Consider the following 115,343-nt stretch of genomic DNA (forward strand, 5'->3'; position numbering starts at 1 on the left):
ACAATATGGAAATAAAGATTCAAAACATAGACACAATCCGCGAGTCAGCTCGTGAGTTTATACAGAACATCGGTGAACATAAAGTGTTTGCCTTCTACGGCAAGATGGGTGCAGGAAAGACCACCTTCGTCAAGGCTATCTGCGAGGAACTGGGTGTTGAGGATGTCATCACCAGTCCCACCTTCGCCATCGTTAACGAGTACGAGGCTCATGATCAAAGCATCTTCCACTTCGACTTCTACCGCATCAAGCGCCTGGAGGAAGTCTATGACATGGGCTATGAGGATTATTTCTACAGTGGTGCCCTCTGTTTCATTGAGTGGCCCGAGCTCATCGAAGACCTTCTTCCCGAAGATGCCGTCAAGGTGACCATCACGGAAAATACCGACGGCACCCGCACCGTTACATTCTAACAGGCCCTCATCACACCTCCCCAGAATATGCAAAGACTACTTGCCCTGCTTTTCGCGGTTTTGCTTTCAGCGGCTCCCATGGCGGCTCGTAGTCCCGTGCTCGGCGATTTGGTCGCTGAGGCATCCATGCAGTCCGACCTCCTTCAGATGCTGGCCGACTTTGCCACCTATATGAAGCACGATTTCCAGGACTGTGCAGCCCCCAACAGCATTGGTGAGGCCTGCGGCTGTTTCAAGGGCGAGCATACCATGGCTAACGACGAGCGCGGCGTGCGTCCTAATGCCGACCTGTCGATGATTTGTGCCTTCCTGAGCAAATACGGCAAGGGGAAGGTGAGTCTCCCCGCCGACGTCACCTGGACAGACATCGAGTCCATGGCCATGAAGAGCCTTGTCTTTGCCTATTCCACCCACAAAGCCAACAAACTGAAGGTCTGCTCCGGTAATAACTACTGGGGCTCCACATCGTCAAGCGATGCCGTATGGGAGAGTTCTCTCTGGGCTATGTCGGTGGCCTATAGCGCCTTCTTTCAGTGGGACAAACTGAGCGACACGCAGAAAGACTATATATACCAGCTGCTGAAGGCTGAGTGCAACTACGAGTTGCACCGCACCATCCCCACAGGCTATGCCGGTGATACCAAGGCCGAGGAAAACGGATGGGAAGCCGATGTGCTGGCAGTCACCCTGGGACTTTTCCCCAACGACCCGCTGGCTCCACAGTGGTTCGAACGCCTGCGCGAGTTCGCTGTCAACAGCTACTCACATCAGGATGATGCCACCGACGCCACCATCATCGACCCTACATACGACACCAAGACCGTGAAGGACCTCTATAAAGGGCAGAACCTCTATGACGACTTCACGCTCCAGAACCATAATTATTTCCACACCTCCTATCAGAATGTGGTCATTCAGGAACTGGGCGAGGCTGCCCTGGCCCTGAAACTCTTCCAACAGGAACTTTACGGTACAGAAAAATGGCATACCAACGCCCTGATGCATCATAATGACAAGGTGATGCAAGAGGTGCTCTATTGGCTGGCACTCAGCGATGGCGAACTGGCCATGCCCAACGGTAACGACTGGAGCCTGTTCCTTTACGACCAGATTACCTCCTACTCTACCAATGCCTGTTTCTTGCGCGATCCGCATGCGCTGATGCTCGAGAACCTGGCGTATAAAATGATCAAGCACCGCCAGCAGACCACTACAGACGGCTCCTGGCTCCTGCGCGCTGACGTCGGTGCCCGTCGCATGGGCGTAGAGGCCCACCGTGTCATGATGACATGGCTGATGCACGAGGTACTCTCCACCGCCAGTCTCACACCCACCCGCTGGGAAGATTTCACCCGCGAATATAGCGCTGCGAAGATTCTGTCTTCGCAGGACATCGTCCGAGCCGCCACCCCCGACCGTTTCACCTGTTTCTCATGGAGCCAGGGTCTGCGCAGCTACACCGGCTATATCAGCCCTCAGACCTCAGACCTCCGCCCTCAGACATCCAACCTCATCGTCCCCTTCCGTGCCAACAACACCGGCAATTTCCTTGGCTGGTACGAGGTTCAGGGCAAGAAGACCAATGCCACGCCCATCGTTCCTGGCATCTATGACCTCCACGGTAACAGTTATGTGATGAATGGGGAAATTGACACTAACGACGGTACCCTCAACAACCGCTTCGCCATCTACTCCACCCCAGGTAATGCGGTCATCTATATAGATAATGTACGCGCAAAGCAGCCCTGCACCATCACAGCCGAGAAAGGCGGGCTCATGGCCATCAGCGTGGACGAGATGACAAAGACCACCCGCACCCTCTATACGACCAAGGGCACACAACGGTTGGATGGTACCCAACTGACACGCATGAGCGGTCCGTGGGTGAATATCGACAATACGTTTGGCATCGTTACCACCGGCAACAAACAGATAGCCTTCGGCGAACGCGCCAACAACAACTCTATCATGACGGCACGTCTCTACACCTCCTACTCCGATGAGCCCCGCACCGTTGGGCAAGACCAGTTGGTTGACCGTCGCGCCATTATCTACTATTCCAATATCGACAGCGCATCAACGGCACAATTATCCGACGCCTGTCAGCAACTCTCCACGCCTGAAGGATGGAGTGGCATCATGGCTGCCGATCCAGATAGTACGCGCTATCTGCTGCTCAGCAATTTCTCCGGACAACGTGCGTGCAGACTGAAAAATGTCAACACCCGCTATGGCGCTCCTGTCTTCACCGCCAAGACAATGATTTCCAAGAGTGGTTCAGCCGTCACATTTACTGCCGACCAGAATCACTCCATTGCCAATACCATGAAGTTCTTTATCAGTGGCGCGGATGTCACCGCCATACAGGATGCCAATGATCCAAGCATCATCTATTTGCATAATAATACCAACGAAAAACAAAAAATCCTGATTACCGCAACAGAAAAAGGTCGCTGTTTTACAAAAGAGGTAAAACTAAACACAAAATCACTCAAAGTTTCCCTAAAAGACGGTAAAATAAGGGTTTTTAAGGGCACATTTTAGTGTGTGAGACATAAAAAAAAACAAATGTAACATAACAAAAAGCGGCGTAAACAAATATCCCGTATATTTGCACCCGAAAGCCAAAGGACCTAAAAACCTACTAGTAAACCAAAGGACCAAAAACCTTACTTGTAAGTCAAAGGACCAAAACCTTACATGTAAACCAATGTAATTATTAACCATATTTTTTAACTTATTATTAACTTACAAACATGAGAACTATTACTAAATCTTTAGTAACGTTCCTGCTGCTATTTGTAGCGGGTTCGATGAGTGCTCAGTCTCTCAAGGTCATCTTGGAACGAGACTACAGTACAACAGATTCTTATCCGTACTATTGGATGGGTGACAAAGATGGCGATGCCGCAAAACAACCATTCTTCTGTAATGGTACAGCTGTCGTTGAAATCACCGATGGTGCTCTTAGGATCGCAAACAATGAAGTTCAGGCCAACAACTATGACCTGCAGCCATTCGTACTTGACTGGTTCAACACCACCGAAGGCGAGGACTATGTGATTCGCGTATGGTTGAAAGCCGAGATGGATGGTTCTGCCAACCTGTCTATCGGCACATGGGGCACAAGTGGCAACGCTACCCTCGAGTTTAAGCAGTCCGACGATTATGTGATGTATTCAGTCAACCACACTGCAGCCGTAACATCTACAGGAAACGACGAACACATCCTTTGGCAGATGGGTAGCACAGTAGGTACCGTTTACATCCAGAAGATTCAGATTCTGCAGATGGGTGAGGACAAACCTGTTCTGTCATCTTGGGGTACTTGGAAGCCATTGATCAACAACAGCGACATGGAAGGTGACGACGTAAGCAGCTTCTTCGCTAAGATTGACCGTGACGGTACAGATCCTGTTCCCAACGCAGTGATTTCAGACGGTGTTGGTGTTGATGGTAGCCGTGGTATTATGGTTGCTGCAACAGCAAAAGTTGAACAAGCTTGGGACAACCAGTTCTGGTTCCGTTTCAATGAGCCTTTGGAGGCAAACACCCAGTATCGTGTTAAGTTCGACTATAAAGCAGACCTCTCTGGCGATGTAGCAACACAGGCTCACGCTGCTCCTGGTGACTATATCCACTATGAATTGCTTGGTAACATCAGCTTTACCGGCGACTGGCAGACCTACGAGAAAAATGATCTCAAGGTGACAAGTAGTCAGGCAAAGAATGGCAATGGTAACAAGTTCCAGTCTGTAGCATTCAACCTGAACGATATCGCAGATGCTAACAATTACTATTTCGACAACATTTACGTTGATGCTTACGAGCCTCAGATTGATGTTCAGTATGGTGAAAATGGTAGTATCAAGATTCTCTTCCCCTATTATGTGAACACATGCCGTCTGATGGTTCAGCACGCTGGTGGTAAGCGCCGTCTGATTCTCCCCAACGAGATGTTCAAGGTGACTGTTAATGGTAAGGAGGCTGAGTTCGAGTCTATTGAAATTGATGTCACTGGTGCTATCCTTGTCTTCATCAGCGAAGACTGGGCTGCAGACAACGGCTGCGAATATCTGAGTGAGGACGATGAGATTGTCGTAACCTTCAACAACCTTGAGGGCGACTATAACATCTTCAATATTGACACCAACGAGAAAGTTGAAGCCTTCACACAGAACGGCCGCTTCAACGAAGAACTGGACGAACTGCCCTTCACCTATGGTGCACCTGAGATGATGACCAGCGATCCTGAGGAAGGTTCATTCAACCTGCCCAGCACTATCAGCGAGTTCAAGCTCACATTCGATAAGAAGGTTATCGTCAACAAGATTGAGGCTAAACTGGACAATGAGACCCTGAAAGCCGAGGCTGAAGAGGAATTCTCAACAGCCATCACGCTGAAGCGTACCTCAGACAAAGCTCTGGCCGATGGCGAGCACAAGATTACGGTTACCCAAATCTTCGCAGAACAGAACTTGGGCAGTAACGACTACTCTTCTTGCGAAGTAAACTTCTCTACTGGCATAAAGGTATCACAAGATCTGTTGGATGCTATCGCAGCTGCTAAGACCGTATTAGATAATACTAACGATGCTCGTTACGCTGGCACAGCTTACACCAATTTGGATGCAGCTATCACTAAGTACACCACCGAGGCACCTTCTTACACAGCTCCAAGCGTTATCGATGCTGCTATGCTTGACCTGAGCAACCTGTCAAAGGCTCTGAACGCTCACAAGACACTCGTTGACGAATACGATGCTGCTAACCAGAAAGTTCAAGACCTTGCATTGGAACTGGCCGAGAGCAAGTTCAACGGCACCGATCTGTATAAGCAGTTGAAAGAACTTGCAGCAAAATTTGCTGGTAAGGAACTGACCGACGATGAAGAACTGACCGCAGCAAATGGCGAACTGAAGCCAATGGCTGACCTTTGCGCTAACATGTTCACTGAAGGTGAATCTAAGAACGGTGATGCCGGATTCAAGGTACTGACAGACCGTATCCGTCGTGGTGTTGAAGCGCTGAAGAACTTCGGATATGATGACGAAGATCCTCTGATTGTAGCAGCTAACAACCTGATCTCTGACGACGACAATATTGCAGACCAGATTAAGGTTGCTTTGACAAAGAAGATTTACGAAGGCATGAAGGATCCTGAGGCCTTCTTCCCCACTATTGACATTGACGAAGAAACAGGAAAAGAGATTAAGCAGTCTTACGACCTGAGTGTATTCGTTAAGAATCCTAACATGTACGCAATGCTTCCAAGCAAGGGCTTCTCTGAAGAGAACATGCCTGGTTGGTCAGTAGTTAAGGGCAATCCTGGATTCTGGGGTACTGGTGGCGACGGTTGGGGTAACCCACGTAACATCGAAGGTCTGCCTGAGGATATCGCAGTAACCGTTTACCACTCTGAGGCACAGGTTGAACAGACCATTACAGACCTTCCCGTAGGTATCTACAACGTAACTCTGTATGGTACTGACTGGGGTAACCAGAAGGGTGACTATGACGACGAGACTGGCGAATGGTCTGGTAAGGACGCATTAGGTTTCGTATATGCTAAGACATCTGAGACACTGGAGCCCGCAGAAGGTGAGACTGCTGATCGCGAACTCAACTTTGCCGCTACCGCTACCATCGAGGCTGCCAAGCATCATGGTCTGAGCGAGTACAGCATGGATCTGGCTCATACACTGGAAGAGATCACCGTAACAGACGGTAAGCTGACTCTCGGATTCTACTATGGCAACGACTCACAGTACTTCTTCGGTGATGTGAAGCTGGATTTGGTAGGTGCAGTATCAGGATTTGACTACAGAAGAGCCGTTGATACAATCGAGACCAATATCAACGAACCCGCAACTGCAAAGGTTCGCGCTCTGCAGCTCTACGATCTGAACGGACGTCGTATCGTGACAGCCCAGAAGGGTATCCAGATTGTGAAGAAGATGATGAGCGACGGTACTGTCAAGACTCAGAAGGTTATCAAATAACCTACCCTACTCATAAACATTCGCCCCCAGGAGCATCCGCTCTTGGGGGCGTTTTTAATTTCAGTGGAATTTCAGGGGCTAGGAGCGCGTTTCTCTGTATAGAGGCATAAGATATCACAAAGAGCAGAGGAAAGCCTTATAGGGGCTTAAAAATACCACAAAAGATCACGCAAGCCTAAAACAGGATAAACTAGGAAAGACAAGTTAGAACTAGAAAGACTAGTTAGAACTAGTTAGAACTAGTTAGAACTAGTAAAACTAGTAATAACTAGAATCTACTAGTTACCCCTCAGTTTCTACCAGGCATAAAAAAAGATCCGCATCGTGTGATGCGGACCTTCATATCAGAGATATTGTTTCTATTGATCGAAACCTTATTCAGCCTTCGGAGCCTCTTCGGCTGCGGGTGCCTCGGCAGCAGCTTCTTCAGCCTTAGGAGCCTCCTGAGCAGGAGCCTCGGCCTTAGTAGCCTTACGAGAACGACGAGTAGCCTTCTTCTTGGTCTCAGTCTTTGCCATTTCGGGATCGAAGTCTACGAGCTCGATAAAGCAGATCTGAGCAGCGTCACCCTGACGGGTACCCAGCTTGATGATACGGGTATATCCACCGGGACGGTCGCCAACCTTCTCACTTACAGTAGAGAAGAGTTCCTTGATAGCTTCCTTGTTCTGAAGGTAGCTGAATACTACACGACGTGAGTTAGTTGAGTCCTCCTTAGCCTTAGTGATCAGGGGCTCAACATACTTCTTGAGGGCCTTTGCCTTGGCCACGGTCGTAGTGATTCTTTTGTGCATGATCAGCGAGATGGCCATGTTGGCAAGCATGGAAGCGCGATGCGATGCAGTACGACCGAGATGGTTGAATTTCTTATTATGTCTCATTTTTCTTTTTACTTTTTTTTATTGGGCAATCTTCATATCATCAAAACGATATTACTCTTTGTCCAGTTTATACTTTGAAATATCGGTTCCAAACGACAGATTCAGACTCTCGAGCAAATCATCAAGCTCAGTGAGCGATTTCTTACCAAAGTTACGGAACTTCAGGAGGTCAGTCTTATTGTACTGTACGAGATCACCAAGTGTCTCTACATCGGCAGCCTTCAGACAGTTCAGGGCACGAACAGAGAGGTTCATGTCAACGAGCTTGGTCTTGAGCAACTGACGCATGTGCAGTACCTCCTCATCAAACTCCTGGTTGCCCTCGACATCGTTGGTCTCGAGGGTAATCTTCTCATCAGAGAAGAGCATGAAGTGATAGATAAGGATCTTAGCAGCCTCTTTCAGGGCGTCCTTTGGGTGAATGGAACCATCCGTTGTGACTTCCAGCACGAGCTTATCGTAGTCGGTCTTCTGCTCAACGCGGAAAGGCTCTACTGCGAATTTCACGTTACGGATAGGAGTGTAGATAGAATCGATGGGAATGACATTCACGTCAGTGCAGAACTCACGGTTCTCATCTGAAGGAACGTATCCACGACCTTTGTTAATGGTCAGATCTATCTGCATTGAAGCCTTAGAGTCGAGATGACAAATCACCAAATCGGGATTTAACACTTCAAATCCAGTCAGATACTTGCCGATATCACCGGCCTTGAACTCGGTTGAATTCTCGACGGTGATGCTGACTTTCTCGTTCTCGAATTCTTCAACTATTTGCTTGAATCGAACTTGCTTCAGATTCAAGATAATGTTGGTAACATCTTCCTTTACACCAGGAACGGATGAGAACTCATGCTCTACACCAGCAATACGGATGGTGTTGATGGCATAGCCCTCAAGCGATGAAAGGAGTATGCGGCGCAGGGCGTTACCGATGGTTACACCGAAGCCCGGCTCCAACGGACGGAATTCGAACTTGCCGAATCGCTCGTTGGCTTCCAACATTACCACTTTATCGGGTTTTTGAAATGCTAATATCGCCATTAATTCAATGATTTTGATTAGTTCTTAGAGTACAACTCAACGATTAACTGCTCCTTAATGCTCTCGGGGATGTCGGCACGGTCAGGACGGTGCAAGAACTTACCGGCCTTCTGATTCTCGTCCCACTCGATCCAGGGATATTTGCTGTGATTGAAACCAGCCAGAGCGTCACCGATAACTTCGAGAGACTTAGACTTCTCACGAACACCGATCACCTGACCAGCCTTCACAGAGTACGAAGGAATGTTAACTACCTTACCATCAACAACGATGTGACGGTGACCTACCAGCTGACGGGCAGCGGCACGGGTAGGAGCAAGTCCCAGACGGAACACAACATTGTCGAGACGGCACTCCAGCAACTGCAGCAGCACCTCACCGGTGATACCGTCAGCCTTTGCAGCTTTCTCAAACAAGATGCGGAACTGGCGCTCAAGCACTCCATAAGTGTACTTGGCTTTCTGCTTCTCTGCCAGCATGACAGCATACTCCGACTGCTTGCGGCGGCGGTTATTGCCATGCTGTCCAGGAGGGAAGTTTCTCCTAGACAAAACTTTGTCAGCGCCGAAGATGGGTTCACCAAAACGGCGTGCAATTTTAGATTTCGGTCCAATATACTTTGCCATATACTATAAAAATGTTTCGTTATTACGTTATATCGTTATTACGTTATATCGTCCTATTATTATACGCGACGACGCTTTGGAGGACGACAGCCGTTGTGTGGCAGTGGAGTTACGTCAACAATCTCGATAACCTCGATGCCAGCACCGTGTACGGCACGGATAGCTGACTCACGGCCATTACCGGGACCTTTAACATAAGCCTTTACCTTGCGCAGACCCAGGTCGAAAGCAACCTTAGCGCAATCCTCTGCAGCCATCTGAGCAGCATAAGGAGTGTTCTTCTTAGAACCACGGAAGCCCATCTTACCAGCTGATGACCAAGAGATGATCTGACCCTCGTCATTAGCCAACGAAACGATAATATTATTGAAAGAGCTGTGAACGTGCAACTGACCGATGGCCGTTACCTTCACGTTTCTTTTCTTTGAAGTGACTGTTTTCTTTGCCATAATTCTTTTAATCTCTAATTTTTAATGTTTAACAGAATTACTTCGTAGCCTTCTTCTTGTTAGCAACAGTCTTCTTCTTACCCTTACGAGTACGAGCATTGTTCTTGGTGCTCTGACCGCGAACAGGAAGACCATTACGATGACGGACTCCACGATAGCAACCAATATCCATCAGTCGCTTGATATTCAACTGGATCTCACTGCGGAGATCACCTTCTACTTTGAATTCAGCGCCGATAATTTCACGGATTTTAGCTGCCTGGTCGTCGTTCCACTCGCTAACCTTCAGGTCGCGGCTGACGCCTGCCTTATCCAATATCTTTGCTGAACTACTTCGACCGATACCATAGATATAGGTCAATGCGATTTCGCCACGCTTGTTCTGGGGCAAATCTACTCCAACAATTCTTATTGCCATTTGTTAATATAAAAGATAATTAATAATGTGTAAAATTCGAATTTCTACTAAAAAGCGCACAAAGGTACGAAGATTTTCGCAAACCTCCGCACTTTGCTATGCTATTTTAGTTTTTTTTAACCCTGACGCATCTTGTACTTAGGGTTCTTCTTGTTGATAACGAACAGGCGACCCTTACGACGTACGATTTTGCAATCGGGGGTGCGCTTCTTCAACGATGCTCTTGTTTTCATATCTCTTAATAAATTTATTTGTATCGAAAAACAATTCTTCCTTTTGTCAAATCGTAGGGACTCATCTCTACCTTGACCTTGTCGCCAGGGAGGATACGGATGTAGTGCATACGCATCTTACCTGAAATATGTGCAATGATCTGCACACCATTCTCTAGTTCTACGCGGAACATTGCATTCGAGAGCGACTCGATAATTGTTCCATCCTGCTCAATAGCGGATTGTTTTGCCATGCTTTGCTATTAGTAAATTATACCTTCTAATGATTCAACTTCTTCAAATGATGATAAAATCTCGGCCTTGCCTTTGCGGACGCAAATCGTATGTTCGAAATGAGCAGCCGGTTTGCCGTCACGTGTACAAATGCTCCAGCGATCTTGTTTCAGATAGATGTCGCGCTTGCCCATCGTAATCATCGGTTCGATAGCGATACACATGTTAGCCTTCAACATCACACCATTACCACGTCTTCCATAGTTAGGCACTTGCGGGTCTTCATGCATCTCCCTGCCGATACCGTGTCCTGTCAGTTCACGCACCACTCCGTAGCCTTCGGCCTCACAGTAGTCCTGAACGGCGCTGCCGATATCACCTATATGCTTTCCTGCCACTGCATTCTCAATGCCCTTGTAGAGCGACTCCTTGGTCACCCGGAGCAGTTTCTTGACCTCGTCTGACACCTCGCCCACGCAGAACGTATAGCAAGAGTCGCCATTGAAGCCATTCAGGAGTGTGCCACAGTCGATTGAGATAATATCTCCGTCCTTCAGCACTGTCTCCTCATCGGGGACGCCATGAACCACGACATCATTCACCGATGTGCAGATACTGGCAGGAAACGGCCCTCCATATGGATTGGGGAAACCCTTGAAAGTCGGGATAGCACCATGGTCGCGAATAAACTCATCGGCCACACGATCCAACTGGAGGGTCGTTACACCAGGTTTTATATGTTTTGCCAATTCGCCAAGGGTTTTTCCAACCAGCTGGTTGGCCTGGCGCATCAGCTCAATTTCATCTTCAGTCTTCAGAAATATCTTCATTCGCTTAGTAAGCTGCTACACCACCGCGGCCGTGGATACGACCAGAATTAAGCAGACCATCATAATGGCGCATCAGGAGGTGACTCTCAATCTGCTGGAGGGTATCGAGTACCACACCAACGAGAATCAACAAAGATGTACCACCGAAGAACTGAGCAAACTCCTGTTTAACATCCAACAGTCCGGCAAAAGCAGGCATGATAGCGATGAATGCGATGAACAGTGAGCCAGGCAGTGTAATGCGCGACATCACCGTGTCAATGTAGTCAGCGGTATCCTTACCGGGCTTCACGCCAGGAATGAAACCATTGTTACGCTTCATATCCTCTGCCATCTGAGTAGGATTCAGAGTGATGGCAGTATAGAAGTAAGTGAATGCGATGATCAGGACAGCGAAGATCACATTATAGAGCCAGCTCTGGTGATCCATGAGCGAGCGAGTGAACCAGCTTGCCTCCTGAGGATTAGCATACTGTACAATGGCTAAGGGGATGAACATGAGTGCCTGTGCGAAGATGATAGGCATCACGTTAGCAGCAAAGAGCTTGAGGGGGATGTACTGACGTGCACCACCATACTGCTTATTGCCAACGACACGCTTTGCATACTGCACGGGGATCTTGCGAACACCCTGCACCAAAACAATAGCGGCGCAAACAACGGCGTAGAGGATGATAATCTCAATGAGGAACATCACCAGACCACCACCTGTAGCGGCAGCGAAACGTGAGCCAGCCTCCTGGAAGAAAGCGTTCGGCAGACGGGCGATGATACCGATCATAATGATCAGAGATACACCATTACCAATACCCTTATCTGTTATGCGCTCACCCAGCCACAGGATAAACATACTACCTGCAGCAAGGATGATGGTAGCGGGAACCATGAAAACAGGCCAGTCGATGCCCGAAGCAAGGGCAGGACCAACCTGGAACTTCAGGTTAAAGAGGTAGCTCGGTGCCTGGAACAGCAGGATTGCTACTGTCAGGTACCGAGTATAAGCTGAAATCTTTTTACGGCCGCTCTCACCCTCGCGCTGCATCTTCTGGAAATAAGGTACAGCGACAGCGAGAAGCTGCATAACGATAGAAGCCGAGATGTAAGGCATAATACCCAACGCGAAGATTGACGCGTGAGAAAATGCGCCACCCGAGAACATATCCAGCAGTGACATCAGACCTGTTGCAGTCTGGTTCTGTAATTCATCCAGTCCATTGTAATCAATACCTGGAAGCACAATCTTTGTACCGAAACGGTAGATTGCGACAAACAATACTGTGATAAGGATGCGCTGACGCAGATCCTCGATCTTCCAGATGTTCTTTAGGGTGTCTATTAACTTCTTCATTTTCGTTTTTAGATTATTGTTGCGTTTCCACCTACTGCTTTGATTGCTTCCTCAGCGGTCTTTGAGAAGGCATTAGCCTCCACGTCAACCTTAGCCTTGAGCTCGCCGTTACCAAGAACCTTAACCAGTTCCTTGCCGTTGGTCAGGCCAGCAGCCACCAACTCAGCAACACCGATCTTAGTGAGGTTCTTCTCCTCTGCCAGTTTCTGGAGAGTAGAGAGGTTAACAGCAAAGTACTCCTTGTGGTTGATGTTCTTGAAACCAGACTTCGGAACACGACGCTGCAAAGGCATCTGACCACCTTCAAAACCAATCTTTCTCTTATAACCAGAGCGAGCCTTGGCACCCTTGTGACCACGGGTAGAAGTACCGCCCAGACCTGAACCAGGTCCGCGACCGATTCTGCGACGTGCGTGGGTAGAGCCCTCTGCAGGTTTCAAATTATTCAGTTTCATAATCGAATTCTGTTTTAATGTGTTATTACTGTTTAGTCAATAACGGTCACCAGATGATGAACCTTGCGAATCATACCACGGAGAGCGGGAGAATCTTCCTTCTCAACGACCTGGCCGATCTTACGAAGGCCAAGTGCCTCGAGGGTACGCTTCTGGTCAACGGGATAACCGATCTTACTCTTAATCTGCTGAATCTTAATTGTTGCCATAGTCTATACCTCCTTATCCGTTGAATACTTTGTTCATGCTGATACCACGATTGCCTGCAACGGTGTAAGCGTCACGCATCTGGCTCAGGGCCTCGATGGTAGCCTTCACCAAGTTGTGGGGGTTAGAAGAACCCTTAGACTTAGCAAGCACATCCTTAATACCAACGCTCTCCAGAACGGCACGCATAGCACCACCGGCTACAAGACCGGTACCGGCAGCAGCGGGCTTCAGGAATACCTGAGCACCACCGAAGCGTGCTTCCATCTCGTGAGGGATAGTACCCTTGAGCACGGGAACCTTAACAAGATTCTTCTTGGCAGACTCTACACCCTTGGCGATAGCAGCTGTTACTTCACCAGCCTTACCCAGGCCCCAGCCGATTACGCCATTGCCGTCGCCGACAACAACGATAGCTGCGAATGTGAAGGTGCGACCACCCTTGGTTACCTTAGTTACACGGTTGATGGCAACCAGTCTGTCTTTCAGTTCAACGTCACTATTTACTCTAACTTTGTTCATTGCCATAATCGTTTAAAAATTAAGTCCACCTTTACGAGCTGCATCAGCGAGAGACTTCACGCGGCCGTGATACAGATAACCGTTACGGTCGAAGACAACTGACTCTACGCCAGCCTCCTTAGCCTTAGCGGCGATCATCTCACCAACCTTGGCAGCCTGCTCAATCTTAGGCATAGCCTCGAGGCCAGCAGAAGATGCAGATGCAAGTGTTTTACCTTCCAAATCGTTAATCACCTGAACGTAGATCTGCTTGTTGCTGCGGAACACGCTCATACGAGGACGCTCGGCTGTACCGAACACGCTCTTACGAATTCTATATTTGATCTTAATTCGTCTTTCTACTTTCTTAGTCGTCATAATCTTGAATTCTTAATCTTAGTTCTTAATTCTTAATTACTTAGCTGATGCTGACTTACCCGACTTACGACGGATAACCTCACCCTGGAACAAGATACCCTTTCCTTTATAAGGCTCAGGCTTGCGGAAAGAACGAATTTTAGCACAAATAAGTCCGAGGAGCTGCTTGTCGCAAGACTCGAGGATAATCTGAGGATTCTGGTTACGCTCAGACTTTGTCTCAACCTTAACCTCCTTAGGAAGCTGGATGAAGATGGGGTGAGTATAACCCAGAGCGAACTCGATGATGTTACCCTGATTAGAAACACGGTAACCTACACCTACGAGCTCCATCTCCTTCTTGTAACCCTCGCTTACGCCAACAACCATGTTGTTAACGAGTGCGCGGTAGAGGCCATGGAAAGCCTGCTTCTGCTTGTAGTTAACAGGGCTGTTCTCGTCAACTTCGAAAGTTACGTGACCGTCCTCAATCTTAACGATGATTGACTTGTCGACTTTCTGAGAGAGTTCACCCTTGGGACCCTTAACGGTAACGACTCCGTCCTTATCCTGAGCGACTGTTACGCCAGCAGGAATACTAATTGGCAATTTTCCTATTCTTGACATATTCTATCCTCCAATTAATAAACGTAGCAAAGTACCTCACCACCGATCTTCAGGGCTGCGGCCTCTTTGTCTGTCATTACACCTTTAGACGTGGATAAGATAGCGATACCCAGTCCGTTAATAACTCTCGGCATATCTTTGTAACCAGTGTACTTACGGAGACCTGGTGTAGATACGCGCTTCAAGAACTTGATGGCGTTCTCTTTTGTTACAGGATCATACTTCAAGGCAACCTTGATAGTACCCTGAGGGCCATCCTCAACGAACTTGTAGTTCAGAATGTAACCCTTCTCGAAGAGGATCTTAGTAATTTCCTTCTTCAAGTTTGAAGCTGGTACTTCCACAACACGGTGATTAGCCATGATTGCGTTTCTCAACCTCGTCAGAAAATCTGCTATTGGATCTGTCATAAAAATAATTGTTTAATTAATCGGGACTCCCCCGACAATATTAAATAAAAATGAAAATCTCTTTTTTTGATTACCAGCTAGCCTTCTTCACTCCGGGAATCAGACCGTTTGATGCCATCTCACGGAACTGAATACGAGAGAGACCGAACTGACGCATGTAACCCTTTGGACGACCTGTCACCTTGCAACGGTTGTGCAGACGGATGGGGTTAGCGTTGCGGGGAATCTCCTGCAGCTTGCGGGCAGCCTCGTAGGCAGCCATAGCACCTTCCTCGGTGTTAACGTCGGCAGTAGCGATTACCTTCTTCAGTGCAGCACGCTTCTCAGCATAGCGGGCAACGAGCTTGGCGCGCTTTACCTCGCGGGCCTTCATTGATTCTTTTGCCATATCTCTTAGTCGTTTTTAGCGTTCTTGAATGGGAGACCGAAAGCCTTCAGCAGAGCATAACCCTCCTCGTCGGTCTGAGCCGATGTAACGAAGGTGATGTTCATACCCTGGATGCGATCTACTGAATCGATATTGATCTCGGGGAAGATAATCTGCTCCTGGATACCCAGTGTGTAGTTACCACGACCGTCGAACTTGCTCTCGATACCCTTGAAGTCACGGATACGGGGCAGAGCGATGCGAACGAGTCTCTCGAGGAACTCGTACATGCGCTCACGACGCAGTGTTACCATAACGCCGATAGGCATCTTCTTACGGAGTTTGAAGTTTGCGATATCCTTCTTAGAATATGTAGCAACGGCCTTCTGACCAGTGATGGCAGAAATCTCGTTGATAGCTACCTCGATAATCTTCTTATCCTGAGTAGCGTCGCCCAGACCCTGGTTTACGACAATCTTCTTCAGGGCAGGAATCTGCATAGCAGAACTATAGTTGAACTGCTTCATCAGAGCCGGAGCGATCTGCTCGGCATAAGTTTTCTTCAGTTGTGCTGTATTCATTACTTAATCTCCTCTCCTGATTTTTTTGCCACGCGGATGACGTTCTTACCCTCGTGCTTGATAGCAACACGGGTAGCCTTGCCACTCTTGGGGTCAATCAAACTTAAGTTAGAAATATGAATAGGAGCCTCGACTTTCTCGAAACCTCCCTGAGGATTCTTGGCGCTGGGCTTTGTGCTCTTGTTGACGATATTGATACCCTCAACAATAGCACGCTGCTTCTCTACCAAGACCTTCAGCACCTTACCAGTCTTGCCCTTGTCCTCACCGGCCAGGACCATGACTGTATCGTTTTTCTTGATATGTAACTTGCTCATTACTTTTTAATCTTTTTAATGTTAAAGAACCTCAGGTGCCAAAGAAACGACCTTCATGTTAACTGCGCGCAGCTCACGAGCCACGGGACCGAAGATACGGCTACCACGGAGCTCACCAGCATTGTTCAGCAGTACGCATGCATTGTCATCAAAACGGATGTAAGAACCGTCAGCACGACGGATTTCCTTCTTAGTGCGAACAATCAGAGCCTTCGACACTGCACCCTTTTTCACATCACTAGTAGGGATTGCGTTCTTGATAGCAACGACAATCACGTCGCCTACACTGGCATAACGGCGGCGGGTACCACCCAGCACACGGATGCAGAGAGCCTCGCGTGCACCGCTGTTATCACATACTGTAAGTCTTGATTCTGTCTGTATCATAATTACTTAGCCTTTTCAACGATTTGAACTAATCTCCAGCGCTTTGTCTTAGACAGAGGGCGGGTTTCCATAATGAGCACTGTATCACCTACATTGCACTCATTCTTCTCATCATGTACATGGTATTTCTTCGTTTTCTGAACGAACTTACCATAAATAGGGTGCTTCTCCTTGAACTTAGCGGCAATAACAATGGTTTTATCCATTTTGTTGCTGATAACGACACCCTGTCTTGTCTTTCTTAAATTTCTTGTTTCCATCTGGACCATTGTTATTTGTTAAGTTCTCTCTGACGGAGTTCCGTCTTCATGCGTGCGATATCACGACGTGCAGCCTTAATCAGTGATGGGTTCTCCAGCGGAGTTACGTTGTGATTGAACTTCATCTGGTTGTACTTAGCAACCTCAGTCTCCAAACGCTCGGCCAATTCTTTGGTCTCAAGCTCCTTAATTTCCTTCGTCTTCATACTAATTAAGCGTTTTTATCGTAGTCACGTCTTACAACAAACTTGGTCTTAACAGGCAGCTTCTGAGCACCGAGGCGAAGAGCCTCCTTGGCGATCTCAAAAGGTACGCCTTCCACTTCGAAGAGGATACGACCAGGAGTTACAGGTGCAACCCATCCTGCGGGATCACCCTTACCCTTACCCATACGTACGTCAGCAGGCTTACGAGTGATGGGTTTGTCGGGGAAGATGCGGATCCAAACCTGACCTTCACGGTTCATGTAACGATTGATGGCCACACGGGCAGCCTCAATCTGGCGGCTGTCGATCCATTTAGCGTCAAGTGTCTTGATACCGAAAGATCCGAAAGCCAGTGTTGTACCTCTGTGGGCGTTGCCTTTGTTGCCACGTCCATCCTGAGGCCTTCTATATCTTACTCTTTTTGGTTGTAACATGATAGCTTCTTTCTTTAATAATTAATTACTTCTTCTTATTGCGGAACTTACGGCCACCATTGTTACCTCCGTTGCCACGGCCACTCTGCTTCTCCTGAGAGAAGTTAGGAGCGAGGTCAACCTTGCCGTAAACTTCACCACGGCAAATCCAGACCTTGATGCCCAGCAGACCAACCTTAGTCAGAGCCTCTGCCTGGCAGAAGTCGATGTCAGCACGGAATGTGTGCAGGGGAGTACGGCCCTCCTTGATCATCTCGCTGCGTGCGATTTCAGCACCGTTAAGACGACCTGAGATCTGAACCTTGATACCCTCGGCACCAGCGCGCATGGTGTTGGCCACAGCCTGCTTGATAGCACGACGATAAGCAATCTTGCCCTCGATCTGGCGAGCGATGTTCGTGGCAACGATTGTTGCGTCAAGTTCTGGACGCTTTACTTCAAAGATATTAATCTGTACTTCCTTGTCGAAGAGCTTCTTCAGCTCATCCTTCAAGTTGTCTACATCCTGTCCACCCTTACCAATGACGATACCCGGACGAGCCGTGCAAATAGTAATGGTAATCAGTTTCAAAGTGCGCTCGATGACAATCTTAGAAACGCTAGCCTTAGCCAGACGCTCGTTGAGGTACTTACGGATTTTCTGATCCTCTACCAGGTTATCTCCGAAGTCCTTGCCTCCGAACCAATTTGAATCCCAACCTCTAACGATACCCAGACGGTTGCTAATTGGATTTACTTTCTGTCCCATTCTATTATTCTTTTACGTCGTTAGTTTTAGCGTCAACAAACAGAGTGACGTGGTTACTGCGCTTGCGGATACGATAGCCACGGCCCTGTGGGGCGGGACGCATGCGCTTCAGGGTTACGCCCTCGTCAACGAATACGCGGGTGATGAACAACTCGCCGGCCTCGGCCTTGCGATCATTCTTCTGCTCCCAGTTATTAATAGCTGAGCGGAGAAGCTTCTCCACATCAGCGGCAGCAGCCTTCTTTGAGAAGCGAAGCACGCCCAAAGCGCGGTTCACCTCCATGCCACGGATCATATCCACGACATAGCGCATCTTGCGCGGAGAAGAAGGACAGCCTTTCAACTTTGCAAAATACTGTGTCTTAAGAGCTGCTTTTCTCTCTTCAGCCTTAATATGTTTTCTTGCTCCCATTGTAATTTCTTAATTCTTAATTCTTAATTCTTAATTCACCCTGGAGCATTACTTCTTGTTACCGGCGTGACCACCGAAGCGACGTGTGGGTGCGAACTCACCGAGCTTGTGACCAACCATGTTCTCAGTAATGTAAACAGGGATAAATTTGTTACCGTTATGAACTGCAACAGTGTGTCCCACGAAATCGGGTGAGATCATTGATGCTCTGGCCCATGTCTTTACGACGTTCTTCTTGCCGCTCTCATTCATAGCGAGAACTTTCTTCTCGAGAGCAACGTTGATATAAGGACCTTTCTTTAATGAACGACTCATAATTTAACTCTTGTTACTTTGATTACTTCTTGTTAGCTCTTTCAATAATGTACTTGTTTGAAAGCTTCTTAGGTGCACGTGTCTTCAGACCCTTAGCGTACAGACCCTTACGTGAACGTGGGTGTCCACCAGACTGACGGCCTTCACCACCACCCATTGGGTGATCGTGGGGGTTCATAACAACACCACGGTTGTGAGGACGACGTCCCAACCAGCGAGAGCGACCAGCCTTACCTGATGCCTCCAGCGCGTGGTCAGAGTTGCCTACAGCACCTACAGTAGCCTTACAAGCAGAGAGGACCTTACGTGTCTCACCTGAAGGGAGCTTAATCACGCAATAGTCTCCTTCACGAGAAGTCAACTGAGCAAAATTACCAGCCGAACGAACGAGCAGTGCACCCTGACCAGGACGGAGCTCAATGTTGTGAATCACCGTACCTACGGGAATGTTGGCAAGGGGAAGAGCATTACCCACCTCGGGCGCTGCCTCCGCACCAGACATCAGTGTTGCGCCAACCTGCAGTCCATTAGGAGCAATTATGTAACGTTTTTCACCATCTGCGTAGAAAAGAAGTGCAATGCGAGCTGAACGGTTAGGATCGTACTCGATTGTCTTTACTACAGCAGGTACACCATCTTTCTCTCGCTTGAAGTCGATCAGACGATACTTCTTCTTGTGACCGCCACCCATGTAGCGAACAGTCATCTTACCGGTGTTGTTTCGACCGCCGGTAGAACGCTTACCGTAAACGAGAGACTTCTCTGGCACGGATGCAGTAATATCCTCGAACGTGCCAATAATTTTGTGTCTTTGACCCGGAGTTACGGGCTTTAATTTACGTACTGCCATTTTTTATTAATCAATATTGCTGTAAAAATCAATTTCCTCACCCTCTTTCAGAGTGACAATAGCCTTCTTGAAGGCGTTCTTCTGTCCCTTCACGAGACCGGCCTTTGTATAACGCTGACTGCGCTTACCAGCGTAGCGAACCGTGTTGACATCCTCAACGGTTACGTTATAAAGAGCCTCGACTTCCTTCTTAATCTCAATCTTATTAGCCTCAGGACGTACGATGAAGCCATAGCGGTTAGGCTGCTTCTCCGTAATCTTGGTCATCTTCTCAGTGACCAGGGGTTTTATAATAAATGCCATAGTCTAATGTCTCCTTTTTACTTGTTTAAGATTCCGTCGATTGTCTCCAGTGACTTCTCGGTGATAACCAGAACGTCAGCGTCGAGTACCTTGTAGGTATTCACGTTGGCAGCCTCGATCACCTCAGCCTTCTGCAGGTTGCGAGCCGACAAATATACGTTTTTATTTGCTTCTGGCAAAACGAAGAGCAACTTCTTACCATCGACTTTCAGATTTTTAGCAATATTTACAAAATCTTTAGTCTTTGGAGCCTCAAAGTTGAAGTCCTCGAGTACGAGAACAGCATTCTCCTGAGCCTTATAAGTCAGAGCTGACTTACGAGCGAGCTGCTTAACCTTCTTGTTCAGCTTGAAGCCATAGTCACGAGGTGTAGGACCGAACACGCGACCACCACCACGCAGCAGAGGAGAGTTGATATCACCATGACGAGCACCGCCGCCGCCCTTCTGACGACCCAGTTTGCGTGTAGATCCAGAGATCTCGCTACGCTCCTTTGACTTAGCGTTGCCCTGACGCTGGTTGGCCATATACTGCTTAACGTCCAGATAAATGACGTGGTCATTAGGCTCAACACCAAAGATAGCCTCATTCAGAGTTACCTTTCTTCCGGTCTCCTGACCGTTGATATTCAATACACTAACTTCCATCTCTTTACATCTCGATTAAAACAGTTGAACCATTGCATCCAGCGCAGCTACCCTTCACAAGCAGAAGGTTGTGCTCAGGAATCACCTTTAATACTTTCAGGTTCTGTGTGGTTACGCGGTCACCACCCATGTGGCCACCCATGCGCATACCCTTGAACACCTTAGCGGGGTAAGAACAAGCACCGATAGAACCGGGCTTACGCAGACGGTCGTCCTGACCGTGAGTGCTCTGACCTACACCACCGAAACCGTGGCGCTTAACTACACCCTGAAAACCTTTACCTTTTGAAGTACCTACAACGTCTACGAACTCTGCATCAGCGAAAAGCTCTACGGTGATGGTGTCACCCAGGTTGTAGTCCTCTTCAAACTTGAACTCGGCCAAGTGGGCCTTAGGTGTTGTGCCGGCCTTCTTGAACACACCCATCATGGGCTTTGTTGTGTTCTTCTCCTTTGCCTCGCCAAAACCGAGCTGAACAGCCTTGTAGCCATCCTTCTCAACTGTCTTGACCTGGGTCACAACGCAAGGACCAACTTCGATAACAGTGCACGGTACATTCTTACCGTCGGCACTGAAAACGGATGTCATTCCGATTTTTCTTCCTAATAATCCTGGCATTTCAGTTTAAAATTTTAATAATAAAATGTTATAAATAAATATTGTATTCTCTTTTGCTTTTAAGTGTCATTTTGCCTTTTATCCACCTATACGCACACAAAATTGAGAAACAGCCGATTCCTTTTCTTTCGGAACATAAACTGCTCTTTTTCAGTGTGTTGTTAGCGAATTGCCAGCGCAACGGCCACTTTTGCGGGTGCAAAGGTACAACTTTTATATGGAATACACAATACTACCCACCTCTAAATTAGTATTATTTAGTATTTTTTATGATTAGGAGATAAGAGATCGAGGGTACGGAGGTGCGAAGATACGGGGTGCAAGGATTGTCTTATTTAATATTGTACCCGCGCCCGCGAGGCCCTTTTCCATTCTTACGTAAAATTCTCCTATTTGCGAAGAATGCAAAAAATAGTTGTATATTTTACGTTCGTTTTTGGAAAATATTACGTAATTTTGCATTCATGAACAACACGAAAATAACATCCTATACGCCCAAGGCGGGTAATGGCAGGACGACGAAACGCCGATCTGCCATACGAGTTGTTATTGCTATTCCACATAGTCCTATTTTGTTAACCATCCCCTCAACACATTTTTCAGGTAACGATCCACAAACCGCCAATCGTAATGATACCGCAGCAAGACATACCCGATCACTCTCAAGACCTCCACAATTTCCAAAAGGATGTGGAAGAGGCGATAGAGTATCATCTTGCAAACGGTGGTGCTAATGCCGCAAGAGAAGCTGTCAAAGATCTAGCAAAGGTTTATTTCTACAAACAAGAATGGCCCAATGTGTCGCGCGAAGCTATGAAAAAAATAAAACAGTACGAAGACAAACAGCTTATCATGGAAGAACAGCGTAAGCAGCAACACATAGAAAACGCGATGAGGACGATGATGGGATCCATTACACCGCAGCAGCAGATACAGAATTCCATACCCGTTGTTTTACCCCAGGAACTAAGCACCGAAAGGGCAATGCTTATATGGAAATTACTACAGGATAGCCATTTGGTCAACGAGAACTACCAGCCGAAGGTGTCGCGTACCAAGGCGGCAATCATGGCAGGATGGTTCTTCACGCAACTAAACATGGATGTACAATGGCCTTTATTTGAAACGCTATGGCATCGCGAGAATATGAGAAGCGACCATAGCAAAGGTATGGATCAAAAACAGATGAAGACCTTTCAAAACAAACTTAAAGACATAGAAGCATCTATTCCAAAGCCTAGGACAAACGCGCAACTGGCTGCGCAACTACCACGCTCATAGTTTTTCCTTTGATTCCTACTAACTTTGCATCGTAATTTAATCTATTGATAATTATGATGCAAAAAGAAAAAAGCAAGAGAAGTAGACAGACTGAAGACCTGAAGAAGGAGCATAAGCCCAACTGGAAGGAGTACACGGCCATGCCAGAAGACATTAAAGCCTTTCTGGCGGACAGGATTTTTCTGAGACATAACGTCATCACCAAACGTGTGGAGTGCAGGATACCTTCGAGTTATGAGAACGACGGAACTGACTGGCAGCCTATCACCGACCGCATCGTGAACTCGCTATGGACGGAGATGTCGAAAGAGAAGAAGGTGCGCATCCAGGATGTATACCATGTGATTGAGTCGGACTTTGTGCCCGACTATCACCCATTCCTCTACTTTCTGGAACACCTGCCTAAATGGGACGGACAGGATTATATCCTGGCGATGTCGGTATCTGTCACGGTGAAGGGCGAGATAGAGGAGCAGATGCTCTTTGCCAATTACCTGAAGAAATGGCTGGTGGGCATGGTGGCAGGATGGATAGACCCAAAGGTGGTCAACAATGTGATCCTGGTACTCATCGGTGAACAGGGCTCTTATAAGACCACCTGGTTCAATTACCTGCTACCGCCAGAGCTTTCGAAATACTTCTATACGAAAACAAACGCCAACCGCATGGGGCGTGATGACCTCCTGACACTGGCACAATACGGACTGGTGTGCTGCGAAGAGCTGGACACTATGAAACCCTCGGAACTCAACCAACTGAAGGCTGCTGTCACCATGCCCTCTATCGACGAGCGTGCTGCCTATGCCCACTTCCATGAACACCGCAAACATATCGCCTCGTTCTGTGGCACGGGTAACAACGCTCAGTTTCTTAGCGACCCCACGGGCAACCGCCGTTGGCTGCCCTTTGAAGTTGAAAGCATCGAGTCGCCACGAGATCATCCCTTCGATTATATGGGTATCTACTCACAGGCCTATACCCTCTACCAGCAGGGCTACCGCTACTGGTTCTCACGCGAGGAAATCCTGAAGCTGCAGGAGCACAACAAGCAGTTTGAGGCACCGCGACTGGAACAGGAACTTGTACAACAGTACTTCCGCAAACCCGTTGGAAAAGAGCCTGGCGAGTTTATCAGCATCGCATTGGCCTTGCAAATTGTGGGCTTAGGCATCACTCAGAAAATCAGTAGTGTTCTTTTGGGACGTGCCTTTGCCGAATTAGGCTTCGAGCGAAAGACAAGCAGAAACGTACGAGGCTATATTGCGATACGTAGAAGTGCAGAGGAAATGCGTGCCTTACGCAGTGCTATGGCCCAGGAAACAGGACATACAGATACAGATGATACGGAGGTATTCTGAAAACGCTTTGCGTACACCTGCACATATACGTACGCGAGAAAGTCTATAAAATGTACTGTATCATCTGTATCTGTATTTCTCAGAAAGCCTTCTTCACAAACAATAGGTTAAGGCCTGCCAAAGCACTGAATAAGGACTCGTAAATCATTGAGTAACAAGGCGTAAGTCACTAATTTACGACCTCAAAGTCACTAAACTGCGATGTCAAAACAAGTGGTTTATAAATCTACAGTCAAATACAGGCACAAATCCATCAAAACAAACAAGGAAAAATGATTATCAAAAGTTACCCCAAAAGCGAATTGGCTCTCATGTATTTCCCCGACAGCGAACCTCATGTAGCCACCAATCACCTCACAAAGTGGATAAAAGGCAACCCCTCACTCGTTGAAGCACTGAGAAGTTGCCACCAGAGCAGGCACGCCAAATTCTACTCGGCCCAGGCCGTCAGGTTCATCATAGAACATCTGGGTGAACCATAAAGATTATCGCACTTTATCGCATCCGCAGGCATCGATGCGCACGTTGTGCACGAATCACGGCTTCCAAATGTAGTACCTTTGCATTATCAGAGAAACGCTCTGACGAGTGTAGAAAGCTTTTCGCGCGGAAGCCGCTCGAGCTCTGCTCGCTTTTACAAAGCGGAGCGACTAAAAGATTTTTTCACTCTTCACTATTCACTTTAACTTTACCATTATGATTTCCTACGTATTGAAACAAAACAAGAACCCGCATTCTGTATCAAAAGGTAACTGGTTTGCCTATCCCGACATTAAGCAGACCGTCAACCTCTCCAAGCTGGCAGAACTGATGTGCCTCCATAACACCGGTTTCTCTAAGGGTGCTGTCAATGGTTTGCTCACCGATATGGTCAGCATCATCAAGGAACAGCTTCTGGAGGGAAAGAACGTGAAGATTGCCGACCTTGCCATCTTCTCTCTGGGTATCAAGAACACCAAGGGCGGTGCCAAGAGCGAGGCCGATTTCTCGGTCGTCAAGAATATCCAGGGCGTGAAACTCCGTGCACGTGCCACCGGTGAACTGATCACCAAGAGCCTGAACCTGGAGGCTTCACTGATGAAGGCCACGGCTAATACGAACATCGCTAACGGCGGTACCACGGATGACGGGAACGGAGGAGGCGGAAACAACGAAGGACCTGTAAACCCCTAAACATTAAACATTAAACATTAATCATTAATCATTAAACATTAATCATTAAATTTCAGGAAAAATGAAGAATAAGACATTATGGAAATTCGTGATTCAAACAAGTATTAGCATGCTGTCGGCCATCGCCACAGCACTCGGTGTAGCTAGTTGTATGTAGCCCATGCGTAGTATAGATTTAATCGTAGTGCACTGCTCCGCCACCCGTTGCAATCGGCGCTATAGCGTGATGCAACTGATCCGCGACCATCGCGATCGCTTCGGGTTCACGGGCTACCACTACTACATCACACGCGACGGCACCGTCACCCAGACACGTCATGAGCAACTCATCGGTGCCCATGCCAAGGGCTATAACAGTCGTTCCCTGGGTGTATGCTACGAAGGAGGGTTGGATAAGGAGGGCAAAACGGCCGATACCAGGACCATCAAACAGAAGCGAGCGCTCCTTGCACTGCTCAAGAGGCTCAAACGGGAACATCCCCAAGCGCAGATCCTGGGTCATCGCGACCTTCCCAATGTCCACAAAGCCTGTCCTTGCTTTGATGCCAAGACAGAATATCAAGACTTGTAAACACGAAAAAGACCCTGACTCATTGCTGAATCAGGGTCTTCACTTTGTAAAAATGGCAGCCTCCTACTCTCCCGCATTGCATTGCAGTACCATCGGCGCAAGCGGGCTTAACTTCTCTGTTCGGAATGGGAAGAGGTGGGACCCCGCCGCAATAGCCACCTGAATATCTTTGCTAAATTGATAATTGACAATTGATAATTGACAATTATACAACCGCGTATAAGGTTGACATATCACACTAAGACTGAAGACAAAACTTCAGCGTCAATACTGTCACAGTTGAAAGCATGCGCTTTAGCAGCGAAAGCCTTCGGGCAATTAGTAGTGCTCGGCTTTGACATCACTGTCTTTACACCTGCACCCTATCAACGTCGTAGTCTACGACGACCCTCAATGGAGCCCTCATCTTGTGGCCGGCTTCGCACTTAGATGCTTTCAGCGCTTATCCGATCCCGACGCGGATACCCGGCGGTGCACCTGGCGGTACAACCGGTAAACCGGAGGTCAGTCAAACACGGTCCTCTCGTACTAGTGTCCGATCCACTCAAGACTCCCACGCCCACGATAGATAGAGACCGAACTGTCTCACGACGTTCTGAACCCAGCTCGCGTGCCACTTTAATGGGCGAACAGCCCAACCCTTGGGACCTTCTCCAGCCCCAGGATGTGACGAGCCGACATCGAGGTGCCAAACCACCCCGTCGATATGAGCTCTTGGGGGGGATCAGCCTGTTATCCCCGGAGTACCTTTTATCCTTTGAGCGATGCAGTTTCCATACACTTGCACCGGATCACTAAGCCCCAGTTTCCTGCCTGCTCGGCATGTCTGCCTCCCAGTCAAGCGCCCTTTTGCCTTTACACTCTATAAGGCCGGTTACCAATCGGCCCGAGGGCACCTTTGGAAGCCTCCGTTACGCTTTTGGAGGCGACCACCCCAGTCAAACTACCCACCAAACAGTGTCCACGCATCTGCGTGTTAGACCTCAGGCAGCAGAAGGGCCGTATTTCAACGGCGGCTCCATGAACGCTGGCGCGCCCACTTCATAGCCTCCGGCCTATCCTACACATCCGATGACCAAGGTCAGTGCTAAGCTGTAGTAAAGGTTCACGGGGTCTTTTCGTCCCATCGCGGGTAATCGGCATCTTCACCGATACTACAATTTCACTGAGATCGTGGCCGAGACAGCGTCCGGATCATTACACCATTCGTGCAGGTCGGAACTTACCCGACAAGGAATTTCGCTACCTTAGGACCGTTATAGTTACGGCCGCCGTTTACTGGGGCTTCAATTCAATGCTTCATCCGAAGACTGACATCTCCTCTTAACCTTCCAGCACCGGGCAGGTGTCAGGCTGTATACCTCATCTTTCGAGTTTGCACAGCCCTGTGTTTTTGTTAAACAGTTGCCTGGACCTATTCTCTGCGCCTCACTTAAAGTGAGGACCCTTTATCCCGAAGTTACAGGGTCAGTTTGCCTAGTTCCTTAGCCACGAATCTCTCAACGCCTTAGTATGTTCTACCCGACTACGTGTGTCCGTTTGCGGTACGGGTACCACACGGGTTAAGCTTAGCGGTTTTTCTCGGGAGTATGTTTACCTGCGCTATCAAGCTCTTCCGAAGAAGACCCTGTACTGTCACGTTCGGCTCGGAGTGTGGATTTGCCTGCACTCCTCTACACCTACACGCTTCAACGTGCTATTCCGTCAGCACGCGGCAGTGTCACTGCTCCGTCACCACGTCGCCCCGTATGGTAGTCACGGAATATTAACCGTGTCAGCCATCGCTCTCGCCGTTCGGCTTAAACTTAGGACCCGACTCACCCCGGGGTGATTGACATCGCCCGGGAAACCTTAGTCTTATGGCGGACGGGAATCTCACCCGTCTTATCGTTACTTATACCTACATTTGCTTTTCCAGAAACTCCAGTGAAGGTCATCCTTCACCTTCGACGTCGCTGGAATGCTCCCCTACCGATACTTCTTAATGCTATCCCGCGCCTTCGGTACCTGTCTTATACCCGATTATTATCCATGCACGGCCTCTCGACTAGTGAGCTGTTACGCACTCTTTGAATGAATGGCTGCTTCCAAGCCAACATCCTAGCTGTCATCGAGGCCACACTTCGTTAGACTAACTCAGACAGGATTCCGGGACCTTAGACGGCGGTCTGGATTCTTCTCCTCTCGGGGACGGACCTTAGCACCCGCCCCCTTACTGCCGGACTGCAGACCGTGAGCATTCGGAGTTCGTCAGGTCTCGATAGGCGGTGAAGCCCTCTTGACCTATCGGTCGCTCTACCTCTCACGGTGACCATCCGACGCGGCACCTAAATGCCTTTCGGGGAGTACGAGCTATCTCCGAGTTTGATTGGCCTTTCACTCCTACACACACCTCATCCGGAAGCTTTTCAACGCTTATCGGTGCGGACCTCCATCCCGTGTTACCGGGACTTCATCCTGGACATGTGTAGATCACTCGGTTTCGCGTCTACCCCATCCGACTTGGGCGGCCTCTTCAGCCTCGCTTTCACTGCGGTTGCGCCCCAGAAGGGCTTAACCTCGCCGGACATGGTAACTCGTAGGTTCATTATGCAAAAGGCACGCCGTCACTAGTATAACTAGCTCCGACCGCTTGTAGGCGACTGGTTTCAGGTACTATTTCACTCCCCTAATAGGGGTGCTTTTCACCTTTCCCTCACGGTACTGGTTCGCTATCGGTCTCTCGGGAGTATTTAGCCTTACCGGATGGTCCCGGCAGATTCGCGCAGAATTCCTCGTGCTCCGCGTTACTCAGGATACCACTAGGCCTCATTTCACTTCGCGTACAGAACTTTCATCTTCTATGGTTGAACTTTCCAGAACATTCTGCTCATGATCAGAGTACCACGGCGTGGTCCTACAACCCCCATTATGCATTGCTACATAACAGGTTTGGGCTCTTCCCCGTTCGCTCGCCACTACTAGGGGAATCATTGTTTATTTTCTCTTCCTAGGGGTACTAAGATGTTTCAGTTCCCCCCGTTTGCCTTCCTACCTTTGTAGGAATAACAGTCCTTCAGACTGCTGGGTTGTCCCATTCGGAAATCCCTGGATCAAAGATTATTTGCATCTACCCAGAGCTTATCGCAGCTTATCACGTCCTTCATCGCCTCCGAGAGCCAAGGCATCCACCAGACGCCCTAACTTGCTTTCGCCTATATACATTAAACATTAATGATTAAACATTAAACATTCAATGCATAGCTCATACTTTCAGCTGTAATTTTGAGATTTTTTAATCTACTCAGTTTGACTTCTTAAAGTCTTTACTTACAGTCTTGTGTGTCAATATGTCAAAGATCTCTTCCTCTATAAGAGGATTGTGGAGAATAACGGATTCGAACCGTTGACCCCCTGCTTGCAAAGCAGGTGCTCTAGCCAACTGAGCTAATCCCCCAACTTTTATTCGAGTCGGATGTAGTCCCAGGCAGACTTGAACTGCCGACCTCCACATTATCAGTGTGGCGCTCTAACCAACTGAGCTATAGGACTGGCTTCAAGCTTCGCCGTTACTACGCTCAGCTTCATCTTTCTCTATTCTTATATATAAACATCAGCAGTAAAGAAGCACTGGGTTAAAAACTAACCTTCTTAACTAAAAGCGGTAGCAAATTCTTCACTTTTCACTATTCACTTTTACCTTTTATAGTCATTCTCTCCAGAAAGGAGGTGTTCCAGCCGCACCTTCCGGTACGGCTACCTTGTTACGACTTAGCCCCAATTACCAGTTTCGCTCTAGGCCGATCCTTGCGGTCACGGACTTCAAGCGCCCCCGGCTTTCATGGCTTGACGGGCGGTGTGTACAAGGCCCGGGAACGTATTCACCGCGCCATGGCTGATGCGCGATTACTAGCGAATCCAGCTTCATGGGGTCGGGTTGCAGACCCCAATCCGAACTGAGGATGGCTTTTAGGATTAGATGCGCCTTACGGAACACCATCTCTCTGTACCACCCATTGTAACACGTGTGTAGCCCCGGACGTAAGGGCCGTGCTGATTTGACGTCATCCCCACCTTCCTCACACCTTACGGTGGCAGTCCAACCAGAGTGCCCAGCATAACCTGATGGCAACTAGTCGCAGGGGTTGCGCTCGTTATGGCACTTAAGCCGACACCTCACGGCACGAGCTGACGACAACCATGCAGCACCTCCACAGGAGCCCCGAAGGGCCTCATCATCTCTGAATCGTTCTCCTGCAGTTCAAGCCCGGGTAAGGTTCCTCGCGTATCATCGAATTAAACCACATGTTCCTCCGCTTGTGCGGGCCCCCGTCAATTCCTTTGAGTTTCACCGTTGCCGGCGTACTCCCCAGGTGGGATGCTTAACGCTTTCGCTTGGCCGCATACACTATATCGCATACAGCGGGCATCCATCGTTTACCGTGCGGACTACCAGGGTATCTAATCCTGTTCGATACCCGCACCTTCGAGCTTTAGCGTCAGTTATAGCCTCGCCAGCTGCCTTCGCAATCGGAGTTCTTCGTGATATCTAAGCATTTCACCGCTACACCACGAATTCCGCTGACGTCGAATACACTCAAGGAAACCAGTTCGCGACGCACTTCCACGGTTGAGCCGCGGCATTTCACGTCACGCTTAATCTCCAGCCTGCGCTCCCTTTAAACCCAATAAATCCGGATAACGCCCGGACCTTCCGTATTACCGCGGCTGCTGGCACGGAATTAGCCGGTCCTTATTCTTACGGTACATACAAAACGGGACACGTCCCGCACTTTATTCCCGTACAAAAGCAGTTTACAACCCATAGGGCCGTCATCCTGCACGCTACTTGGCTGGTTCAGACTTCCGTCCATTGACCAATATTCCTCACTGCTGCCTCCCGTAGGAGTTTGGACCGTGTCTCAGTTCCAATGTGGGGGACCTTCCTCTCAGAACCCCTACTGATCGTGGGCTTGGTGGGCCGTTACCCCGCCAACAACCTAATCAGACGCATCCCCATCCCTTAGCGGTAAACCTTTGATTCATTTCAGATGTCTTCTACGAATAACATAGAGTATTAATCCGACTTTCGCCGGGCTATCCTCTACTAAGGGGAAGGTTGGATACGCGTTACTCACCCGTGCGCCGGTCGCCATCAATCAAAGCAAGCTTCGATTATGCTGCCCCTCGACTTGCATGTGTTAAGCCTGTAGCTAGCGTTCATCCTGAGCCAGGATCAAACTCTTCATTGTAAAATGTTTTATCTCTAAAGTTTTGCTAAAGCAGGAAATGCTGCTTTCACAATCTTTTATATCTGTCTCAGAACGACTATCCAGTATCAAGTTAAGAATTAAACGGTTTGTTTCTTCTACCCAAGAGTAACCGAAATTACTCTCGCTTCTTGTACTACTTCTGTCTATGTAAATCTTTCAAAGAACTCTTTCCTATTTTGCTTGTCAGGAGGTGTTCCTGATTTGCGGGTGCAAAGGTACGACTTTTTTCTGAACCACCAAAACTTTTCCTATAAAAAATCACTTTTTTCATGCATTTTTTATGCGCTCTTGATTTATATCAATATACAAAACAGCCTTCACCTTATTATATATTATATAGGGAGAACTGTTTTTGCAAAGAGCCAGAAACAACGGATTGAACGGATGAAACGGATTTTCTACCACAGATTGCACAGATGATACAGGTTACAATCGCATTAATATGCAAGAAATATCAAATAATAAAAATAAATTCTAAGTTTTTTGCATTTTTATTTGTCGGTTTATCAGAAAAACCGTACCTTTGCACGCCGATTTGAAAGAAAAAGCATAAATTTCGTAATAATATGAAAAAACTACAATTAATTTTAACCATGACCTTAGCACTGGCATCTACAATGCCGGCTATTGGCCAAACGATTTTAGAAGAAGATTTTGAAACAGGATTAACGCAGCCAGCCAAAACCCCATTAACACGTACCGAAGGTTGGACGACCATTGATTCGTACAAAGGCACCAACACGACGTACAACTGGTACAACTACTACGCCGATCCCACTTCACAAGCCGGTCCTACCCTTTCTGGTGCCAACTGCGCAGCCTGCGACGGTCCTATCTCAAGTGGCAACACAGTAGACGGTCAGGGACCACGTGAAGAAATCCTGCTCTCACCCGAGCTCGACCTGAACGACACCTACCAGCTGCAGTTCTCATGGAAGGTTAGTCCCATGAACAACCGCGACAACTCCCGCTACGATCTTCAGGTACGTGTAGTTACCAACAACGACATCAACAGCGCCGAGACCGTGTTCTCTATCCAGAACGAGGCTATGCTCCGCGAGAGTGGTGTCACCGTATTCCCAATCGACGCATGGGATCCCCACACCTCAAAGATTGATCTGAGCGACTGGAAAGGTGAGAAGGTGAAGCTGGCTTTCGTTTACAAGATGATGGCCCCCATCGCCAATATCGCATGGATTGACGACATCACCGTCAAGAAGTTCACCCCCGTCAATGGTCCTCTTGCCAGCATCTCACTGGATCGCTACGATTTCAAGGATATGTATATCGGCGAGAAGATGTATAGTGAGGTGATTACCCTGACCAATATTGGTAAGAACGGTCTGAAGATCACTGGTATGGACCTGCCCAGCGGCGTCGGTACCACGCTGGATCCCGAAACAGTAGACCTGCGCGCTTACGACAAGGTGAACTTCCAGTTGACCTATACCGCCACAATGTTTGCTCCTGCCAAAGGCGAAGCTGTGATTCACACCACTGGTGGCGACGTGAAGATTGCCTACTCAGCCAACAAGAACGCCGTTCCCGAAGGCTATACCCTCGAAGGTTTCAACCAGTATTTCCCCCCTGCAGGATGGAAGAGCAACGGATGGCGCGGCTCTAACGCAGCCATCGAGGGCGACCAGAGCGCCTATGCCGGTGGCGACTTCAGTGCTACTACACTCCGTTCACCCCGTCTGGATCTGACCGATGGCGGTAAGGTATATTTCACCTATTATAATCAGTATGATGGTGAAAGTGTCCCCGAATATGACATTGAACTCCAGCTGTCGACCGATGGTGGCGACAACTGGAAGACCGTATGGACCAGCGACTATCAGAACGGACTGAACAAACTGCTCACCGCCGAGGTTGACCTGGGTGAGGATGGTACAGACAACAGTTATGTGCGCTGGTACTACCCCGCTATCGAGAGCGACGACGAGGGTGCTTACGACCACTCAAACTTCACACTGGACCGCGTGCTGCTGCCCCATGTATATGGTGCTAACGGCGTACCCGGCAGTGCTACCCTGATTGCCCCAGCATCAAATGCCAAGGACGTATATCCCAAGAACGTGAAACTGGAATGGGGCCCTGCTCAGTTTGCCAAGGGCTACAAGCTCTATGTGGGCACCAATGCTGAGGTTAACGACCTAATTGACGGTGGCGACCTGGGTAACGTGCTGACCTACACCATTCCTCAGTGCGACTATGCGACGACCTACAAATGGAAGGTTGTGGCCTATAACGACAAGGGCGACGCTACGACAGCCAGCACATGGAAGTTCACTACACAGCCCGACGCCTCTGTGATGGAATTCCCCTATACCGAGAACTTCGACGAGTGCACCAATACAGCTCCCGTGCCCACAGGCTGGTTGAGCACTACTACAGGCAGCTATAAGTTCCAGGCCTGGACTCCCAACAATATCTATCCTTATGGTGGCAAGGGTGTTTCACTCGCTACCGGTTGGAAGGACGCCGGCCAGCAGTCTATTCTGACCTCTCCCGAATTCAACCTCCCCGCAGGTGGTCAGGGCATGAGCATCTCATTCGTTTGGGGTAACGATCATCCCAGCGACCTGATTGTTGACGAGACCGGTCTGCTGAAGAAGCAGAACGTAGAAGGCGGCAATGGTGTCAGCGACATCGCATTCGAGATCTTTGCCGACGGCGAATGGAAGCAGGCTTCATACCTGTCTGAGAACAGCATCGAAGGTATGGACGGTAAGAAGTACTGGCGCAACGAGACCATCGACCTGACAGAATATGCAGGTAAGAAGGTACAGTTCCGTTGGGTTAACACCAGCTTCGCCAACCAGACCGGTGAGGCAGCTCTTGACAACATCGTGATCAACGGTAACGTAGACGATATGGCCGTATTCAACCAGGAGGGTTGGAATGCCGGCAAGATCAACTTCGGCAAGGCCGTTAACTCTGGCGACCAGTTCACCATGCTGAACAAGGGTAAGAGAGCCCTGAAGGTGAAGAGCGTCAGCTTCGGCACCAACAATTTCGAAAGCTCTATCGCCGCAGGCACCGAGATTGCCGTTGGCGAGGGTATCACCTTCAACCTGCAGTTCAATGCCGGCGAGTCTGCCAAGGCCATCGAGGACGTGATGACCGTTGAGTTTGAGAGCGGCAGCAAGGTAACCTTCCCCGTGAGCGGTGAAGGTCTGGCAAGCGACGTACTCTTCTACGGTTTCGAGATGAATCCTCTGGACTACAACTGGAAGGATGACTTCACCACCATCGACGTGGACCGCAAGGTGACACACCAGTTGGGCTACTACCAGACCATTATTGAGGACGACGGCGGACGCATCGCCTTCACACAGGCTCAGCACTACAATGCCAACCTGAAGGCTCACAACGGTATCGGCACACTGGCAGCAGCATCGCCCGACGATCAGACAGCCGCCAACGACTGGCTTATCAGCAAGCAGATAACGCCTGCCGAGGGTGCTACCCTTGATTTCTATGCACGCAACCTCTCTACTACCGGTTCGGTATTTGTTGGCGACAACGACCTGCACAGCGTAGAGGTGCTGGTCAGCGAGACTGGTAATACCAAGACCACCGACTTCAAGGCCGTGATGAACCCCACCGAGATGGCTTATCTGGGTGAGAACCAGTGGCACCACTTCAACGTGGATCTCTCTGCATATGCAGGCAAGAACATCTACGTAGCCGTGCGCCACACCACCAACAGCGCCAGCTTCCTGGCCTTCTTCGATGACTTCACCTTCAACCACGTAGGTAATGCAGACCTGACCGGTATTGAGTGCGTGAAGAATATCACCAGCGAGGATGCTCCCGTGGCTGTTTACAACCTCAACGGTGTACAGGTGGCCAACGGCAACCAGAAAGGCATGTATATCATCAAGACCGCCAACGGAAAGACCGTGAAAGTGATCCGCAAGTAATTTATACTGAATATCAGGGGTAATGGGTTACATCGCATGCCGGTGCACTCATTACCCTTTTCGCTTAACATCAACCAATGAAAAAATATCTACCCTTTTCTCTCTTATTTCTATTACTGACGCTCACGGCCTATGCGCAGGAGCGAAACACCCAACTGACCATCCAGGTGACGTCTGTTGAAGGCGACAACCTGAAGGGACAGAGCCTGAAGATTACCCAGACCGACTACGAACTGGGATACGGTTCTCTGTCACTTGATGCCAACGGGAAATGCACCCTGATGGTCTATGCCGGCAACCACCACGTCAGCCTGAACCGCGGCGGCTTTATCCCCGTGGAGCAGGACTTCGTCGTTGCTGAAGGCGAGACCACGAAGCAGATCAATATCCAGCTGACCGAGAAAACGCGTCAGCCCTTTGCCCTGAAGGCAGAGACCGTGCACGACATCTTCACCGGCAAGAACACCATCAACCTGTCATGGAACACGGAAGAACCGGCTTTCTTCGATGACTTCGAGAGTTATGAGCCCTTCGCCATCAACTTTGGCGGATGGACCGGCATCGACGTAGACATGGAAGCCGCCGCTCCCCTGGTAGGCACCTACCCCAACCGCGGCGTACTGCAGTATGCCCAGGTGATCAACCCGCTCGCCGTAGACCCTGTGTGGTGGTACGACTACCCCATCCTGCGTCCTTACGACGGCAAGCAGTATATCGGTTTCACCCGTACCAACAGCGGTAATGCCAATGACGACTGGCTCATCTCGCCCGTCGTCACCGTAGGCACCGAGAATGTGCTCTCGTTCTACGCCAAGGCTGCCGACCGCTATCCCGAGCGCTTCATGGTCTATGTCACCACGAAGACAGACAACCCTGCACAGTCAGACTTCGTACGCCTGGACCAGGACAACTACGAGAAGGCCGACTATACCGGCTGGAAGGAATACACCTACGACCTGAAGGCCTACGAAGGCAAACAGGTGAAGTTTGCCATCCGCTATATCAGCCACTACAACAGTTACGGCTCGTTCATGCTGATGGTTGACAATGTGTTCGTAGGTATGAATGCCAAGGCCTCAGCCATTCCCAACGAACAGTTCCAGATTTATCTGGACGGTGAACTGGTAACCACCACTACCGACTGCAGTTATGTGTTGGAAGGCATTGCCAACGGCAACCATACCATCGGCATCAAGGCTACCTATCTGAAGGCACAAAGTGAGACGACAACCATCGAGGCCAACATTCCCTCGGATGCCTATTCACACGTAATTCTGAACGTCACCGCCAACAGTAAGCTGACAGCCAACGGTCAGCACCTGACACTCACCAACACAGCTACCATGGAGTCGTACAGCCTGACCGTCGCCGACGGAAAGGTTGAGCTGGCATCACTGCCCAACGGACAGTATGCGATCAGCACGGAGGAAGGTGCATTCCAGGCACTGCAGAAACCCGTGACCATCAATGCAGATGCCACCATCGACATCACGCTGAACGACTATCTGCTGAAGCCCTACAACATCACGGCAAAGCTCAACGACGATGCAACCTACACCCTGCGCTGGAACCAGGAACTGATTTTCAGCGACAGCTTTGAGGACTACGACGACTTCGCCACCGGTACCTTCGGCGGATGGAAGAGCATCGACCGCGACGGATACCCCGTGTACCCCATCGCCCTGGGCTCACAGACCAACATCGTATCGTTCCCCGGCTCTGGTTCAGCCACCAAACCAACGGCTATCGCCCCGATAGTGTTCAACCCCTGGAAGACAACGCCTGCCATGATGCCTACCGACCCCGCCATTGCTGCGCCTACGGGTGAGAAATGTATCACGTTCTTCTCGCCTCAGCAGGCCAAAGCCGACGACTGGCTCATCTCGCCCGTCATTGACATCCACGAGAACTACAGCCTCACCCTGAAGGCTAAGTCATACTCTTCCATGTATCCCGAGACACTGGAGTTCTACGTATCCGACGGCAGTGACAATCCTGATGACTTCGTGAAGATCAGTATTGCCGAGAATATTCCCGCTGAGCGCTGGACCATCTATCAGGTAGACCTGAGCCAGTTTAACGGCATGGCTATCCGCATCGGTATCCACTATGTATCCTACGACACCTTCCTCTGTCAGATTGACGACTTCACCGTAGGTCCTGAGAATGGCGAAGGCGAGGTGGTGGACTATGGCAACGTGGTACGCTATGATATTCTGGTTGACGGCGAGAAGATTGGTGAGAGCCAGACGGCCTCATACACCATCCCCGTACTGTCGGCCGGCACTCACACCGTGGGCATCAAGGCCATCTATCAGTCGGGTGAATCAGAAATCGCGACTTACACCATTGAGGGTACAGCCGGTATCGCTCAGACCGCCATCAATGCCGCCATGCCTACAGCCGTATACAGCCTGTCGGGCGTTTACATGGGCAACAAACTGGAGGCTGTGCCTGCAGGTATCTACCTCGTGAAGCACAACGGTAAAACCATTAAAATACGCAAGTAAAACAACACATGAAACTACGTCATATCTTTCTCACGGCCTTCGCAGCCGTCATGTCCCTCACCTCACTGGCACAGGGACTCTCAGAGAACCAGCGTCTGCTGGGCTATATCATGACAGACAGTATCACCGTGAGCGGTGGTGCCTTCGGTACGGCTGGTACTTACCCTGTGGGTGCCGTGATGACACCACAGACCCTGTCCAGCTATGCCGGCTGTAAGATTGTAGGTATACGCATGGCTGCCGCACTGGATCTTGGACGTACCAGCACATTTGTCTATCAGGTGAAAAGCAACAAGATGGACACGCTGTGCATCCAGAAGCAACGCCTCTATGCCGGGTGGAACAATATCTTCTTCAACAACGGCGGCTACGAGATCAAGGGCGACGAAACGCTGTTCTTCGGTTTCGACTACGTTGAGACGCCTGAGATGATTACTGCCGACCAGGGGGGGCTCTGCGGATTTGGCGACGACATGGAGGGTGCCCTCTATGCCTATGGCAACTTCGGTCAGGGACTGAACCTCTACTCGCTGAGCGGCCTGGGTCGTCTCTGCGTGCAGCTCATCGTGGATGTCAGTTCGCTGCCCCTCTACGACCTCGACATCACCTGGTTTGATATCGGTTTCAAATACAAGGCGCCCGGCGAGAATATTGATGCGATGATCAATTTCTCTAACGTGGGCCGTAAGGCTGTTGGCCGCTATCAGCTGTGCTATCAGCTGGACGACAACGATCCTGTGGTGAGCAACTTGACCGACAGCCTGCGCACTGGCGTTCAGGCCGACTGGAAGTTCTCCTTGAAACTACCCAACGATATTGCCACGGGTCTTCACACGCTGAAGGTCTTCGTAGGTCAGGTAGAGGGCGAGGCACTTCCTGAGAGGTCAAAGTACGACATGAAGAGTGTTTCCTTTGGTGTGTATCGCAACAAACTGGCGCGCCAGAAGGCTTATATGGAGGTTTATACCGACCAGACATCGCCCATCACACCGTATCTGAACGATATGGTGAAACTGGTGGCCGACAATTCAAGTGCGCTGGTCACGGTCAATGTACACAAGCCCAACACGCCACTGGCACTGGCCTCAGCGGCCTATCTGCACGACCTGTATGCCTACACGCACCCCGCGTTTAGCATCAACCGCTCGTTCTTCCCTGGCGAAGAGCATATTGCCTATGACATGAACGACTACCTGCCCTCTGTAGGTGCTGAGTTCTGTGCAGGCATCCTGAGCGATATGCTGATGCAGGACTTCGAGTCACCTTCGTTTGCCTCTGTTGACCTGAAGCTGAGTTACGACCCTGCCACACGCAAGGTTGGCATCAAGGCCACAGGCGACATGTTGCCCGAGGCAAAGGCCATCTATGGCGACGTGGCCCTGACACTGATGATTACGGAGGATCAGGTGAAGAGCCGTCAGACCACCGTGAATGCCCTCACCGGACGCACGACCAACAACCAGAACTATCTGCATAATGATGTGCTCCGTGCTTACGTCACCTCACCCATCGGTGATGCTGTCACCAACAACGACAACAAGTACGAGGCCAACTATGAGTTCACACTCGAAGAAGAATGGAATCCCGACAACATCAAGGTCGTTGGCCTGCTGACGAAGAAGGTGGATGCCGTGACGGAGGACAACCTGTATGACATGGATGTCATCAATGCCAACTCGGCAGCACTGGGTACCATCACCGGTATTGAGACCATTCAGCCCTCTGTTGCCGTCAAGCACACAGGCTGCTATACGCTCGATGGTCGCCGCGTTGAGACAAAGAACCTGAAGCCAGGTCTCTACGTCATCAACGGCAAAAAGACTGTCATCAAATAAAAGGAAGGCCTTCGGGCCTTTCTTTTTTTTCCCTTAATCCAATTATTTGGATAATTTCTTGGAGGATTCAGACAAAATGTGTAAATTTGCAGTTTGTAATCAAAAACGACATTTTAATCAACTATTATTATCAATATCAACTAAAAATAAAAAAGATTGTAACCATTTTATAGAAAAAAGCAACAATAAACCATAACGTGTACCACATCTGGTCTCACCACTAAGACTGGGAGATAATAAAAGGTTCGCAGATGGGCACAAACGACAACCATTTTATAGTATTTCCATGCGCTCACGAACCGGAAGGCGCAAAACCTAAAAACAAAACCAAATGAATAAAACAATACGTTTTTCATTGCTCATGCTGCTGGTGATGTTGAGCGGTATGGTGTATGCTGATGCCTATACAGTGGACTTCAACACTTCTATTGCGACCAGCAACCATGGATTCATCCTTGGCAGCAACTGGGGACACGTTGTAGGTTCTGGCAACTATGATGGTTACGGACCTTACTACATGTCATACAGCTATACCGCTGATGGTGGCTTTAACGGTACAGGTTCACTCCAGGCTTATCGTCAGTATGCAGGCGACAGCCAGGGTGGAACCGTATGCTATGACCTGCTGGTAACCCCACTTGTATCTGGCAAAATCACCATGAAGGTGAAGGCCAGCAGCAGTGCAAGCAGCAGCAATCCTTCATTCGTTGAGGTTTACAAGATTGATGCTGCCGGCACCACACGTGGCGACCTGATTCAGCGTTTCACAGAGTCTGAAGGCTATACAGCCATCGAAGGTCAGGACGATTGGAAAGAAATCACACTGACACTTACGGAAGAGCAGCGTATCGCTATCCGTGCACAATATGTTTACCTAGACGACTTCACTGCAGCAGTTGTCAATATCATTCCACAGAAGGCACTTTCTGTTATCTCTGTGATGAACATGGAAGGAAAGACCGGCACTGAGGGTTCTACAACCTACTTTGAGCAGCAGGCCGATGGAACTTTGAGCGTACCCTTGAAGGTATTGCTGAGCAACACCGGTGATGTTGACCTCGTCGCAGGCACTACCGAGAACTATACTCTGACCCTGGCATATGCAAGCTATCCAAGCGGCACCAAGACCTATTTCGACGAAGCAAGCGTTAATATTCCCAAAAATCTTGCAGCAGGTGCATCGGATACTATAGAGGTAACCTTCAATATTCCCTACTCTTCTGGTTGGAAGTATTTCTTTGTCAAGGAGAATATCACTGGTACCACATCTTCGACTAGTCGCTATGCAGGTACTACCGCATACGAGCCCATATTCGTGTTCCGCGCAGCCGAGAGCACCGCTACCAGCAGCATCACAGGTGCACAGGCCTACGGCTTGGTGAGCGAGAACACGACTAAGAACTTTGAGATTGCCAACACGGGTACCGCTCCTCTGACTATTAAGAGCATCAACCTGCCCGAAGGCTTTACATCTGCCAACATGCCCGAGATTCCCACTGAGGGTCTTGTGATTGCCAAGGGTGCATCTCAGGCACTGGATATCACATTGCCTGCTACCACACTGGGAGACTTCTCTGGCAATTTGACAATTGTTTATCTTGATAAGGACGGCGCAGAGAAGACCTTCACACTGGCATTCTCTGGCAATGTACTGCCTGCCGGTACATGGGCAACCAACTTTGACAACACCAGCAGTACACCTGCCTATCCCGCAGGTTCCATTGCAGAAAGTGGTATCAATAGCGACTACAGCTACAATTCTGGCACCTACGAGATTTTCCTGAAGGGACGCACACAGAGTAGCTTTGCTTCAGGAAACAACAAGTTCATCACTCCGAAATTGCACGCTACGGCTGGTCAGCAGCTGACCTTCGATATCAAGGGTGCATACGGTAACTCTTACTATGCAAAAGTATATGTCTCTACCGATCGCAAGACCTGGGGCGAACCTGTTGCCACCTTCACCTATGCTGAGACCGAAGGCGCAGAGGCCATTGGTTCTTCTGATTGGGTGAACAAGGCTGTCACCTTCGAGACCGAGGGCGACTATTATGTAGCTTTCGCACTCTATGGTGAGTTCAAGATTGACAACATCATTGGTCTGACAAAGGTTGACGTGGCCCACGACCTCTATATCAAGAACGTCAACTGGCCCGATGCTTCTGTAAAGAGCGGTACTTCTCTTTCTAAGCCATCAATCGATATTATTCCTCTGAGCGATGAAACTGCCGAGGCCTACACCGTGAAATATGTATGCGACGAGACCGTTTTGGCTGAAGCTACTGCAGCTGAGCTGACTGCAAGTGCAAGCAGTTCTAAGACCTTCACCTTCAACTGGACACCTCAGGTAGAAAGTACGACTAAATATGAGGGTTCAAAGATTGTATTTGAGTTCACCGACGGTACGAAGTACGAGACAGAAGGTTTCGATCTCACTGTGACCAACGAGCCCATCTTCCACTTCGTCAACAGCATTCCTTCAAGCAAGTGGTATGAGCCTACTGACTACACCACTCCTGTGGCATTTGGCAAGACAAACACTGCCGACAAGAAGACCTTCTACGTGTACAACTGGGGTTCTGCTCCTCTGACCGTGAAGAGCATCGTTGCTCCTGATGGCTTCACTGCTACTCCCGCTGGCGAATTCACAGTTGCTGCCTTCGATGAGACCAATATCAGCGCTGCTGCACAGGCTGTAGAGATTACTTTCTCTACTACCCACGCTGCCACCTATAATGGCGACATGGTTATCACCTATCTGGATGGTACAGGTACTGAAAAGACCTTCACTTTGGCTCTGAGCGGAACCAAGCTCGATCCTACGAAGTTCTATGCAAACTTTGGCACGGAGAGCGACCAGTGGCCTGCAGGTTCTGTATATCAGAAGAATATCAGCAAGACCAACGGTGGCACCTATAATGCTCCCAACTATTACATCACTTCAAGCAACACTACCGACAACATCTTCATTACGCCGAAATTGACGGCTGCTATTGATGACACGTTGAAATTTGATGCGAAGCTTTACAGTACTTCTTGGTCAGAAGGCAAGGTTACAGTCTTTGCTGCTGCTACCCGTGAAGAGGTACTGAACGCAGAGGAGGGAACAACCCGTGTCATGCTGTTCAGCGTTAGCGGAGAAGATACAGAGAGGCCGATGACAACCGACTTCCAGACCTTCCAGGCACCCATTCACGTGGCTGGCGACTACTTCATAGGTATCGAGATTAGTGGACGTGCTTACGTAGACGAAATCTACGGTCTGACTCCCGCTGCCGTTGCTCACGACCTGAAGATTGCTTCTAGCTACATTCCTACTGAGGCTATGCAGAATATTCCTTCGGCAGCTACCGTAAACATTCTGAACCTCGGTCTGGCAGCAGAAGAAGCTGACAGCTACACCGTAACAGCATTCATCGATGGAAAGGCAACTTCTACTGGTACTGCTGTTGCACTGCCTACCACAAATAAGCTCAGTGACGCTGGCACACAACTGACAGTAGGTATCCAGTCTCCAAAGGTTGGTACGTTCCCCGTATACATTGAGGTAAAAGCTGGCGACTATAGCATTGCCACAGAACCCGTCAATGTAGTGTTTACCGCAGAAGTTGCAAAGAGCGAGCTGACCGCTACTGCAGATGGTACAAGCTCTAACTCACCACTCAACCTGAGTTACTATAACAGTGAGTCAGTTTCTCTCTACACAGCTGATGTACTTGCAAATTCTTACGGTCTGACAAGCGGTGCCAAGATTAAGTCTATCACCTTCAAAGGCTATAAGACTACTGCACAAACCAAGTCAACATTTAACTTATGGTATGAGTGGAGTGATGATGCCGAACAGGCTAAACCAGCCGACGGTCTCTATCCTACGGAAGGTCTTACACAACTCATCGCTGACCAGGAAAAGACCTGGCCTGAAGCAGGAAGTGCTACAGAATTGGCAGACTTCATCACACTGACATTTGCAGAGCCTATTGTTTACGAAGCAGGTAAAGCACTGCGTATCGTGATGCGCTCTAATTCTGACGACTGGAAAGCTGCAAACTTTGAGAAGAGTACTTCTGCAACAAGTGGCCTGACCTATTATCACTACAATGACAACAAGAGCACATTCGAGTCTAACAGTTGGACAAACACTGTTCTCCCAGTACTGCATATTGGTCTGGCTGTAGAGCCTGCCACCATCTCTGGTACTGTTAAGAACAGCGAGGGTGCTGCTATTGAGAACGCTACCGTGACACTGGTTAGCACCGATGGCGAGGGTGTACAGTATGAAGGCAAGACCGACGCTGAGGGTGCTTACAGTTTCAACGTGATTCAGACTAGTCGCACCTACAATGCTACTGTTGTGGCTTCTGAGGACTACAAGACCGCTACTGCAGAAATCTCATTTGCAGAGGGCAGCGTCATAAAGGACTTCGTCCTGGCTGACACTAATCCTCTTGGTGATGCGAACCTCGACGGTGAGGTAACTACCTCTGACGCCGTGGCAGCCGTGACCTTCGCTCTTGAGAAGGAAGTTCCCTCTGAGAAGGCTCTGAAGGTGGCCGACGTAAACAAGTCTGGCAATATCACCGTGAGCGACGCCGTTGGTATCGTGAACATTGCACTGAATGCTGAGACTCCTGCTCCTGCACGTGGCGAGATGGAGGCCGTGAACTTCCTGACGAAGAACGGCACCAGCCTCAACCTGATCAACAGCACTGAATTCGTTGGCTTCCAGATGGATGTCACACTGGTCGAGGGTGCTATGCTGAACAGCGTATCACTGAACAACCGTGCTGCCAGCCTGCAGGTTGTCTACAACCGCATCGCGAAGAACACCTACCGCATCATCGCCTTCTCTACCGGCAATGCCGCTATCGAGGGTAATGAGGGTGAGCTCATCTCACTCAACATCACTGGCAACGACAACATCGCCATCAGTAACATTGAGTTTGCCGATGCTGTCGCTAACGCCTATGCACTGAGTCTGACAGAGACCACTGGCATCAACGGCATCTATGCCGGTGCTGCTAACGTGGAGAGCTATACCGTAGGTGGTGTGAAGAACGACAAGGTGCGCAATGGCATGAACATCGTTCGTACTGCCGATGGTAAGGTGAAGAAAGTATTAGTAAAGTAAACAAACAATAAAAACAAAAACCAAGATGAACAAAAACACGATTTCCAAATGGTTCTCGATGTTCGTGCTCATGATGGCCGGTATTACGGGAGCGACTGCACAGTCGCTCACCGTTGCCGACGCCACATTGGTACCGGGCAAGACAAAGGTTGTTTCTATTAGCCTGGATGCAGCCGAAGGACAAACCATCTATGGTATTCAAACGGATATTACTCTGAGTAAGGGTCTTAAGATTAACGCTGCCACTGCAGCCAACACAGCCATTCACTTCAACCAGAACAAGTTGGAAAGCGGTGCTACCCGCGTAGCCCTGCTGTCACTGGGTGGTGAGGCCATCCCTGCTGGTGAGGCTATCAAACTGACCATCGAGGCCGATGCCTCATTCAAGAATGGTAGCATAGACCTGGCCAACACCAAGTTGACCACCACCGCTACTGGTACAGAAATCAACGTTGACGCCACCAGCGCCATCATCGACACCTACGACTGTCTCCCCTATCAGAAATATATCATCGGCAACTATACCTCAGAGAAATTCCTCGGTGCCGGCAACGGCTGGGGCACACAAGCCTCACTCGTGGCCCATCCTGAGTACGTAAAACTGGACTACAACGAAGCCGACGGCACCTATAAGTTGGAGTCACAGGTAAGCAATGGTGGCAATAAGTATTATTTCAATGGTGACTACATGGACAGCAATGCCCCTGTATCGCTGACACTCAAGAAGATTGAGGAGCCCCTTGGCTATCAGGACGAGGAAGAGACAAAGCCCATCTTTGGCTATACCATCTCTGATGGCGACAACTATTATGGTTGGGACGGCACCTCTACCGTACTGGGCAAGAACCTGTCGGCTACCGACGAGAATGCCATCTGGCTTATCATGCCACTGGACGAGGCAAAAGCCGGTCTGGTAAACGCCACGCTCGAAGAGCCGCTCGACGCCACCATGCTGATTGAAGACCATGACTTTGGTCGTAACAACCGCTATCAGGACAAATGGACAATGGTTGCAAGCAACCAGAATCTCTCTGGCGGTGAGGACAAGAATGGCACTATTGGTAACAACTGTGCTGAGTCATGGCACTCAACATTCACCCTGAGTCAGACACTGGCCGACGCTCCCGCTGGTATCTATGCACTGACAGCACAGGGATTCTACGGTCAGGACGGCAGTGACAATGAGCACCTACCCGTATTCTATGCCAACGACGCTACTCAGACATTCCCATTGAAGACTGGCTCTGAAGCCTCTATGACAGCTGCAAGTCAGTCTTTCTCTGCAGGCAAATACACTATCGAGCCCCTGGTCTTCGAGTTGAAAGAAGGCGAGACACTGACTATCGGTGCCAAGCTCGAGGGCAACACCAGCCTGTGGTGTATCTGGGATAACTTCACCCTGACCTACTATGGTAAGAATACCACCATCGAGGATGTGAAGGCGGAGTCTCTTCGCAAGCAAGTAGACGAATTGCGCGAGAAGGCAACCGCATTATATGATGAGGTAGAAGTAGAAAGCATCAAGGCTGTACTAGATAATGCTATCAACTCAACAGAATCTGTATCGGGTGCCGAGGCTATCAACAATGCCATCGCTACCCTGAAGACTGCCATCGAGAAGGGTGAGGCCTCTCTCGAAGCCAAGGCTAAGCTGGCCAAGATGAAGGAACTCATCGACGCTACCAATGTTTATACTGCCGAGGCCAAGAATGAATACTACGACCAGTGGGAAGTGAAGTATCTCGACGGAACGATTACTAAGGCAGAAGCCAATGCGCTGCAGGATCCATTCCTCGTAACAGGATGGCGCGCCAATGTTAACGTTGACGACCTGCTGATGAGCGTATGGGATGAAGAGCCCATGAACTGGGACAGTTATCACGTGAACACATGGAGTACTGAAGGTGAGAATGACGGCTCTGAATTCAAGGTTCCTTTCATTGAATATTGGACAGGCGATGGTGACTCTCTGGCTGTCAAGACTCTTACCGCAACTATAAATGGCGTTGAGCCTGGTATATATGACGTCACAGCTTGGGTACGTATTCGCAGAAAGAATACTGATTCTGCCATCAAGACTCCTTACGGTATCACCATGCAGGCAAACGATGATATGGCTACTACTGTTTGCGATGGAACACAGGTTGGCACCTCACAGTTCTACTTGAAGGAAGTGACAACAACTGGTACTGTTGCTGAGGACGGTGTACTGAAAATCAAGTTCAACGTAGCTGCCGATAACAACATCTCTTGGCTGAGCTTCAAGAACGTGAACTATGCTTTACACATCAATCCTGATAAGGAAGAGCTCGCAGCTCCTCAAGGATGGTATAGTCTGATTTCGAATGGTAACCTTGCCTCTGAGGATGTAACGAGCTTCCTAACGAGAACTGTCCAAGCTACAGAATTCGTTGGAGCCAATATCGTTCCCGGTGCAGGTGAAGACCAAAGCCGAGGTATCGTTGTAAAGACAAACGAGTCAAATCTTTCATTTGATACTCAGTTCTACATTAACTTTAGCGAAGCACTGCCAAAGGGAACAAAGTTGCATGTTGAGTTCGACTATAAAGCCAAAGTCGAAGGCTCTGTAGTGATGTTCTCTTTCTGTGGCGACCCACTTGAACCTGCAGACCTCCATAAAGGCTATCTTATTGAAGTCAGCAAGGGATGGAACAAATTCTCACAGGACATTACCGTTGAATATAAGAATCTCAAGAGTCTGGGTATCTTCCTCAATTGTATTAATGAGGCAAACACCTATTACTTCGATAACTTCGGTGTATGGGCCAAGAAGCCTGTCAAGCCCGCTAATCCAATATTTACCCCTGCTGGTGGAGAATACTCTAAAGCAAAGAAGGTAACTATTGCCTGCGAGACTGAGGGCGCTTCTATCTACTACACACTCGATGGTACGATTCCAACGGCAAAAAGCACGCTCTACACTGAGCCTATTGCTATTAGCGAAACAACAACTGTGAAAGCTATCGCAGTTCTGGAGGACCAAGAGAGCAGAGTTGTTGAAGCAACCTACACCATCACACCTCTTGACGACAGCTTTGTAGAAATTGCTCAGAGTCAGAGCTCTGATATCCAGGACGGTGCTAGTCGTGCAACAGTTGTAGAAGGCGAAGGGTTTACCCAGTACACCACAGACGGTAATGTTTGCGTTATCTTCAAGATGTATGATGTAAATGTGAAGAATTGCGACTACGTGGTTGTGAAGTTCGCTGAGCCTGTACCTGCAGGTATCAAAATTGCATTCTGGGCTCAGAACGGAACAGACAATGTTGAAGTTCCCGCAGGTGCAACAGAATACAAGTATGTATTTGCGGAGGACGCCAAGTGCGCTATCGCTAACGACATTCTGCCACAGATTACCTTGCTGACACTCTGGAATCCACAGACTGTCAAGGTTGAGGGCGTTTACAAGCATCAGCTTCCCGTTGCTGACGCTATCAGCAACATCACTACCGATGCTCAGAAGACTGCCATATTCAACCTGAATGGTCAGAAGGTGAACAAGGCTCAGAAGGGTCTCTTCATCATCAATGGCAAGAAAGTGCTTGTAAAATAAGGCCTTCCCCCTCCCCTGAGGGGAACAAAAAACAGCCCTCACCGCAATGACGCGGTGGGGGCTGTTTCTTTTTCTTCTTGTCGCGCGGACACCACAGATGGCACTGATTTTTTCTTCTTTTTCTTGGATTATTCATTTTTTCTATTTATTTTTGCAGCCGATTATGTGAACTAATTTACTTACTAACAATAACAACAACTAAAAACAATTAAACATTCCAAGAAGAAAACTTCCGGAAATAAGGTGCCCCCACTGGCCCTACCACTAAGAATGGAGGGTAATAATAGGTCCGCAGAAGGGCACAGAAGACCTACAAAACTAAAACTATAAGCGCTGACGGACCAGCAGGCGCATATTTCATTACTAACAAAAAACAATAATGAAACGAAATTTACTAAGAACGCTATTCCTAAGTATCATGATGATTTTGGGAGCAACAGGTGTTTGGGCTGATGAGATTACTGCCACGCTTGACCACACGGCTGGTGCTCAATGGGGCAGCAACACAGGTGCTTCAACTGTTGATGCAGAGAAAGAGCATTACAATAATGATGCTGCCACTGCATGGGCTGGTTGTGCCTACGCCAAGTTCTCGTACACCATTCCAGAAGGTCACTCTATCACAAAAGCCCAACTAACGTATAGTGTTAATCAGGGGGGCAGGTCTGGTCGTGATGACATTATCTATTACATGAAGAAAGATTTTGACCTTGATTGGGCTACATTCGCAGGTCAAACGGGTCTTGATCTCCGTAATGCAAGCAACCGCGCAGACAAAGCTGTTGCTGCTGCTTCAACAGGAGGTACTGGCGACAGAATAAATCTGTCACAGGATGTAACAGATGCCGTAAAAGCCATCTTCAATGAAGGACAGAACTACATCATTTTCCAATGGACAGGAAACGCTGGCGGTGCAGACCTTTATGGTAAAGCTTCAGCAAACGCGCCAACACTGGTTATCACTACTGCCGATGTCAGCAGTGTAACATCCTATACAGTAAAGTTTACTGACGGAACCAACGAACTCAAGGATGCTGCCGTTTATACTAATGTGGCTATTGGCTCTGAACAGACTGCAAGTTCTGCCGACATAGCTTCTTTCGTCGTGGGTGATAAAAAATACATCTATGTATCTGGCAATTCAACAATTACAACCGTAGCAGATGCTGCTACAAATGTGATTACATTAGTATTCCGCGAGGCCGCAACTTATAACTATACGGTTAAGAGTAGTCTTGGTACAACTATTTTTGAAGGAACAGGATTCGAAAGTGACGCAATCACTTATTATTTCCCTCAATACTTATTATCAGAGGGAGTATTATACAATACCCCAGCAAACAACAAGGAGTACCGAAACACTACAACTCTTGATGCAGACAACAAGGTCATTACAGTTAATTATTCTGCTACCGAGACAAATGACATCGTATTCCTGAAAGAAGCAGAAGATATCGAGGGAGCAACAGCCTCTGCCGCAAGTAATGCCGATATCCGCTGTTCAATGGGTAAAGGTGCTTTCTTTGCTAACGATGCTGTTGTTACGACCCTCCAACCTGGCAAGTACAAGTTGACCGCTCAGGTTTGGGGTAACGCTACTACTACCTTTGTTATCAAGGCTGGTGAAGCAACTGTATTGTCTATTGATACCAAAGGATACGTCTATTCTGAGACTTCAGAAGAATTTGAATTAACAAAAGCCACCGATATTACTATTCCTGCTGTTGGTAACGAGAACCGTGTTCTTGACCTTGTCTACATTCAGAAGACTGGCGACGTAGAGGTTGCTGATCCTAACGACTATACCAGCTATATCGTAAATGCTGACCTTACTGGTGAGGGGGGCTTCGATGCTACAGGCACGAAGGGTATTAGTGGCGGTATTGTGAAGGTCGGAAATGCTTCAGCATTCGACTTCAAGCAGACTATCGCGAACCTGCCCGCAGGTAAATATAAGGTAACTGCACAGGCTGCTTATCGCTTTGGTGCTGACGAGGCTGCAGAGGCTGCTGCTATTACTGCCGGTACTGACACTAAACTGGTTCAGCTTTATGCTACCGTAGGTGAGAAAACCGTAGCTACCAAAGTTCAAAACCGCTATGACGGTGCTTCTGAGACTGACTACGCCAACGGCAGCGGTTCTGTAACCGTGAACGAGAAGTTCGTTCCCAACTCATCTGATGCTGTGAAGGCTTGGTTTGCTGCTGGCAAGTATGTAAACGAGGTTACCTTCAACCTGCCTGCTGATGGTGCTGTTACAATTGGAATCAACAGAACCGGCACACCAGAGTCTGACTACACCGTTATTGGTCCTTGGACACTGACACGTCTCGGTGATGCAGAGGTTGAGCCAGAGCCTGCTATCGAGCCTGGAACCGATATGACAAGCAAGATTGTGAACCCAAGCTTTGAGACAGGTGACTTGACTGGCTGGACAGTAACTAATAGTTCTGATACTGGCGTTAAGCCTAACAGCAATGCTACCTACACCGCCGAGGGATGCGATGGTGACTATCTGTTCAACACATGGTGGAAAGGTAATCCCATCACTCAGACAATCGCAGGTCTGCCCAATGGTCTGTACGAGTTGAAGGTGCTTGTAACCAACGACGCTGGCGAAGGCAACAACGATAAGCCATGCATCTTCCTGATTGCCAATGGCGCCCACAGTGATGCCATTCCTACAACGACAAAGTCTAAGTTCGAAGAAGGAAGTCTGCAGTTCTATGTAATTGATGGTACAGCAACTATCGGCGTTGTCGGTGGCAATGGCGATGGTACATTCAACGCTGGTGGCTACTATTGGTACAAGGCTGACAATTTCCGTCTGAAATACGTAGCAGCACTGCCTTCTGTTGACGATATCGAGATTCCTGAAGGCAAGATGAGTGTAGCAGCTGCCAATGCAATTACGACAGCTAAGGAAGCTGGTGATGTTATTGCACTGATGACTGCCGTAAAGAATGCCAAAGCATCTATTGAGGCTTACGCCCACATGAAGAAGGTGCTTGATGACATGACTGCTATAGCAGAGGCAACAAACGTCTATACTGCTGAGGCTAAGACTACATTCGATGCTGCCGTTGCCGCTGCACAGAAGGGATACGAAGAAGGTACGGTGAGCGATGCTGATGCTTCTGCATTCAACTATGGCTCTCGTCTTGAGGGAACCCTTCCCACCCTGCTGCTCTCTGCCTTTACTTCTACTGTTGAGGGCACTCCGTATATCAACACATGGAGTGTTGAGGGAAACAACGACGGTTCAAACTTCTACACCCCATTCTTCGAGTATTGGGTAAGCGATGGTAATTCGCTCGGTGCTAACGACATCACTGCTACACTGAACGGTGTTGAACCTGGTAAGTATGATGTTACCGCATGGGTACGCGTACGCGCTAAAAATGGTTATGAGGCTCCTGCTACTGGAATTACCATGCAGGCTAACGACGGCGAAGCTGTCAACGTAGCTGCAGGCGATCAGGTTGGTACCTCACAGTTCTTCCTGAAGGAGTTCACTGCTACAGGTACTGTTGCAGAGAACGGCGTACTGAAGATCAAGTTCAACGTGGCTGCCGACAACAACATCTCTTGGCTGAGCTTCAAGAACGTAATGGTTACTAAGAATCTTGGCGAGCCAATCTTTACATTGAATGCCAAGGTTGGTGAAGAAGTATCTATCAAGCCTGGTGTATATGATGAGTTCGACGTCTTCTCAGTTGACTTTGGTGATGGTGTACTTGTAACAGACTCTGTAGGTCACCAGAATAAGGGTGTATGCGTCAATGATGGTACTGAGACCTGGCCTCAGAAGGAAGGTACTACCCACACTAGTATTACTGAGTTCAAGGGTACTGTAGCTGGCGATGGTATTATTAAGGTATATGGTAACAGCGACATCTGGTATCTGGCTGTTTCTGGTGCTACCCTTGCTGTAGACCAGCCCAAGCTGAAGAAGGTTGTTCAGTTCACGATGAGCAAGGTAGCTGTTGAGTCTCTCGACCTGACAGGTCTTGATAACATGGAGATCTTCAGCTTCTCACAGGGTTCTTTGAAGAACATTAATGTGAAGAACAATGCTGCTCTGACCAACCTCACTATCAACAACAACACTGCATCTGCCTTCGAGAGCGTCCTTGAGAGTCTCGACCTGAGCGGCAATGCCAATCTTGAACAGTTGAACGTGATGGCTGCCAGCGCAACCAAGCCTGGTGTTCTGAAAACTCTTGACCTGAGTGCTAACACGAAGCTCACCAACTTGTACGCTCAGTATAATGCTCTTGAGAGTGTGATTCTGCCAGAGAATGCAGAACTTAGCTTCGCAAACCTGCAGAACAACAAGATTGCAGCTATCGACCTGTCAAAGGTTGCCAGCCTGAAGGACACCTATCTGAACAATAACCTGCTGACAGAAGTTGACCTGTCAAAGGTTGTTGCAGGAGCAAACTTGTATTTGGACGGCAACCAGCTGACCACAGTTAATGTTCCCGTTATTGTTAAGAACCTTCAGCTGAACGACAACAAACTGACAAGTGCCACTATTGCAGGCGCTACAGCTTCTTGCAAGTTGGAGAACAATGCATTCACACTGGCTACGCTCCCTGCTCAGCCCGCAGGTCTGAACACTGCTAGCAAGACAAAGAAGTTTACCTACGCTCCTCAGGCTGCAATGCAGGTTGCTGAGACCGTTAGCGAGCTTGATCTCACTTCACAACTGACTGTGGCTAAGGGTGAATTGAATCCTGAGACTGTAGGAGAGGCTGCTGCCTATACTACATGGCTCGAGAACCAGACTACATCCTTCAGCTTCGTTACCGCTGGTGGTAATGCACTTGTTGAGGGTACCGACTATGAAGTAGTTGAGCCTGGTAAGTTCAAGTTCCTGAAGGCTCAGGAAGAGAAGGTACACGCTGTGATGCTGAATGCCGCATTCCCCAAGTTCACTGAGGCTGCACCATTCACAACTACTGAGTTCACCGTTGAGGCTGCTACTGGAGAAGAATTTGAGGAAGTAAAGGTTACTTATGCATTAAAGGAAGGCGAGACTCACGTTTCTGCCGACGTTGTAGAGGTTAAGAACGAGGATAAGGTTGTAGCTACAATCACCTATGGTGAGGCTGGTGGTGAGGCCTTCCATGCAGCAGCTGCAAACGCTGCAGTTGAAGGATTTGAAGCCTTTACAGATGGTAACGGTCAAAACGGCAACAAGGAAGGTGGCACATTCTACACCATCGTTCCAAAGTTTGACGGTAAGATTGACGTTGCAGTCGTTCTGAACAAAGACAAGTCTTTCTACATCTTAGAGGATGGTACTGCACTGACCGACTTCGATGGAATCACAGTTTCTGATAAGATGTATGGCACCTTCACATTCGACGTGAAGGCAGAAAAGGCATACAAGATCTATGCTGCTGGCACTAAGTTGGGCTTCTACGGTTTCAACTACACCTATAAGCAGGCTAAGCAGCCCGAAGTAACAGAACTTGAGCTGACGCTTAACGTAGAGCGTTACACAGGCATGGGTTACGGTGCTACTGAGGCTACAGTAGACTTCACTGAGGCTAAGGCATTCTTGGGTGTTGAAGCTATCACAGAGGATATGCTGAGCGTTCTGAATCCCGATGGTAACGCCATCAGTGACTTTAAGGCTTACGACGGTTGGTTCAACGGTGAAGGAGTTGCCGAAACTTGGGGTGATAACACTAAGATCAACGTGAAGTTCTTCGAAGCAATCGCTGGTGAAGGCAAGTACAGCATCTGCGACATGAACGGTGCCGACGAGGTAGGCAAGACCTACAGCGTGAAGTGGCAGCTCGCAGCCAACGGTAAGAAGGTGATCTACACCATCAACGTAACATTCGTAGCTGCTCCTGAATTCAAGCCTGAGATTGTTAAGACAATCGACGTACCTGTATATATGACAGCTGAGGCTGCTTACGAAGGACTGACAGCTCAGTTTGATGCTGCCGAGGTTGCTACAGCACTCAACATTGCTTCTATCGCTGATGCTAAGGCTTACATCGTTAACGTGACAACAGGTAGCTTCGTTGAGAATACCACCGACGGATGGCGCGATGCTAATGGTGATGCTACTCAATGGCCAAATGCAACCAATGGTCTCTGTGCAAAGATTCAAGATCCAGCATCTGGTACAATTGATTACCTGGGTACCCACGACGCTAACTTCATGGAGAACGATACCTACACTGCAAAGTGGGGCTTCGTTGCAAACGAGAAGGCTGTGGTACTCAACATCAATATTACCTTCAAGTCTGCTGCCTTCATGACAAGAATTAATTCTATGAAGTCTGACAGCCAGCAGGGTACTATCTACAACCTGAATGGTCAGAAGGTGAACAAGGCTCAGAAGGGTCTGAACATCATCAACGGCAAAAAGATCGTGATTAAGTGAGTATAAAGCTCGAGATTATGATTTAGTAAGCATAAAGCAGAGCAAAACCAACAAGCCCTCACCGCAATAAAGCGTTGGGGGCTTGTTTTTTGTGTTAAAACAGGCTCAATAAGGCCCTTTTATCGATTTGTCTCACAATTAGGTATGAAACAAAAGATACAACAAAATGAGACAAAAGGCAAAATGTCTTGTTATTATATATTGTATCTTTGCACCCGAAAATAAATCAATGTTATTTACCTATTAACACTTTTACATTAACTAAAAACAATTAAATCATGAGATTAATTACAAAATTGTGGGCAACACTGTTGCTACTATGTGTAGCTGGTGTTGCAAGTGCCGCGACGGAGTATGAGGTCGATCAAAGGTTCACGAGTATCAGTGACCTGGATGGCAAGTCGTTTGCTATCGTTGACGAGACGCCCACTACTCCTACCGCAATGGGAATCGGTATCACAGGACATGGACAAGGTTGGGACATGTACTTTGGAACCATTACCGAAGCTTACAACTCTAATGCTTGCTTCTATAAATTAGAAGCTGTAACAACCGAAGGTCTAGAGGGTTATTACTATCTTCGCACCTACAAAGCCGATGGCAACATGTATACGGCATGGGGTAATACCACCACCATGGGCTATTTCAATTCACAGCTTGCAGACAAAAGTTGCTGCTTTGCTCTTGGTCTGGAGGGCAGAAACGGTCAGGATGGTACAAACTTAGCCATCTGGGCAATTGAAGAGAGTGAAGGAAAATTCGCACTGAAAAATATCGGCACGGGACTTTATCTTCACGCCGACAACCTGCCTGCTAAATACGAGGACGCCTTCTATTTTACATTCTGCTCACTGAAGGAAAAGGCTCAGACCGATCCATTGGCTTCAGAGAAGGACGATCTTTCTACTGCCATTGCCAAAGGTAAAATGATTAAAGCCTTAGCTTACACAGATGCTACATTCGGTGCCCTTACCACAGCTATTACTGACGGTGAGACCGCATTGGCTTCTACTGAGGCTACCGCAACAAGCCTGACTAATGCTACTAACGCTATTACCAATGCTATTGAGGCATTGGCACTGAAGGCAGGCTTTACAAGTCTGCAGGATGTAGATTTTGGTGTATTTAATGGTTGGGGTGCTGAAGCCACGCTGACACAAAAAGTAGCTCCCACATGGGATCTTTTCAAAGCTACCGGACAGTCATACGGTGACCCCAGCGTGAATAATCGCGCAGATGTATCTGCTTTTGATAAGTTGTATGTTGTAGCCGTTAGCGGCTCACCACGTATTCTGATGAACCGTGACGCTGACAATGGACAGTGGAACGAGACCGAGGCTGAGTCACACCTGATTGACAACACGAAGGGTGGCTGGTCTGCAAAGTATTTCTCTACGGAAGATGGTATCACCACCGTAGATCTGAAGCAACTGGTAGCTGATAAGGGTTTTGCTCACCTCACCGCTATCAAGAGCTATGACAACAACGTTATCTCAGGTCTGTACCTCTATAAGGAGGCTACCGTAGCTAACGAGGATGTACTTCCTATTGACATTCAGTTTGGTGAAAGTTATAATGATAAGAAAGTACAGAATTACACTTCCACCTGGACCGCTACCAAGGATGGAAAGACTTGGACTATCGTAAACTTCAACAACAATAACAGCGGATGGGATTTGATTAAATGCGGCAGCAAGAACGACGCTAGCGTAGCCACTATTACATCTCCTGCTATCAATGCTGTTGTAAAGAGTTATGTCATTTCTTTGACTAAGGCCTCAAATATCAACTCTGCCAAACTGACCATCATGAATGGTGAGGAGAAAGTTGGCGAAGACATTGATATCACAGAGAAGTTTGTTGTTGGTGACGTAGTTGTTCCTGTAGAAAGTCAGAAGGGCTACAGCTACGTTCTGACCATTGACAACAAGCAAGCCAGCGGAAACGGTTCTGTTGAAATTTCAAAGATTACACTGTCTGGCGAAGCTATTCAGCCTGTTGAGCCTGTTCACATTGAAAACACTGCAGAGACAGCTTACACCGTAGCCAAGGCTATCGAACTTATTGACGCTGGTGAAGCACTGAGTGAGACTGTATTCGTAAAGGGTATTGTGTCTAAGGTCGATGAGTACAACGAACAGTATAAGAATATCAGCTACTGGATTTCTGATGATGGTACCACCGAGAGTGCACAGTTCGAGTGCTTCCGCGGTAAGGGTATTGACGGTGCAGACTTCACCTCTATTGATGATATTAAGGTAGGTGCTAACGTTATTATAAAGGGCACCATGAAGAAGTATGTCAAAGAAGGACAAGCCGACATCTACGAGTTCAATCAGAACAACGAGTTGGTAAGCTATGAAGCTCCTGTTGCTCCCGCTGAGTTGTTCGCTGGTGAGACAGGAAAATACTATATCTTCAATACTGCTGCAGAGAAATATCTTGGTGCAGGCAACAGTTGGGGAACTCAGGCTTCACTTCTGAAGAATCCTGATTTCGTAACGCTGATTAAACAACCCGATGGAACCTATCAGCTGGAGTCACAGGTAAGCAATGGTGACAACAAGTATTTCTTCAACGGCAGCTTCATGGACAGCAATGCTCCTGTGAACCTGACCATTACAAAGATTCCTGAAGCTTTTGGCTATAAGGATGAACAAGAAACCGAACCTGTATATGCTTACACTATTGCTACTGGTGAGAAGTTCTATGGATGGGATGGTACTACCACTGTTCTGGCTTCTAACCTTACTGCAGACAACGAGAATGCAGCTTGGTTGATTTTCACAGAGTCTGAAATCCTGGATGGCTTAAAGGAAGCAACTGCAGAAAATCCCGTAGATGCCACATTCTTGATTACAGACCACACCTTTGGTCGTAACCACCGCAATGTAAGCGCTTGGACTAACGAAGGCGGTGCAGCTCTTACTGGCGGTAACAGCGATAAGCACGACGCAGAGAAATTTCATGGTGCATTCAATGTTTACCAGAAGTTGACCAAGGCTCCCGCAGGTATCTATAAGTTCACCGCCCAAGGCTTCTATCGTCAGGACGGTACTGATGAAGAGAATCTGCCTGTATTCTATGCAAACGATGTTACATCACTGTTCCCTGTGAAGACTGGTGCCGAGAATAGCATGGCTGACGCCTGCACATCATTCGAAGCAGGTCTCTATGCAGCAGAGCCCATCTACGTGCAAGTGACAGAAGATGGTGAGTTGACAGTTGGCGCAAAACTCGAGACAAATGCATCCCTGTGGTGTATCTGGGATAACTTCGAATTGTTCTATTACGGCAATGAGGCAACACTCGAACAGGTGAAAAATGCTGCCATCATCGCTGAGTTGGATGAACTCCGCACTAATGCTTCTGAAAAGATTGAAGACGCTGAAGTAGAGGCTGTCAAGACAGCTCTTCAGGATGCTTTGACCGCTACCGCTGAAGTAGATAAGTCTGATGCAGAGGCTATCAAGACAGCTATCGCCACTCTGAAGGCTGCCGTCGAGAAGGCAGAAGCTTCTCTCGAAGCCAAGGCTAAGCTGGCCAAGATGAAGGAACTCATCGACGCCACAAATGTTTATACTGCCGAGGCTAAGAATGCATACTACGACCAGTGGGTTGTGAAGTACAACGACGGAACGATTACAAAGACAGAGGCCAATGCGCTGCAGGATCCATTCCTCGTAACAGGATGGCACGCCAATGTCACCGTGGACAACTTCCTGCTCTCTGCATGGGATACCAACCCTGACTTCCAGGATGCTGCATACTACATCAACACATGGAGCAATGAGGGCGAGACTGACGGTTCTAACTTCAAGGTGCCCTTCTTCGAATATTGGACGAATGATGACAAATCTCTGGCCGAAAAGGCCCTGACAGCTACCATGAACGGTCTGGAGGCTGGTAACTATGACGTCACCGCTTGGGTACGCGTACGCGCTAAGAATGGTTATGAAGCACCTGTTACTGGTATCACCATGCAGGCTAACGACGGCGAGGCTGTTGACGTAGCTGCAGGTGATCAGGTTGGCGAAAGTCAGTTCTACATGAAGGAGTTCACCGCAACAGGAACAGTTGCTGAGGACGGCATACTGAAAATCAAGTTCAACGTGGCTGCCGACAACAACATCTCTTGGCTGAGCTTCAAGAACGTGAAATTTGGTGAGCATCAGATTACTCCGGAAGAAATTGCGGCTCTCGAATTAGAGGCAGCCAAAGCAGATCTCCAAACCGCCATCACTGCAGCCAAGGCTATCGAAACCGAAGGCAAGAATGGTGCAGATGCACTGGCTACTGCTATCACAGATGCCGAGACAGCTTTGAATGCTGCTGACGCTACTGTTGAAACTATCGCTACCGCAAAGGCCAATCTGGCTGACGCTATCATCCTGTTTGACAAGGCAAACCTTGATGCTAACCTCATAGAGATTGCACAGGAACAGCAGGATCAAGAGGGTGGTGTTGTAACTCTGGCCACATCCGAAAAGAATGAAAAGACTGGTGTAATAACCTATACTTCTAAAGACCAGGTTAGCGTTATCTTCAAGATGAAGAATGTTGATGTATCAAATTGCGACTACATTCTCTTCAAGTTTACAGAACCCACACCTGCAGGTCTCAGTTATGCATTCTGGACAAACAACAAGAACAAGGAACTGCCTGCTGGCATTACCGAGTTCAAGTATGTCTTCGCAGAGGATAATGAAAGTGAAATCAAGGATGGTATTATCCCTGAAATCAGTCTTCTGACTATCTTTACTGGTGCAGGAAAGGTTGTTAAGGTTGCCGGTGTCTATAAGCATCAGGTTCCTGTAGAGGTTACTCATACTTGGGACTTCACAAAGTGGAGCGAGGCTACCGTTGCAAACCTGAAGGCCGAGGCCGCAAAGGTTACTGTATCTGCTGATCCAGACAAGGAAGGTAACACGAAGTGTGAGGACAACGGAGCACTGTGGTCTGACCACGAAAAGAAGCCCGGCACGACCTGTGATACTTATGCCGCTTCAAAGGACAACTGCTTCTGGTATGTTGGAGGCGAGGCTACGCCTACTGCCAACGGTACCGCTATTGCAGAGTTTGCAGGTCTGCAGTTCAACACTGCTTACGGTGCTTCTCGTGCACTGGCTATTGCAGTGAACTATCCTTCAACTTCTATTGGTACTTATAACGGTCCTTCATACCTCTGGTTCGGCGGTAAGGGTCAGACCATTATGACTATCCCCGCAGTGAAGGGTGGATCTACCATCAAGATTGGTGTTGAGTCACACAAGAGCAGTGAGGCTCGTGGCATACAGTTGTTCGCAGGTGAGACAGAGTTGAAGGACGCTGAAGGCAACGCCGTTGCAGCTCCTAAGACTTACACCGAGCAGACGTGGGTTGTTCCCGCAGGTGTTGCTTACGACATCGTTGTGAAGAACACCAACGGCTGCCACATCTACTTCATCGATGCTGAGCAGGATGAGAATACTCTGACAAGCATCAACACCGTGAAGAGCAACGTGATGAACAATGCTATCTACAACCTGAACGGTCAGAAGGTGAACAAGGCTCAGAAGGGTCTCTTCATCATCAATGGCAAGAAGGTCGTTAAGTAATAGACATTCCCTACCCCTCCCCACATAAGGAGGGTACAAAACGGCCCTCACCGCAAGATGCGGTGGGGGCTATTTTTTATAGATAATTGCAAGAATATCAAGATTTATTATTACCTTTGCCAACAAAATGACCAAAACCATCATGATATGAGAAAACTATTACCTATTCTATTCCTGTTTGTCACCGTAACATCATGGGCAGGCAATGTAACGGAAAGTGAAGCTCTGCAGAAGGCAAAGGCCTTTATAGACAGTCAGCGAGCCACGCAATCACAACGCCAGATGAGACTGGCAGCCAAGAGCACGCAGGTAAACAAAGAGTTGACTACCGCCACGAAGGAGAGCTTCTACGTGTTTAACGTGGGACAGAACGATGGTTACGTCGTAGTCAGTGCCGACGACAGAACCCCAGCCATCCTGGGCTATGCCGACGAGGGGACATTCAATAGGAACGACATACCAGACAATATGAAAGCGTGGCTGCAAGGATACACATACCAACTGGAATACCTGGCCACCCATGCCAACACCAGAAGAGCCGAGACGGCAGAGCACGCCACCATCAGACCACTGATACAGAGCACATGGGATCAAGGCAGTCCTTATAACAACAAATGCCCCATGGATGGTGACAAGAGAAGTCTGACTGGATGTCTGGCAACCGTCATGGCACAAATCTTGAATTATTATCAATATCCCGAAAAGACCACGAGCACTATTCCAAGCTATACAACAGGAACAAAAGGTATCACAGTCAATGAAATTCCTGTAACAACCATTGATTGGAGTAATATCAGAAACAACTATAACGGAAACGAGACTGCGGCTCAGAAAAATGCCATCGCCACACTGATGCAATTATGCGGCGCCAGCATGGAGATGGACTACACCTCCTACAGTAGTTATGCCTACATGATACCCGCACTCAATGCATTTAAGAATTACTTCGACTATGACACGAGCTTGAGGCATGTAAACCGAATTGAATTCAAAGCCAGCGAATGGGACGAATTAATCTACAACGAACTGGCCCAAAAGCGTCCCGTATACTATTGCGGACAATCAATTGGCGGTGGACATGCCTTTGTGATTGACGGCTATAGCAAGGATGGTCTCTTCCACGTGAACTGGGGATGGGGCGGTAGCTGCAACGGCTATTTCCTGCTGAGTATCCTCGACCCACATAGTAATACAGGTAGCGGCGCCAGCAGTAGCAGCGATGGCTACAGCTTTGATCAGGATGCTATCATTGGCATACAGCCCAACACCGACAACAAACCAGAATGGGGAGTAAGAATGACATCAGAAGGGCTATATACAAATTTAAGCATAGTGAACAAACAGGGAAGCTATTTTCCCATCTCTCTGACAGCCACTTTCTATAACCGTACTGGTGCCACACAAGACTTTGACCTTGGCATAGGTGTGTACGACAAGGACAACAAGGAGGTATCCGCCCAGAAAATGAACGATGGCAGATTTGCTGAAAGTTGGGGTTATAATGGAATCACCTACAACTGCAACATTCCTGCCCTACCCGATGGCACCTATGCCATTACTGCTATCAGCCGGGAAAAGGGTACAGACACATGGTATCAGAATTCAAGAAGCTTCCAGTATTACATCACCGCTACCATCAATGGCAACCAGATGACGCTGCAGAACCCAACTGTTGATGCGAGTGGCTCAGTAGCAGTAAACGGTAACATGGAGGTATACAGCACGCAAACTGCCAAGGCAACTATCAAAAACAACGGTACATTCTTTAACAACGTGGTATTCCTGCTGGTTAACGGTGAGCCTAAGGGTGGAAGACATCTTGAGATAGCTCCAGGAGAGACAGCCGACTTAGATATGAATTTCACTCCTGAAGATACAGGAGAGCATACCATTGTATTTGCCCTGAAAACATGGGTCTTCGACGATGAGCAAAACCAATGGATGGAGCAATACAACGAGCTTGCCAATACCACAGTGACCATCAAGGCTGCCAAGACCAACGAACTGAAACTGACCAATGGCATGTTGCTCAATGCTGATGCCAATGGTTATATCAAAAGCAATGTTGCCAAGCTCAGGTTCAAGGCCCAGAACGCGAAGACAACCAGTGATTACTACGACAATATCCGCGTGAGAGTGCTGCAAAACAGCGATGGAGGTAATTATTACTGGGATATCACGTCAGTTGAGATTCCTGTACGTCTGGGCAAACTCAAGAGTGAGACCTTCGAGGTAGAGGTACCACTGGAAGTAGATGGATATTACTGGTTTAACATCTCGTATAAGACCGATGGTTACTATCTTGGCAATGACCTATGGGATGATCGTAATATCAACCTGATACCATTCAAGGTTGAGATACCTGCACCTACAGCCGAGGAGCTTGGTGTAGAGCCTATCACAAAGACCAAGACCCCAAGTATTGTCTACGACTTGCAAGGTCGCAACATAGACAATAATATGATGAAGAAAGGTCTTTATATCAAGGACGGCAAGAAAATCATCAAGAGGTAAGAAAACCATCTTACCTCTTCCATCATCCATTTTACATCTTACTTTTTATCTCCAGATACTTGTTAATCACGTCGACGGACAGATTCCGAGGCGTGGTTAACAAGCTTTGTATACCATACTGTCGGAGTGTCTGCACAATCAGGCGCTGCTCATAGGCAAACTTCTCTGCGATGACATGCTGATAAACTGACTCAGTAGAAGGAGAATTGAAAGATGAAAGATGAGAGATATGATTAGAGTCTGTTGTGAACTGCGAATGATGAGCTATGAACTGAGATAGCTCTTCGTCCTCGAAGAATACCACCAACAGGCGATGACGCATGTTTAGCTGGCGCAAATACTGCAACTGGCGACGCATAGATGCCATTGAGGTAAACGAGGTATAAAGAATCAGCAAGGAACGGCGTGTTACGTGGCGGGAAAGGCCTGCCAGCAAAGCTGAATAGTCGGTCTCACCAAACTGTGTCTGTTCGGCATACAGAGCCTCTTGAATCGTCTGCATCTGTCCCTCCTGTTTAGAAGGCGCCACAAAGGTCCCGAACTGGTCGGCAAAGGTCACCAAACCAGCTTTATCCTGCTTATTGATTGTGACGTAAGAGAGCACTAGAGCCGCATTGATGGCATAATCCAGGAGTGTCATCTCCTGAAAAGCCTGCTGCATCATACGTCCCTTGTCAATCACAGAGAATACCTGCTGCGACCGCTCATCCTGATAGACATTAACCATGAGCTGATGGCGACGGGCCGTAGCACGCCAGTTGATAGTACGGTAGTCATCACCCACGACATAGTCCTTAATCTGTTCAAAGTCGGTATTGTTGCCTATACGACGGATGCGCTTAATACCCATCTCAGTAAGGTTATTGCTCATAGCCAGCAGTTCATACTGGCGAAGCATCATATAAGAAGGATAGACCTTAACGTCCTGCGGTTCACAACAGGTATAGCGGCGCTGTACAAGTCCCAACAGCGTACTCACAAAGACACGCACACGTCCAAAGTCATAAACGCCACGTTCTGTGGGGCGCAACTGATAGGTGATTGTAGCCTCACCCATTTTCCTGACGTCAGCCTTAAACAGAATATCACGGCGCTGGAAGACGGGCGGCACCTCGTCGATAACCTCCGTATGAACCCCGAAGGGATAACTGCTCTCCAGACGGATGTTCACAGGATTATCGTCGCCATTAGAGAAACGCAGCGAGAGGGTACGAAAAGCCCGGATGCCCCTCCTGCTCCACAACAACACGATATCCACCACGACACCAGTCACCAACAGCCAAAAGAAGAGACGACCGATGGTGAACAGCGACGGCACTGCGTATCCCATTGCAATAATCAGGATAACAGCAGATAGCAGATAATAAAAGCGATACCTTAAATACACTTTTTTCTTTAGAACAACGAATTACACGAATTATATTCGTTCCTATATCTTAAACATGTTATTATGTTATTGTGTCTTTAAAACATGTTACTATGTCTTTACTTTGGTACTTCTACCTTTTCGATGAGTCGTCGTACGGCCTTGAGAGGTGTGATACCCTCCATCTCAGCCTCAGCCGTAAGGATAAGGCGATGCTGCAAGATGCTGGGACACACAAAGCGTACATCATCAGGCGTTACGAAGTCACGCCCCTGCAACAACGCATAAGCCTTAGACGCCTGCAACAAGGCCACAGAGGCGCGAGGCGATGCACCTAAGAACACCGCTTTGCTCTGGCGTGTCTGCATCACGATAGCAGCGATATAACGCAACAAGACAGGATCCACAAAGACAGCGTCAAGCATCTGACGCAGTTGTACGAGCTCCTCCTTAGTGACAACAGGTTGGATATTCTCCAACGAAGTGAGACGCTGGTTGGCATGATGACGCTCAAGGATAGCCACCTCCTCCTCAAGCGAAGGATAGCCCATCGTTATCTTCATCATAAAACGGTCGGTTTGTGCCTCAGGCAACTTATAGGTGCCCTCCTGCTCTACCGGGTTCTGCGTAGCGAGGATGGTATAAAACTGCCCCATAGGATGGGTAGTGCCGTCGATGGTGACCTGACGCTCCTCCATCACCTCAAAGAGAGCCGCCTGCGTCTTTGCAGGCGCACGATTTATCTCGTCCACCAATACGATATCAGCAAATACCGGACCGGCATGGAAGTCAAAATCAGACGTCTTCATGTTAAACACGTTGGTGCCAAGCACATCAGACGGCATCAAGTCGGGCGTAAACTGCACACGACTGAACTTCGCATCGATCAACTTAGACAGCAGTCGAGCCAGTAAGGTCTTTGCCACCCCAGGCACACCCTCGAGCAGTACGTGACCGTTAGCCAGTACGGCGGTGAGCAGCAAGTCAATGTTTTCCGACTGTCCCACGATGACTTGAGAAATTTGCTGGCGCAACTCCTCGATGCGCGCTGCAAACTGCGTGAGGTCAATTCTTTCTTGTTCCATATAGATTACTTTTTTTACCTTTTCTACCTTTTTACTTTTTTACCTTTTTACTTTTCTATAACGACTGAAGAATACGGTTCAGCTCGTTGATATAGTATTTCAGCGTCTTATCAGGAATGACATAATTCCCATAGGCATACTCACGAATCTCGCTGAGCAGTTGCTCATCTTCAGCAGAGATACGCACATTCTGTCGACGAATCTCCTCCGTGGCATACGCCAGTTTCTTAGCCAGCAGTCCCGCATTATCGTGCTGTTGCCAATAGAGAGAACCGATGAGACGAACAAACTCCAGGTTGCGGTTCTCGGGCTTCCTCACAACAGGAATCACACGTTGACGACGACGAGCCGTGAAGACACAAAACAGCAAGAGAGCCAAGATTGAGAGATAGAGTGACCAGCGTAATGGCGGATGCTTCAGCATCACATAAAACAGACTCGACTCTGTCATCGCCGTACCCCTGACATAACTCTCCATACGGATGACGGGATGAGCCTTCAACCTGTCCATCAGGCGCGCCTGCAACAGACTACCCTGCCCGCTGATAGTCATATAATTCGTGAAAAGCAGCGGTGCCGAAACAATAATCAGTTCGCCCCTACCACGCTTGAAAGAAAGGGCAACAGGACGTTCCCCCTCACCATCAATCGCTTGACTAATAGCTTCATACCCAGAGAACGCCAACAACGTGTCACAAACCACACTATCATTACCTTCGAAGGTGTTAGGTATCAGTTGTGCATAAGCAGAAACAGCGAGTGGATGGTGTCTGTAGTTTCCCCTTTTCCCTTTCCACCGCAGCGCCCCCTTCTCTATATTTTTTCCAGCAAATTTAGAGATATTAAATGCACTGCTATTGAATACGGAACTGATATGCAGAGTATCACACAGAACAGCGAGACTCTTTGCAGCCAGGAGAACCGTATGCCCCCGCTGCACCAAAGCCAACAACTCACCCACATCTTCCTTACCTATCGGGTCCTCCGTAGCCACCAGTATAGACTTCGGCTCCTTGAATGTGCTGTCGCGCTGCAACTGCCACACCGTCTTCTTCGTGACGCTGTAGCCCCGAGGCATAGACGAATGCATCACACTATCAAAGAGCATACATCCGAAGGGCTGCCCGTCTGTATGACTAAAAGTAGGTATCCACACGAACTTAGGTGAGGTGCGAAACTCGATGGCAAAGACGATGCCGAGGAGTACCAGGATACCGATGATGAACTTCGTGCGATTAGTCATGAGTGGCAGGTGTTAGCTGTTGGGTAACAGACAATTGTAAAGAAAGCATCTCTTCGAAAAGCGCCTGAGTAGCCTCAAAGTTACCATAGCGCACACGGATAAAGTGTTGCGACATGGCAGTAAAGTCAGACTTGTTGACCTGACGCATATATTCCACCGGCGTCTTTGACGGTTGCCAGTTAATCAATTCAGCATTTTGCAGATGCCATAACGTCTGCAGATAGACAAGGCGCACAGCCATGCGATAATCCTGAGCCTGCACAGCCTTAGCGATATCACCCTTAAAATCGACGCCATAGATGGTATCCTCCTGCACCTCATACGTCAGATCGTCCCCCTTCTCATTACGTATAAAGAGTTTGGGACGTAGTTGCCAGTAAAGGAAAACCAGGAACAGCACCACCAGCACACCTATACCTATTAATATATAATTGGTAACATCGTCGCTCAGCACGATATCCAGGTGGTCGAACACCCATTTGTTGATGACACGCTGAAGCCACTCCAGCAGACTCTCGCCACCACTGTTTATCTCGCGGTCGTAGTCGTACTGCGAATCAGACTGCAACGCAGTCATGAGTTCCTGGTCCAGTTGGAGTGTATCTGCCGTCATCGTTAGAATACCAAGTAGTGCCAGTGGATATTAGAAATTATCAAACTCGTCAAACTTCTCGATGCGCTGAGCCACGCCCTTACCGTCAATCTTCTCGCTGGCATGTCCATACTGGATAGTGACAGCCACAAGCGTGAATATCTCTGAGAGCATATAGCCCAGATACATCAGGATACAAGTGAGATACTGGATGAAAGCAAAGACAAACGAATGCAGGAAAGGCTTATCCATATCATTGCTCAGCGTAAAGAACATCTTCACCATCGACAGGATATACCAAGGCATCATGGTGACAGTCTGGACAACACTCGACAGGATACCTACCACAAACAACAGGGCAAAGAGGCCGCCCCAGGTAGCAAAGCCCAGACGGAATCCCTTTTTATAGGCTGCAAAGACTCCTATCTCGTCTTCCAACAGATAGATGGGCGAAACCATCATCATTGGGAGGAGCACAATAACCAGCACGACATATAAGAAGATGACGCCTAATATGCTAATCACCGCGCCAAACTTCGCCCCTACGGAGAAGGCGATTGCTATCACAGCAACAAAGAGCAAAGCGACAATAACGGCCAATGCCACACCCACCAGCGACTCTATACAACCCCGCTTGAAGCAGAAAAACAAATCGTCACGGAAATCGGCATAGATGATATCCTTCAACCGCTGTGGATTGCGCATATAGACACGAATCATAGCAAAGATGAACGCCTGCAACAGGATGACAGAAAAGAGACCAAGCACAACACTGGCTACAGTCGATAAGCCATATAGCCACACATCCGAGGAACTAAACGCATTCGGATTCTCTGCGAGGGTAATCAATTTAAAATAGCCCTCAAAGAAATGATTGAACGGCAATGCCACCACGATACTCGTAGGCAGCATCAGGTACAGGAAATATTTCAGCAGAGAGCGCCAGTTGTCACGCAAGAAATTAAACGTATCTGTGAGTTTCTCTGTAAATGTACGCACACGGTACAACTCAATTTGGGGAGTTTCTATTTGCATGATTATTATGATTTGAGGTTTGAGATTTATTCCTGAAATAAGGCAGTACTATATAATAATAGATGATAAACGCGGCAGAAAGCAAAATGATGGTCAGTCGGCCCAGATCAGGCCACTCCGTATGACGGGTGAGGAATCCCTCAATGAAACCAGCCACACAGAATAGCGGCACCGTGCCAATCACGATCTTCAATCCACGCTTGGCCCCACGTCTGAACGAGTATAGACGGGAATACGTGCCGGGAAATAGCCACCCGTTGCCCATGGCGAGCCCTGCGGCACCAGCCACGATGATAGCCGATATCTCGATAGTGCCGTGCAGCCATATAGCCAAAGCCGACTCCCATAGCAGTCCATGCTGGGCAAAAAAAGTCTGAAAGGCTCCCAACATGACCCCATTCTGCAGCAATATCAATCCCGTTCCGAAACTGGTAAGCAGTCCCGATACAAAAGCCATGAACGACACACCTATATTATTCTTGGTAATCATGAAGAACATGAGTCCCTCAGAACCACCGTCATAGACAGCCATCGGCGTACCATTCTCAATATTATTGAGCGTCATCTCCACATAACGGTTGCCCATCACCAGACGCGAGAAATCGGGGTCGAGCCATTGCGACAGCACACCGATGAGCGCACTTATCAGGAATATGACAAACGACAGACGCAGCTCCTTGCGGGCATCCCACATGATGAGCGGCACCTCCTGTGTCCAGAAAGTGACGATTCGCGACCAGCGCTCCCGCTTGTTGCGGTAGATATTCTGATGGATGGCAGAAGCCAAGTTGTTCAGATAAAGCGTGATACGTGACTGGGGGTAGTGCGTCTGCGAAAAAGCCAGGTCGGAAGTGACGTCTATATAAGCGTCAGCCATTTCGTCGGGAGTAGAGAGTGCCGGACTCTCAGCCACCGTCTCGTAACTGCGCCATTTGTCAAGGTTCTGCCGAATAAACGTTACTTCTTTCATCAATTTCCAGTTATCGAGCGACAAAGTTACAAAATAATTTGATAATTATGTGCAATATGTCAACTTTTTTATCTACTTTTGTCGCAAAATTACATATATAGCAAAGAAAATGGCAGAATCAGCTATCATCACAGGCCAATACGTGCGCCTTCAACCAACCGTTGCCAGCGTGGGCGACCGCATCCTTGCACAGATACTCGACTGGATTATATTGTTTGCCTACGTCATGCTTGCCATCATTATAGCAGCAGATATCATCAAAACCGAGTGGTATTACATCATCACCATAGGCGTGATACCCCTGTTCTACACCCTCCTCATGGAAATATTCAACCAGGGACAGTCCATCGGCAAGATGATTATGAATATGCAGGTGGTGAAACTTGACGGCTCACGCCCCACGCTGGGTTCCTATCTGATGCGCTGGCTGCTGTTTATGATTGACGGACCAATGACCAGTTACATGGGACTCATCGTGATGGTACTCACCCGCAACAACCAGCGACTTGGCGACCTTGCCGCAGGGACGGTGGTTATAAAAAAACAGAAATACAAGAAGATACAAATCAGTCTTGACGAGTACGACTATCTCTCCAAGGGCTATGTGCCCCGCTATCCGCAGGCTGCCGACCTGTCCCTGGAACAGATAGACATCATTACGCACACCCTCTCTATGCAGCAAAGCGATTTTGCCGAGCGCACGGCCCAACTAGCCCGTAAGGTGTGCGAAAAACTGACTATCGAAAGAAAAGAAACGGACGATACAGCTTTTCTTCGCCGCATCGTCCGTGATTATCAATATTATGCTTTAGAGGAGATTTAACGATCCTCTCTTCGAGCACACCTTTCACAGCGTCACCTCGACACCCAAACCAAGTACGCTGTTGGTACGGGTAAAGCTATCCTTAATCAGCGGATTCTGCTGACTTACGCGGTCATAATTGGTATAGTTTGTCTGGAAGTAACCAGCCTTCAGCGTCACGTTGTCCGTAGCCCTGTAGCTCGTTCCAAAACCAATGCTGTAGCTGTTGACCACAAACGACATATCATTCATATAAGCATCAGTAAGTCCGTAGCGGGTCAGCTGTCCTCCCAAAGAAATCATGACGCGGTCGTTGACATCCCACTCAGCACCCAACAGATACTCGTTTGTATCGTGATCCAGCAAGTCCTGCGAGTTGTTATACCATGTGGTGCTCTTATCGAAATAGTGGTGCCAACCAGCATTCAAACGAACCTCATCCATGGGGCTCCACATGACACCCAGCGCCAACTGCGCAGGCTGATCCTCGCGAATTTCCTCACCATCGCGGAACTTATTCACGGCAGCAATCTCGCTTGCCTGGTTCACCGTTGACTCGTTCTTCATGTGAATCTCGGTTTTGAACTCATACTTAGCGGCAAAGTTGAACTTACCCATCTTGTAGTCGACACCAACGATAGGTGCAACACCCACACTCCACTGATTACACAACAGGTTCACACCCTGAGAATACTTCTGCAAAGCACCAAGACTGGCCTTTGTACCTTCAAGTTGAGCCTTCTGGGCAACGAGTGCAGCATACTGAGGTGCAGCAGTAGCCTGAGCTGCCTCGTACTGAGCCATGCCAGCAACTACCTGCGTCAGGCTAGCATCTACCTTTGTCTCTGCGCCTTGCAGGAAACTACCGAAGTCAACATAGCCTCCAGCCGTATTCACCATGATATTGCTGATTTTAGCCTTGTAGGTAGCTGTGCCGTAGAGAACACGCAGACCACCATATACAGCTAGATTCTCGTTCACCTTATAGGCAGAACCCAACTGAAAACCAAAATAATACTGGCGTCCCTGCATATAGCCATCCATATCGTAGCCAGAAGCACCAAGCGGTTTCAGCTGATTAGCAATGGCACCTACCGTGCTCTCGAAAGAACCCAGACCGTCAGCATATTCACAAGCACCACCGCCGCCAGGTAGTGAGAAATTGAACTGCAAACTCCAGTTATTCTTATTCCATGCAGCTTGCAAAGAAGGCAGAAATGGTGCATCGGCCACGCCTTCAAAAATCTTAGAATCAGAACCGCCATTCTTCTTGCCCAAAGCCAGCACAGGATTGGTAGAAGTGATGGTACGCGTCTGGTGAGCATATTGCCAGTTGAAACCCAAATGGAAACCTTCAGGAAGGAAAGCCACACCTGCGGGGTTACTATAAACACCATCGAGGCCAATAGCTGCATCACGTGCAGGATTGCGCAAGAAGTCAATACTCTGGTTTGTGTTGGTTAAGATACCACCAGCCTGTGCTGTTGTGGCGGCTGCAGCCAGCATGATGCCAGCCAGAATTACTTTTGTTTTCATATCCTTTTTAAACAAATCTTAAAAAAATCGGCTGCAAAGGTACGTTTGTTGTCGCACACAAAAGAAAAAAGTGTGCATATTTTAAACTTCATTAACCTAATAAACATTAAATCCTGCACAAACTATAGCAGTTTGTGCATGATTTAATTGCACATTTAGTCCTTTTGGTGTGCAAATTATTCACTTTTTCATCTCCGGATAACTGATACGGGTATGATAGATAGTCTTCAATTTCTCAATCAAAACCGTCTTGGCATACTGGATATCGCGGAAGGTGATAGGACATTCATGGAAGAAACCGTCGTCCACCATACCGTCAATCAACTTATTCACCAGCTGACGAATGGTCTGTTCGGTATAGTCGGGCAACGAACGTGAAGCGGCCTCCACAGCATCAGCCATCATCAGGATAGCCTGTTCCTTGGTAAACGGATTAGGACCAGGATAAGTAAACAGAAGGTCGTCGACAGGCTGGTCAGGGAATTCATTCTTGTATTTGATATAGAAATACTTGGCCTTTCCCTGTCCGTGATGGGTGGCAATCAGGTCGCGAATCTGCACTGGGAGATTGTTCTCGTCAGCCAGTTTCAGTCCCTCTGTCACATGACTGATAATCATCTGGGCACTCTCAATATACGTCAACTGACTATGCGGACTGATACCACCCGACTGGTTCTCCGTGAAATAAATGGGATTCTGCATCTTGCCGATATCGTGGTAAAGGGCACCCGTACGAACCAGTTGCGGATTACCACCAATCTTACGGGCAATCTCAGCGGCCAGATTACCCACCTGAATACTATGCTGGAACGTGCCAGGAGCCACCTCACTCATCCGGCGCAACAGCACCTTGTTCATATCACTCAACTCTATCAGCGTGATATCAGAGATAAAGCCGAAGAACTTTTCTATGAGGTAGAGCATGGGGTACGAACAGAACAGCACGATGCCGCTGATGGCCAGGAACACATATTCCCCGCCATCAATACTTGAGAAGTCATTATGACGAATCAGGAAGATACTCAGATTGGTCAGCATGGCCATCATCGTGGTGACGATAGCCGTCCAGAACAGTTGCGAACGACTTGACAACTCACGCAGAGAGAATACCGCCGTAAGACCAGCAGCCAGCTGAACAGCTATGAATTCCAGCGGTCGCTGCAGGATAGACGCACAAATCAGCACCACAGCAGCATGGGCCATCACAGCCGTACGTGAGTCCATAAACACACGGATAAAGATGGGCACAATGGCAAATGGCAGGATATAGACATGCAACAGCGAATGATCTACCATCAAGGAAGCCAGTACCGTAGCCAAAATCACCAATGTGTACATCATCGCAATATGACGGGTGTGCTCAAAGAAATCCTTCCTATAGAGTGTCAGATAGATGGTAAACATCGAAATGATGATGAGCACGAACAGCGCCTCACCGATAATCATCGAGGCGAAAGTCGAGTTCGACTGGTCACGGCGTTCCAGTTCTTTCTGATATGATTCTATCACCTGAAGGATTTCAGGCGTTACCACCTCACCCTGATTCACGATTTTCTGACCACTCTGTACCACCCCACTTGCCAGCGGAATGCTGTTCAGCAGTTCCAGGCGTGCCGCCTCACTCCGGTCTTCGTCATAGGTCAGATTGGGCAACAGGAACTCATTCAGGTCCAACTGTGCCAGCAATGTATGATAAATCTGCAACGACGGCGTATTCAGCAGTTCTTCATAGGCCTCTCGTGGCGTATAGACTTGTGAGATATTGATGACCGACACCTCCCTATCATCGATACGACGCAGGTTCTTCATCGTATCCGTCTCAAGTTCAAGCGGTTTCTTCGTATCCACGATACCCTTTTCATAGAGCATATCGAAAGGAGTCAGCACCAGTCGCAGGAAGTCTGAGCCTAGTTCCGGATGTTTCTGCCAGATAAAATGCGAGAGGGCCGTTCTTTGCTGCTCAGCCACCGATGCGCTGTAGATGTAATAAGGCTCGAAATCCCGCATCACCTGTTCGCGTTCATGCTTCACGACACTGTCACTCTTATAGACAGGGAAATCAAAAGTTGCCGTCAGGTCACTGTAAAGCCACACCTTGTCGACCTCCATCTTGAAATTGGGCTTATTATCGCGTGGCATGAACCATACGATGACGGCCACCGTACACAACACCAAGGCCACACGCAGCGCAATATCACGCCAGGTCAGGTCTGTTTTTATGTCGAATTTACTCATATCACATCTAATTTGGTGGCAAAGATACAAATAATTCCTAATTCTTAATTCTTTATTCTTAATTTTTTCGTACCTTTGCACCCAAATTTGTATAATAATAAGGTATAATGACTGAAAGAAAAGTAAGGGTGCGCTTCGCACCGAGTCCTACAGGACCCCTACATATTGGCGGTGTGCGTACCGCTTTGTACAACTATCTCTTCGCCAAGCAGCACGGCGGCGACCTGGTGTTCCGTATTGAGGACACCGACTCTACACGCTTCGTGCCAGGTGCCGAAGACTATATCATCGAGGCCTTCAACTGGCTGGGTATCAAGTTCGACGAGGGTGTATCATTTGGTGGCAACTACGGTCCCTATCGTCAGAGCGAGCGTCGCGATATCTACAAGAAATACGTGCAGCAGTTGCTCGACAACGGCAAGGCCTATATTGCTTTCGACACACCAGAGGAACTGGATGCCAAGCGCAAGGAGATAGAGAACTTCCAATATGACAACAAGACACGCGGTCAGATGCGCAACTCACTGACACTGAGCAAGGAAGAGGTAGACCAACTGATTGCTGAGGGTAAGCAGTACGTCGTGCGCTTCAAGATTGACGCCGGCGAAGAGGTGCTGGTCGACGACCTGATTCGTGGTGAAGTGCGCGTAAAGAGCGATATCCTCGACGACAAGGTGCTCTATAAGAGTGCTGACCAGCTGCCCACCTACCACCTGGCCAACATCGTGGACGACCATCTGATGGAGATCACCCACGTGATCCGCGGTGAGGAGTGGTTGCCCTCTGCCCCACTCCACGTGTTGCTCTACAGAGCTTTCGGCTGGGAAGATACCATGCCCCGCTTCGCCCACCTGCCTCTGCTGCTGAAGCCCATTGGCAACGGCAAGCTCTCAAAGCGCGATGGCGACAAACTGGGTTTCCCTGTATTCCCACTGGAATGGCACGACCCCAAGACTGGCGATATCAGCAGTGGCTACCGTGAGAAGGGCTATCTGCCCCAGGCCGTTATCAACTTCCTTGCCCTGCTGGGCTGGAGTCCCGGCAACGACCAGGAACTGATGACACTCGAAGAGATGGTCAACCTTTTCGACCTTTCAAAATGTTCAAAGAGCGGTGCCAAGTTCGACCATATCAAGGCTGAATGGTTCAACCACCAGTACCTCCTTCGTCAGGCAGATGCTGACTGGTGTCCCGCTTTCGACAAGATCCTGAAGGAGAATGGCATTGAGGCCACTGCCGAGCAGGAAGCCGAGGTTGTGAGAATGATGAAGACAAAGGTGGTTGAGGTTGTCAACAACGACGGCACCAAGCGCAAGCGTAACATCTCGTTCGCCAGCGACCTGTGGCCCCTGACGAAATTCTTCTTCGTGGCTCCCACCGAGTTTGACCGCGAAGGCGACAAGTTCATCCGCAAGAACTGGAACGAGAACACGGCCGGCCAAATGCGCCAGATGACGGATGTGCTGGAGACCATCACCGACTGGAACGTGGAAGGTCTGAAAGCCGTTATCGACCCTTGGGCTGAACAAGCGGGCATCAAGCCCTGGAACGCATGGCGTATCGCCCTCGTTGGCGCCGGACAGGGTCCCGACATGTATGAGTTGGCTGCCTTCCTCGGTAAGGAAGAAACGATTCGCAGAACACGTAAAGCAATTGAGGTACTGGGCTAATGTATAATCTAGCAATATATCTCTATCTGCTCGGAGTGGCTGTCTACAGTCGCTTCAACGAGAAAGTACGGAAGATGTGGCGCGGTGAGCGCGACGCCTTCCGCATTCTCCGTGAGCAGGTAGATCCAAACGCCCGCTACGTATGGTTCCACGCAGCATCACTCGGTGAGTTCGAGCAAGGTCGTCCACTGATGGAACAGATGAAGCGCGAGCATCCTGACATCAAAATTCTGCTCACCTTCTTCTCGCCTTCAGGCTACGAGGTGCGCAAGAATTACGAGGGAGCCGACATTATCTGCTACCTGCCACTCGACACCATCACCAACGCACGCCGCTTCCTGCGCACCGTACGTCCTGAGATGGCTTTCTTCATCAAGTACGAATTCTGGTACAACTACCTGCATATCCTGAAGCATCGTAACGTACCCGTATATAGCGTATCCAGCATTTTCCGCGACGGACAGGTATTCTTCCGCTGGTACGGTCGTCAGTACGGCAAGGTACTGAAATGCTTCACCCATTTCTACGTACAGAACGAGAAGAGCAAGGAGCTCCTCAATAAGATAGGTCTCAACAACGTGACCATCACTGGCGACACCCGTTTCGACCGTGTGCTCCAGATCAAGGAGCAGGCTAAGCAACTGCCTGTCATTGAACAGTTCACCAAGGGACAGAAAGTATTCATTGCCGGTAGCAGCTGGCAACCCGATGAAGACATATTCATCAAGTACTTCAATGAGCATCGCGACTGGAAACTGGTCATCGCCCCACACGTTATCGGCGAGGATCATCTGCAGCAGATAGAAAAACTGCTGGAAGGCAGGAAGGTTGTGAGATATACCGATGTTTCTGAGAACTCAAAGGATTTGGAAAACGCAGAGGCTCTGATTATCAACTGCTTCGGACTTCTGTCGAGCATCTACAACTATGCCGGCGTGACCTATGTTGGCGGTGGTTTCGGCGTAGGTATCCACAACACGCTGGAAGCAGCCGTATGGGATGTACCCGTTATCTTCGGACCCAACAACAAGAAATTCCACGAGGCCCAGGGCCTGAAAACCTGCGAAGGTGGTTTCGAGATTACCAACTACGAGGATTTTGAACGCCTGATGAACCATTTTGAGAGTGATGCCGACTACCTGAAGAACGCAGGTCAGCAGGCTGGCAACTACGTCAAACAGTTGTCTGGCGCCACCAAGCGCATTCTTTCTGATGTTAAACTATAAGACTAAACTTTATAAGATGAAAAAGATTGCTTTGATTTGTGCAGCCGCAGCTGCCGTGGTACTGCTGAGCAGCGCCAAGAAAGACGATGGCATCATGACCAAGGAGAATGGCGCCTATGTCATCAACACCACCGAACTCGGAAAACAGGTGGATGGCTACGTAGGTCCTACCCCTTTGAAAGTGTATATCCGCAAGAACAAGATTGAGAAGATAGAATTCCTGCCCAATCAGGAAACGCCCAAATACTGGAATGCCTGCAAGAAGCACCTGCAGAACAAATGGGATGGAATGAAGGTATCTGAAGCCAAGAAGACCGAGGTCGACGGACGCACAGGTGCCACCTTCTCAAGTAACGCCGTCAAGAAGAACGTAAAACTCGCTATTGAGTATTACGAGAAGAATAAATAAAGATATGAATTAAGATTTAAGATACTCTTTAGCATACTCCACGTAGTGGGCTGCATTATCAGTCTGTCCAGGACGTGTAGGCTTCAGATATTTCGCAGGAACACCGCCCCATATCTCGTGAGGCGGTATTTTTGTATTCTGAAGCACCAGGGCACCAGCAGCCACAATAGCCCCCTCACCAATCTCACAGCCATCCAGCAACGTGGAACCCATGCCTATCAGCGCACCATCGTGGATGGTACAGGCATGAACGGTGACATTATGTCCGATAGTGACATCACTGCCGATATGCGTAGGACCCGTGTCATGCGTCACATGTACACAACTGCCGTCCTGCACATTCGTACGGTCACCAATCGTGATAGGAGCCACATCACCCCTCACCACGGCGTTAAACCACACTGAGCACTGATCACCCATTGTCACATCGCCTACAATCGTAGCGTTCTCACTGAAATAGCAGTCTTTTCCCCACTTTGGAGAAAGTCCCTTGTAAGATTTGATTAAAGCCATACCACCAAAAAGCAAAAATCCCTTGTAAATACTAGATTCACAAGGGACTTCAAAATGTTTTGGCGGAGAGAGAGGGATTCGAACCCCCGGTGCCTCTCAGCACGGCGGTTTTCAAGACCGCTGTAATCGACCACTCTACCATCTCTCCAGTGCTCGAACTGCATCAAAGCGGGTGCAAAGGTACGGGTATTTTTTCAAACTTGCAAATTTTTCGAGCACTTTTTTGCAAAATAGATGTAAAATGATTAATTTTGCAGCATGATTTACCCTAATAACTTTGAAAATAAGATAGGATTCGACGATATCCGTACACTATTGAAGGAACGGTGTCAGAGTTCGTTGGGTCGCAATATGGTGGACGAGTTGGCATTTTCTTCTGATGCCGACGAAGTAAACGAGTGGTTGCAGCAAGCCAATGAGTTCCGTCGCCTGAAAGAGACGACTGACGATTTCCCCATGCAGTATTTCTTCGACATGCGCGAGTCAATCGCACGCATCCGTCTGACAGGCACCCATCTGGAGGAAAACGAAGTCTTCGACCTGCGCCGCTCACTGGAGACCATCAGCAATATTGTCATCTATCTGAATAAAGGAAACGCATCCGAGGACGAAGAGAAGGTGACCTACACTTACCCTGCCCTGCAGCGCCTGACTACCGACATCATGACGTTCCCTGCCATGATCCGTCGCATAGACTCCATCCTGGATAAATATGGTAAAATCAAGGACGGCGCCTCAATGACGCTGGCCAGCATACGCCACGAACTGCAAAAGACCGAGGGCAGCATCTCACGCACCCTCTATACGATACTGCATGCCGCCCAGCGCGACGGACTGGTAGACAAGGACGCTGCGCCCACCATGCGCGACGGTCGTCTGATGATTCCCGTAGCCCCTGGTCTGAAACGTAAGATCAATGGTATTGTTCACGATGAGAGTGCTACAGGAAAGACCGTCTTCATAGAACCTGCCGAGGTCGTGGAAGCCAACAACCGCGTACGCGAACTCGAAGCCGAGGAGCGTCGCGAGGTAATCCGTATCCTCACCGTCTTCACCGACGAGGTACGTCCCCACGTCAAGGAGATTCTTGATTCCTACCGTTTCCTGGCTATCATCGACCTGATTCAGGCGAAGGCCGCCTTTGCCCAACTGACAAAAGCCTTTGAGCCCAAGGTAGAGAACAAGCCGCATCTCGACTGGATCCGTGCCATTCACCCCCTGCTCCAGTTGTCACTGGAGAAACAAGGAAAGAAAGTGGTGCCCCTTGATATCCTCCTCGAACAGGACAAGCGCCTGCTCATTATCTCAGGTCCCAATGCCGGTGGTAAATCCGTGTGCCTGAAGACCGTTGGACTGCTGCAATATATGTTACAATGCGGACTGCCCATTCCCATTGGCGACCGTTCCACCTGCGGCATCTTCAAGAATATCATGATTGATATCGGTGACGAACAGAGCATCGAGGACGACCTGTCCACCTATTCCAGTCATCTGATGAACATGAAGCAGATGATCAAGAACTGCGATGCCCACACCATATTATTAATAGACGAGTTTGGTGGCGGTACAGAACCCATGATTGGCGGCGCCATTGCCGAGGCCGTCCTGAAGCAGTTCTGGCAGAAGAAAGCCTTCGGCGTGATTACCACCCACTATCAGAACCTGAAGCATTTCGCCGACGACCACGAGGGTGTTGTCAACGGTGCGATGCTCTACGACCGTCACCAGATGCAGGCCCTGTTCCAGCTCAGTATCGGTCAGCCCGGTTCCTCGTTTGCCATCGAGATAGCCCGCAAGACCGGCCTGCCTGAGGAAGTCATCAAGGACGCCTCCGACATTGTAGGCCAGGACTATATCCAGAGCGACAAATACCTGCAGGACATCGTACGCGACAAACGTTACTGGGAAGGCAAGCGCCAGACCATCCACCAGCACGAGAAGAACCTCGAAGGACATATCCAGCGCTATGAGACCAACCTCGAGGAGATTGAGCGCGAACGCAAGCAGATCCTGAAGCGCGCCCAACAGCAAGCTGAGGAACTGCTGGCCGAGACCAACCGTAAGATTGAGAATGCCATCCGCGAGATTCGTGAGGCGCAGGCTGAGAAAGAGCGTACCCGCGAGATTCGCGAAGAACTGCAGGAATTCCGTCAGCAGGTGCAGAGCGACGACACCCGCGGACTGATGAGCGAGGAAGAGTTTGCCAGGAAACTTCGCCAGATGGAAGAGCGCAAGGCACGCAAGGGGCAGCGCAAGGCCGAGAAAGCACAGAAGAAGGAGGAGAGCGACAAGCGCCAACAGACCTTCGGTGCCGAACGCAACAGCGCCAACGACCTCAACCGTCCCCTCCAGAAGGGTGACACCGTGCGTATCAAAGGTCTCAACACCATTGGTACAGTGGAAAACATCCAAGGCAAGCAGATCACCGTTATCTTTGGCGATGTGCGCACGAAGATGAAGGCCGAACAGCTGGAGAGATGCGACAAGGGTAAGGTGAAGAGCGAGGACACCTCCGCAGCAAACAAACATGCCGGTCTGGCTATCCTGACCTCGAAGATGACGCGTGCCACCATGGAAGACCGCAAGCAGAATTTCCATCAGGATATCGATGTGCGCGGCATGCGTGGCGACGAGGCCATAGATGCCGTGATGCACTTCATCGACGATGCTATATTAATAGGTATGTCACGCGTGCGTATCCTCCACGGCACGGGCACCGGCGTACTGCGCCAGCTCATCCGCCAGTACCTCCGCACTATCCCCAATGTGAGTCATTTCCGCGACGAACACGTACAGTTTGGCGGTGCCGGCATCACCGTTGTGGACATAGACTAAGAAACACCCATTTTCTAACGACGAAAATTAGAATACAATTGACGAAAGTCACGAATTTAACTTAAATAAATACAAAATCAGGCTTCGCTATTAGGAATATTACGAATAATTTCCTACATTTGCAAACAAAGAAAATGGTAAACGTCCCCATCAACGTCTCGTGACGAGACAAGGACGAATGTTTCATCAAGGGCCTTGGCAAAGCCCTCCAAACACATACTAACCATGATGAGAATAGCGAAGCAACTATGCCTGAGCTTATCGATTCTAACTTTGTTGCCCCTCGGCGCTGGGGCGAAAAACAAAGCGGTAAAATCAGGGCCGTTTGACTGGTCATCTGTGATAGAGGCCATCATTCTGGTAGAAAGTGAAGGAAATCCCAAAGCCGTGGGCGGACAGTCAGTGGGTGCCATGCAGATTACCCCTGTTGCCGTACGTGAATGCAACTACATTCTGAAGACACGTGGTAGCGAGAAGCGCTACACCCTGGCAGACAGATTTGATGTGGCCAAGTCAAAGGAGATGTTCCTTCTGATTCAGTCAAAGTACAATCCATCTAACGACATTGAGAAAGCGATTCGTTTGTGGAACGGTGGACCCAACTACAGTCTACGCGCTACCGAAAGATATTATAAAAAGGTACTGAGACGTATGAAGTAATCATTACTAATGTTACTTAGAGAAAACACAAAGAAGAAAAAAAGAATCCAACAGCAGTGATTGAGGTCGTGCTGTTGGATTTTTTTTGCGATTTATCCTAAAAATCCTTCCTGTTTTATAATTTTCTGCTTATCTTTGTCGCATGATTAGGAAAAACATCATATTCTTTACTGCCCTCTGCCTTTGTATGCTAACCGCAACGGCACAGGCACAGCACGTCAGCTATCGTTCTACGGCCCACTACAACAAGCGTGTGGCACAGTTTGAGCGCGAGGGCGGCATCAACGAGAACAGTATTGTGATGCTCGGCAACAGTCTGACAGAGAACGGTAAAAACTGGGGCGAGCGTCTAGGTATGGACAACGTGGTGAATCGCGGCATCATTGGCGACAACACCATCGGCATGACGGAACGTCTCTGTCAGATTACACCCCACAAACCCAAAGTCATCTTCCTGATGGCTGGCATCAACAACATGGTAAACGATGCACCGTGTATTGACGTGGCCCAACAGGTCATCGGCTTGATAGAGGCTATCAGACAGCAGACCCCCAACACGAAACTCATTGTGGAGAGTCTGCTGCCCATCAATGAGAAATCGGGGCGTTGGCGCACACTGGCAGGCCGCACCGATGACATCCCCCTGACGAATATGTATATCCGCGCCTATTGCGAATCAAACGACATCACGTTTGTGGACCTCTTTCACCAGATGACCTACCCCACCAGCAACATGCTGAGAGACGAGCTGAGCTACGACGGGCTACACATCACGGAGGCGGGATACGAAATATGGGCAAAAGAAATCAAACGGCAATTAAACCATTGGGAACGTTAGGCGTCTATAAAAACATAAACCCAACGACTAAAATAGATGAACTTACGTTTTTTTACCCTACTATCACTCATCTGCTTGTGCGTGCTTCATGTCAACGCTCAAACAGACAACGTATCAGGACGTGTTATTGACAAGGAGACCAAAGAGGCCCTTGCGAAGGCCACCCTCCAGCTCTACCGTATTGGAAATAAAAAAGACACCACCTTTGTTGGAGGCACCCTCTCCAATGATCGCGGTGCCTTTTCATTTAATAATGTCAGCGCAGGCACCTATATGCTTAAAATCACTTTCCTGGGCTATCAAGAGCAGAAGAAAGCACTGACAAAAACGAGCACACGTGCCCTTACACTGGGTAGCATCGCAATGGAGCCCAATAGCGTGCTCATCAACGAGGCAGTGGTAACCGCCAATATTCCCAAGATGGTAATTAAGGACGACACGGTGGTCTATAACGCCGACGCCTTCCGTGTGCCCGAAGGATCTGTCATCGAGGCCTTGGTAGAGGTACTGCCCGGCGCTAAAATTGACGAAGACGGAAAAATCAGCGTCAATGGCAAAGAGGTAAAGAAATTCAAGCTCGACGGGCGCGACTTCATGACAGGTAATAATGATGCCGTGATGAAAAACCTGCCCTCATACGTCATCGATAAGGTAAAAGCCTACGACGAGAAGAGTGACCTGAGCAGGATGACAGGCGTTGATGACGGCAACGACGACTTCGTGTTGGAATTCACCACAAAGCGCAGCGCCCGCAACGGCATACAGGCCAACCCCGACGTGGGCTATGGTACCGACAATCGCTATGGCGTGCGTCTCACGGCCATGAAGCCCTTCGGTGATATGCGCTACACCTTCATGGGCAATGCCAACAATGTGAACGACCGCAACTTCTCTGGTCGTGGCGGACGAGGCCGTGGCAACAACAACGGACAGCGCCATACAAAGACGGCAGCCCTGGATGTGAGTTATGAGAATCAACGCAAAGAAAACGGCAGTCAACTCAGGATGAGCGGACGCGTGACGTGGAACCACGGCAACACCAACAACTGGAACCGTACGGGCTCCGAGAGCTTCGTCAACACGCGTGGCGGTGCCTTCTCCAATAGTATCAGCCAGAGCTATTCACGCAACAACTCGTGGACTGGCAACATGAATTTACAATGGAGCATAGACTCTCTGACCACACTGTCTTTCCGCCCGAACATCAGTTTCTCAAGTAATGACAACCAAAACGCCTCCAACTCGGCCTCGTTTAATGTGGACCCCTTTGAGTATGTGACCGACCCGCTGAGCACAAGGGGACTGCAGGAGCTGAGTCAGGACAGTCTGGTGGTGAACAGTCGCAGCAACAAGTCGCTGAGCTATGGTACCAACAAAAACCTGAGGTCACAACTGCAACTCTATAGACGATTGAACAACAAGGGACGCAACATCGCCATCAGCACCAACCTGAGCTATGGCGACGGCGACAACCGCAATGCCAACCTGTCGGGCGTGCATCTGTGGCTACAAAAGAACAGCCTGGGTAATGACTCTACCTATCAGACCAACCGCTACACGACCTCAGACAACAAGAACTACAGCATCTCGCTCGGTACCACCTATACCGAACCGCTCTATATCTTCAAGAAGAAGGAAAATCCCGAGGACACCCTCCAACAACAAAACGGACGCGGTCCGTTTGGCAATCGTGGCAGAAGGATGGTGGGACAAGAAGGCATCTTCCTGCAGTTGAACTACAACTTCAACTACAGCTTCCAGAAGAATGACCCCAGCACCTACGACCTGCTAGGCATCAGCGAAGAACAGTTTCAGAACGCACTGCTGGACTATCGAGATTTCGGTTTCCTGCCCGAGGACTATGAAGACCGTCTGTCAACCAGTCTGAGTCGCTATTCTGAGCGTACGGAATATGCACATAATGGTGATGTGCAAATCAGGCTGAACCGCGAGAAATATAATCTTAACGTGGGTGTGAATATCCAGCCTCAGCGCTCACACTACATCCAGCAGTATCTGGGTAAGCCCGTTGACACGGTGCGCACCGTGGTGAACCTCTCGCCCACCCTGAACATGCGTTACCGTTTTGACCAGTATACCAATCTGCAGGTGCAGTTCCGCGGACAGACTCAGCAGCCTAGCATCACGCAGTTGCTCGACATCTACGATGACACCAACCCACTATCGGTGACAATGGGTAATCCAGGATTAAAACCCTCGTTTACCACCAACCTCAGTTTCAACTTCCAGAAGCAGCGCAAGCCCACCCTCGTGGAAGACAGTCTTGGTTTCCAAGTGCCCAAGAACCAGCGCCACTGGAGTTTCAGCAGCAACGGCTCGTTCCAGCGCACCACCAATTCCATCGGCAATATCGTGACCTACGAAGAGAATACCGGTCGCCGCATCAGTCGTCCGGACAACTTTGACGGCAACTGGAATGCCAGTGGCGGTGTGACGTTCAACATGGGACTTGACACACTGAACCGCTGGGACGTGAGTGGTAGCATTCGTGGTAGCTACCGTCACCAGGTAAGCTATGTCAACCTGAACCGCACGGCAACGCCTGATCGCAACGTGACGCATAGCATCAACGTGTCGCCCGACGTATCGCTGAGCTATCGCAACCGCTGGCTTAACTTCTCACTCAACGGTCAGACAACATACGCTCGCACAGAGAACCGACTCCAGGCTTCACGTAATCTGGACACATGGAATTTCTCTTACGGCGGCAACACACGCATCGATTTAAATCAGCTGAACGGACGCCAGTCGGCCAACGCTTCTTCATGGCCCGTACTATCTACCGACTTCCACGTATATAGCAAGCGCGGCTATGCCGATGCCACTCTGAATACAGACGAACTGATATGGAACGCCCAACTGAGCTATAGTTTCCTACGTGGCAAGGCTCTCACCGTGATGCTGCAATGGTATGATATCCTGCGCGAACAGACCAATTTCAGTCGCACCGTCAATGCCAACGGTTGGCGCGACCAAGAGGTTAATGCCATCAACTCGTATGCCATCCTCCACATCAGCTATCGCATGAACTTCTTCGGCGGCCGCGGCAGCAGCGGATGGGGCGGCGGCGAAGGCGGTCGAGGCAATCGTAGCGAAGGCTTTGGCGGAGGCCGAGGCGGACGCGGCGGCTTCGGTGGCGGTGGACGCAGATAACAGAAGAAAAGAAGCCCAGCGGTTGCTGGGCTTCATCATTATCAACAAAAAAAAGAACGCAAATGCGTTCTTTGTAGTTGCGGAGGCAAGACTCGAACATGCGACCTCCAGGTTATGAGCCTGGCGAGCTACCAACTGCTCCACTCCGCGATATTCAACCAATAATCAAAAACATGGAATCAAAACCATTGTTTCCTGTTTTGCGGGTGCAAAGGTACTACTATTTTCCGAGATATGCAAATTTTCATGCATCTTTTTTTCTTTTCCCCATAATTTATGCTAAAAAACTTGGCAGTTTAAAACAAAACCACTAATTTTGCACATGTTTATAAAGTGTGCAAAAGCTAAATTTCGCAACAAGCAATGTCAATATCCAAAACCAGACAACTACTCGTAGATGTGGCTCGCCAACTGTTCGCCAAGAACGGATTGGAGAATACCACGATGAATGATATCGCGCAAGCCTCTGGCAAGGGACGTCGCACACTTTATACCTATTTTAAGTCAAAAGAGGACATCTACTACGCCGTTATCGAGACCGAGCTGGAGCGTCTTAGTGACAAGCTCGACGAGGTAGCCGCTCGCAAAATCAGTCCGCAGGAGAAGGTCATCGAACTCATCTACACCCACCTCAGCATGATTCGTGAAACCGTGGTGCGCAATGGTAACCTGCGTGCCGAGTTCTTCCGCAACATCTGGATGGTAGAGAAGGTGCGCCGCCATTTCGACGATGCTGAGGTAGAGCTGTTCCGCAAGGTATTTGCCGAGGGCAAGGAAAGTGGCGAGTTTGATATCGACAACGTAGATCTTGTGGCCGACATCACCCACTATTGTATCAAGGGACTGGAAGTGCCTTATATCTACGGACGCATAGCCCGCGGCATGACCGAGGAAGCCACCAAGCCCCAGGTAGCCAAGTTCGTCTATGGTGCTCTGGGCAAGAAAGTGAAGATAAAAGATTAGAATACATTTTATATAAAAGTTTAGAAAATGGGATTATTAGAAGGTAAGACTGCGCTGATCACTGGCGCAGCACGCGGTATCGGAAAGGCTATCGCACTGAAGTACGCCGCTGAAGGCTGTAACATCGCATTCACCGACCTGCAGGTCAACGAGGAGACAGAGAAAGAGATTGCCGCTCTGGGTGTCAAGGCCAAGAGCTACGCCTCTAATGCTGCCGACTTCGCTCAGACCGAAGAGGTTGTCAAGGCCGTTAAGGAAGAGTTCGGCTCAATTGATATTCTGGTAAACAATGCTGGTATCACCAAGGACGGACTGATGCTCCGCATGACTGAGCAGCAGTGGGACGCTGTCATCGCAGTAAACCTGAAGTCAGCATTCAACTTCATCCACGCTTGTGTGCCCGTGATGATGCGTCAGCGTGGTGGTTCTATCATCAACATGGCCTCTGTAGTAGGTGTTCACGGTAATGCCGGTCAGGCCAACTATGCCGCTTCAAAGGCAGGCCTTATCGCCCTGGCTAAGAGTATCGCCCAGGAGATGGGTCCCAAGGGTATCCGTGCCAACGCTATCGCTCCTGGCTTCATCGAGACAGCCATGACCGCTGCCCTGCCTGAGGATGTACGCAACGAGTGGAAGCAGAAGATTCCCCTCCGTCGTGGTGGACAGGTTGAGGATATCGCCAACGTAGCTACCTTCCTGGCTTCAGATCTGTCAAGCTATGTCAGCGGTCAGGTTATTCAGGTTGACGGTGGTATGAACATGTAAGCATCCGTTTGCAGATACACACACAACGGCTCCTGAAGCATTCCGCCTCAGGAGCCGTTTTTTTGTTTCAATTGTTCCCATAGTTTTTAATTTGGGGTTTTAATCGTACCTTTGGACTGGTGCTCGAAGGTACTCACGTTCGAAAAAACTCAAATAAATTTGGTTTTTTACTCACTTAATCGTACCTTTGCAGGCAAGAAAAGACAAAAGCATGCAAGTAGTCTACGAAGACAACCATATTATCATAGTCAACAAGGAAAGCGGAGAGATTGTGCAGGGTGATAAAACCGGCGACCGTCCCCTTTCTGAGATTGTGAAAGACTACATCAAGGAGAAATACCAGAAACCCGGGGCCGTGTTCCTCGGAGTGGTACATAGACTGGACCGTCCTGTAAGTGGTCTGGTGGTCTTTGCCCGTACCTCAAAAGCCCTCACCCGCCTCAATAAGATGTTCGCCGAAAAGGACAATATCAAGAAGACGTACTGGGCGATTGTTGAAAGGGAAAAGGGAATAGTGAAAAGTGAAAAATTTGCTACCGCGACGCCAGCAGATCTCCAAAATTCCGGGTATTTATTAGAAAATTGGCTGGTCAGAAACGAGCAGCAGAACAAGAGTTATGCCTACGACCACGAGGTACCCCGCTCGAAGAAGGCGCAGTTGCGCTACAGGGTGCTGACCCAGGGCGACAACTACGACCTGGTGGAGGTGGAGCTGCTGACAGGCCGCCATCACCAGATACGATGCCAGTTGTCCGCCATCGGCCGTCCTATCAAGGGTGACCTGAAATATGGTGCCAGGCGGTCGAACCCCGACGGCAGCATCTCGCTGCAGAGCCACCGCATAGAGTTCGTTCACCCCGTGAGCAAAGAGACTATCTGCATCGAGGCCCCCATCCCCAATGATTCGCTCTGGGAAAAGCTGGCAGAAGGAGCAAAACTAACGTCTTGACTCCTTAACTCCTTTAACTCCTCAGATTTAACTCCTCAGAATGAAATCCCGTCTGAAACATATTGCCATCATCGCCGCGGTAACGGTTGTAGCCGTACTGGCTCTGCCACTGCTGATCTATGTGCCGCCCATCCAGAACTGGCTGGTGCAGCAGGTGGCCGAAGTGGCTTCAGAAAAGACGGGCTACGACATCACCGTGGAGCACGTGGATTTGTGTTTTCCGCTGGACCTGGGCGTTGACGGCGTCACCGTGGTGCAACAAGGTGACACGATAGCCGACATCCACAGGGCGGTGGTAGGCATCGGACTGATGCCCCTGTTGGCCGGTGATATCGTGGTAGATGAACTGGAACTGCAGGAGTCGCGCATCAACACACTCGACCTGATCAGCGACGTACAGGTGAAAGGTGCGCTGGGCCGCTTTTCACTGAGTCCCAGCAAGATACAACTGGCCAGCAATCGCGTCAAACTGGGCGATGCCCTGCTGTCGGATGCCGACATCACCGTATTGCTGAGCGATACCGCCGCCGTTGACACCACCGAGTCGGAGCCCCTGCTCTGGATCATCGACGCGAACAAATTATCCATTATCAATTCTCAATTCTCCATTCATATGCCCGGCGACTCGATGCTGATAGCGCTGAGTGCCGAGAAGATGCAGGCCGACGGCAGTCATATCAACCTGGCAAAGGAGCGTTACGAAGTGGATAAGTTTACCTGGCAGAACGGAACGTTCCGTTTTGACATGCCCTTCGAACCGCGTCAGGAGCCCGGACTGCTGGACTATTTCCACATAGACATGAGCGCCATCAACTGGCAGATAGACTCCCTACTCTACGCCAGTCCGGTGACCAGGATGAACGTACGTCATGCGGCGATGAAGGATGTATGCGGACTGGTGGTCAACGAGCTCAGCGGTGCCGTCAGCCTCGACGACAAAGCCATCCACCTGCCCGGCATGACCCTGCAGACGCCCTACACCAACATCTATGCGAGGGCCGACGTAGACTTAAACGTAGCCGACTCGGTAGCACCCGGACAGATGGACATCACGCTGGATGCACAGATGGGCAAGCAGGACGTGGCATGGTTTTATAACGGCATAGACATGAGCCGTTTGCCCGAATGGCCCCTGCAACTGAAAGGCGACGTAAAGGGCAACATGCAGCACCTGGCGCTGAACGTCCAGCAACTGCTGTGGCCCACGATGCTGGAAGCCAATGCCCGCGGCACCATCAGTAACCTGACGGATCCAGACCACATGGAGGCCGACGTAGACCTGTATGCCAAGAGCTACGACATGCAACCACTGCTGGCCACCTTCGACGTACCCACGAAAGACATCAGGATTCCCCACGGACTGAGCATCGACGGTAATGTGCAGGTGGACGGACAGCACTATATGACCTCGCTGACCGCCTATGAGGGTAAGGGCACGGCCAAACTGAGCGCCTTCTTCGACGCCAGACAGATGGCCTACGACGCGCAGGCCGATGTGCAGAACGTGGACCTGAAGCATTTCCTGCCCAACTATCCACTTTCAACTCTCAACTCTCAACTTTCAATTTCAGGCAAGGGCACCGACTTCATGCAGCGCAGCACCTGGATGGATGCCGACGTGAACATAGCGCACCTGGGCTACGACAAATACAACATGGATGATATCAAGATGCAGGCCCACCTGAAGAACGGGCACGCCATGATAGACCTGATGACCTGTAACGCACTGGTTGACGGCACGCTCAACATGGACGTGAGCATCAGTAAGGAGGGCAAGCGCAACAGCATCCTCTCGACACTGTCTACCCAGATGAGTCATATAGACCTCTATGCCCTGGGCGTCACCCCCGACCCGCTGACCATCGGACTGGCAGGCGACTTCGAGGTGAACAGCAACCTGAACGACACTCACCGCCTGAGCGGACTGATAGACCATATCTACCTGCGCGACTCCATGAAGAGCTACCGGCCGGAGAAAGTGGGCATCCTGATGAACCTGAGACCAGACACCACCTACCTGCGGGCACAGAGTGGTTCGCTGATTGTGAAACTGGATGCCAGCGGTGGCTACCAGCCTCTGGTCAACCAGCTGTCGGTACTGACCGACAGTGCGGTGTCACAGTTCAACCGCCGCGTCATAGATCAGCCCACTTTGAAGGCACTGTTGCCCACGGCACGCCTGTACCTGACCAGCGGGCGCGACAACCCCATGTCGGACTTCCTGAAATCGGTGGCCAACACGGACTTCCAGGAACTGCTGATCGACGTGAACACATCGCCCATCACGGGTATCAACGGCGAAGCCCATCTGTTCAGCCTGAATGCCGACTCCACACGCATAGACTCCATCTACGTGACACTTATAGACAAGCCCAACCACGGACTGACCTTCCAGAGCCGTATAGCCAACAACCGCAGGAATCCGCAGTTTGTCTTCACCGCCACCATCGACGGACTGCTGCAGGAGCACGGTGCCAGTCTGGGCGTACGCTTCTATGACGACAAGGACCAGTTGGCCCTGCGCCTGGGAGCAAAGGTAGAGATGGAGCACAACGGACTGCGCTTCCACCTGTTGCCCAGCAACCCAACTATCGGCTACCGGGTGTTCACGCTCAACGACGATAACTTCCTGTTCCTCCAGAACAACCTCAGGCTGCAGGCCAAGGTGAGTCTGCTGGCCGACGACGGCACGGGTGTGAGGGTCTATTCGGAAGATCAGAACTCTACGCTGCTGCAAGACCTCACCATCAGCTTGAACCGTTTCGACCTGGACAAGCTGACGGCCGCCATCCCCTACATGCCCCATATCACAGGTCTGCTGGACGGTGACTACCACCTGATGATGGACGAGCAGAAACAGATATCCGTGGCCAGCGACATGCAGGTAAGGAACATGAGCTACGAGGGTTGCGACATGGGTACGCTCAGCACGGAGTTTGTGTATATGCAGCGCGAGGACGACACGCACGCCGTAGAGGGCACACTGGCACAGAACGGACGTGAGGTGGCCACCTTCAGCGGTAACTACAGGAACAAGAAGGTGACCGGTGGCAACGAACAAATAGACGGTACGCTGAACCTGATGCGTGCACCGCTCGACCTGCTCAACGGTTTCATACCTGACCAGCTGATTGGCTTCGAGGGCTATGCCGAGGGTGAGATGAGCGTGGAAGGTTCGCTGAGCCAGCCCAACGTCAACGGTGAGGTGTACGTCGACTCGGCCTTCCTCATCAGTCAGCCCTACGGCATCCGCCTGCGCTTCGACAATGACCCCGTACGCATACAGCAGTCGAAGTTGCTGCTGGAGAACTTCACCATGTATGCCTATAACGATAACCCGCTGAATATCATGGGTAACATCGATTTCCACGACTTGGACCACATGACGATGGACCTGCGCATGCGTGCCACCAATTACCAGTTGATCAACTCACGACAGACGGCGAAATCGATAGCCTACGGTAAAGGATACGTGAACTTCTACGCCAGCATGAGCGGACCGGTGGAACGCCTGAAGATGCGCGGACGACTCGACGTGCTGGGCACCACCGACCTGACGTACCTGTTGCTCGACTCACCGCTGTCGACCGACAACCAGTTGGACGAGCTTGTGAAATTCACCGATTTCAACGATACCACACAGACCGTCGTACACCGTCCGGCACCTGGCGGACTGGATATGGACCTGCGTATCAGCATCGACCCAGGCACCCACGTGAAATGCGGCCTGAATGCCGACTTGAGCAACTACGTGGACCTCTTTGGCGGTGGCGACCTGCGCATGATCTACAGTACGGACGAACTGCGGCTCACCGGACGCTATACGATGACCAGCGGACAGATGAAATACTCACTCCCCGTGATACCCCTGAAGACATTCACGATTCAGGACGGCAGTTATGTGGAGTTCACTGGCGACGCGATGGACCCCACCCTGAACATCACGGCAACGGAGCATACCAATGCCAGTGTAGGACAGGAGGGCGAACAGACGCGCAGCGTGGCCTTCAACTGTGGCGTGGCCATCACAGGCTCGCTCAACAAGATGGGACTGGAATTCATCATTGAGGCGCCTGAGGACTACAGCATCAACAGCGAACTGAGTGCGCTGTCAACCGAACAGCGCAGCAAACTGGCTGTCACGATGCTGACCACGGGCATGTATCTGGCCGACGGCAACACCAGTGGTTTCTCCATGAACTCGGCCCTCAGTTCGTTCCTGGAGAGCGAGATCAACAATATCACGGGTAACGCCCTGAAGAGCGTGGACCTGAGCGTCGGACTGAACAACAGTACCGATGCCACCGGACAGACCCATACAGACTATTCGTTCAAGTTCGCCAAGCGTTTCTGGAACAACCGTCTGAAGGTGCAGATAGGCGGTAAGGTGTCATCGGGCAACGATGCCGCCCAGCAGAACGGCCAGAACCAGTCGTTCTTCGACAATGTCACGATGGAGTACCGTCTCAGTCCTACGTCCAACCAGTACGTCAAACTGTTCTACGACCAGAACTCATACGACTGGCTGGAGGGCTATACCAGCAAATACGGCGGCGGCTATATCTGGAAGAAGAAGCTGCAGAGACTGAGCGAGCTCATCAAGCCTCAGAAAACAGAACTCCGCCCTCAGACATCAGACATCAGACGTCAGGCCTCCGCCCTCAGACCTCAGACGTCAGACATCAAACCTCAAAGAAATGACTCGATACGCTAAACTCCTGATCCTACTGGTTGGCATGGTATGCCTGTCGGCTTGCTCCACTACGAAGCATGTGCCCGATGGTGACCAGTTGTTTACCGGTCTGACAAAGATAGAATACAAGAACTATGTCGACGATGACAACTTCATCGCCACACAGGAAGAGGTGGAGGCTGCACTGGCCACGGCGCCCAACGGTGCCCTCTTCGGCAGCAGCTACTATCGCACGCCATTCCCCTACGGACTGTGGATATGGAACTATGCCTACGGCTCCAGCGGCAAGATCAAGAAATGGCTCAACAAGTCATTTGGCAAGGCCCCAGTGCTGATGAGTCAGGTGAACCCCGCCCTGCGTGCCTCGGTGGCCCAGTCGGTACTCCGCAAGAACGGCTACATGCACGGTCAGGTGACGTATGAGGAGAAGCCCCAGCGCAATCCGAAGAAGATGAAGATAGGCTATACGGTGACCCTCGACACGCTGTTTACGATTGACACCCTGAGCTACGTGAACTTCCCGCCGCAGATGCAGGCGCTGATAGACTCCACGCAGCAGGAGGCGCAGGCCAGGAAAGGCGACCCGTTCAATGTGGCCACACTGGATGCCGAGCGCTCACGTCTCAGTCAGTTGTTCCGCAACAACGGCTACTACTATTACCAGTCGGGCTACGCCAGTTACCTGGCAGATACCTTCGACGTGCGCAACAGGGCGAAACTGCGTCTGCAGCTGGCCGATTCGCTGCCGGAACAGGCCCTGCATCCCTGGTATGTGGGCAACATCAGGATGCAACTCCGTGAGAGTTCCCGTCAGCAGATGACGGACAGTATCGGCCGTCGCTTCCTGAAGATTTTCTATGGCACAGGCAAGAAACATGCGCCTATCAGTCCGCGTGTCATCCTGCGCGACCTGAAACTGCGTCCGCGCCGACTGTTCAGCTATGCCGACTACTCTGAGTCCATCCAGAAAATCAATGGCACCGGCGTCTTCTCATCCGTCGATTTGCAGTTCACACCGCGCGACCGCGACACGCTCGACCTGACGCTCAACTGCACGTTCGACAAGCCCTGGGACGTGTATCTGGAGACCAACTTCGTGAACCGTACCATCGGTCGCATGGGACCAGAGCTGAAACTGGGTTTCACCCGGCGCAATGCTTTCCGTGGCGGCGAGAAACTGGATGTCAACCTGCACGGTTCGTATGAATGGCAGACCAGTTCGCAGGAGTCCAACATGAACACGTACCAGTATGGTGCCGATGCCTCCCTGGAATTCCCGCGTATCCTGCTGCCCTTTGTCAGTGACTCGCCCAGGCGCGACAAGGACGGAAGGGTGAAGCGCGACAAGAACGGACGCGTCAAGCGGCCACGACAGTTCTTTGCCACTCCCTGGACCATTGCCAAGGTTTCCACCGACATCATCAACCGCCCCGACTATTACAAGATGCACATCGTGAGCGGTGAGTGGACCTATCGCTGGCAACCACGTGAGAGCAAGCGTCATGAGTTCTCGCCCATCACCCTGAAATACCAGTATATCAACACCCGTACGGCACAGTTCAATGAGCTTCTGAACCAGAATCCCTACCTGATGACCGCGATGGATGACTACTTCATACCCAAGATGCGCTACACCTTCACCTATCAGGGTTCGGCCAAGAAGCACCACTCGCCCGTACGCTGGGAGACCACGATAGAGGAGTCGGGCAACGTGACGGCACTCTATGACGTGCTGATACAGGGCAACGGATGGAACCAGAAGGAGAAGACGCTCTTCAAGAACCCCTACTCCCAGTACGTGAAGATTGAGACCGACGTGACCAAGACGTGGCCCATCGACTCGAAGTCGCAGGTGGTAGGCCATATCAACGCAGGTTGGATGTGGTGCTACGGCAACTCTACCGAGGCACCCTTCAGTGAACGCTTCTACGTGGGCGGTGCCAACAGTATCCGCGCCTTTACCGTGCGCAGCATCGGTCCTGGCGCCTATCCGTCGATGGGCGGCGTGGGCAACAAGCAGATGTCGTACCTGTTGCAGAATGGTGACTCCAAACTGGTGATGAACCTGGAGTACCGCCGCCAGCTGGTGGGCAGTCTCTATGGAGCTATCTTCCTGGATGCAGGTAACATCTGGAGCAACAGCGACTATACGCTGAGCTATGGCGACGTGGACGATGACGACCACGATTTCGTGGATAAATGGAACCAGGATGTGTCGGACATGAAGTTCAAGCCCGGCAAGTTCCTCAAGCACCTGGCTACCGGCACGGGCCTGGGACTGCGCTACGACATGGACTTCCTGGTAATCCGTGTGGACTGGGGATTCGGTCTCCACCTGCCCTACGACACGGGCAAGTCGGGCTACTTCAACATCCCCCGTTTCAAGGATATGCACTCCCTGCATTTCGCCATAGGATATCCTTTCTAAGACGATAAGCGTGGCATGAGGAGAGAGGAAAAAGCCGTCATTTATTGTTAAAAAAGGTAGAGCAGAGGCAAATTCTCAATGCTCGATTCTCAATTCTCGATTAAAAGTAGTATCTTTGCCACGAAAATAATAAATACAAATACAAAACGAAATGAAACCAACCCTATTTCTTCTTGCAGCAGGTATGGGAAGCCGTTATGGCGGCCTGAAGCAGCTCGACGGTCTGGGCCCCAACGGCGAGACCATCATGGACTATAGTATCTACGACGCCATCCAGGCTGGATTCGGCAAAATCGTGTGGGTGATCCGTAAGGATTTCGAGGAGCAGTTCCGCACCCAGATTCTGGCCAAATATGAGGGTCACGTACCCTGCGAACTGTGCTTCCAGGCACTCGACGCACTGCCCGAGGGCTTCAAGGCTCCAGAAGGTCGTGTAAAGCCCTGGGGAACCAACCATGCTGTACTGATGGGTAAGGACGTCATCAAGGAGCCTTTCTGCGTGATCAACTGCGACGACTTCTACGGTCGTGATGCCTTCATGCAGATTGGTAAGTACCTGAGCGAACTGCCCGAGAGAACAAAGAACAAGTACGCCATGGTAGGCTTCCGCGTATGCAACACGCTGAGTGAGAACGGCAGTGTGGCCCGCGGTGTATGTGCCTACAACGACAAGCGTCATCTGACTGACGTCGTGGAGCGCACTGAGATACTGCGTATGGACGGCGTTATCAAGTACAAGGACGAGCAGGGCGAATGGCAGGCTCTGGAGGAGAACGCTCCTGTATCAATGAACATGTGGGGCTTCACACCCGACTATTTCGAATACTCAGAAGCTTACTTCAAGGAGTTCCTCAGTGATCCTAAGAACATGGAGAATCTGAAGGCCGAGTTCTTCATCCCCCTCATGGTCAACAAGCTCATCAACGACGGTACGGCTACCTGTGAGGTGCTCGATACCACCAGCGTATGGTTCGGCGTAACCTATGCTGCCGACCGCGATGCTACCGTTGCCCGCATCCAGAAGTTGGTTGACGAGGGTGTTTACCCCAACAAACTGTTTTAAATGCTCGACAACATTATAACAGAACAAGCGTGCGAACAACTCCGCACGCTTGTTTCTCATGCTGACACTATCATCTGTGTATGCCACCGCAGTCCCGACGGCGATGCCATCGGTGCTGTGCTGGGATGGACGGAATGCCTGCGTATGCTGGGAAAAGAAGCCCAGATGATTATTCCCGACCAGTATCCCGACTTCCTGCAGTGGCTGCCCAACACCGAGAAAATTATCCGTTACGACAAGCATAAGGAGGGCTGCGACTGGACCATCCAGCACGCCGACCTCATTTTCTGCCTGGATTTCAATTCACTCAGTCGTACGGGCGAGATATGTGAGGCCCTGACGTCAACCAAGGCAAAGAAGGTGCTCATCGACCACCATCTGGATCCTGATGTCGAGGCTGCGCTCACCATCTCTGTTCCGCAGGCCTCTTCTACCTGCGAACTGGTGTTCCGCCTGGCCTGGCAGCTGGGGCTCTTCCCCGAAGCCACCAAACATTTTGCCATCCCCGTGTATTGCGGCATGATGACAGATACCGGCGGTTTCACCTTCAACAGCAATGATCCTGATATCTTCTTCATCATCGGACAGTTGCTCACGAAACATATCAACAAGGACAAGATTTATCGTAACGTCTATCATAACTATTCCGAAGACCGCATCCGTCTGATGGGCTACGTGCTCTACGAGAAGATGGTGTACGACGCAGCGCGTCATGCAGCCTATTTCACCCTGAGCCGTGACGACCTGAAGCGTTTCCACTTCATCAAGGGCGATGCCGAGGGACTGGTCAACATCCCACAGCAGATCAAAGGCCTGAAGTTGAGCATCTCCCTGCGTGAGGACACTGAGAAAGAGAACCTTATCTGGGTCAGCCTGCGCTCTGTCGACGACTTCCCCTGCAATGAGGTTGCCGCACAGTTCTTCAACGGCGGAGGTCACCTGAATGCCTCTGGCGGCCGTCTGGAGTGCTCGCTCGAGGAAGCTGTCAAGATTGCCCAAAAGGCTATCCTGGCGTTCGAGGACAAATTGAAAAGTTAAACAAAATAAGATAAGCTACATGAGAAAAGTATTCTTCGTTATGGCTATTCTTGGCTGTCTCGTCAGTTTCACGTCATGCAACGACTACGAGACCTACGGTGAGAAAAAGGACAAGGAGCGCGCAGCTATCAGGAACTTCATTGCCGAACAGGGCATCAATGTGATCTCTGAGGCCGACTTCCACGCCCAGGGTGACATGACCGATACCGCCAAGAACGAGTATGTCTATCTGAACAACGACGGTGTTTACATGCAGATTGTACATAAGGGATACGGTACACCTGTGCAGAACAATGAACGTGTGACGCTCCTGATGCGTTTCTTTGAGATGTGCATCATGGACTCCACACAGGTCTATAACGATACCGACCCCTACGATCCCGACTATATGGTGGTACAGCGCACCGGTACATCCTACTCTGCCTACTTCCTTTCAGGCAGTCTGATGTATTCTACCTACGGCACGTCATCCGTAGCCGCTGGTCTGCTGTCACCGCTGCCCTATATCAATGTAGGCCGCGAGGACGATGAGACAGGACATATTGCCCAGGTCAAGCTGATTGTGCCCCACTCCAAGGGTCACACCACAGCGTCCAGCTATGTCTATCCCTATTATTACGAAATAAGTTATCAACGAACATACTAATTTTATGACACTTATCAAATCTATCTCAGGTATCCGCGGTACTATCGGCGGACATACGGGTGACACGCTCAACCCCCTGGACATCGTGAAATTCACAACGGCATACGCCACGTTTATCAACGGAAAGAAAATCGTTGTAGGCCGTGATGGCCGCATCTCTGGTCCCATGGTACGCGACGTTGTCTGTGGCACGCTTGTCGGCATGGGCTACGAAGTGATTGATATTGGTCTGGCTACCACACCAACCACCGAGTTGGCAGTACGCTGGCACAAGGCCGACGGTGGTATCATCATCACCGCCTCTCACAACCCCACACAGTGGAACGCGCTGAAGTTGCTCAACAGCGAGGGTGAGTTCCTGACTGCAGCCGACGGTGCTGAGGTACTGGCTATTGCCGAGAAGGAAGACTTCGACTACGCTCCGGTGGAGAAACTGGGTCGTGTTATCAAGGACGACACCATGAACCAGCAGCATATCCAGTCGGTGCTCGACCTCCGTCTGGTTGACGTCGAGGCTATCAAGGCCCGTAAGTTCCGTGTCTGCGCCGACACCATCAATTCTGTAGGTGGCATCATCCTGCCCGACCTGTTCAAGGCACTTGGTGTAGACTTCGAGATCCTGAATAGCGAATGCACCGGTCAGTTCGCCCATAACCCAGAGCCCCTGGAGAAGAACCTGCAGGGTATCATGGACAAGATGAAGCAGGGCGGTTTCGACCTCGGTATCGTGGTTGACCCCGACGTGGACCGTCTGGCATTCATCTGCGAAGACGGCAAGATGTTTGGCGAGGAATACACCCTGGTATCTGTAGCCGATTATGTATTGTCACACGACAAGGGCAACACCGTCAGCAACCTCTCTTCTACCCGTGCACTGCGCGACGTCACAGAGAAGCACGGCGGCAAGTACACCGCTGCAGCTGTGGGCGAGGTCAATGTCACTACGAAGATGAAGGAAGTAGGTGCCGTGATTGGTGGTGAAGGTAATGGCGGTGTCATCTATCCTGAGAGCCACTACGGCCGTGATGCCCTCGTAGGTATCGGTCTGTTCCTGAGCAGTCTGGCCCAGAAGGGTATGAAGGCCAGCGAACTGCGTAAGACGTTCCCCGACTATCAGATTGCCAAGAACCGTATCGACCTCACACCCGAGACCGATGTCGACGCCATCCTCGTGAAAGTGAAGGAGATGTTTGCTGCCGATTCAGAGGCTGTGGTCAATGATATCGACGGTGTGAAGATCGATTTCCCCACCAAGTGGGTTCACCTGCGCAAGTCAAACACCGAGCCCATCATCCGCGTCTATAGCGAGGCTCAGACCATGGAGGAGGCCGACGCCCTGGGCAAGCGCCTCATGCAGGTGGTCTACGACATGCAGTAAGCAATTACAATCCCTATACAGTTGTCTTCCAGATACGCCATTGCGTGTCTGGAAGACTTTTTTTCGGGGATTTTGTCCCATTGTTCGTATACTATATAATAGTAAACCTATACCTATATAATATTAACTTAAAATGTGGACTAGTATTTTGTCTGTAATAGTAGTCATCAACGAGTTGATGGCTTCCAACGCAGGATCAGTGATGAGTCCTGCCACGAATTTCGACAGTTGGGTAGAATTCTACAACCCCAGCGATCAGAACGTCAACCTTGCCGGCATGTATCTCTGCGACGATGCAGACCATAGTTGGCAGATGCCCAGTAACATAGGCACCATCCCCGCTAAAGGATATAAGGTCGTTTGGATGGGTTCAAACGATATCAAGTCGAACCAGGCCCCGTTCAAACTGGATTGCGACGGTGGCACCATCATCCTCAAGGATAAGAACGGTACCGTCGTAGATAACCTGCAATATCCGTCGGCCATGAGCCGTACGGCCTACGCACGTACCACGGATGGTGGCAACGAATGGAGCTGGACCTCCACGCCTACCCCAGAGGCATCAAATGCTACGGCCGTCTTTGCCAGCGAGCGTCTGGAAGCACCCGTTGTCGACAAAGGCAGTACCATCTTCAAGAATACCCTGAGCGTCAAGGTTACCATCCCCGACGGTGCCCGTCTGATGTACACCACCGATGGCAGTCTGCCCACAGCACCCAAGGGTGGAGCGGAAGCATCCCCCTGGACGGACTTCATTGTCAATGGCGACTGTGAAGGTACGGATGCCACCTGCCTTGTAAGCCGCGATGCCAACGGCAGCGGTGACGTGCAGCGTATTGTCGACGGCGCAGGCTATAATGGTTCCCGGGGCATCAAGATACACAGTACTGCCAATGCATCCAACGACTGGTCAGCCCAACTCTTTGTCTACACCCCTGACCACGTGTGGCAGACTGGCGAGAAATACCGTTTCCGCATGATGGTACGTGCCGATAAGGCCGCCCGCATCACCACACAGACCCACGGTGCGCCCCACGACTACATCAACGGCAGCATCATGGACGGCAGTTATAATGTCACCACCCAATGGAAGGAAATCAGCTACGAAGGTACGATTACCAATGAGCAGACAGGTGCCAGCTATGACTATTGGACAGGTCAGAGCACCGGGGCCAGGATGCAGTCCATCGTGTTCAACCTGAATGTTGACAAGAAGGACAACAACTACTATTTCGACAACGTAAGCTGGGAACTCTATACCGACGACGGCACAACCTTAGAAGCCACGAAGGAGAGCAAGAATGGCAAGTTCACCTTCGACAATACCACCAACCTCACCGTCCGCCTCTTCAAGGACGGCTACCTGCCCAGCGTACCCGTCACCCGCAGCTATATCAAGACCAGCAGCAACTACACCTTGCCCATCATCTCCATCGTGGGCGACAAGAAATACTTCACCGACCCGAAGATAGGTTTCGACTGCGACGGTGACGGCACAAATGGTAAGACTGGCAACGGACAGAGCAGTCCGAAGAACTACAATCAGGACTGGGACCGTCCTGTGAACTTCTCGTATATCAGCACCGACGGCGAGATGCTGTTCAACCAGGATGTCAACATCAGTGCCTCTGGCGGCTACACCCGCAGTCAGCAATACCGCTCGTTCAAGTTGAAGAGCAACAAGGTGTTTGACGGTCAGAACCAGTTTGACTATCCTTTTTTCCCACAGAAGCCCTATATCCGCAGCAAGACCCTCCTGATCCGTAACGGAGGTAATGATATCTGGCGCCATAATGCCCGTTTCATTGACCCTGCCCTTGAGACCATCATCCAGCGTTCCGGCATCGACCTCGACGTACAGTCATACGTACCCGTGATAGAATATGTCAACGGACAGCTGCGTGGTGTGTTCAATATGCGTGAGCCCAACAACGACAAGTTTGCCTATGCCAACTTCGGCTATGATGATGAGGAACTGGATGCCTTTGAGAACCTCACCATGAAGAATGGTGATGACACAGCCATCAAGCGTATCTTCGAACTGGGCAAACAGGCTTCCGACAACACTGCCTACGAAGAACTGCAGACATTGCTCGACATAGATGAGTTCACCAACTATATGGCTGCTACGTTCTACCTCTATAATGATGACTGGCCCGACAACAACATGAAGGCCTATCGCAGCAGGAACGACGGTCGCTACCGCTTTATCAGCTTCGACCTCGACTATGCCTTCAAGGGCTGCTGGAGCGACAGCGAGAACAATCCGTTCACCAATTTCGCAAGGTTCAAGAACGACAGTGCACCACGCACCAGCTACAACAAGAATATCGTGAACCTTTTCCTGAACCTGCTGAACAATACCGACTACCGTCAGAAGTTCATCACCACATTCTGTCTGATGGGAGGCAGTGTCTTCGAACCCAGTATCGCCTCGGATATCGTCAATGAACTGCTGGACAAGGTGAAGCCCATGTGCCAGCTCATGAAACAGCAGTATATCAACGACGGACACGACCCAGACCGTTCAGCAAGCACAATCAAGAACAGCCTCAGCGGACGCGCCAGCACCATGGCCGACTACATGAAGCAGTTCAGTGCCTTCGGCCTCAGCAGCACGTCCAAGCGTTCTGTGGAACTCACCACCAATATTGACGGTGCCACACTCACCCTCAATGGCATCAACGTACCCTATGCTTACTTCAAGGGCTATCTCTTCGGCACCTTCAGTCTGGAGGCCAAAGCCCCAGCCGGCTACCGCTTCGTTTGCTGGAAGAAGAGTGGCACACAGTATTCTACCAATGCCGCAATCAGCGTCACGGGTACCGATGCCGTCAAACTGCAGGCTTGTTTCACGGCCCTCACCGATGCCGAGAAAACCGCACAGGGTCTCACCCCCATACGTATCAATGAGGTCAGCGCTGCCAATGGTATCCACGTGAATGAGTATTTCAAGCGCAACGACTGGGTGGAACTCTACAACACCACCGACAAAGACATCGACGTGGCCGACATGTACCTCAGCGATAACGAGAAGAAGCCCCTGAAATATCAGATCAGCAAGGGCGACTCACAGGCATCCACCACAATTCCCGCCCACGGCTACCTCATCGTATGGTGCGACAAACTGGAGTCAAAAGACCAGTTGCACGCTTCCTTCAAACTGGATGCTGATGGTGGCAGCGTACTTCTCACCGCTGCTGATGAGTCGTGGAGCGACCGTCTGGTCTATACAGCCCATCAGGCCGACCAGACCGTAGGCCGTTATCCTGACGGTGGCAGTGATATCTTCGTGATGAACGTGCCTACCATTGCCCAGAGCAATATCAGCACCAGCTACCTCGTTCCTGTAGAGCAGGGCGACGTTACTGGCATCGACATAGCCCAGATCTCAGCTCACGGCTCTCAGATTTCACTCTATAACCTGGCTGGTCAGCCTGTCATCACGCCACAGCGTGGCAACTGCTACATTGCCCGCTATACCGATGCTCAGGGCCGCGTCAAGACGGTGAAGTTCATTCAGAAGTAAAAGATCCGCATACATAAAAGAATAGGGCACATCCGATATCGCATCGGTTGTGCCCTTATTGTACTTAAAGCAAACAATAACCTAAAAAACAAACCTATAGAATCTCGACTGATTCTGGTGCAAAGATACGGCTTTTCCCATAACGGCGCAAAAGGATGTCCCTAAACCTCAGGGGGTGTTTCCCTATTTCGCTGGGGAAAATCCCTATAATGCCTAAAATGATTTGGCTTTTCAGGAGATATTACGTAATTTTGCAACCATGAAGAAGATATACCTTATATTACTGATATGCTGCCTGAGTCTTGAGATGATGGCCCAGACAAAGGGTTTCTCCGCTGACACGCTCAGCAACGCCGTGTTTGCACGGATGCAGGGGAAGTCGTATCCCAAAGGATGCACCATCAAACGCAGCGACCTGAGATACCTGCAGGTATTACACTATGATGCCGACGGGAAGGTACACAAGGGAGAACTGGTGTGCAACCGTAAGATTGCTGCCGACCTGCTGGATATCTTCCAGAAGCTGTACGAAGCCCACTACCCTATTGAACGGATGACACTCGTTGACGACTACGACGCCAATGATGAACGTTCGATGACAGCCAACAACACCTCATGTTTCTGTTACCGCGTCGTCACAGGCAGCAAACATCTGTCGAAGCATGCACAGGGGCTGGCTATCGATATCAATCCCCTGCAGAATCCCTGCGTGAAGACGCGCAAGGACGGGAGCACATGGGTACAGCCCAAGGCCGGAAGGAAATATACGAACAGGAAGAGCAAATACCCTTATAAGCTCGAAAAGGGCGACCTCTGCTACCGACTTTTCATCGAACATGGTTTTTCGTGGGGCGGCAATTGGCGCAGCACGAAAGACTATCAGCACTTTGAGAAGTGATACTACATTAAGAGGTGTTCCAGGGAGGGTATCTCGATGATGCCACGACGCAGGCGGAGGAGACTCTCATCCTGCATGGCATTCAGCACCTGCGACACATCCAGACGACTGTCATTCACCTCCTGGGCCAACTGGTTCATCAGGATACGGAATGTCTTGGGACCTGCAGGATAGACACTATGATCCAGGAAGAACCGGATGATGCGCTGACGCAAATCGGCAGGAGCCTTACGCCAAGGCCAGCGACCACGGCGTTGCGACTGCGTGGCCAACAGATTCAGCAGGTTCAGACGGATAATCAGGAAGTCATCGAGTAATCGGAGCACCTCATCCTTGGTGAGCGTAATGAAATGACTCTCCGTCAGCGTCGTCACACTACTCTGATACTGCGGATGAGCACCAAAGATACTCTCGGGCTGCAGGAGCCAGGGAGCAGCCAACTGTTCAATGACGCTATAGCGACGATCATCATTCACGGTGGTGACAGACAGATTGCCACTAATCAGGAAGAAAAGCTGCTGACACGCATCACCCTCGCGTACGACCGTCTGTCCTGCCTCTAGTTTCAGGAAACCGAATTTCGTCTGTCCGGCCAACAGGAGTAACTCCGCACGACTCAGGCCCTGGAACAGAGGGAAACGCAATAAACTGTCGTATAACCGGAAGTCAGACATAGGAACGTTTTTAAAGACAGAGTATCTTTTTTAAAGACACAGTAACATATTAACACATTTACAGATGAACAGATTTATTGAAAATCTGAGAGGGCTGGCGATGCCCAGGTAGTCAGCTGGCCCTTCTCGTCGGTATAGATGAGATAAGCCATCAGCTCAGGGTGACGGGCTAGAACGGCCTTGGCACCTTCTACGCCAAGCACCATAAACGAGGTGGCATAAGCATCGGCTGTGGCACAATTCTCGGCTAAGACCGTAGCCGACAGCAAACTATGTTGTACAGGATAGCCCGTACGGGGATCAATGGTATGAGCATATTTCCGTCCGCCCTGATAGTAGAAGTTACGATAGTTGCCACTGGTAGCCATGGCATGGTCGGTAATACTCAGCACCGTCTGCATCTCACCCTCCACGTTCAGCGAGTCTTCTGTAGGCTTGGTGATGCCTATATGCCAGTCATCCCCCTTCGCGTTCTTACCACTTACCACGACCTCACCGCCAATCTCCACCATATAATTATGGATGCCGTGAGACTCCAGCAGACGAGCCACCACATCGCAGCCATAGCCCTTCGCGATAGCGCTGAAGTCCATCTGGTTGCGCAACTGCAAGAGACTATCCACCTGCTCGGGTGTAGGCAACTGCTCATGCTTGAAACCAAAGCCCCACGCATTCACCAGCGGTGCCACGGTGATATCAAAGGCACCATCCGTCTCTTTGCTGACCGTCTGTGCCAACTGATATATCTCGTTGAACATCTCGCTGCGCTCCACGGTAGAGTCGCCGCTATTGATACGTGCTACGGTACTCTGAGGGTTGAACATCGAGAACTCACCATCCACCTTCATCAGTTCGGCCTCTATCTCCTGTTGCAGGTCCCTATCACTCTGATACGTGATATTATAGATAGTACCAAACACAAAATTGGTATTCTGCCTATACTCCTTCTGGGCACAGGAAACGAGCAACAGCAAACTGCAAGCAATAAAAAGTAAACGTCTCATCAACTATGAACTAAATATCTATGATAAAATTAAACGTGACACCCAGCGTCGATGAATCCTGAATGCCATATCCAGGTACATACCACGTATTCCCCATCTGTCCGTCGTTATGGCTCAGACGGTTACGATAGCGGGCTGTCCATCCCAGATGCAAAGGACCGGCAATCTTCGCATCTACGCCAAAGACCAGTTCTGCCCAGTGCTGCGAACACTGTTCGTCGGTCACACCATACGATGTATCCCATTTCCACACAGGGTCGGGGAAAGGCTTCCGACTGATATCCACCTTATAACTGGTATAGCCATAACGCAAGCCTGCATAGATACGGTTGGGCGCATGTTTATTCTTCATGATGTTGAAGTCAACACCCAAACGGAAATAAGGGGCACTGGTCTTATACGTGATACCCGTCACCTCATCGTCCTCATGGTTTGCCCTTCCTACGCCCACCTCCAGGATGGGGAAATACTGGTCGTGCAGGTTCACACGCAGCGCAGCCTCATACTGGCCATAGTCGCCCAACTGCATCTGCGCCAGTCCCACGAGATCTGCCGATACAGCAAAGCCACGGAAGAACGGCACCGTGTCGCGCTCAAGTTTCAGGAATCCCTGAGCGGAAGATGAAAGAAGCGACAAGTGGAGCGCCAGGATGACAACAAGCCACCGCTTACTTCTTGAAGTGGATGTGAATATGGTCGAGAGACGGGTCATAGTTTACTTTCGGATTATTGATGAAAATCGTGTCAATCGCCTCGTGAGTGCTACGTACGGCTGTCAGCGTGTGGAAGAAATGCGCACTGCAGTCAACCGACTCGAAATGCGGTGTATCCTCTTTCTTAATCCACACGGTGTCTATCTTAGCCACCTTATTCGTATCTACCAGGCAGAACACGAGTTTATCCTCTGGATGGGTATAACTGACAGGCAGGGAGAACGAGCTGATATCAATGCCACTGTTGAAAATCAGCGTATCATCGCCATCGCTGCGTGTGGACCACACATACAGCGTATCCTTCAGCGTGTCGTTCACCTCAACGCCCCCTACGATGGTCTTCACAGCATAGTTCACCGCCACCTTGTTCTGTACAGGACAGTCGATGGTGGAGCAAGCCGCAAGGAAAAGCAGGAAGGCTGAAAGGCAGAAATACCTCATATCTTCTTTTCTATTTGATACTCGTTGCGCACATTCGACGTACGACTAATCAGGTCGCCCAGGAAGCCAGCCAGGAAGAACTGCGTACCCATCATCATCATGGTCAGCGAGAGGTAGAAGAAAGCTGAGTCTGTGATATAGAGCATGCCCAGCACCTTTCCTACACCCAGGATGAAGGCTGCACAGAAACCAATCAGGAACATGATGGTGCCCAGGAAACCGAATACGTGCATAGGTTTCTTGCCAAAGGTGCTCAGGAACCACAGCGTGAGCAGATCCAGGTAGCCATTCACAAAACGGTTCCAGCCCATGAACTTCGACTCACCGTATTTACGAGCCTGATGGTGAACCACCTTCTCGGCAATCTTGTCGAAACCAGCATTCTTAGCCAGGTAAGGCATATAGCGGTGCATCTCGCCATAGACCTCAATATTCTTCACCACGTCATGGCGATAAGCCTTCAGTCCGCAGTTAAAGTCGTGCAGGTTCTTGATACCGCTCACAGCACGAGCCGTAGCATTGAAGAGCTTTGTAGGCAACGTCTTTGACAGGGGGTCATAGCGCTTCTGCTTGTAACCACTTACAACGTCGTATCTCTCCTCCGTAATCATGCGATAGAGCTCAGGAATCTCGTCGGGCGAATCCTGCAGGTCAGCATCCATCGTAATCACCACATCACCCTCGGCCTCTTCAAAGCCGCAATAGAGCGCAGGACTCTTACCATAGTTACGACGGAACTTGATACCTTTCACATGAGCAGATTTCTCTTTCAGTTCGGTGATGATATCCCACGAGCGGTCTGTACTGCCATCGCTGATAAAAATCACTTCATACGAGAAGTTGTGCTCGTTCATCACACGTTCAATCCAAGCATAGAGTTCGGGAATCGACTCTTCCTCGTTATACAGAGGTATTACTACTGATATATCCATTGTCTTATATTGATTTCAATCCTTTAATTTTCCACTTTCACCTTTTTCATGATAGCCGCGATGGGCAGTCCCAGCATGATGCCACCCATGATAATCGTTGTGAGCATGTTCAGCGCGAAGTCAATGGGGCGCATAGCCTGAAGCATGTGGATACTCTCGCTCACCTGATCGGCCATACCCAACTGCTTGATGACCTCAGCATTCTCCGGCAAAGCCAGTATATTGGTAATCGTCATCACCAGATAGCCCTTGTCCATATAGGCCATATAGGCATACTGAGCCAGGGCGAATATCAGTCCGCCGTAGAAGAACATCAGGCAGATATAAGCCCAGCCGCGCATAAACGAGATACTACCCTCCAGTCCTGTGTCGCGGAAGCGCTTCAGGCGGATGCCCGCAAAGAAAGGCATCAGCACAATGGCGACAATCGACAGGAATCCATACAGTGGGGAGGTAAGACCTGCAACATAACAGGCAAAACAAGTAATCATCAGCACGGCCAGCAATGCTCCGTCAACGCGGGCAAAGGCTTTCAACTGTTTATATTCTGGTGCAGTCACGTCTTTTCTTTTTGTTATATAATAATGTATGACGGTGCAAAAGTACGCATTTTCTTGCACATAACGAGGGCATTGTCTTAAAAAATAGTTAAAATTTCCAAGGCGAAAGCAAATTCTTCACTCTTCACTCTTCACTCTTCACTTTTTTTCGTACCTTTGCACCCGCAAAACACGGGCAGTCCTGTACGGTCAGCTCCCTCGGAATCCCCCAGGATGGGAACGTAGCAAGGGTACTTGGTCGTAGCGACGCGATGCAGACCGCTGCCCACCCGCCTCTTTAGCTCAGTTGGCCAGAGCACGTGATTTGTAATCTCGGGGTCGTTGGTTCGAATCCGACAAGAGGCTCAGGATAAACGTAAGTTCAGGAAAGGATAGGTACACAAACGACCTATCCTTTTTTTACTATAAAGGGAAACTTAAAACGACAAGACAATGAAACCGACACCGATTAAGAAAGAAATCGTAGACACTCTCGTAGAGAGCCTCGGCATCAAGGATTTTGCCAAGGCTACCATTCGTGAAGTAAAACAGGTAGCTGCCAAAGCCGAGAAGGAGAGCGGCGTGGAATATATCAAGATGGAGATGGGTATCCCCGGTCTGCCTGCCGCAAAGGTGGGCGTGGATGCTCAGATCAAGGCTTTGCAGGATGGCATAGCCCACTCCTACCCCGATATCCAGGGCTACCCCGAACTGAAGAAGCAGGCCTCTCGTTTTGTCAAGGCTTTCATTAATGTGGACATTGCCCCCGAGGGGTGCGTACCCGTTTGCGGCTCTATGCAGGGCACCTTTGCCTCTTTCCTCACCTGTTCGCAGGCTACCAAGGGCAAGGACACCGTATTGTTTATTGACCCAGGTTTCCCTGTTCAGAAAATGCAGCTGCAGGTGCAGGGCGTGAAATACGAGACCTTTGACGTGTACGACTTCCGTGGCGACAAGTTGGGTGCCAAACTGGAGTCATATCTCTCTACGGGAAAGATCTGCGCTATCGTTTATAGCAATCCCAACAATCCTGCCTGGATCTGCTTGACAGAGCAGGAGCTGCAGACCATCGGCACACTGGCCACAAAGTATGACGCCATCGTGATGGAAGACCTCGCTTATTTCGCCATGGACTTCCGCCAGGACCTCTCCACACCATTCCAAGCCCCCTATCAGCCTTCTGTGGCCCATTATACCGACAACTATATGTTGCTTATCTCTGGCTCCAAAGCTTTCTCGTATGCCGGCGAGCGTATCGGCGTGGTGTGCATCAGCGACAAGCTGTTCCATCGCCACTTCCCCGACCTGGCCAATCGCTATGAGGGGCTGCCCTTTGGACTGGTTTTCTCTACCCGCATGCTCTACGCCCTCTCATCAGGCACCAGCCACTCGGCCCAATACGCTCTGGCAGCCCTGTTCCGTGCTGCCTGCGACGGTGAGTACCGTTTCCGCGACGATATCAAGGTGTATGGCGAGCGTGCACATAAACTCAAGGAAATCTTCTGTCGCCACAATTTCTATATTGTCTACGACAAAGACCTCGATAAGCCTATTGCCGACGGTTTCTATTTCACCATTGGCTATCCAGGCATGACCAGCGGCGAGTTGGCTCGCGAGCTGATGTACTACGGCGTTTCTGCCATCTGTCTCATCACCACAGGCTCTCATCAGGAGGGTCTGCGTGTCTGCACCTCATTTATTGAGGATCACCAGTACGACCAACTGGAAGAGCGAATGGCAATCTTTGCCGAAAACAATCCACGATGAAAAAACTAATTCTTTTCCTATCAGCAGCGCTGTTCCTCCTTGCCTGTGGAGAGGAAAGCAGACATGTTGATGCCAACGACGTTACGTTGAAGTTTGGTAGCACATGGAACATCTACGAGGAATGTGGCCTCGACGAAAACGAAAACATCATCTACAAGGGTGTCCCCTGGGGAGGCCTGGTGGGCAATTTCCTTGAGCAGAACATGCCCTCCGACCTGTCTGGCTATGAGTCGGTCACCTTCGAGTTCATCGACCCGCTCCCTGTACCTGTACAGGTGGTGGTGGCCAATAAGTTCAAGACCGTCGGCAAACCTGGTCTTACCTCGCTGACCTGCTATTTCGACGGACAGGATGTTACGTCAGTGAATGAGATTGTGCTTCAGCCGCACGACTCGTGCAACATCAGGATCAGCAATGTCTATCTGACGCCTGGCAACAACACCAAGTGGGTTTCCACCCGTATCTGGAAGGGCGAATGTGCCTTTGAGAACTGGACTGGCGGCTTTGTGCTCAAGCCAGAGAACTTCGCCTCAGCCAACGAGGGCGACAAGCTTGAGTTTATCTTCGAGGTCAACAAGGACGACCCGGAAACCAAGTACTGGGTGTTCAAGACCATCTACAACACCACTGATGAGACGCTTGAGGGCAATGACTCCGAGCTCAACGAATGGGGATGTGCCAGCGTGAGCAGCACAGCCACCTCCTACAGAATCCGCCTCACGGCAAAGGACGTCGAGAAACTCAGAAAATATGGTGCTTTCGTCAATGGTTACTATATCAACGTCACGCAGGTGAACCTGCTACGCAAGCAAGTTTCCTATGACGAATAAAGAAAAATAATAAAGGTGCCCCGCAAGGCACCTTTATTATTTATTTCCATTAGAAGTAATAGCGCATACCCACCTGGATGCCGAAGCGCTTGATGCCATAAAACTCATTATCCTTCAGCTCGAAGCCTTCGGGCTTATCCAGTTTCACGGTAATCATATTCATCTGTGCGCCCAGTGCTATCTGATCACTCACCTTGTATTCCAGGCCCATGCGCATCAGCGGTGCCACGTGACTCTCAGAAACAGACAGGTTGCCCACAGACTCCGAATATCTGCAGTAGCCAAAGCCAAGAGCCATATCCCAACGCCACTTGTCAGAAGGCAATGCCAACACCAGACTGGGACCTATATAGTCCAAACGCTGATCAAAACCTTCCTCAAACGACGTATAGTTGTGCAGGTAGTTGACACCGAGGCCGAGGCCCGACGTCCACACGTGGTCATAATCCACCGACACATCTATGCCGCACTTCGACTTATAAACTCTCTCACCAACCTGGAAATCCGAAATCAGCCATGAAGGTCCTACGCTGAAACGCAGGATATTGCGTGGTGCATTCTCATTTCTCTTCTTGATTTCCTCGAAAGGCGACTGATACGTCTGCACATACTGGTTATCCGCAGGCTGAGCAAGCGCATGGTAAAGAGAGCCCTTTACAACACTAGTGTCGCTCTCCGTCTCTGGCATACGCAGCATGGTGCCCCATATACGGTGAATCGTGCTACGCAAATCCGGCTGTCGATGTTCGGTGATGACCAGACCATTACCGCCATTCTTTGCCGTAGCCTTCACAGCCAGGTCGAGCACCTGCTTGAAACTACCTTTTGCAGCCAGTCCGCCGTCAACAACTTTCACCGTACCTATCGCCAGCGTCTGCTCAGGCACTTTTTCATTCATTAAGAACACGCGTACGGAATCTGGCGACAACGCAGCATATTCGCTGGTGTACATATCCGTTACCACCCTTGGTGCACAGCTCGCCATCAGCAAGGCGGCCATGCTCAGGAAAACAATTTTAATTTTCTTCATAGCTGTTTGTAACAATCTTTTCAGGCGCAAAGGTAAGACTTTCTTTTGAAACATCCAAATTATTTTTTACAAAAATATAAATAAACTATCATAATAAAAAATGCAAATTGTTTGGAGGATATAAAGAAAGAATAGCCTTTTAGTAAAAAAAACTAAGAATAAATTTGGATTGTAACTAATATTTAGTTACATTTGCAAGCAAAAGAGAAACAATAGACATGGGAACTAAAGAAAAATTGCGCGAAAGGTTTCTTGCAATGCCCTCAGATTTTACGTTCGATGAGATGCAACGTCTATTAGAGGGCTATGGTTACGAGCGTAGCAATAAGGGGAGAACGTCCGGCTCTAGGCTGATATTCAAGAATGGCGACAAGCGCCCCATCATGTTACACAAACCACATCCTGGCAATATCATGAAAGAATATGCCATGAAACAGGTTCTGAATGATTTACGTGAAGCAGGTTTAATAAAAAAATAATAGGAGGAGACAATATGAATACAATGACGTACAAGGGGTATATCGGTTCGGTGAACTACAGCGATAAGGACCAAGTATTCTTTGGTAAGATTGAAGGAATTAACGGACTGGTAAACTTCGAAGGTGAAAGCGTTAAGGAGTTGACCACTGCCTTTCACGAGGCAGTAGACGATTATTTGACCTATTGCGAAGACGAGGGCATTGAGCCAGACAAAAGTTATACAGGTGTATTGAATGTGCGACTATCTCCCAGCATTCATCGTCAGATAGCCATGCTTGCGTTAAAAGCTGGTATATCCATCAATGCATACATCAAGGACGCATTGGAGAAAAAGGTTGAAGCATCTGTGATATAGTCTTAAATGAAAGGAATCATGATGAAGCATTTTTATCACACCTTATTGTTCTTCCTGTTCCTGGGCCAATATTGTATGGCTCAAACGGAGGCAGTGTTCAATCTGACCCTGGAACATGGGCATTTCTATTGTGAGACGACTCTGAACGGGGCGAAGGCTAAGTTAATGCTGGAGAGTGGCGTGCCAGGCCTGATGATGAGTGAGGCATTCTATGAAGCCCATAAGGACTCCCTGAAAATGGAGGTGAAGGAGTCTGACGAGAAAATCAGGTATCTTGGCGGATTGCGTCATGTGAAATATACGGCTCAGGCACGCCTGCGGATGGGTGATGCTATCTTTGAAGGACCTGTGAAGATCACCAGTGATGACAATGAGCTCAAGATACCTATCCAGATGCTTCATCATCCTCAGGACAACAGTTCTATCGTCAAAATAGACCTTGGTAAGTCTCAATTCAGTGTCTGCAGCAGGGATGCCCTACAGAAACTCACAAGGGAAGCCTCGGATTGGAATCTGACCTACAACCAGTTTGGAATGCCAGATATCACGACCTCATTAACCATTTCTGCTGGTGGATATCAAAAAACCATCACAGGAAAATTCATTGCGGATATGGGAAATGCCTCGCTGCTTTTCCTCAACAAATGCAATGCCAGCGTAGAAAACCTCTTCAGCGATGGAAAGATCAGCCTGAAGGATGCACGCGACAAAAGAACGGGAAAGGTGGTAGCACAGGGCGTCTATGCTGAAGAGCTGACCATCTGCAAGAGGATGTACGAGAATGTCTCTGTGGGTGTGTCCACCTTCAAGTCCTTGGAAGAATGTGGCTTCTTGGGACTGAAGTTCTTTACGATGCCCGCCATCTTTGACTTTGACGAGAATAAACTGTATCTGTGCAAATAACCATAGACAAATCTACATGGTACATGGTAATCAGGGGGTCTTTGATTTTTTCAGGAGAGCATAACGAGCATCACTCATATTTTTTGCGATTTAAAACGGGTATAGGCGCACAGTTGTTTGCGTATGGGCGCACAACCGTTTGGGTGCAGGCAAACGATGGAGAGCAGCCGTTTCTTCCCCTGCTACACCTAGGTTTTTCCCTGCGAGAACTAATACGGGCACTTGCTAGAACTAATATAAAACGCTACAAGTACTATACACAGAACGGTTACATGGTTACAGCTGTAACCATGTAACCATTTTGCTATTACGGATACTATTACACGCATGCAAGATATTGAATGTCAACATATTACTATGAATTTTACCATATCTTCATACTTTAGCGGTTACATGGTTACAGCTGTAACCATGTAACCAGATATGTAGAAAATGTAAATAATCGACAAAAAACTTGGAAGTTAGTGCTATTTTTCTACCAAGATTCTGGCATCTACAGCGATGATGTCGTCGCCATCAGCAAGGAGCGGATTGATGTCCATCTCCTTGATCTCCGTGGCAAAGCGCAGGAGCGTAGAGAGACGCACGATAATCTCGGCATACTTACGTTCGTTGATGCCTCGCTGTCCACGCGTACCTTTCAGTATCTTATAGCCACGCAGGGAACGAATCATGGAGTAAGCCTCCTCGTAAGACAACGGTGCCAAACCAGACGACACATCCTTCAACACCTCCACGAAGATACCACCCAGTCCGCAGAGCACAACATGTCCGAAGCGCGGCTCGTACTTCGCACCAATAAACAGTTCGGTACCACGAATCATCTTCTGCACCATCACCGCCGTAGCATCAGGAATCTGCATCATACGATCGAACTCAGCCGAGAGCACCTGTTGGGAGTGGATATTCAGCGTCACGCCCCCCACATCACTCTTATGCACAGGACCAACCACCTTTACCACTACAGGGTAGCCTACCCTCTCGGCAAAGGCCACTATCTCGTCCTTGTCAGCACTTACAAACTCAGGCACCGTGGGGATGCCGGCAGCAGCAAGGAGGTCGTGAACAATCGAAGGAGAGACCCACCCCTTTGCCCCTCCCTGTGATGGAGGGGAATATATAGTCTTGTCGTCAGTTTTCTCTGTAGAAGAGCTATCCTCTCCCCTCCCTTCAGGGAGGGGTTGGGGGTGGGTCTGAATACTGTCGATAATCCTTCTAATTTGCGGCACATCCACGCCATTCACCACCACATTCTGCTCAGCAGGAGCAGGCGTTTTCATAATCTGCGTCAGCGCCGTGGCCAGCGTCACCTCGTCACAGAAGTTCACATGACCGCGTTTCAGGAATTCCTGAACCTCAGGACCTGCAGTACTCACACTTGGAAGAATGGGGAAAATAGGTTTCTTACACTCTTGAATCTTTTTATGCAAGACGTCATAGACCTCAAATATCTTCACCAGCCCAGGCGTGCCAAAAATCACCATGATGGCATCGATATTATCCATCCGCTCACAGTAGTCGATAGCAATACCCAGATGTTCGGCCGTTCCTGTAGCCAGGATATCAATCGGGTTGGCCACACTACTGCCAGGCAGCAACTTTCCTTTCAGCTCTTCGGCCACAGGTCCCGTAAGCGGCGGTACGTTCATACCACCTTTCGACAGCGCATCCGTGAGCATCACGCCAGGACCACCGGCATGTGTGACGATGGCAAAGTTCAGGCCGCCCTCTCTTTGAGGCAAAGGGGGAAGACAGAGGATGCACCCCACCGTAGTGAGTTCCTCACGACTAAAGCAGCGCACGATACCTGCCTTGCGGAACAGTGCCTCTACGGCAGAGTCGCTGCTGGCGATGGCACCTGTATGACTGCTGGCCGCACGACTGCCGGCTTGCGATGAACCGGCCTTGATAGCGGCAATACGACACCCTTTCTTGATGAGCGACGTAGCGTGAAACAACAATTTATCCGGATCGGCAATATTTTCAATATACAGCAACTTCACCAGCGAGTCGCGCTCGGCATCGAAATGCTCGTCCATATATTCCAACACCGTCTCGATACCATTCTGCTTACCGTTACCGATAGACCAGACGCTATTAAACTGCAGTCCCTTGCTCACTGCACTCTCAAGGATAAACACCGCCGTGGCACCAGAGCCCGAAATAAAGTCAACACCCTTTGGATTGAGGTTGGGTATAGGACGCGTGAAGACAGAGTGATGCCAGCGTGTGAGCAGTCCGATACAGTTGGGACCTATCAGCGCACAGCCATATTGGTCACAGATATCCAGAATGCGCTGTTCAAGCAGAGCACCCTCATGGGTCTCCTCGCTAAATCCAGCAGATATAATAATGAACGCACGCACCTGCTTCTCCTTGGCCAGCAGTTCCACGTAGTCAGGACAATACTTGGCGGCCACCACCAGGATAGCCAAGTCCGTTGGCGGCAATTCCTGCGCATCATGGAAGGCCTTGATACCCTGCACCTCGTCCTCCTTGGGATTCACTACACGCAGCGTACCCTCGTAGCCACCACTCAACAGAT

General features: G+C 49.7%; 87 protein-coding genes, 5 tRNA genes and 3 rRNA genes (1 of these 95 cut by a window edge). 42 read left to right on the forward strand and 53 right to left on the reverse strand.

Translation table 11 applies throughout. The features are described from left to right. The first annotated feature begins 5 nt into the window (after positions 1 to 5). The 3 genes from tsaE to L6468_RS12435 all read left to right on the forward strand — a co-directional run bounded on the left by tsaE (position 6) and on the right by L6468_RS12435 (position 6,415). Positions 6 to 413, forward strand: a complete 408-nt coding sequence (tsaE, locus tag L6468_RS12425) for a tRNA (adenosine(37)-N6)-threonylcarbamoyltransferase complex ATPase subunit type 1 TsaE (RefSeq protein WP_237793475.1) — start codon at positions 6 to 8, stop codon at positions 411 to 413. Between the two features lie 27 nt (positions 414 to 440). Continuing rightward, positions 441 to 2,957, forward strand: coding sequence for a hypothetical protein (locus tag L6468_RS12430; protein ID WP_237793476.1), 2,517 nt, complete (start codon positions 441 to 443; stop codon positions 2,955 to 2,957). 212 nt (positions 2,958 to 3,169) lie between these two features. Further along, entirely contained in the window at positions 3,170 to 6,415 is a 3,246-nt protein-coding gene (locus tag L6468_RS12435) for a hypothetical protein (protein ID WP_237793477.1), read from the forward strand. Between the two features lie 374 nt (positions 6,416 to 6,789). Here the strand turns inward: L6468_RS12435 and rplQ are convergent, their stop codons facing one another. The 29 genes from rplQ to rplC form a co-directional block, all read right to left on the reverse strand. Further along, a complete protein-coding gene (gene rplQ / locus L6468_RS12440; protein ID WP_091818950.1) occupies positions 6,790 to 7,296 on the reverse strand; it encodes a 50S ribosomal protein L17 in 507 nt (168 codons plus the stop codon). Between the two features lie 51 nt (positions 7,297 to 7,347). Next, entirely contained in the window at positions 7,348 to 8,340 is a 993-nt protein-coding gene (locus L6468_RS12445) for a DNA-directed RNA polymerase subunit alpha (RefSeq protein WP_091818949.1), read from the reverse strand. Between the two features lie 17 nt (positions 8,341 to 8,357). Next, positions 8,358 to 8,966, reverse strand: a complete 609-nt coding sequence (rpsD, locus tag L6468_RS12450) for a 30S ribosomal protein S4 (protein WP_091818948.1) — start codon at positions 8,964 to 8,966, stop codon at positions 8,358 to 8,360. 59 nt (positions 8,967 to 9,025) lie between these two features. Then, positions 9,026 to 9,415, reverse strand: a complete 390-nt coding sequence (gene rpsK, locus L6468_RS12455; protein WP_091818947.1) for a 30S ribosomal protein S11 — start codon at positions 9,413 to 9,415, stop codon at positions 9,026 to 9,028. A 37-nt stretch (positions 9,416 to 9,452) separates the two neighbouring features. Continuing rightward, on the reverse strand, positions 9,453 to 9,833 hold the full coding sequence (rpsM, locus tag L6468_RS12460; RefSeq protein WP_027448994.1) for a 30S ribosomal protein S13: 381 nt from the start codon (positions 9,831 to 9,833) through the stop codon (positions 9,453 to 9,455). Between the two features lie 116 nt (positions 9,834 to 9,949). Then, positions 9,950 to 10,066, reverse strand: a complete 117-nt coding sequence (gene rpmJ / locus L6468_RS12465) for a 50S ribosomal protein L36 (RefSeq protein ID WP_009160995.1) — start codon at positions 10,064 to 10,066, stop codon at positions 9,950 to 9,952. A 14-nt stretch (positions 10,067 to 10,080) separates the two neighbouring features. Then, complete coding sequence (infA, locus tag L6468_RS12470; protein WP_091818946.1) at positions 10,081 to 10,299, reverse strand: translation initiation factor IF-1; 219 nt, start codon at positions 10,297 to 10,299, stop codon at positions 10,081 to 10,083. 9 nt (positions 10,300 to 10,308) lie between these two features. Continuing rightward, positions 10,309 to 11,109: a type I methionyl aminopeptidase gene (gene map / locus L6468_RS12475; RefSeq protein ID WP_237793478.1), complete on the reverse strand. Its 801-nt coding sequence runs from the start codon at positions 11,107 to 11,109 to the stop codon at positions 10,309 to 10,311. Positions 11,110 to 11,113: 4 nt separating this feature from the next. Further along, positions 11,114 to 12,457, reverse strand: coding sequence for a preprotein translocase subunit SecY (secY, locus tag L6468_RS12480; protein WP_091818944.1), 1,344 nt, complete (start codon positions 12,455 to 12,457; stop codon positions 11,114 to 11,116). Between the two features lie 8 nt (positions 12,458 to 12,465). Next, complete coding sequence (rplO, locus tag L6468_RS12485; protein ID WP_091818943.1) at positions 12,466 to 12,912, reverse strand: 50S ribosomal protein L15; 447 nt, start codon at positions 12,910 to 12,912, stop codon at positions 12,466 to 12,468. A gap of 32 nt (positions 12,913 to 12,944) precedes the next feature. Then, the gene (gene rpmD / locus L6468_RS12490) at positions 12,945 to 13,121 is read right to left on the reverse strand and encodes a 50S ribosomal protein L30 (RefSeq protein WP_091818942.1); all 177 of its coding nucleotides are present in this window, start codon (positions 13,119 to 13,121) and stop codon (positions 12,945 to 12,947) included. 13 nt (positions 13,122 to 13,134) lie between these two features. Further along, entirely contained in the window at positions 13,135 to 13,647 is a 513-nt protein-coding gene (rpsE, locus tag L6468_RS12495; RefSeq protein ID WP_091818941.1) for a 30S ribosomal protein S5, read from the reverse strand. A gap of 6 nt (positions 13,648 to 13,653) precedes the next feature. After that, positions 13,654 to 13,998, reverse strand: coding sequence for a 50S ribosomal protein L18 (rplR, locus tag L6468_RS12500; RefSeq protein WP_091818940.1), 345 nt, complete (start codon positions 13,996 to 13,998; stop codon positions 13,654 to 13,656). Positions 13,999 to 14,034: 36 nt separating this feature from the next. Then, a complete protein-coding gene (rplF, locus tag L6468_RS12505; protein ID WP_091818939.1) occupies positions 14,035 to 14,604 on the reverse strand; it encodes a 50S ribosomal protein L6 in 570 nt (189 codons plus the stop codon). A gap of 14 nt (positions 14,605 to 14,618) precedes the next feature. Further along, positions 14,619 to 15,014, reverse strand: coding sequence for a 30S ribosomal protein S8 (gene rpsH, locus L6468_RS12510; RefSeq protein ID WP_091818938.1), 396 nt, complete (start codon positions 15,012 to 15,014; stop codon positions 14,619 to 14,621). A gap of 70 nt (positions 15,015 to 15,084) precedes the next feature. Then, positions 15,085 to 15,402 (reverse strand): 30S ribosomal protein S14, encoded by a 318-nt coding sequence (gene rpsN, locus L6468_RS12515; RefSeq protein WP_091818937.1) that lies wholly within the window; start codon positions 15,400 to 15,402, stop codon positions 15,085 to 15,087. A 5-nt stretch (positions 15,403 to 15,407) separates the two neighbouring features. Further along, on the reverse strand, positions 15,408 to 15,962 hold the full coding sequence (gene rplE, locus L6468_RS12520) for a 50S ribosomal protein L5 (RefSeq protein ID WP_091818936.1): 555 nt from the start codon (positions 15,960 to 15,962) through the stop codon (positions 15,408 to 15,410). Next, the gene (gene rplX / locus L6468_RS12525) at positions 15,962 to 16,279 is read right to left on the reverse strand and encodes a 50S ribosomal protein L24 (protein WP_237793479.1); all 318 of its coding nucleotides are present in this window, start codon (positions 16,277 to 16,279) and stop codon (positions 15,962 to 15,964) included. The genes rplE and rplX overlap by 1 nt, the downstream gene beginning before the upstream one ends. Before the next feature lie 21 nt (positions 16,280 to 16,300). Then, positions 16,301 to 16,666: a 50S ribosomal protein L14 gene (rplN, locus tag L6468_RS12530; protein ID WP_091818934.1), complete on the reverse strand. Its 366-nt coding sequence runs from the start codon at positions 16,664 to 16,666 to the stop codon at positions 16,301 to 16,303. A 2-nt stretch (positions 16,667 to 16,668) separates the two neighbouring features. Further along, complete coding sequence (gene rpsQ, locus L6468_RS12535) at positions 16,669 to 16,935, reverse strand: 30S ribosomal protein S17 (protein WP_091818933.1); 267 nt, start codon at positions 16,933 to 16,935, stop codon at positions 16,669 to 16,671. Positions 16,936 to 16,937: 2 nt separating this feature from the next. Beyond that, entirely contained in the window at positions 16,938 to 17,132 is a 195-nt protein-coding gene (gene rpmC / locus L6468_RS12540) for a 50S ribosomal protein L29 (RefSeq protein WP_091818932.1), read from the reverse strand. A gap of 5 nt (positions 17,133 to 17,137) precedes the next feature. Next, positions 17,138 to 17,566, reverse strand: a complete 429-nt coding sequence (rplP, locus tag L6468_RS12545) for a 50S ribosomal protein L16 (RefSeq protein WP_091818931.1) — start codon at positions 17,564 to 17,566, stop codon at positions 17,138 to 17,140. A 25-nt stretch (positions 17,567 to 17,591) separates the two neighbouring features. Next, positions 17,592 to 18,314 (reverse strand): 30S ribosomal protein S3, encoded by a 723-nt coding sequence (gene rpsC / locus L6468_RS12550; RefSeq protein ID WP_091818930.1) that lies wholly within the window; start codon positions 18,312 to 18,314, stop codon positions 17,592 to 17,594. Positions 18,315 to 18,318: 4 nt separating this feature from the next. Beyond that, positions 18,319 to 18,726: a 50S ribosomal protein L22 gene (gene rplV, locus L6468_RS12555; RefSeq protein ID WP_091818929.1), complete on the reverse strand. Its 408-nt coding sequence runs from the start codon at positions 18,724 to 18,726 to the stop codon at positions 18,319 to 18,321. 48 nt (positions 18,727 to 18,774) lie between these two features. Continuing rightward, positions 18,775 to 19,041, reverse strand: a complete 267-nt coding sequence (gene rpsS, locus L6468_RS12560) for a 30S ribosomal protein S19 (protein WP_027448975.1) — start codon at positions 19,039 to 19,041, stop codon at positions 18,775 to 18,777. Positions 19,042 to 19,063: 22 nt separating this feature from the next. Further along, on the reverse strand, positions 19,064 to 19,891 hold the full coding sequence (gene rplB, locus L6468_RS12565) for a 50S ribosomal protein L2 (protein WP_091818928.1): 828 nt from the start codon (positions 19,889 to 19,891) through the stop codon (positions 19,064 to 19,066). Between the two features lie 6 nt (positions 19,892 to 19,897). Further along, positions 19,898 to 20,194, reverse strand: coding sequence for a 50S ribosomal protein L23 (gene rplW, locus L6468_RS12570; RefSeq protein WP_091818927.1), 297 nt, complete (start codon positions 20,192 to 20,194; stop codon positions 19,898 to 19,900). Positions 20,195 to 20,211: 17 nt separating this feature from the next. Beyond that, the gene (gene rplD, locus L6468_RS12575; RefSeq protein WP_091818926.1) at positions 20,212 to 20,841 is read right to left on the reverse strand and encodes a 50S ribosomal protein L4; all 630 of its coding nucleotides are present in this window, start codon (positions 20,839 to 20,841) and stop codon (positions 20,212 to 20,214) included. Positions 20,842 to 20,845: 4 nt separating this feature from the next. Next, on the reverse strand, positions 20,846 to 21,460 hold the full coding sequence (gene rplC / locus L6468_RS12580) for a 50S ribosomal protein L3 (protein WP_091818925.1): 615 nt from the start codon (positions 21,458 to 21,460) through the stop codon (positions 20,846 to 20,848). A 630-nt stretch (positions 21,461 to 22,090) separates the two neighbouring features. Here rplC and L6468_RS12585 point away from each other — a divergent pair. From L6468_RS12585 to L6468_RS12610, 6 genes are all read left to right on the forward strand, one after another. Further along, entirely contained in the window at positions 22,091 to 22,741 is a 651-nt protein-coding gene (locus tag L6468_RS12585; protein WP_237793480.1) for a hypothetical protein, read from the forward strand. Positions 22,742 to 22,794: 53 nt separating this feature from the next. Continuing rightward, the gene (locus L6468_RS12590) at positions 22,795 to 24,099 is read left to right on the forward strand and encodes a VapE domain-containing protein (protein ID WP_237793481.1); all 1,305 of its coding nucleotides are present in this window, start codon (positions 22,795 to 22,797) and stop codon (positions 24,097 to 24,099) included. Positions 24,100 to 24,371: 272 nt separating this feature from the next. Continuing rightward, entirely contained in the window at positions 24,372 to 24,581 is a 210-nt protein-coding gene (locus L6468_RS12595; protein WP_091818922.1) for a DUF4248 domain-containing protein, read from the forward strand. A gap of 214 nt (positions 24,582 to 24,795) precedes the next feature. Then, positions 24,796 to 25,272 carry an HU family DNA-binding protein gene (locus L6468_RS12600; RefSeq protein ID WP_237793482.1) on the forward strand — a complete coding sequence of 159 codons (477 nt, stop codon included), beginning with the start codon at positions 24,796 to 24,798 and terminating at the stop codon, positions 25,270 to 25,272. Positions 25,273 to 25,333: 61 nt separating this feature from the next. Further along, positions 25,334 to 25,429 carry a smalltalk protein gene (locus tag L6468_RS12605; protein ID WP_176944334.1) on the forward strand — a complete coding sequence of 32 codons (96 nt, stop codon included), beginning with the start codon at positions 25,334 to 25,336 and terminating at the stop codon, positions 25,427 to 25,429. A 3-nt stretch (positions 25,430 to 25,432) separates the two neighbouring features. Beyond that, positions 25,433 to 25,843, forward strand: coding sequence for an N-acetylmuramoyl-L-alanine amidase (locus L6468_RS12610; RefSeq protein WP_237793483.1), 411 nt, complete (start codon positions 25,433 to 25,435; stop codon positions 25,841 to 25,843). A gap of 50 nt (positions 25,844 to 25,893) precedes the next feature. Here L6468_RS12610 and rrf read toward each other — a convergent pair. From rrf to L6468_RS12635, 5 genes are all read right to left on the reverse strand, one after another. After that, positions 25,894 to 26,006: ribosomal RNA gene (gene rrf, locus L6468_RS12615) — 5S ribosomal RNA — on the reverse strand. A 135-nt stretch (positions 26,007 to 26,141) separates the two neighbouring features. Beyond that, positions 26,142 to 29,037: ribosomal RNA gene (locus L6468_RS12620) — 23S ribosomal RNA — on the reverse strand. A 168-nt stretch (positions 29,038 to 29,205) separates the two neighbouring features. After that, positions 29,206 to 29,279 (reverse strand) — tRNA-Ala (locus tag L6468_RS12625). A gap of 21 nt (positions 29,280 to 29,300) precedes the next feature. After that, positions 29,301 to 29,374, reverse strand: a tRNA-Ile gene (locus tag L6468_RS12630). A 170-nt stretch (positions 29,375 to 29,544) separates the two neighbouring features. Beyond that, a 16S ribosomal RNA gene (locus tag L6468_RS12635) occupies positions 29,545 to 31,074 on the reverse strand. Together the 16S, 23S and 5S rRNA genes with 2 tRNA genes alongside form the textbook arrangement of a ribosomal RNA operon. 587 nt (positions 31,075 to 31,661) lie before the next feature. On the opposite strand from L6468_RS12635, the gene L6468_RS12640 reads away from it, so the two are divergent. The 8 genes from L6468_RS12640 (at position 31,662) to L6468_RS12675 (ending at position 62,591) form a co-directional block, all read left to right on the forward strand. Beyond that, the gene (locus L6468_RS12640) at positions 31,662 to 35,024 is read left to right on the forward strand and encodes a choice-of-anchor J domain-containing protein (protein WP_237793484.1); all 3,363 of its coding nucleotides are present in this window, start codon (positions 31,662 to 31,664) and stop codon (positions 35,022 to 35,024) included. Between the two features lie 77 nt (positions 35,025 to 35,101). Further along, positions 35,102 to 37,534, forward strand: a complete 2,433-nt coding sequence (locus L6468_RS12645; RefSeq protein ID WP_237793485.1) for a choice-of-anchor J domain-containing protein — start codon at positions 35,102 to 35,104, stop codon at positions 37,532 to 37,534. A gap of 8 nt (positions 37,535 to 37,542) precedes the next feature. Then, on the forward strand, positions 37,543 to 39,369 hold the full coding sequence (locus tag L6468_RS12650; protein WP_237793486.1) for an Omp28-related outer membrane protein: 1,827 nt from the start codon (positions 37,543 to 37,545) through the stop codon (positions 39,367 to 39,369). A gap of 331 nt (positions 39,370 to 39,700) precedes the next feature. Beyond that, complete coding sequence (locus tag L6468_RS12655; protein ID WP_237793487.1) at positions 39,701 to 44,497, forward strand: Ig-like domain-containing protein; 4,797 nt, start codon at positions 39,701 to 39,703, stop codon at positions 44,495 to 44,497. Between the two features lie 25 nt (positions 44,498 to 44,522). Beyond that, positions 44,523 to 48,071 (forward strand): chitobiase/beta-hexosaminidase C-terminal domain-containing protein, encoded by a 3,549-nt coding sequence (locus L6468_RS12660; protein WP_237793488.1) that lies wholly within the window; start codon positions 44,523 to 44,525, stop codon positions 48,069 to 48,071. 379 nt (positions 48,072 to 48,450) lie between these two features. Continuing rightward, positions 48,451 to 54,480, forward strand: coding sequence for a hypothetical protein (locus tag L6468_RS12665; protein ID WP_237793489.1), 6,030 nt, complete (start codon positions 48,451 to 48,453; stop codon positions 54,478 to 54,480). 278 nt (positions 54,481 to 54,758) lie between these two features. After that, on the forward strand, positions 54,759 to 60,077 hold the full coding sequence (locus L6468_RS12670) for a hypothetical protein (RefSeq protein ID WP_237793490.1): 5,319 nt from the start codon (positions 54,759 to 54,761) through the stop codon (positions 60,075 to 60,077). A 147-nt stretch (positions 60,078 to 60,224) separates the two neighbouring features. Continuing rightward, on the forward strand, positions 60,225 to 62,591 hold the full coding sequence (locus L6468_RS12675; RefSeq protein WP_237793491.1) for a C10 family peptidase: 2,367 nt from the start codon (positions 60,225 to 60,227) through the stop codon (positions 62,589 to 62,591). A gap of 31 nt (positions 62,592 to 62,622) precedes the next feature. Here the strand turns inward: L6468_RS12675 and L6468_RS12680 are convergent, their stop codons facing one another. From L6468_RS12680 to L6468_RS12705, 6 genes are all read right to left on the reverse strand, one after another. After that, a complete protein-coding gene (locus tag L6468_RS12680) occupies positions 62,623 to 63,978 on the reverse strand; it encodes a DUF58 domain-containing protein (RefSeq protein ID WP_237793492.1) in 1,356 nt (451 codons plus the stop codon). A gap of 98 nt (positions 63,979 to 64,076) precedes the next feature. Then, positions 64,077 to 65,042 (reverse strand): AAA family ATPase, encoded by a 966-nt coding sequence (locus L6468_RS12685; protein WP_237793493.1) that lies wholly within the window; start codon positions 65,040 to 65,042, stop codon positions 64,077 to 64,079. Positions 65,043 to 65,097: 55 nt separating this feature from the next. Continuing rightward, complete coding sequence (locus L6468_RS12690; RefSeq protein WP_237793494.1) at positions 65,098 to 66,285, reverse strand: DUF4350 domain-containing protein; 1,188 nt, start codon at positions 66,283 to 66,285, stop codon at positions 65,098 to 65,100. Beyond that, entirely contained in the window at positions 66,278 to 66,898 is a 621-nt protein-coding gene (locus L6468_RS12695) for a DUF4129 domain-containing protein (protein ID WP_237793495.1), read from the reverse strand. The genes L6468_RS12690 and L6468_RS12695 overlap by 8 nt, the downstream gene beginning before the upstream one ends. 30 nt (positions 66,899 to 66,928) lie before the next feature. Continuing rightward, a complete protein-coding gene (locus L6468_RS12700) occupies positions 66,929 to 67,876 on the reverse strand; it encodes a hypothetical protein (protein ID WP_237793496.1) in 948 nt (315 codons plus the stop codon). A 10-nt stretch (positions 67,877 to 67,886) separates the two neighbouring features. Continuing rightward, positions 67,887 to 68,882, reverse strand: coding sequence for a stage II sporulation protein M (locus L6468_RS12705; RefSeq protein ID WP_237793497.1), 996 nt, complete (start codon positions 68,880 to 68,882; stop codon positions 67,887 to 67,889). 109 nt (positions 68,883 to 68,991) lie between these two features. Between L6468_RS12705 and L6468_RS12710 the strand changes: the two genes are divergently transcribed. Beyond that, positions 68,992 to 69,705 (forward strand): RDD family protein, encoded by a 714-nt coding sequence (locus tag L6468_RS12710; protein WP_237793498.1) that lies wholly within the window; start codon positions 68,992 to 68,994, stop codon positions 69,703 to 69,705. Between the two features lie 24 nt (positions 69,706 to 69,729). Here the strand turns inward: L6468_RS12710 and L6468_RS12715 are convergent, their stop codons facing one another. Together L6468_RS12715 and L6468_RS12720 are read right to left on the reverse strand one after the other, a co-directional pair. Continuing rightward, positions 69,730 to 71,220 carry an OmpP1/FadL family transporter gene (locus tag L6468_RS12715; RefSeq protein WP_237793499.1) on the reverse strand — a complete coding sequence of 497 codons (1,491 nt, stop codon included), beginning with the start codon at positions 71,218 to 71,220 and terminating at the stop codon, positions 69,730 to 69,732. A 180-nt stretch (positions 71,221 to 71,400) separates the two neighbouring features. Then, positions 71,401 to 73,455: an HD family phosphohydrolase gene (locus tag L6468_RS12720; RefSeq protein WP_091814111.1), complete on the reverse strand. Its 2,055-nt coding sequence runs from the start codon at positions 73,453 to 73,455 to the stop codon at positions 71,401 to 71,403. Between the two features lie 107 nt (positions 73,456 to 73,562). On the opposite strand from L6468_RS12720, the gene gltX reads away from it, so the two are divergent. From gltX to L6468_RS12735, 3 genes are read left to right on the forward strand one after another with little or no spacing between them, the layout of a single operon-like run. Further along, complete coding sequence (gene gltX, locus L6468_RS12725) at positions 73,563 to 75,125, forward strand: glutamate--tRNA ligase (protein WP_237793500.1); 1,563 nt, start codon at positions 73,563 to 73,565, stop codon at positions 75,123 to 75,125. Continuing rightward, the gene (locus L6468_RS12730) at positions 75,125 to 76,351 is read left to right on the forward strand and encodes a 3-deoxy-D-manno-octulosonic acid transferase (protein WP_237793501.1); all 1,227 of its coding nucleotides are present in this window, start codon (positions 75,125 to 75,127) and stop codon (positions 76,349 to 76,351) included. The genes gltX and L6468_RS12730 overlap by 1 nt, the downstream gene beginning before the upstream one ends. A 16-nt stretch (positions 76,352 to 76,367) precedes the next feature. Continuing rightward, complete coding sequence (locus L6468_RS12735; RefSeq protein ID WP_091852702.1) at positions 76,368 to 76,760, forward strand: FMN-binding protein; 393 nt, start codon at positions 76,368 to 76,370, stop codon at positions 76,758 to 76,760. Between the two features lie 9 nt (positions 76,761 to 76,769). On the opposite strand, the gene L6468_RS12740 is transcribed toward L6468_RS12735, so the two are convergent. Next, complete coding sequence (locus L6468_RS12740) at positions 76,770 to 77,273, reverse strand: gamma carbonic anhydrase family protein (protein WP_091814101.1); 504 nt, start codon at positions 77,271 to 77,273, stop codon at positions 76,770 to 76,772. A 60-nt stretch (positions 77,274 to 77,333) separates the two neighbouring features. Further along, positions 77,334 to 77,421 (reverse strand) — tRNA-Ser (locus L6468_RS12745). Positions 77,422 to 77,531: 110 nt separating this feature from the next. Here L6468_RS12745 and L6468_RS12750 point away from each other — a divergent pair. The 4 genes from L6468_RS12750 (at position 77,532) to L6468_RS12765 (ending at position 84,780) form a co-directional block, all read left to right on the forward strand. Next, entirely contained in the window at positions 77,532 to 80,108 is a 2,577-nt protein-coding gene (locus L6468_RS12750) for an endonuclease MutS2 (protein WP_237793502.1), read from the forward strand. 225 nt (positions 80,109 to 80,333) lie between these two features. After that, complete coding sequence (locus L6468_RS12755) at positions 80,334 to 80,768, forward strand: transglycosylase SLT domain-containing protein (RefSeq protein ID WP_091852675.1); 435 nt, start codon at positions 80,334 to 80,336, stop codon at positions 80,766 to 80,768. A gap of 187 nt (positions 80,769 to 80,955) precedes the next feature. Then, positions 80,956 to 81,606, forward strand: coding sequence for a GDSL-type esterase/lipase family protein (locus L6468_RS12760; protein WP_176756937.1), 651 nt, complete (start codon positions 80,956 to 80,958; stop codon positions 81,604 to 81,606). A 36-nt stretch (positions 81,607 to 81,642) separates the two neighbouring features. Continuing rightward, positions 81,643 to 84,780, forward strand: coding sequence for an outer membrane beta-barrel protein (locus L6468_RS12765; RefSeq protein ID WP_237793503.1), 3,138 nt, complete (start codon positions 81,643 to 81,645; stop codon positions 84,778 to 84,780). A gap of 77 nt (positions 84,781 to 84,857) precedes the next feature. Here the strand turns inward: L6468_RS12765 and L6468_RS12770 are convergent. After that, positions 84,858 to 84,930: transfer RNA gene (locus tag L6468_RS12770), tRNA-Met, on the reverse strand. A gap of 213 nt (positions 84,931 to 85,143) precedes the next feature. Here L6468_RS12770 and L6468_RS12775 point away from each other — a divergent pair. The 11 genes from L6468_RS12775 to L6468_RS12825 all read left to right on the forward strand — a co-directional run bounded on the left by L6468_RS12775 (position 85,144) and on the right by L6468_RS12825 (position 103,130). Then, a complete protein-coding gene (locus L6468_RS12775; RefSeq protein WP_091814082.1) occupies positions 85,144 to 85,743 on the forward strand; it encodes a TetR/AcrR family transcriptional regulator in 600 nt (199 codons plus the stop codon). Positions 85,744 to 85,770: 27 nt separating this feature from the next. After that, on the forward strand, positions 85,771 to 86,508 hold the full coding sequence (gene fabG / locus L6468_RS12780) for a 3-oxoacyl-[acyl-carrier-protein] reductase (RefSeq protein WP_091852666.1): 738 nt from the start codon (positions 85,771 to 85,773) through the stop codon (positions 86,506 to 86,508). Between the two features lie 211 nt (positions 86,509 to 86,719). After that, positions 86,720 to 87,457: an RluA family pseudouridine synthase gene (locus L6468_RS12785; RefSeq protein ID WP_091814076.1), complete on the forward strand. Its 738-nt coding sequence runs from the start codon at positions 86,720 to 86,722 to the stop codon at positions 87,455 to 87,457. 40 nt (positions 87,458 to 87,497) lie between these two features. Beyond that, positions 87,498 to 92,171, forward strand: a complete 4,674-nt coding sequence (locus L6468_RS12790) for a translocation/assembly module TamB domain-containing protein (RefSeq protein WP_237793504.1) — start codon at positions 87,498 to 87,500, stop codon at positions 92,169 to 92,171. Beyond that, positions 92,155 to 94,578, forward strand: a complete 2,424-nt coding sequence (gene tamL / locus L6468_RS12795; RefSeq protein ID WP_237793505.1) for a translocation and assembly module lipoprotein TamL — start codon at positions 92,155 to 92,157, stop codon at positions 94,576 to 94,578. The genes L6468_RS12790 and tamL overlap by 17 nt, the downstream gene beginning before the upstream one ends. 151 nt (positions 94,579 to 94,729) lie before the next feature. Next, complete coding sequence (locus L6468_RS12800) at positions 94,730 to 95,641, forward strand: nucleotidyltransferase family protein (RefSeq protein WP_237793506.1); 912 nt, start codon at positions 94,730 to 94,732, stop codon at positions 95,639 to 95,641. After that, positions 95,642 to 96,679, forward strand: coding sequence for a DHH family phosphoesterase (locus tag L6468_RS12805; RefSeq protein WP_237793507.1), 1,038 nt, complete (start codon positions 95,642 to 95,644; stop codon positions 96,677 to 96,679). Between the two features lie 19 nt (positions 96,680 to 96,698). Further along, positions 96,699 to 97,325 carry a BamK family beta-barrel-assembly machinery protein gene (bamK, locus tag L6468_RS12810; RefSeq protein ID WP_237793508.1) on the forward strand — a complete coding sequence of 209 codons (627 nt, stop codon included), beginning with the start codon at positions 96,699 to 96,701 and terminating at the stop codon, positions 97,323 to 97,325. 4 nt (positions 97,326 to 97,329) lie between these two features. Continuing rightward, positions 97,330 to 98,703 (forward strand): phosphoglucosamine mutase, encoded by a 1,374-nt coding sequence (gene glmM, locus L6468_RS12815; protein ID WP_237793509.1) that lies wholly within the window; start codon positions 97,330 to 97,332, stop codon positions 98,701 to 98,703. A gap of 133 nt (positions 98,704 to 98,836) precedes the next feature. Next, entirely contained in the window at positions 98,837 to 102,232 is a 3,396-nt protein-coding gene (locus L6468_RS12820) for a lamin tail domain-containing protein (RefSeq protein WP_237793510.1), read from the forward strand. A gap of 259 nt (positions 102,233 to 102,491) precedes the next feature. Then, positions 102,492 to 103,130 carry a M15 family metallopeptidase gene (locus L6468_RS12825; protein WP_237793511.1) on the forward strand — a complete coding sequence of 213 codons (639 nt, stop codon included), beginning with the start codon at positions 102,492 to 102,494 and terminating at the stop codon, positions 103,128 to 103,130. Between the two features lie 2 nt (positions 103,131 to 103,132). Here the strand turns inward: L6468_RS12825 and L6468_RS12830 are convergent, their stop codons facing one another. From L6468_RS12830 to L6468_RS12855, 6 genes are all read right to left on the reverse strand, one after another. Next, complete coding sequence (locus tag L6468_RS12830) at positions 103,133 to 103,804, reverse strand: Crp/Fnr family transcriptional regulator (RefSeq protein WP_237793512.1); 672 nt, start codon at positions 103,802 to 103,804, stop codon at positions 103,133 to 103,135. A 74-nt stretch (positions 103,805 to 103,878) separates the two neighbouring features. Further along, complete coding sequence (locus L6468_RS12835; protein ID WP_091814043.1) at positions 103,879 to 104,808, reverse strand: FAD:protein FMN transferase; 930 nt, start codon at positions 104,806 to 104,808, stop codon at positions 103,879 to 103,881. 10 nt (positions 104,809 to 104,818) lie between these two features. After that, positions 104,819 to 105,520 carry a DUF6048 family protein gene (locus L6468_RS12840; RefSeq protein ID WP_237793513.1) on the reverse strand — a complete coding sequence of 234 codons (702 nt, stop codon included), beginning with the start codon at positions 105,518 to 105,520 and terminating at the stop codon, positions 104,819 to 104,821. Next, entirely contained in the window at positions 105,477 to 105,962 is a 486-nt protein-coding gene (locus L6468_RS12845) for a DUF6452 family protein (protein WP_237793514.1), read from the reverse strand. Before L6468_RS12845 ends, L6468_RS12840 begins: the two co-directional genes overlap by 44 nt. Further along, complete coding sequence (locus L6468_RS12850; RefSeq protein WP_091814034.1) at positions 105,959 to 106,894, reverse strand: glycosyltransferase family 2 protein; 936 nt, start codon at positions 106,892 to 106,894, stop codon at positions 105,959 to 105,961. Before L6468_RS12850 ends, L6468_RS12845 begins: the two co-directional genes overlap by 4 nt. Positions 106,895 to 106,917: 23 nt before the next feature. Next, positions 106,918 to 107,454 carry a DUF4199 domain-containing protein gene (locus tag L6468_RS12855; protein WP_237793515.1) on the reverse strand — a complete coding sequence of 179 codons (537 nt, stop codon included), beginning with the start codon at positions 107,452 to 107,454 and terminating at the stop codon, positions 106,918 to 106,920. Between the two features lie 271 nt (positions 107,455 to 107,725). Between L6468_RS12855 and L6468_RS12860 the strand changes: the two genes are divergently transcribed. The 3 genes from L6468_RS12860 (at position 107,726) to L6468_RS12870 (ending at position 110,030) form a co-directional block, all read left to right on the forward strand. Next, positions 107,726 to 107,799, forward strand: a tRNA-Thr gene (locus L6468_RS12860). 87 nt (positions 107,800 to 107,886) lie between these two features. After that, on the forward strand, positions 107,887 to 109,200 hold the full coding sequence (locus L6468_RS12865; protein WP_237793516.1) for an aminotransferase class I/II-fold pyridoxal phosphate-dependent enzyme: 1,314 nt from the start codon (positions 107,887 to 107,889) through the stop codon (positions 109,198 to 109,200). Continuing rightward, a complete protein-coding gene (locus tag L6468_RS12870; RefSeq protein ID WP_237793517.1) occupies positions 109,197 to 110,030 on the forward strand; it encodes a hypothetical protein in 834 nt (277 codons plus the stop codon). The genes L6468_RS12865 and L6468_RS12870 overlap by 4 nt, the downstream gene beginning before the upstream one ends. 49 nt (positions 110,031 to 110,079) lie before the next feature. Here the strand turns inward: L6468_RS12870 and L6468_RS12875 are convergent, their stop codons facing one another. Next, a complete protein-coding gene (locus L6468_RS12875) occupies positions 110,080 to 111,060 on the reverse strand; it encodes an outer membrane beta-barrel protein (RefSeq protein ID WP_237793518.1) in 981 nt (326 codons plus the stop codon). A gap of 218 nt (positions 111,061 to 111,278) precedes the next feature. Here L6468_RS12875 and L6468_RS12880 point away from each other — a divergent pair, with 218 nt between their 5' ends. From L6468_RS12880 to L6468_RS12890, 3 genes are read left to right on the forward strand one after another with little or no spacing between them, the layout of a single operon-like run. Next, positions 111,279 to 111,539, forward strand: coding sequence for a type II toxin-antitoxin system HicA family toxin (locus tag L6468_RS12880; protein WP_237793519.1), 261 nt, complete (start codon positions 111,279 to 111,281; stop codon positions 111,537 to 111,539). Between the two features lie 14 nt (positions 111,540 to 111,553). Continuing rightward, positions 111,554 to 111,895, forward strand: a complete 342-nt coding sequence (locus L6468_RS12885; protein WP_237793520.1) for a type II toxin-antitoxin system HicB family antitoxin — start codon at positions 111,554 to 111,556, stop codon at positions 111,893 to 111,895. An 18-nt stretch (positions 111,896 to 111,913) separates the two neighbouring features. Continuing rightward, the gene (locus L6468_RS12890; protein ID WP_237793521.1) at positions 111,914 to 112,798 is read left to right on the forward strand and encodes a hypothetical protein; all 885 of its coding nucleotides are present in this window, start codon (positions 111,914 to 111,916) and stop codon (positions 112,796 to 112,798) included. 467 nt (positions 112,799 to 113,265) lie between these two features. On the opposite strand, the gene L6468_RS12895 is transcribed toward L6468_RS12890, so the two are convergent. After that, on the reverse strand, positions 113,266 to 115,343 hold the 3' portion of the coding sequence (locus L6468_RS12895) for an acetate--CoA ligase family protein (protein ID WP_237793522.1). The gene runs 91 nt beyond the window's last position; the window shows 2,078 of its 2,169 coding nt (coding positions 92–2,169); its start codon lies off the right edge, out of view; the stop codon is at positions 113,266 to 113,268.

The organism is Prevotella communis (assembly GCF_022024115.1).
In the GTDB taxonomy this organism is placed as follows: Bacteria; Bacteroidota; Bacteroidia; order Bacteroidales; family Bacteroidaceae; genus Prevotella; species Prevotella communis.

Coding starts and splice junctions, on each gene's coding strand:
- rplN (WP_091818934.1), bottom strand. CDS start 16,666: ATGATACAGACAGAATCAAGACTTACAGTATGTGATAACAGCGGTGCA.
- rpsE (WP_091818941.1), bottom strand. CDS start 13,647: ATGGCAATGAACAAAGTTAGAGTAAATAGTGACGTTGAACTGAAAGAC.
- tamL (WP_237793505.1), top strand. CDS start 92,155: ATGACTCGATACGCTAAACTCCTGATCCTACTGGTTGGCATGGTATGC.
- L6468_RS12785 (WP_091814076.1), top strand. CDS start 86,720: ATGCAAGTAGTCTACGAAGACAACCATATTATCATAGTCAACAAGGAA.
- rplQ (WP_091818950.1), bottom strand. CDS start 7,296: ATGAGACATAATAAGAAATTCAACCATCTCGGTCGTACTGCATCGCAT.
- glmM (WP_237793509.1), top strand. CDS start 97,330: ATGACACTTATCAAATCTATCTCAGGTATCCGCGGTACTATCGGCGGA.
- L6468_RS12890 (WP_237793521.1), top strand. CDS start 111,914: ATGATGAAGCATTTTTATCACACCTTATTGTTCTTCCTGTTCCTGGGC.
- L6468_RS12705 (WP_237793497.1), bottom strand. CDS start 68,882: ATGAAAGAAGTAACGTTTATTCGGCAGAACCTTGACAAATGGCGCAGT.
- L6468_RS12445 (WP_091818949.1), bottom strand. CDS start 8,340: ATGGCGATATTAGCATTTCAAAAACCCGATAAAGTGGTAATGTTGGAA.
- L6468_RS12800 (WP_237793506.1), top strand. CDS start 94,730: ATGAAACCAACCCTATTTCTTCTTGCAGCAGGTATGGGAAGCCGTTAT.
- rpsC (WP_091818930.1), bottom strand. CDS start 18,314: ATGGGACAGAAAGTAAATCCAATTAGCAACCGTCTGGGTATCGTTAGA.
- rplP (WP_091818931.1), bottom strand. CDS start 17,566: ATGTTACAACCAAAAAGAGTAAGATATAGAAGGCCTCAGGATGGACGT.
- L6468_RS12670 (WP_237793490.1), top strand. CDS start 54,759: ATGAGATTAATTACAAAATTGTGGGCAACACTGTTGCTACTATGTGTA.
- rplF (WP_091818939.1), bottom strand. CDS start 14,604: ATGTCAAGAATAGGAAAATTGCCAATTAGTATTCCTGCTGGCGTAACA.
- L6468_RS12850 (WP_091814034.1), bottom strand. CDS start 106,894: ATGGATATATCAGTAGTAATACCTCTGTATAACGAGGAAGAGTCGATT.
- rpsM (WP_027448994.1), bottom strand. CDS start 9,833: ATGGCAATAAGAATTGTTGGAGTAGATTTGCCCCAGAACAAGCGTGGC.
- rpsQ (WP_091818933.1), bottom strand. CDS start 16,935: ATGGTCCAGATGGAAACAAGAAATTTAAGAAAGACAAGACAGGGTGTC.
- rpmJ (WP_009160995.1), bottom strand. CDS start 10,066: ATGAAAACAAGAGCATCGTTGAAGAAGCGCACCCCCGATTGCAAAATC.
- L6468_RS12430 (WP_237793476.1), top strand. CDS start 441: ATGCAAAGACTACTTGCCCTGCTTTTCGCGGTTTTGCTTTCAGCGGCT.
- rplC (WP_091818925.1), bottom strand. CDS start 21,460: ATGCCAGGATTATTAGGAAGAAAAATCGGAATGACATCCGTTTTCAGT.
- L6468_RS12765 (WP_237793503.1), top strand. CDS start 81,643: ATGAACTTACGTTTTTTTACCCTACTATCACTCATCTGCTTGTGCGTG.
- tsaE (WP_237793475.1), top strand. CDS start 6: ATGGAAATAAAGATTCAAAACATAGACACAATCCGCGAGTCAGCTCGT.
- rpsN (WP_091818937.1), bottom strand. CDS start 15,402: ATGGCAAAAGAATCAATGAAGGCCCGCGAGGTAAAGCGCGCCAAGCTC.
- L6468_RS12605 (WP_176944334.1), top strand. CDS start 25,334: ATGAAGAATAAGACATTATGGAAATTCGTGATTCAAACAAGTATTAGC.
- L6468_RS12775 (WP_091814082.1), top strand. CDS start 85,144: ATGTCAATATCCAAAACCAGACAACTACTCGTAGATGTGGCTCGCCAA.
- L6468_RS12730 (WP_237793501.1), top strand. CDS start 75,125: ATGTATAATCTAGCAATATATCTCTATCTGCTCGGAGTGGCTGTCTAC.
- L6468_RS12880 (WP_237793519.1), top strand. CDS start 111,279: ATGGGAACTAAAGAAAAATTGCGCGAAAGGTTTCTTGCAATGCCCTCA.
- L6468_RS12660 (WP_237793488.1), top strand. CDS start 44,523: ATGAACAAAAACACGATTTCCAAATGGTTCTCGATGTTCGTGCTCATG.
- L6468_RS12600 (WP_237793482.1), top strand. CDS start 24,796: ATGATTTCCTACGTATTGAAACAAAACAAGAACCCGCATTCTGTATCA.
- L6468_RS12840 (WP_237793513.1), bottom strand. CDS start 105,520: ATGACCCGTCTCTCGACCATATTCACATCCACTTCAAGAAGTAAGCGG.
- L6468_RS12675 (WP_237793491.1), top strand. CDS start 60,225: ATGAGAAAACTATTACCTATTCTATTCCTGTTTGTCACCGTAACATCA.
- L6468_RS12870 (WP_237793517.1), top strand. CDS start 109,197: ATGAAAAAACTAATTCTTTTCCTATCAGCAGCGCTGTTCCTCCTTGCC.
- L6468_RS12715 (WP_237793499.1), bottom strand. CDS start 71,220: ATGAAAACAAAAGTAATTCTGGCTGGCATCATGCTGGCTGCAGCCGCC.
- L6468_RS12790 (WP_237793504.1), top strand. CDS start 87,498: ATGAAATCCCGTCTGAAACATATTGCCATCATCGCCGCGGTAACGGTT.
- L6468_RS12830 (WP_237793512.1), bottom strand. CDS start 103,804: ATGTCTGACTTCCGGTTATACGACAGTTTATTGCGTTTCCCTCTGTTC.
- fabG (WP_091852666.1), top strand. CDS start 85,771: ATGGGATTATTAGAAGGTAAGACTGCGCTGATCACTGGCGCAGCACGC.
- L6468_RS12695 (WP_237793495.1), bottom strand. CDS start 66,898: ATGACGGCAGATACACTCCAACTGGACCAGGAACTCATGACTGCGTTG.
- rpsS (WP_027448975.1), bottom strand. CDS start 19,041: ATGAGTCGTTCATTAAAGAAAGGTCCTTATATCAACGTTGCTCTCGAG.
- L6468_RS12740 (WP_091814101.1), bottom strand. CDS start 77,273: ATGGCTTTAATCAAATCTTACAAGGGACTTTCTCCAAAGTGGGGAAAA.
- L6468_RS12885 (WP_237793520.1), top strand. CDS start 111,554: ATGAATACAATGACGTACAAGGGGTATATCGGTTCGGTGAACTACAGC.
- L6468_RS12720 (WP_091814111.1), bottom strand. CDS start 73,455: ATGAGTAAATTCGACATAAAAACAGACCTGACCTGGCGTGATATTGCG.
- secY (WP_091818944.1), bottom strand. CDS start 12,457: ATGAAGAAGTTAATAGACACCCTAAAGAACATCTGGAAGATCGAGGAT.
- L6468_RS12760 (WP_176756937.1), top strand. CDS start 80,956: ATGCTAACCGCAACGGCACAGGCACAGCACGTCAGCTATCGTTCTACG.
- L6468_RS12735 (WP_091852702.1), top strand. CDS start 76,368: ATGAAAAAGATTGCTTTGATTTGTGCAGCCGCAGCTGCCGTGGTACTG.
- rplB (WP_091818928.1), bottom strand. CDS start 19,891: ATGGCAGTACGTAAATTAAAGCCCGTAACTCCGGGTCAAAGACACAAA.
- L6468_RS12710 (WP_237793498.1), top strand. CDS start 68,992: ATGGCAGAATCAGCTATCATCACAGGCCAATACGTGCGCCTTCAACCA.
- L6468_RS12590 (WP_237793481.1), top strand. CDS start 22,795: ATGATGCAAAAAGAAAAAAGCAAGAGAAGTAGACAGACTGAAGACCTG.
- bamK (WP_237793508.1), top strand. CDS start 96,699: ATGAGAAAAGTATTCTTCGTTATGGCTATTCTTGGCTGTCTCGTCAGT.
- L6468_RS12610 (WP_237793483.1), top strand. CDS start 25,433: ATGCGTAGTATAGATTTAATCGTAGTGCACTGCTCCGCCACCCGTTGC.
- rplR (WP_091818940.1), bottom strand. CDS start 13,998: ATGACGACTAAGAAAGTAGAAAGACGAATTAAGATCAAATATAGAATT.
- rpsH (WP_091818938.1), bottom strand. CDS start 15,014: ATGACAGATCCAATAGCAGATTTTCTGACGAGGTTGAGAAACGCAATC.
- L6468_RS12750 (WP_237793502.1), top strand. CDS start 77,532: ATGATTTACCCTAATAACTTTGAAAATAAGATAGGATTCGACGATATC.
- rplV (WP_091818929.1), bottom strand. CDS start 18,726: ATGGGAGCAAGAAAACATATTAAGGCTGAAGAGAGAAAAGCAGCTCTT.
- L6468_RS12640 (WP_237793484.1), top strand. CDS start 31,662: ATGAAAAAACTACAATTAATTTTAACCATGACCTTAGCACTGGCATCT.
- L6468_RS12805 (WP_237793507.1), top strand. CDS start 95,642: ATGCTCGACAACATTATAACAGAACAAGCGTGCGAACAACTCCGCACG.
- rplO (WP_091818943.1), bottom strand. CDS start 12,912: ATGAAACTGAATAATTTGAAACCTGCAGAGGGCTCTACCCACGCACGT.
- L6468_RS12585 (WP_237793480.1), top strand. CDS start 22,091: ATGATACCGCAGCAAGACATACCCGATCACTCTCAAGACCTCCACAAT.
- L6468_RS12655 (WP_237793487.1), top strand. CDS start 39,701: ATGAATAAAACAATACGTTTTTCATTGCTCATGCTGCTGGTGATGTTG.
- L6468_RS12865 (WP_237793516.1), top strand. CDS start 107,887: ATGAAACCGACACCGATTAAGAAAGAAATCGTAGACACTCTCGTAGAG.
- L6468_RS12820 (WP_237793510.1), top strand. CDS start 98,837: ATGTGGACTAGTATTTTGTCTGTAATAGTAGTCATCAACGAGTTGATG.
- infA (WP_091818946.1), bottom strand. CDS start 10,299: ATGGCAAAACAATCCGCTATTGAGCAGGATGGAACAATTATCGAGTCG.
- L6468_RS12875 (WP_237793518.1), bottom strand. CDS start 111,060: ATGAAGAAAATTAAAATTGTTTTCCTGAGCATGGCCGCCTTGCTGATG.
- L6468_RS12685 (WP_237793493.1), bottom strand. CDS start 65,042: ATGGAACAAGAAAGAATTGACCTCACGCAGTTTGCAGCGCGCATCGAG.
- L6468_RS12435 (WP_237793477.1), top strand. CDS start 3,170: ATGAGAACTATTACTAAATCTTTAGTAACGTTCCTGCTGCTATTTGTA.
- rpmD (WP_091818942.1), bottom strand. CDS start 13,121: ATGGCAACAATTAAGATTCAGCAGATTAAGAGTAAGATCGGTTATCCC.
- L6468_RS12845 (WP_237793514.1), bottom strand. CDS start 105,962: ATGAGGTATTTCTGCCTTTCAGCCTTCCTGCTTTTCCTTGCGGCTTGC.
- rplD (WP_091818926.1), bottom strand. CDS start 20,841: ATGGAAGTTAGTGTATTGAATATCAACGGTCAGGAGACCGGAAGAAAG.
- L6468_RS12595 (WP_091818922.1), top strand. CDS start 24,372: ATGATTATCAAAAGTTACCCCAAAAGCGAATTGGCTCTCATGTATTTC.
- rpsD (WP_091818948.1), bottom strand. CDS start 8,966: ATGGCAAAGTATATTGGACCGAAATCTAAAATTGCACGCCGTTTTGGT.
- L6468_RS12645 (WP_237793485.1), top strand. CDS start 35,102: ATGAAAAAATATCTACCCTTTTCTCTCTTATTTCTATTACTGACGCTC.
- L6468_RS12665 (WP_237793489.1), top strand. CDS start 48,451: ATGAAACGAAATTTACTAAGAACGCTATTCCTAAGTATCATGATGATT.
- L6468_RS12835 (WP_091814043.1), bottom strand. CDS start 104,808: ATGAGACGTTTACTTTTTATTGCTTGCAGTTTGCTGTTGCTCGTTTCC.
- L6468_RS12690 (WP_237793494.1), bottom strand. CDS start 66,285: ATGACTAATCGCACGAAGTTCATCATCGGTATCCTGGTACTCCTCGGC.
- L6468_RS12650 (WP_237793486.1), top strand. CDS start 37,543: ATGAAACTACGTCATATCTTTCTCACGGCCTTCGCAGCCGTCATGTCC.
- L6468_RS12755 (WP_091852675.1), top strand. CDS start 80,334: ATGATGAGAATAGCGAAGCAACTATGCCTGAGCTTATCGATTCTAACT.
- L6468_RS12825 (WP_237793511.1), top strand. CDS start 102,492: ATGAAGAAGATATACCTTATATTACTGATATGCTGCCTGAGTCTTGAG.
- rpmC (WP_091818932.1), bottom strand. CDS start 17,132: ATGAAGACGAAGGAAATTAAGGAGCTTGAGACCAAAGAATTGGCCGAG.
- map (WP_237793478.1), bottom strand. CDS start 11,109: ATGAAGATATTTCTGAAGACTGAAGATGAAATTGAGCTGATGCGCCAG.
- rpsK (WP_091818947.1), bottom strand. CDS start 9,415: ATGGCAAAGAAAACAGTCACTTCAAAGAAAAGAAACGTGAAGGTAACG.
- rplW (WP_091818927.1), bottom strand. CDS start 20,194: ATGGCATTTATTATAAAACCCCTGGTCACTGAGAAGATGACCAAGATT.
- rplX (WP_237793479.1), bottom strand. CDS start 16,279: ATGAGCAAGTTACATATCAAGAAAAACGATACAGTCATGGTCCTGGCC.
- rplE (WP_091818936.1), bottom strand. CDS start 15,962: ATGAATACAGCACAACTGAAGAAAACTTATGCCGAGCAGATCGCTCCG.
- gltX (WP_237793500.1), top strand. CDS start 73,563: ATGACTGAAAGAAAAGTAAGGGTGCGCTTCGCACCGAGTCCTACAGGA.